The sequence below is a fragment of the Streptomyces lienomycini genome (assembly GCF_027947595.1).
In the GTDB taxonomy this organism is placed as follows: Bacteria; Actinomycetota; Actinomycetes; order Streptomycetales; family Streptomycetaceae; genus Streptomyces; species Streptomyces lienomycini.
The window spans coordinates 621,778-736,246 of record NZ_CP116257.1 but is presented as its reverse complement, the minus strand read 5'-3'; the positions used below and the strand labels follow the sequence as shown (position 1 = coordinate 736,246).

The window sequence follows — 114,469 nt, the reverse complement described above, 5'->3', positions numbered from 1 at the left end:
CCTCGCGGTAGAACTCCGAGCGGGACATCTCGGCGCCACCGAGGCGGCCACCGCACTGGATCTTGATGCCCTTGGCGCCGGCCTTCATCGTGCCCTGCATGCTCTTGCGCATGGCGCGACGGAAGGAGACGCGGGAGGACAGCTGCTCGGCGACGGCCTGGGCCACCAGCTGAGCGTCCGTCTCGGGGCTCTTGACCTCGAGGATGTTCAGCTGGACCTGCTTGCCGGTCAGCTTCTCCAGGTCACCGCGGATGCGGTCGGCCTCGGCGCCGCGGCGGCCGATGACGATGCCGGGACGGGCGGTGTGGATGTCCACACGCACGCGGTCACGGGTGCGCTCGATCTCCACCTTCGAGATGCCGGCGCGCTCCATGCCGGACGTCATCATCCGACGGATGGCGACGTCTTCCTTGACGTAGTCCTTGTACAGCTTGTCGGCGTACCAACGCGACTTGAAGTCGGTGGTGACACCGAGCCGGAACCCGTGCGGGTTTACCTTCTGGCCCATTACCGGGTTCCTTCCTTGCTGCTGACGACCACGGTGATGTGGCTGGTCCGCTTGCGGATCCGGTAGGCGCGGCCCTGGGCGCGCGGACGGAACCGCTTCAGGGTCGGGCCCTCGTCGACGTACGCCTCGGAAATGACGAGGCTGTCGGCGTCGGTGTGGTCGTAGTTGTGCGCGGCGTTGGCGATGGCGCTGTCCAGCACCTTGCCGACCGGCACGCTCGCGGCCTGCGGGGCGAAACGCAGGACCGCCTGAGCCTCCGTGGCATCCATGCCACGGATGAGGTCCACCACGCGGCGGGCCTTCATGGGCGTGACGCGGATGTACCGCGCCTGGGCCCTGGCTTCCATGGTTGTCCCTTCAGTGTTTGTCATGGTCATTCCACCCCGCTGTTAGCGGCGCTTCGACTTCCGGTCGTCCTTCACGTGACCCCGGAAGGTGCGCGTCGGCGAGAACTCGCCGAGCTTGTGGCCGACCATGGACTCGGTGACAAACACCGGGATGTGGGTCTTGCCGTTGTGCACCGCGATCGTGTGGCCGAGCATCGCCGGGACGATCATCGAGCGACGGGACCAGGTCTTGATGACGTTCTTGGTACCGGCTTCGTTCTGGACGTCCACCTTCTTGATCAGGTGGTCGTCGACGAAGGGTCCCTTCTTCAAGCTACGAGGCATCTCAACCCGTCCTTAGCGCTTCTTGTTCGTCTTGCGGCGGCGGACGATGTACTTGTTCGACGCCTTCTTGGGCGAACGAGTACGGCCTTCCTTCTTGCCCCACGGCGACACGGGGTGACGGCCACCGGAAGTACGGCCCTCGCCACCACCGTGCGGGTGGTCGACCGGGTTCATGACGACACCACGGACGGTCGGGCGAACGCCCAGCCACCGCTTACGGCCGGCCTTGCCCCAGTTGATGTTGGACTGCTCGGCGTTGCCGACCTCGCCGACCGTGGCGCGGCAGCGCTGGTCGACCAGGCGGATCTCTCCGGACGGCATGCGCAGGTGGGCCATCGAGCCCTCCTTCGCGAGCAGCTGCACGGAGGCACCGGCGGAGCGGGCGAACTTGGCGCCGCCACCGGGACGGAGCTCGATCGCGTGGATCGTGGTACCGACCGGGATGTTGCGGAGCGCCAGGTTGTTGCCCGGCTTGATGTCGGCCCCGGGACCGTTCTCGACGCGGTCGCCCTGCTGCAGGTTGCGCGGGGCGAGGATGTAGCGCTTCTCGCCGTCGGCGTAGTGCAGCAGCGCGATGCGCGCGGTGCGGTTGGGGTCGTACTCGATGTGCGCGACCTTCGCCGGCACGCCGTCCTTGTCGTGCCGACGGAAGTCGATGACACGGTAGGCGCGCTTGTGTCCGCCACCCTGGTGGCGAACGGTCACACGACCGGCGTTGTTACGGCCGCCCTTGCTGTGCAGCGGGCGGACCAGCGACTTCTCCGGCGTGGACCGCGTGACCTCGACGAAGTCGGCGACGCTGGAGCCACGACGGCCCGGCGTAGTCGGCTTGTACTTGCGGATTCCCATTTCTCAGTCCTCGTCCGATTCCGGACGATCCGGACCTCCGTCAGGAGGTCGGACCGCCGAAGATGTCGATACGGTCGCCCTCGGCGAGGGTCACGATCGCGCGCTTGCTGTCGGCACGCTTGCCGAAGCCCGTGCGGGTCCGCTTCCGCTTGCCCTGGCGGTTGATCGTGTTGACCCCGGTGACCTTGACCGAGAAGACCGCCTGGACGGCCTCCTTGATCTGGGTCTTGTTGGAGCCCGGCGCGACGATGAACGTGTACTTGTTCTCGTCGAGGAGCGCGTAGCTCTTCTCGGACACGACCGGCTTCAGCAGCACGTCACGGGGGTCCGTGAACGCCTTGCTGGCCGGGGTGACGACGGTGTTCTTGCCCTCGGCCTCGTGGCGACGCGCCTTGGCGACGCGCGCGGCCTTGGCGGCCTTGGCCGCCTTGGAGGCGATGCTCGGGTGACGCGTAGCCATCAGGCTTCGCTCCCTTCGGTGTCAGCGGCCTTGTTGGGGCCAGACACGAAGGACTCGAAAGCGGCCTGGGTGAAGACCACGTCGTCCGAGACGAGAACGTCGTACGTGTTCAGCTGGCCCGGCTCCAGGATGTGGATCTGGGGCAGGTTGCGGGCGGACAGCCACGCGGCCTCGTCGGCGCGGTCGACGACCAGGAGCAGGTTCTTGCGCTCCGAGATCTTGCCGAACAGCGTCCGGGCGGCCTTCGTGGACGGGGTCTCGCCCTCGATGACGCCGGTGACGACGTGGATGCGGTCGTGGCGGGCCCGGTCGGTGAGGGCGTGGCGCAGGGCCGCGGCCTTCATCTTCTTCGGGGTCCGCTGCGAGTAGTCACGCGGCTGCGGGCCGTGGACGACGCCACCGCCGGCGAACTGCGGCGCACGGGTCGAACCCTGGCGGGCGCGGCCGGTGCCCTTCTGGCGGTACGGCTTCTTGCCGCCACCACGGACCTCGCCGCGACGCTTGGTCTTGTGCGTGCCCTGGCGGGCAGCGGCGTTCTGCGCGACGACGACCTGGTGGATCAGCGGGATGCTGATCTTCTCCACGCCGAAGATCTCCGCGGGGAGCTCGACGCTTCCGGTCTTCTCGCCGGCAGGCGAAAGGATGTCAACAGTGCTCATCGGTTACCTCAGGCCCCCTTGGCCGCAGTGCGGACCAGGACGAGGCCGCCGTTCGGACCGGGAACCGCGCCCTTGATGAGCAGCAGACCCTTCTCCGCGTCAACGGCGTGGACGGTCAGGTTCTGGGTGGTGACCCGCTCGTTGCCCATGCGGCCGGCCATGCGGAGGCCCTTGAACACGCGGCCCGGGGTGGCGCAGCCACCGATGGAACCGGGCGAGCGGTGCTTGCGCTGGGTGCCGTGTCCGGCGCCGAGGCCCTTGAAGTTGTGACGCTTCATGACACCGGCGAAGCCCTTGCCCTTGCTCTTGCCGGTGACGTCGACCTTCACGCCGGACTCGAAGACCTCGGCGCTGACTTCCTGACCGAGCGTGTACTCGGCGGCGTCGGCGGTACGGATCTCGACGAGGTGGCGGCGGGGGGTGACGTCGGCCTTGGCGAAGTGGCCCTTGAGGGGCTTGTTCACCTTGCGCGGGTCGATCTCGCCGAACGCGATCTGGACGGACTCGTAGCCGTCGACGTCGTTCGTGCGGACCTGGGTGACGACGTTGGGGCCGGCCTTGACGACGGTGACCGGAACAACGCGGTTGTTCTCGTCCCACACCTGCGTCATGCCGAGCTTCTCGCCCAGGATGCCCTTGATCTGCTTGGTCATCTTCAGATCACCGGCCCTCAGAGCTTGATCTCGATGTCGACACCGGCCGGGAGGTCGAGTCGCATCAGAGAGTCAACGGTCTTGGGAGTCGGGTCGAGGATGTCGATCAGGCGCTTGTGCGTGCGCATCTCGAAGTGCTCGCGCGAGTCCTTGTACTTGTGCGGCGACTTGATGACGCAGTACACGTTCTTCTCAGTGGGCAGCGGCACCGGGCCCGCGACCGACGCACCAGTGCGAGTCACCGTCTCGACGATCTTCTTCGCCGAAGAGTCGATGACCTCGTGGTCGTAGGCCTTGAGCCGGATGCGGATCTTCTGTCCCGCCATGGCTACTCAGTAGTCCTGTCTCTCGTAACGCTCTGGACCCGGTGGTCCTTGTCCATTCCGCTCCCCCTCCGACCCACGCGGTCGGGCGTGTCGCACTCTCGCTGACATGAATGTCCCTCTTCGGGACTTCCCTGCCTGGGAGTGCGGGCCCTTCCGGAACCGCGGACCGGGGGCGAGAGGCCCACCGGGCGCCTGGCCTGCACCCCGCTGACGCTTCCCGGAAGATTCCCGTACGTCCGCTCCTGAGCAGGAGCGACGAGTACTGTGGGACTCGCTTCCGGTCCCCCCGGCGGGAGGCGCGCAGCATCGGCACTCGACCGAGCAACCCCGCTAGTCTGCCATACAGGGCGGGGGACTGGCCAATCGGGCCGGAGAGAATACCCCGAGGGTGACGGAGATCAAACCGTGGCCCTTACGGATGCGTTCTCGCCCTTCGGGTGACCTCGCCGATGTGCGGCTGGCTGATCCGCCGCCGACACGGAAGCACCCCACGCGAGGCTCCGGCTTCGCGTGGGGTGCGTGGCGCGTCGTGGGGTCAGCCGCGGGACGCGTACGTCACGAAGTCCGCCCACACCCCCGGCGTGAGCGCGAGGCGCGGGCCGGACGCGTCCTTTGAGTCGCGGACGTGGATGGTGGCGGGGGTGGGAGCGACCTCGATGCAGTCGTTGCCGTTGCTGCTGCTGCTGTAGCTGCTCTTGAACCAGCGGAGTTCCGGCGTGCTCATAGCTCTCCCAGGGTTTCCTCGATGAAGACCAGAGAGTTCTCTGGTGTGAGCGCCTGAGCCCGGATGATGCCATAGCGCAGATCAAGGACGCGGAGCTGCCTGGGGTCCGAGACCGGGCGGCCTCCGAAGTCGCCGTCGGTACGCCCGATTCCCGTACCGTCCGCGAATTTCAGCACTTCGACAAGCCCACCTATTCCTGGGTGGTTCGCGCAGGTGGTCGGCATCACCTGAAGCTCCACGAACGGCAACTTCGCCACGTCCAGCATGTGTTCGAGCTGTCGGCGCAGCACCATTGTGCCTCCGACCGGGCGGCGCAGCGTCACCTCTTCCAGGACGAAGCTGAACTCCGGCGCGGGGGAGCGCTCGAAGACGGACTTCCGGGCCATGCGCGCGGTGGTCATCCGTTCCAGCTCGTCCGGTGGGTAGGCGGGCCGCCAGGTCCGCAGCAGCGCCCGCGCGTACTCCTCCGTCTGCAACAGCCCGTGGATGTTGTGGTTGCTGTACAGCAGCATCTCCACCGACCGCTCCTCCAGCTCGGCCAGCTGCCGCACCTTCTTCGGATACCGGGCCTTCCTCATGTCCTCCATGAAGGCCCTCAGATGCCCCTGCGCCTTCAGGAGCTGGTCCGCCTTGTCCAGGTACTCCGGGCGGGGAATCCGGGCCCCTCGTTCGATCTTGCGGACCATGTCCTCGCCGTATCCGAGGGACTCCGCCAGCTCGGACACGCTCACCCCGGCCGCCTCGCGGCAGACCCTGAGCAGGCGCCCCACCGCCTGCACCACCGGCTCGACCTCGTCGCCCGGTTCGACGTCCCAGCCCGCCTCGTCCGCACTTTTGTCCACGGCTGCTCCTCCTTCGGCGTGTACTCGTACTCGTACAACGCCCGGGACAGCCGAGACAGCCGAGACAAAAGCCGGGACAGTGACGGTACGTACAGGCGTTGTCGCTCATTCACGGAAGCAGATATCGCCACGCTGAGTGACGTGAACCAGGAAACCAGTGACCGTGCGCCCCGGCCCGCCGTCCCCGTCCGCAACTTCAGCCTCCAGCTGTCCCCCACGCCTCGCGGTGCCCGTCTCGCCCGGCTGCTCGCCACTGAGCAACTCCGCACGTGGGGACTGCCGACACACCCGGCGGAGCTCATCGTCGCGGAGCTGGCCACCAACGCCGCCACCCACGGCCGCGTCTCCGGCCGGGACTTCCGGCTGTTGCTGTACGTCGTTGGCGACACGCTCCGCATCGAGGTCACCGACACGCGCGGTGACCGGCTCCCATGCCCGCAGCAGGCGGCGACCGATGCAGAGTCCGGTCGCGGCCTGCTGCTCGTGGAGACCCTCGCCGACCGCTGGGGGGTCGTCCCCGGCCCACCTCCGCGCAAGACGGTGTGGGCCGAGGTGGGGACCAGCCCCGACTGACCGCCCCCCTCGCTCCGCGCCCACCCCTGGTGACCGGCGATGCCACTCGACACGGAACGTGGCGCATCTTGATCTGTCAGTCACCCTCGTCGCCCGCACTGTGGATAGGTTGCCCCAGGACCAGCGAGGGGGTACGGGGAAATGGTTTGGGACGAGTGGGAGACGCTGAAGGCCGACGCGGCCGCACGGCAGAGCACGGGCATGCAGCTCGATCAGCTCGCGCCGTCCGGCAGCGGCGGGGGCCAGGACCTGGTCGTGTACCAGGACGACCTCGGGGCGGTCGGCCATGACGCGTACCTTCTCTTCGAAGGCATCAGCGAGAAGGCCGACATCGCCGGCGCCGGCGCAGACAAGACGGGTGCCGGTACCAGTGCTCGGGCCGCCTCGTCCCTCACCTCGGCCGGCTTCGCGATGGGCCCGGCCCTGAAGTCGACCGTCGAGATCTGGACGTCCCAGGTCGATTCCGTCCGTCAGGCGTGCGCGCACATCTCGGACCACCTGGACTTCAGCAAGAAGCGGCACGCCGAGGACGACGCAAAGGTCGGCTCCGTGATCCGCGGCCAGGCCCTCCCCGTGTCACGGCTCAACGAGTACTTCAAGTAGGGACGCCGGGGACGCATCGATGGCACTCACGCACACGGACCTGATGGAGATCGACCTCGGCCGACTGGACTCCGCCGTCTCGGGCTGGAAGAAGGCCGTCGACGACCTCAACGCCCTGGCCGAGGACGCCCGCCAGGGCATGCGGGCCAAGTCGGACGCCGCCCGGTGGGCCGGGGTCAACGCCACGGTGACGCGCGGGTTCGTCACCAAGACGACGAAGGAGATCGCCGACCTCCACACCGAGGCGGGCAGCATCCACCAGGTCCTCGACGACGCGCACACGGAGCTGGTCTCGCTCCAGAAGCAGGTCAGAACGGCGGTGCAGGTCGACGCCGTGAAGCTCGGGATCCGAGTGGAGGACGTCGGCGGCGGCAAGGTGCGCTGCTACTTCGCCCACGTCCGGGGGGACAGCGACGAGCGCACACAGGAACAGCTCGACGCCCGGGAAGAACTGGAGGGCCGGATCAACCAGTTGCTGGCCCACGCCTCCGAGATCGACGCGTCGGTGGCACGCGCCCTGCGCAAGAGCCACGGCGACGACCGGCACAACGCCGGGCACAGTTCGTACGCCTCGCTCGACGAGGCCCAGTCCGAACGCGCCGCCGAACTCGCCAAGCTCGGAACAGAGCTGACCGACCAGCAGTTCATGGAGTTGAACTCCATCATGAGGTTCAACGCCCGGGACGCGGACTTCTCGACGGCCTTCTACAAGTCCCTCGGCGGCCCCATGGAGACCCTGGAGTTCTACGGCAAGATGTCCCTCGACGGCACCGCCGGGGACGACAAGGCCAGGCTCGCCCTCACCCGGCAGCTCCAGCAGAACATGGGCACGGCCCTGGCCTCCGCGACGGATCCCGACAACAAGCCGCACCTGCCGGCCGGCTGGGGAGACGAGTTCCGCCGACTCGGCACCCAGCACATTCCCGTCGACCCGACATTCCGCAGCAACCCGTACGGCTACCAGGTCCTCGGCGGCATCCTGCGGTACGGCGACTACGACGCCCGGTTCATCAACCCGATCGCCGGGCACATCGTGCAACTCCACCACGAGGACCCCTCCCGGTTCATGTACGCGAAGCCCGCCGCCGGGGGCGCCGACCTCGACTGGGGCTACAACCCGTCGGGCCAGACGGGAGCCGGCTACGACCCTCTGACCAGCGTGCTGCAGGGCCTCGGACACAGCCCCGACGCGGCGAAGCAGTTCTTCTCGGACGAGACGACGCCGGTGGTCTACAGGGAGGACGGCACCGTCGACGAGACCGCCACCCTTGGCTACAACTACTTCAACGAACTGACTGACAAGGACTTCGAGTGGCCCGCCGACAGCCTGGTCCACCCCGGCAGCGACGAGGCGGACCACGCCCGCGATGCGGGACCGGACGCCCTGGGCCATGCGCTGGAGGCGGCGGCCACGGGCAGCTCCTGGGACGCCGACCCGCCGACGCTGCACCGGGACGAGCAGACGCACGACATCATGCAGCAGGTCATGGACCGGTACAACGTCACCAGGGCGGACGGCCCCCCGGACCCGCTGAAGGACAGCCTCGCCAGGATGGGAGCCGCCTATATCGACGATCTCAACTACTCGATCATGAACTACGGGGATTCCGGTGACCAACTGGACCGCGACGGCCTCTTCGCCCACAGCAGTGACGGTTCTCCACGGGAGGCGTTCGACGGTTTCCTGGCCAGGAACTTCATGATGCAGGTGGCTGGTGAGGAAGACGGGTACAGGACGCTGACCGCAGCCCAGCAGTTGTACATGGCCAGCGGTCTCGCGGCCGGCGAGACGGACCAGGAGAACGCGATCCCGTTCGTCGAGAACGCGGCGAAAGTGCACGGAATCCTCGACGAGTCGAGGTCTCAGGGCATCCGAGAGGAGTTCAAGAGCGCCGAGGACGCCGCGAACCTGGCCCTGTCGAAGGACGGCGAATGGCGCAAGACGCTCATGACTGTCGGAGTCACCGCGGTGGCGACAGGAGGGGCCGCCATGGTCCTCGGCCCCGCCGCGGGCGTCGTCACCGCCACCGCGGTACCACTTGTCATGCAGTCCGGCGGCTCGGCGATCACCACCGTCTACGGCAACCACACACTCCAGTACATGGAGGACCACGCGTACAACAACGACCCGGAGGCACTCATGGCGGTACAGACCCTGGAGCAAGCCGGAGAGCGTGCAACCGCCCAACCCTTCCTGCGGTACGCGCAGACCGTCGGGATGAGCCTCCCCGAACAGCGCGACATCGTCAATGAGATCGAGACCAACTACCGGAACGGCAAGGCCATCATCTCGGACAACGAGAAGGTGGCCCAGTGAAGATCCGGCGGCCCGCGCTGTACGGAGCGAGCGCGATGCTGGTCCTGACCGCCGGATGCTCGAGCGAACCGTCCCTGCGCGAGCAGTACCCCGTCCAGTGGAAGACCTGCGACGACCTGTTCGGCGCCAAGAACATGACGGACGTCCGCGACATACTCGGAGACGACCTGCAGATCCTCAACCCCCCGATCACCGTCGACGAGGTGGCGGACGGACTGAAGCGCGAGGCACGCGAACCCTACGACCAGGTACGCGGGTTCGACGACTACGATGTCTGCCACCTCTCCGACCGGGGCACATTCCAACCATTCATCGGCTGGTCGGCCAGATCTCTGAAGCAGGTGAGCGATCCCTCCGGACGCTGGCACCCGGTCGGCCCGGACGCCTTCGCCAAGGGCGGCATCTACGGAGGTGGCAGCACCGTCACCGTGTTCCGCTGCAAAGTCGCGGGTGCCGCCAAGGGCCGACAGGTTCAAACACTCCTGGAAGTCTCGGTGACCGATGTGGGTCACCCGTCCACGGAGCAGTTCGAGGCGCAGCTGACCGCCAAGCTCGCGCGGTCGGTACGCGACGCCGTGGGGTGCGTGAACCGTCCGGAGATCCCCGAAGGCCTGACGTCGGGCGGAGCGTGAGACCCGGGTGTGGGGGCGATGTCGGCGGAGGCCATCCGTTTCCGGGCCACTCCGGTCCACGGCCGTTCCTCCTCCGACGCACAATCGAGCACAGTTACCGGAACGGCAAGGCCATCATCTCGGACAACGAGAAGGTGGCCCAGTGAAGATCCGGCGGCCCGCGCTGTACGGAGCGAGCGCGATGCTGGTCCTGACCGCCGGATGCTCGAGCGAACCGTCCCTGCGCGAGCAGTACCCCGTCCAGTGGAAGACCTGCGACGACCTGTTCGGCGTCAAGAACATGACGGACGTCCGCGACATGTTCGGAGACGACCAGGAGATCCTCAACCGCCCGATCACCGTCGACGAGATGGCTAACGGACTGAAGCGCGAGGCACGCGAACGCTACGACCAGGTACGCGGGTTCGACGACTACGACGTCTGCCATCTCGACGGCCGAAGCGTCTTCTGGGCGGCCGTCGGCTGGTCGGCCAGATCCCTGAAGCAGGTGAGCGATCCCTCCGGACGCTGGCACCCGGTCGGCCCGGACGCCTTCGTCAACGGCGGCATCTACGGAGGTGGCAGCACCGTCGCCGTGTTCCGCTGCGAAGTCGCGGGTGCCGCCAAGGGCCGACAGGTACAGATCCTCCTGGAAGTCTCGTTGAATGACGTGGGAATCCCGAAGTCCACGGACGAGTTCGAGGCGCAGCTGGTCGCCAAACTCGCGCAGTCGGTACGCGACGCCGTGGGGTGCGTGAACCGGCCGGAGATCCCTGAGGGCCTGTCACCGACGAAGGCGTGAGACCCGGGAGCAGGGGCGATGTCGGCGGAACCTTCGCCGACCGCTGGGGAGTCGTCACCGGCCCGTCTTCGCGCACGACCGTCTGGGGCGAGGTGGGTACCGGACGGACCGGATGACGGCCCTCAGGCCCGGTGGTCGGCGTTCCGCATCCGGGCGAAGGACGTGTCCAGGCCCTGCTTCAGCAGGCGGGACAGCGGGCGTTCCACGAAGCGGTGGATGAGGTAGCTCAGGAGCAGGAAGCCCGTGATGAGTACGGCGATCAGCAGGCGGGCGTCCATCGTGTCGCGGAGGCGGGCGATGAGGGACGTGCCGGCCGCGTAGTGGACGAGGTAGAGGGGGTACGTCATGGCGCCCGCCGTGACGAGCCACTTCCAGCGGATCCGGTCGGTGTGGCCGAGCGCCACGGCGACCATGAAGAGCAGGAAGACGGTGAAGATCGCCACGCTGCCGCGCCAGCCGGAGACGCGTTCGACCTCCTCGATGCGTTGGCCCAGTTCCAGCTGGCCCATCAGCCAGGCCATGGCGAGGATGCCCCACAGGAGCAGGTCCTGGCCGAAGCGGTGCATGAGGTAGAGGGCGAGACCCGCGATGAAGTACCAGGCGCCGTCGGGGTTGGCGACCAGTTCGAGGAGGGGCAGGCCGGCGACCGGGGCGAGCATCGCGACGGCGCCCCATATGCAGCAGAAGACGACGACCCTGCGGTAGGTCAGGCCCATGGCGACCACGACCAGGAAGAGCAGGTAGAAGCGCAGCTCGGACCAGAGGGTCCAGTAGACGCCGTCGACGTTGCGCACGCCGGAGCCGGACTGGAGCATGGTGAGGTTGAGCAGGACCTCGCGCAGGCGCAGGCGTTCCCACACGCCCGGTACGGCGATCAGCGCGGCCGTGGTGAACAGGACCGCGAACCAGTACGCCGGGTAGAGCCGGATCACGCGGGAGACGAAGAACTGGCGCGGTGTGCGGCCCCAGCACGACATGCAGATCACGAAGCCGCTGATGACGAAGAAGATCTCGACGCCGATCCAGCCGTAGGAGGCGACGCGGAAGACCGTGGGCATGATCTCGGACACGGGGCGGTCCCAGATCAGGTTGCCGGGGCGGTCGGCACGCCAGGTGCCGGCGTAGTGGTGCGCGGCCACCATCAGTGCGGCGAGCAGGCGGATGCCGTCGATGACGTACAGCCGGCCGCCCGCCCGCTTCCCGTCCGTTCGCTTCCCGCCCGCGTGCTTCCCGCCCGGCGCGGCGGGCCCGCGCGCCGGGGCGCCGAGCTGTGCCGGCTGTCCCGCCGGGAGGACCGTGGCGAGCGGGGGGAGCGGCTGCCTCGGCCATTCCTCCGCCCGCTCGGGCACCGATGTTCCGTTGTCCGCTGCACGCACCATTCGAACAGACAAGAACAGTGTTCACGCGAACGGTAGGGCTTTGGGCAACCCGCCGCCCGGACTCCGCGACCTGTTCGCGGGGAGTTCGCCTCCGGTTCAGCCGGGGCGCCGCCGGAGCCGGGTCAGCCGCTCTTGGCCACCGTCAGGAGTACCACCGCGTCCTCCAGCGCCTCCAGGCCGTGGCGGGCCGGCGGGATCAGGACGAGGTCGCCGGTCCGGCCGTCCCAGGAGGTGTCGCCGCTGGTGAGGCGGACCCGGCCGCTCAGCACCTGGAGGGTCGCCTCGCCAGGGTTCTCGTGCTCGGCGAGGGTGGTCCCGGCGGTCAGCGCGAGGAGGGTCTGGCGCAGCACCAGTTCGTGTCCGCCGTGGACCGTGGTGGCGCTGCGGCCGTTGGAGGAGGCCGCGGCGCGTTCGAGGTGCTCGCGGGCGAGGGCGTCGAGGGAGAGTTTCCGCATGGGCGCAAGTCTTGTCGGCGGGGCCCGCGGCCACCAGGGGCCATGTGGGCCACACCGGTACGCGGGCCAGTACGCGGGCCACACCGCGAAGGGGCCCTGCCGGCGGGAGGCCGGTGGTCGCACTGCAGAAATCTGTTCACCGGTATGGAGTAAAACCTGTAGTGGCTGATGTAGACATTGACCGTCACGGGGTCTAGGCTTCTGGTGTAGCCAGGAAGTCAGTGAGGCGCGGCAGAGACGAACTGCCCGAGGAGCCATACCGACAGGTACGACAGAGAAGGAGGAGGACGCCATCAGGATCGCCCGGGCGAGAACGCTCTCACCGGGTACCGCAGGCCCCGGAACGGAAGGTGGTCCCACGGTCACGCATCCGCGATCCCTCAACTGCCCGTCCCTCCGCAAGGGGCGGCGCGGAATCAGAAGGTCGGCAGCGCAGTAGGCCGACAGATGGTGTTACAAATCCCTCGGGGCCTTGGTGCCGTTCGGCACCAAGGCCCCTCGACGCATTCCCCCAGCAGAGGTGCAGATGACCGCAGGCACACCGCTCGACCGGATCGACGACGACGACTACCCCGCGTACACCATGGGACGAGCCGCCGAGATGCTCGGCACCACGCCCGCCTTCCTACGGGCCCTCGGTGAGGCCCGGCTGATCACGCCGCTGCGCTCGGAGGGCGGCCATCGCCGCTACTCCCGCTACCAGCTGCGTATCGCCGCTCGCGCCCGCGAGATGGTCGACCAGGGGACTGCCATCGAGGCGGCCTGCCGCATCATCATCCTGGAGGACCAGCTCGAAGAGGCCCAGCGCATGAACGAGGAACTGCGGCGCGGTGGTGCCGAAGCCCCCGGCGACAGGCCCGGGAGCGGCCGTTCCGCACGGTAGGGCCACCGACCGGTCCGCCCGGGCGGACCGGCGGATAAAATCCTTGCCCATGTCGAAGCCTGACGAGCTGCTCATTGACATCGCTGCTCTCGTGGAGTCCGGACAGACCAGCCGGATGTCCTTGACCGTGGTCACCCACGGTGCTGTCATCACCGGTCGCCTGGCCCCCGAGAGCGTGTGGAGACAGCGGGTGTCGGAGGTGCTGACGGACTCCGCCGAGCTGGGTGCCTTCTCCACCGCCTTCAAGACTCCCGCCAAGAGGGACGGACCACCCACGCACCTTCACTTCCACGTCGCCCGGATCCTCCAGGGCACGATGGGCATCCCCGAAACGGGCGGGATGTACCGCGTGGCGCTCGAGAACGTCAGCGCCTGGACCGTGGGCGACTTCAGCTACTCCGACCACTGATCCGCTCCCCCGCCTCGTGTGCCCGGGGACGGGTACGGCCACGCCCTGCGAGCCCAGCTCGGCCAGCAGCTCCGCGGGCATGTCGAGCTCGGCGAAGCGTGCCACGCCGGGACAGGGCCCCGCCGTCCCGCGGTGGGGCCCCGTCCGTCGGGTCCGTCAGATGACGCCCTGGGCGAGCATCGCGTCGGCGACCCGCTCGAAACCGGCGATGTTCGCGCCGGTCACGTAGTCGCCGGGGGCGTCGTAGCGCTCGGCGGTCTCGTGGCAGGTGGTGTGGATGTCGTTCATGATGTGGGTCAGCTCCTCCTCGACCCGCGCCGCCGTCCAGGACGTACGGGCGTGGTTCTGCGCCATCTCCAGCGCGCTGACCGCGACGCCGCCCGCGTTGGCCGCCTTGCCGGGGCCGAAGGCGACGCCGGCCTGCTGGAGGAGGTGGACGGCCTCGGGGGTCGTGGGCATGTTGGCGCCCTCGGAGACCGCCTTGACGCCGTTGCGGATCAGGGTCGCGGCGGCGTTCTCGTCCAGCTCGTTCTGCGTGGCCGACGGGAGGGCGAGGTCGGCCGGGACGTCCCAGACGCTGCCGCCGGGCACGAAGCGGGCCGAGGAGCCCCGGCGCTCGGCGTAGACGTCGACGCGGCCGCGCTCGACCTCCTTGATCTGCTTCAGCAGGTCGAGGTCGATGCCCTTCTCGTCGACGACGTACCCGGAGGAGTCCGAGCAGGTCACGGCGTTCGCGCCGAGGGCGGCCAGCTTCTCGATGGTGTAGATGGCGACGTTGCCGGAGCCCGAGACGACCGCCGTCTGGCCCTCCAGGTCCTCGCCGCGCTCGCGCATCATCGCCGCCGCGAAGAGCACGTTGCCGTAGCCCGTGGCCTCCGGGCGGATCAGCGAGCCGCCCCAGCCCGCGCCCTTGCCGGTGAGGACACCGGCCTCCCAGCGGTTGGTGATCCGGCGGTACTGGCCGAAGAGGTAGCCGATCTCCCGGCCGCCGACGCCGATGTCGCCCGCGGGGACGTCGGTGTGCTCGCCGATGTGCCGGTACAGCTCCGTCATGAACGACTGGCAGAACCGCATGACCTCCGCGTCGCTGCGCCCGTGCGGGTCGAAGTCGCTGCCGCCCTTGCCGCCGCCGATGCCGAGGCCGGTCAGCGCGTTCTTGAAGATCTGCTCGAAGCCCAGGAACTTGATGACGCCGAGGTTGACGGAGGGGTGGAAGCGCAGACCGCCCTTGTACGGGCCGAGCGCGCTGTTGAACTCCACCCGGAAGCCCCGGTTGACGTGGACGCGCCCCTGGTCGTCCTGCCACGGCACCCGGAAGATGACCTGTCGCTCCGGCTCGACGAGCCGCTCGACGAGCCCCGGCTCGGCGTACTCGGGGCGGGCGGCGATGACCGGCGCGAGCGTCTCCAGGACCTCGTGGGCGGCCTGGTGGAACTCGGGCTGGGCCGGGTTGCGGTGCTCGATCTCGCTGAGGAGGTGGTCGAGCGCGGTCCTGCTCTCGCTTCGTGTCGTCACGGGGGCCCTTTCTGGCACGGCGGACACCGGAGACCGGGACAGGTGCACAGGGGTGGCACAGGGGGGTGGCACGTCCTGTCCGGTCGGTCCGGTGGTGGGCGCTCGGCGCCGTTGCCGCGCGCGGGACACTTAAGTGTTACGCGCATGTAAACATCCTGGCCAGCACCCGGCGCAGAGTGCGACCACTATGTGAGACACAGTTTTCGCATATCGGGTGATAGTGAGCGGCCGTCGGGCGCGGGCGGCCGGGATTCCCCGGGCGCCCGCGCCAGCCGTCATCCACCGTCGCCGTTGAGCATCTCCGCCGTGAGGACGTGCCCCGCGACGCCCCAGCCGCCATCGGGGACCTCGTCCACCAGGACGACGGTGGTGGGACGGGCGCGCTCCCCGTAGATCTCCGCGTAGAGGTCGGTGGTGCGTTCGACGATCTTCTTCTTGTCCTCCGCCGACAGCGTGCCCGCGGGGACCTTGAAGTGGGCGAAGGGCATCAGACCAGTCCTCCGTTGGCGCGCAGGATCTGGCCGTTCACCCAGTGTCCGGCGGGGCTGCCGAGGAAGGCCACCACGGCGGCGATGTCCTCGGGGCTGCCCAGCCGTTCCAGGGGCGGCGTCTTCGCGAGCCGGTCGACCTGCTCGGGCGTCTTGCCGTCGAGGAAGAGATCCGTGGCCGTCGGCCCGGGGGCGACCGTGTTCACGGTGACGTCCCGGCCGCGCAGCTCCCGCGCGAGGATCAGGGTCATCGCCTCCACGGCGCCCTTGCTCGCCGCGTACGCGCCGTACGTGGGGTACTGCGCGCCGACGACGGACGTCGAGAACCCGATGAAGGAGCCCCCCGCGCGCAGCCGCCGCGCCGCCTGCTGGGCGACGACGAAGGTGCCGCGGATGTTGGTGCGGTGCATGGCGTCGAGCGCCGCCAGGTCCAGGTCGGCGACGGTCGACAGCGTCATCCGCCCGGCCGAGTTGACGACCACGTCGACGCCGCCGAACTCGTCCTCCGCGCGGTCGAACAGCGCGGCGACCTCCTTCTCCTCCGCCACGTCCGCCTGGACGGCGACGGCCCTGCCCCCGGCCGCGGTGATCGCCTCCACCGTCTCCTCGGCGGCCGAGGCGTCACGGGCGTAGTTCACGACGACGGCCAGACCGTCCTCGGCGAGCTTCTGCGAGACGGCCCGGCCGATGCCGCGCGATCCCCCGGTGACGACGGCGACCCGGGGCCCGGCCGCCGGTTCGGGATGCTGCTGGTCTGTGTGGTGCGTGTGCGTGGTCATGTCTCCACGATGCGCGCGGCCGGCCCGCGCAGCCAGGGGATGTCATCCCCTGGGTCACCGGCCCGGCCCGGCGCAGAATGGACGGCATGAGCGCCGTGAAGTACGCCGAGCTGGGGACGTTCCTGCGATCGCGCCGGGAACGCATCCGCCCGGCCGAGGTCGGTCTCCCGGCCGGACCGCGCCGCCGGGTGCCGGGGCTGCGCCGTGAGGAGGTCGCCCAGCTCGCCGGGGCGTCCGTGGACTACTACAACGAGTTGGAGCGCGGCGCCGGGTCCCAGCCGTCCGAGCAGATGCTCGCCGCGCTGGCGCGTGCGCTGCGCCTGTCCGCCGACGAGCGGGACTACGTGTACCGGCTCGCCGACCGGCCGGTGCCCGCGCAGGGCGGGGCCGCGTCGCACGTGCACCCCGGCATGCTCGACCTGCTCGGGCGGCTGACCTCGACCCCGGCGCAGGTGATCACCGACCTGCACGTCACGCTCGTACAGAATCCGCTGGCGGTGGCGCTGCTCGGGGACCAGTCCGGGTTCCGGGGGCCCCGGGCCAGCTTCGTCCACCGGTGGTTCACCGAACCGGACGCCCGGCGCCTGTACCCGGAGGCCGACCACGAGGGCAAGTCCCGCTCCTTCGTCGCGGACCTGCGGGCCGCCGCGGCGCGCAGGGACAAGAAGGACGCGGAGGTCGGCGCGATGATCCGGACGCTGCTCGACGTCTCCCCCGAGTTCGCCGCGCTGTGGGCCGACCACGACGTCGCCGTCCGGCGGGAGGACCGCAAACGCCTGGTCCACCCCGCGCTCGGCGTGATCGAGGTCAACTGCCTCCACCTCTTCAGCGAGGACGGCCGTCAGCGGCTCCTCTGGTTCACCCCGGCCGTGGGAACCGACAGCGCGGGGCTGCTGGAGTTGTTGGCGGTGGTGGGGACACAGGAGGTCGCCGGGCCGACGGGCTGACGACGCGGAGGCCGACGACGGTTCCCCAAAACCGTGAACACACCCCCCAGAACTGTTCACGCCCCACTCATACGAGCGCCGCAAGGACAAAATCGACTGAAGTGTCCCGTCACGGCACCGCAACCCACGTTCTGAGGTTGCGGTGCCGTCGGCGCCTACCAAGAGCAAGAACCCGGGAGAAATGACCCCACCAAGCCCCACCCCTCCTCCCGAGGCGCGTCGTCACTCGGGCGAGTGAACATCACCGGCTCAGCTGGATTTCGGGGACCTCAACTCCCCTACTCTCAGCGCAAGCAGGCAGATCCAAAAGACTTCGCCCCCGCCCTCTTCCAGGCGGCCACCGACCTCCTAGCCGACCTGCGGCGACGCGATTCCCGGCTGCTGCTGTCCGCGGCCGACACGGCCCACCTGGACGAAGTACCGGCTGCCCGCAGCCCTCCTGGTCGTCTGCCAGGACCATGCCACGGCGAAATGGGCGCAGCGGGTGGTAACCAGCGGACCGCCCGAGTTGCCCACCCTGACTCTGCGGCCCGTGGTCGCCGGCCCTCACAACATGCCGGTGATCACCGATCCGAACGAGGCCCGTGCCGACCTGGTCCTGGCCAGTCTGGCGGCCATCACACACGCCACGGAGCCGGTCGTCAATGCGATACTGAAGGCTCTGTCCACCGCATTGAGGGACGCGCCCGAAGACGTCGCCGCCCCCATCGTCGAATTCACCGCACATGGGCTGGGCAACCGCCCGGCCAGGCACCTCTGGAGGAATCTGGTGGCCGTGGACCTCTCCTTCTACAAGTCGTACATCTCCGAAGAGATCCGCGACGAAGGCCGCGAGCAAGGCCGCGAGCAAGGCCGTGAGCAGGGCCGCGCCCAGCAGGGCGCCCAGGATGTGCTGCTGGTCCTGGAACAGCGTGGCCTCGACATCTCGGACGGCGTCCGTACGCGCATCACGGAGTGCGACGACCCCGAGGTTCTCCGTCACTGGCTCGCACGGGCCGTCACCGCGGCCTCGGCCGAGGCGGTCTTCGAGGACGAGTAGCCCTCCCCCGGCTCACACCACCGGACACGCGGATCGGATGTCGCGTCGGCTTCGACGAGTCCGCGGGTGCCGAACACGCCGCGCCGGGGCCGATCATGACGGCATGACCAACACCTCACGGCGCGGCGTGCTCGCCGCCCTCGCCGCCTCGGCCGCCACCGTCCCGTTCGGCGGCACGGCCGCCGCCTCCCCCGCGCGCGCCACTCCGACCGCCGCTCCGGCGGCCTCGCCGGTCGCGTCGGCCGGTCTGGCGTCGCCCCGTTCCTCGGTGACGCTGCCGCCGCTGAACCCCGCGTACTTCAGCAGCCTCACCCTGGAGTCCCGGCTCACCGCCACCGTGCTGCCGGGTACTCCCGCCCGCACCGAGGTCACCTCCGGCGGCAGACGCGTCGCGCTGCTGACCCACGGAGCCCGCAGCGTGCTGCTGCCGGGGCCGGAGCGGACGTTCACCGAGAACAAGAAGCCCTTCGTGGACGACTTCGCGCGCACCCTGCCCGACACCTCACTGCCCGACGGCGACCGCGCGTACTGGGGGACCTCCCCGGGCGGTGGGAGCTGGTCCACCCTCGGGCCGGTGGACACCGACTACTCGGTGGTGCCGGGCGCCGGGATCATCGCCCTCACCACCGACTACGCCAGCCGCCACGCCAGCCTCCGGGACGACGGGATCACCGACGTGGACGTGCGGTCCGTCGCGCGGTTCGACAAGGTGCCGGCCGGCGACGCCTGCTCCTACGCCCTCTCCTTCGGCTACCAGAACACCCACAACAACTACCGGGCCCGGCTGTCCTTCACCACCTCCGGCGCGGTCCAGCTCCGGGTGGAGAAGGAGGTCGACGACACGGTCACGCAGCTGGCCCCGGCCGTGGCACTCGCCGAGGGCGTGCCCGCGGGCACCGACTGGGCGATACGGGTCCGCCGCGAGGGCACCCGGGTCCGGGCCAAGGCGTGGTCCGCCACGGGCACCGAGCCGTCCGCGTGGGCCTTCGACGTCACCGACGCCACCTTCGGCAAGGGCCGTGTCGGCCTGCGCGCGCTCGCCAACCGGGGCTGCACCAATCTGCCGGTCACCCTGCGCGTCAGCCGGTTCCAGGTGGACGCCGGGGACTGGGCGGAACCGCCGACCGTCACCCACTCCGACTGGGTGCGGATCCTGCCCGAGCCCTTCGACGGAGTCTTCACACCCGAGCTGGAGGGGCTGGTCCGCGGCTGGTCGGGCTCCACGGCCCCGGACGTCCTGGCCCACGCCGCGATGTTCCTCGCCGGAGCGTCCCCCGTGGTCGCCGGTTCCGGCCCGGCCGCGGGCAGGCAGGTCATGGGCGAGGCGGGGTACGGCTACCTGGACCCGCGGGGGTACCGCTACGAGGGCGCCGACTTCCACGAGTACATGAACACCGGCTGGACCTTCCCGGACGGCGCCCACACCGGTCCGTCCAGCAAGCAGGTCGGCAACCTCGACTGCTCCGGCTACACCCGCATGGTCTACGGCTACCACATGGGCGTGCCGCTGGCCGCGGGCGAGGACACCTCCGGCACCCGCCTGCCCCGCAGGTCCCGGGACATGGCCGACCACTCCCCCGGCGTGCGCGTCGCCCGGACCGACGGCCAGGAGCCGCCCGCGGCCGAGCAGCTCCAGCCCGGCGACCTCGTGCTGTTCAACGCCGACTCGGGCGACGACAACGAGGTGGCCACGACCGACCACGTCGGCATCCACCTCGGCGAGGACAGCACCGGGCGGCGCCGCTTCCTGTCCAGCCGCAAGACGGTCAACGGGCCGACCATGTCCGACCTGGGCGGCAACTCGCTCCTCGACGGGACGGGGACGTACGCGAGGGCCTTGCACACGGTGCACCGGATCTGAGCGGCCCGCGGGGCCGGTGAAAGCCGGCCCGCACTGGTCTGTACCAGCCTCTTGCCCTCGCCCCCGAGTCGTCGCAAGCTCCCCTCATGGAGCTGGAGTTGCGGCATCTCAAGACGGTCCGGGCCATCGCCGACGCCGGCAGCCTCACCAGGGCGGCGACGGCTCTCGGTCTCGCTCAGCCCGCGCTGAGCGCACAGCTCAAGCGGATCGAACGGGCCCTGGGCGGTGCGCTGTTCGTCCGGGGCCGGCACGGGGTGCGGGCGACCGCGCTGGGCGAGCTGGTACTGGAGCGCAGCCGAATCGTGCTGCCCGCGGTGACCGAGTTGCAGCAGGAGGCGGTGCGGTTCGCGCGGGCGCCGCGCACGGCGGAGCGGTTACGGCTCGGCGGGACCCACGGGCCGCTGCTCGGCGCCCTCGTGGACCGGCTGGCCGGCGTGGCGCCGGACGCCCGGATGACGACCTGCACCTCCTGGTCCGAGCGGGAACTGGCCGGTCAGCTGGCCGAGGGGCGGCTGGACTTCGCGCTGGCCGGGACCTGCGGCTCGGCGTCGCCGCCCGGCGCGGAGGGGCTGGTGTGGCGGGAGGTCGCCGTCGACCCGGTGTTCGTCATGATGCGCGAGGGCCACCCGCTCGCCCGCCACGCGGAGGTGGACCTGACCGAGCTGGCCGCCGAGGAGTGGGCCTGCGTACCCGGCGACGGCTGCTTCGGCGACTGCTTCACCGCGTCGTGCGCCCGCGCCGGGTTCACCCCGCGCCGCATGTACGAGACGGACACCGCGTCCCTGGTGCACCTGGTGCAGGTGGGGCGGGCGGTCGGGCTGTGCCGGGCGACCTTCCCGACCACGCCCGGCATCGTCACCCGGCCGCTCACCGGGACGCCGCTGGCCTGGCGGCATCTGCTCGGCTGGCACGCGGTGACGCAGCGGCAGGACGTCGCCGCCACGGTGCTCTCGCAGGCGCGCATGGCGCACGCGGGTGTCGCGGCGAGCAGCGACAGCTACACGGAGTGGCTGGCGGCGCACCGCGTGCCGTGAGCCGCCGCATCCGCGCCGTCGTACCGGAGTACCGGCTTCCCCGACGGGCGCCGGGCTTCCATAACGCCGGACAGGGGGTCGGCCGACGTCTTACGGGCGGCCGCCGTCCCTCCCTACGGTTTCGGCACCTCCCCACCGAGACCGAGGAGATCCCCCATGCCCCACCGTCACCGACACCGCCGCGGGCACAGCAGAGCCATGGGTGCCGCCGTCGCCGCGACGGCGGCCCTGCTCGTGGCCGGGCTCAGCGGCTCCGCGAGCGCGGACACGGCACCCGTCGCCTCCGCCCCCGACGCGGCCCGGGCCCTCCGCACGGACGCCGCGCCGCCCGCCCTCCTCCACGCCATGCAGCGGGACCTCGGGCTGGACCGGCACCAGGCGGAACGCCGTCTCGTCAACGAGGCCGAGGCGGGCGCCACGGCGGGGCGGCTGCGTGCCGCGCTCGGCGGGGACTTCGCGGGTGCGTGGGTGCGGGGCGCCGAGTCCGGCACCCTGACCGTGGCGACGACCGACGCGCACGACGTCACGGCGATCGAGGCACGGGGCGCCGAGGCGAAGGTCGTACGGCACTCGCTCGCCGAGCTGGACGCGGCCAAGGCCCGCCTGGACCGCGCGGCGGCCGACCGGGACACCGCCGACGCGCCCGTCTGGTACGTCGACACGCGCACCAACACCGTCGTCGTCGAGGCGATACGTCCGGCCGCGGCGCGTTCCCTGCTGGCGGCGGCCGGTGTCGACCGTTCGCTCGCCCGCGTCGAGGCGCGCACCGAGCGGCCGCGGACCTTCTACGACCTGCGCGGCGGCGAGGCGTACTACATCAACAGCAGCACCCGCTGCTCGATCGGCTTCCCGATCACCAAGGGCACCCAGCAGGGCTTCGCCACGGCGGGCCACTGCGGGCGGGCCGGCTCCAGCACCACGGGCTCCAACCAGGTGGCCCAGGGCACCTTCCAGGGCTCGATCTTCCCCGGCCGCGACATGGCGTGGGTGGCCACCAACTCCAGCTGGACGGCGACCCCGTACGTCCTCGGCGCCGGTGGGCAGAACGTCCAGGTCACCGGTTCCACGGCGGCTCCCGTCGGCGCGTCCGTCTGCCGCTCGGGCTCGACGACCGGCTGGCACTGCGGCACCGTCGCGCAGCTCAACACCAGCGTCACCTACCAGGAAGGCACCATCTCCCCGGTCACCAGGACCACCGTGTGCGCCGAGCCCGGCGACTCGGGCGGGTCCTTCATCTCGGGCAGCCAGGCGCAGGGCGTCACCTCGGGCGGCTCGGGCGACTGCCGGTCGGGCGGCGAGACGTTCTTCCAGCCGATCAACGCGCTGCTCCAGAACTACGGGCTCACGCTCAAGACCACCGGTGGTGACGACGGCGGCGGTGACGACGGCGGCGGCGAGGAGCCCGGCGGCACCTGGGCGCCCGGCACCGTCTACCAGCCGGGCGACACCGTGACGTACGGCGGCGCCACCTACCGCTGTCTCCAGGGCCACCAGGCCCAGCAGGGCTGGGAGCCGGCGAACGTGCCCGCGCTCTGGCAGCGGGTGTGATGCCCCACTGACCCCCACAGGGGACAACGGGGGACGGGTCCGGGCGTGCGTGAGGGAGAGCGCCCGGGCCCGGTCACGTCGTCGTACGGGCGCGGCGGATCAGGTGCGGGTGACCTGCCCGCAGTCCCCCGGCTCCGAACCGGTGAGGGTGCGGCTGCGGTCGTAGGGGTCGGTCAGGGGACCGGTGGGCCGCGCGCCGCCGGGGCCGTCGTCGTCGGGGAAGCCGGGGTGGAGGTAGCCGTCGTAAACGTCGCAGGCGGTGTTGCCGTACTCGGAGAAGTACTTCTCCATCAGGAGCTTGCCCTCGGTCACGTTCCACCTGGCCGGGTCGTTCAGGGTGAGGGTGATGTGGCGGCGGATGATGGTGCGGGCGACCGGTCCGTCGGCGTCGTTCGCCCGCACCAGCGGGTAGACGAAGGTGTAGTCCGCGTCGACCTTCACCACGCCCGGTTCGCCGGCGGCGAGTGTCATGCGGCCGCGGACCTTGACGACGTCGCCGACCAGGCGGGCCTCGTGCGGGTCGAAGCGGGTGAAGAGCCGCAGCGGGTCATGGTCCTCGTCGGGGTCGCTCAGGGACCGGCGCAGCTTCGGCAGCAGCTCCGGCTGCTTCGGGTCGAGGACGTCCAGCGCCTCGTCGGGCCGCTCCCCGCGCAGCACGGCGGGGTCCAGGTTGGCGGCGACCAGGAGTTCCTTGGTGCGGCGCAGCGCGAACGCCACGTCCTGCTCGCTCAGGCCGGACAGCGCCTTGGCCTGCGGCACCTCGATGGCGTCGGCGCCCTCGGCCCACCGCTCGGCCGGCGAGCCGCGGAAGGGGTGCTCGCGGGTGGCCCGCTCCGCCTCGGCGGGTACCCCGGGAGCGCCGGTCGGCCGCGCCGACTCGGCCGCCAGGGGCGTCACGGAGCCGTCGTCGCCACCGCCGGGCAGCCGGTCCGTCACCAGTGAGGGCCGTACGGCGACCAACGCGAGCGCCGCCAGCACCAGGACTCCGACGACCGCGCCCACCCGGCGCCGGCGGGTGCGGCCGCCGCCCTGCGGGGGACTCTGCGGGGCACGCCACGGTGTCGCCTCCCCCTCCTCGCGCAACCGCCGGGTCACCATCCGCGCCCGCGCCGACGGCTCCTTGGGCGCGGACCCGCCACCGCCTTCGGCGGCCTCCCGCAGGAACGCCTCCCACTGCGCGTCGGAGAGGGAGGAGGACGGCTCGTCGCCGGGACGGTCGGGAGGCGGGACGTTACTCACGGGCTCACTTTCCACGTGGCGGTGCCGGTCGGGGGAATCGGGGAATCACGGGGGACAATCGTGCCCTTACACGGGGGCCTGCGCCGGGATACGCGTGGTTCGTGACCGAACCTGTACTCTCCGCCGGGTCAGCCCCGCAGGTAGGCCAGCACCGCCAGCACCCTGCGGTGGGTCTCGGTCGCCGGGGGCAGGTCGAGCTTGGTGAGGATGCTGCCGATGTGCTTGCCCACGGCCGCCTCGGAGACGACGAGTTCACGGGCGACGGCCGCGTTGGACCTGCCCTGCGCGATCAGGGCGAGCACCTCCCGCTCGCGCGGGCTGAGCCGCTCCAGCGGGTCCCGGCGGCGGCGCAGCAACTGGCGTACCACCTCCGGGTCGACGACCGTGCCGCCGGACGCGACCTCGGCCAGCGCGTCGACGAACTCCTCGACCTGGCCGACGCGGTCCTTGAGCAGGTAGCCGACGCCGGTGCCGTCGCCGGAGTCCAGCAGCTCGGCGGCGTAGGCGCGTTGCACGTACTGGCTGAGGACGAGGACGGGCAGCGCGGGCCGCGTCTCGCGCAGCCGCACCGCCGCGTGCAGGCCCTCGTCCTGGAAGCCGGGGGGCATGCGGACGTCGGTGACGACGATGTCCGGGACGTGTTCCGCCACGGCCGCGACGAGTGCCTGCGCGTCGCCTACGGCCGCCACGACCTCGTGGCCGAAGCGGGTGAGCAGGCCGGTCAGGCCGTCCCGCAGCAGCACGCTGTCCTCGGCCAGCACTACGCGCAGGGCGCGGTCCGTTCGTACGGGGCGCGAGGGGGGCAAGGGGTGCAAGGGATCTCCACGCACAGCAGGGTCGGCCCGCCGGGCGGGCTGGACAGGGAGAGTCTGCCATCCAGCACTGACACCCGGTCGGCGAGACCGGTGAGCCCGCTGCCCGCCCCCGCGTCGGCCCCGCCCCGGCCGTCGTCGCGGATCCGCAGGACGAGGCGTCCGTCGCGGTGGCCGCCGGTCACCTCCGCGCGGTCGGCGCCGCTGTGCCGGCCGACGTTGGCGAGGGCCTCGCAGACCACGAAGTAGGCGGCGGCCTCGACCGCCTGGGGCAGCCTTTCGGGCAGATCCAGACGGACGTCGACGGGTACGGCGGAACGGTCGGCGGCGTCGGCGACGGCCGCCGTCAGGCCGTAGTCGGCCAGGACCTTGGGGTGGATGCCGTGGATCAGTTCGCGCAGCTCCTCCAGGGCCTTGCCCGCCTCACCGTGCGCCCTGGCGAGCTGGTCCGCCAGCGGGCCCGGCGGCGCGTCCAGACGGGCCAGCCCGAGGGCCATCGTCAGGGCGACCAGGCGCTGCTGGGCGCCGTCGTGCAGGTCGCGTTCGATCCGGCGCCGCTCGGCCTCGAAGGCGTCCACCAACCGCACCCGGGAGCGGGTGAGTTCGACGACCCGCGCCTCCGGACCGCCCCCGCGCGGGGCGGCGACGAGGACACGGGTCAGCTCGGCCCGTGCGCCCGCCGCCAGGCCCAGCACGTAGGCACCCGCGGCCAGCAGCGCCAGCCCGAGCACCGCGACGCCGAACGCGGTCGGCCAGGCGGTGACCGTCCACTGCTTCAGGACCTTCGCCTCCTCGCCGCCGCCGAGGGTGGACATCAGCAGCGGGGTGGCGGCGAGGTGGAGGGGCACCGCCAGGGCGCACGCGACGACCACGGCGTCCACCGGCCAGAGCACGAGCGCGAACAGCAGCGCGTGGCCCAGCTCCCGCCAGGTCGCCCGCTCCCGCAGCCGCGTCGTCAGCCAGGCCCACGGACCGGTGGCGGGCGGCTGCCGCGGGGTACGGGCGGGCGCGGGGACGCGGTCGACCAGGCGCAGCCGGTGCCGTTCCAGGCGGGCCACGGGGATGCCCACGAGGGAGGTGAGCACCAGCATCGGCAGACCCACCAGGACGACGGTGAGAACGCCGCCGACGGCGACCGCGGCCACGACCGCCACCAGGGTCGCCGCGCCGGCCGCCGCGCCGGTCACCAGGTAGGCGACCGAGCGCCAGGGCCACGCCGAGAGCAGGTAGCGGGGGGCGGGCAGTGCCTGCCACAGATCGCGGGGACGGGGGTGCATGCGGATCACCGTAGGACCCGGGCACGCGGCGCGGCCATCGGCCCAGTGGGCGTCTTGGGGGTATGGCCTGCCCCACCCCGGTTCTCGCCCCTGCCGCACTGCGCCGGGGTGGTCGCGGGCGGTTGTGTGGGGCCGGTCAGCGAGCAGTCCGGGACCCGGCGAATGGAGACACATGAAGAACGGCCACGAGGGCGACGACGACGCGGTACGGCTGTGTTCCGTCAGCCGCCGGTACGGATCGGGCGCCGGCTCGGTGGCGGCCCTCGACGACGTCTCCGTCGCCTTTCGCCGGGGCACGTTCACCGCGGTGATGGGGCCCTCCGGCTCGGGCAAGTCGACCCTCCTGCAGTGCGCGGCCGGTCTCGACCGGCCCACGTCGGGATCGGTCGTCGTCGGCGGCACGGAGCTGACCGGGCTGAGCGGGCGGCGGCTGACCCTGCTGCGCCGTGACCGCGTCGGGTTCGTCTTCCAGGCGTACAACCTGCTGCCGTCGCTGACCGCGGAGCAGAACGTGGTGCTCCCCCTGCGGTTGTCCGGCCGCCGCCCTCCGCGCGGCCGGGTGGGCGAGGTGCTGCGGCAGGTGGGCCTCGCCGACCGCGCCCGGCACCGGCCGACCGAGCTGTCCGGCGGCCAGCAGCAGCGCGTCGCCCTGGCCCGCGCCCTGATCACCCGCCCCGAGGTGCTGTTCGCCGACGAGCCGACGGGGGCGTTGGACTCGCAGGCCGGACGCGAGGTGCTGGCCCTGCTGCGCGGCACGGTCGACCGCGAGGGCCGGACCGTCGTCATGGTCACGCACGACCCGGTGGCCGCCTCCTGCGCCGACCGCGTGGTGTTCCTCGTCGACGGCCGCGTGCACGGCGAACTGCCCGCCTCCCCCGCCGACACCATCGCCGCCCACCTCACCGCCCTGGAGACGACCACCCCGACCACCACCCACCCCCAAGGCGCCCCCGTGCCCACCATCGTCCGCGCCGAAGGCGCCCCCGTGCCGGCCACCGTCCGCCCCGAAGGCCACCCCCCGCCGACCACCACCCCGCACACCCGCCACGACGCCCCCACCGCCCGCCCCATGCCCCCCACCGACGGCCACGCCGACAACGAGCCGCCCGCCTCCCCCGCCGCAGCCCACCCGACCCGGCCGGAGGCCACCCCGTGCTGACCGTCACCCTGCACACCCTGCGCACCCGCTGGGTGGCCTTCGTCGGGAGCTTCGTCGCGCTGGCGCTGGGGGTCGCGCTGCTCACCGTGACGGGGCTGGCGCTCGCCTCCTCGCTCGACGCGCCGGAGCGGGCGCCGGAGCGGTTCGCGGCCGCGCCGGTGGTGGTCCGGGGGCAGGACACCCTGCGGGTGCCGACGCCCTCCGGGGAGCGTACGAAGGCGCTGCCGCGGCCCCGCCCCGTGCCCGCCGCCACCCTGGCCCGGTTGAAGCGGCTCGGCACGGTCGTCGAGGACCGGTCCTTCGCCGTACGCGTCCACGACCGGCACGGGCCCGGTGACCTGGTGGGCCACCCCTGGTCCACCGCCGCGTTCGCCCCGTACCGGATCGACGCGGGCCGCGCGCCGCACACCGCCGACGAGGTCGTCGTCACCGGGGACTGGGCGGCGCCGGGCGAGCGCGTGCGCACGGACCGGGGCGCCCTGCGCGTCGTGGGCACCGTGTCCGGCCTCGGCTTCGAGGACGCCGTCTTCTTCACCGACGCGCGTGCCGCCCGGCTCGCCCCGGTGAGCGTGCAGGCGGCGGTCGACGCACCGGTGACCGCCGTACGGGACGCCGTGCGCGGCGACACGGGTGTCCGGGTGCTCACCGGGGACGAACGCCGGTACGCGGACGCCGACCCCGACCGGGACGCGGAGGCGCTGACCGCGATGAACGCCCTGTTCGGCACGGCCGGCGGCGTCACCGCGTTCGTGTCGGTGTTCGTCGTGGCGTCCACGTTCGCCTTCACGGTCGCCCGGCGCCGCCGCGAGTTCGGGCTGCTGCGCATGGTGGGGGCGACGCCGGGACAGCTGCGCCGGACGGTGCTGGCCGAGGCGCTCGCGGTCGGCGTCCTCGCCTCCGCGACCGGCTGCGTGCTCGGCTCGTACGGCGCCCCGCACCTGGCGGCACGGGTGGTCGACGGCGGCCTGGCCCCTCGGTGGTTCACCATCGGCGACCACGCCTGGCCGTACCACGCGGCCTTCTGGACGGGACTCGTCGTCGCCCTGTGCGGCGCGGTCGCGGCGTCGTGGCGGGCGGGCCGGACGGGCCCCGTCGAGGCGCTGCGCGAAGCGTCCGCCGACACCGGGGCGATGACCCCGGGCCGGTGGCTGTGCGGCGCGGGCCTGCTGCTGACCGCGCTGGTCACGCTGGGCGTCTCCCTGGCCGGCGACCCCGGCGACCTGCTGCACCGCAAGACGTACGTGACCCGCCCCATGCTGCTGATCACCGCGATCGCCCTGCTCGCGCCCGTCGCGGTAGGCCCCCTGGCCCGGCTGCTCACCTGGCTCCCGGCGCGGTTGCCGGGCGCCGCGGGCATGCTGGTGCGGGAGAACACGGCCACCGCCGTCCGCCGCAGCGCGGCCGTCGCCGCCCCCGTACTCGTCACCGTCGCGCTCGCGGGCTCGCTGCTCGGCGCCACCGCGACGCTGACCGGGGCGAAGACCGCCGAGACGCGGGAGCGGACCGCCGCCGCCCTCGTGATCACCGCCCCGGACGGCGGCACGGGCTTCGACGCGGGGGCCCTGGCCCGGCTGCGCGCGACACCCGGGGCCGAGGTCTCACCGTCCTCCACGAGCGCGGTGTTCGTCCTGGAGGAGGGCGTGGCGCTCATCGGGTCCGAGGCGCGCGCGGTCGCCGACCCCGGTGCCCTCGCCGCCACCACCCGGCTGCCGCTCGCCGCGGGGAAGGTGACCGACCTGGACGACGACTCGATCATCGTGAACGAGGAGTGGGAGCGGCACACGGTCGGCGAGCGCGTGCGCGTGTGGCTCGGGGACGGCACGGAGCGGACGCTGCGCGTCGCCGCCGTGCTGACGACCGGCACGGGCGACAACGGCGTGTACGTCACCCCCGCCAACGCCCCGGGCGCCCCGGTCGACCGGGTGGACGTCGGCCTCGCGGACGGAGCCGACGCCGACGCGGTGGCGCAGCGGCTGCGGGAGGCGGTGGGCCCGGCCGGCGGGCAGGTGTCGACCAGGGACGAGTGGATCGCGGCCGCCCACCCGAAGAGCGGCGGCACGACCCGGCTCGGTCTCTTCCTGGTCCTCGGCATCGCCCTGCTCTACACCGGGATCTCCCTGGTCAACACGGCGCTGATGGCCACCTCCGACCGCGTCCGCGATCTCGCGGTACTGCGCCTGGCCGGCGCCACCGACGGCCAGGTGCTCCGGATGGTCGGCGCGGAGGCCCTGACGGTCGTCGCGGTCGGCGCGCTCCTGGGCCTGGTCGTCGCCGGTCTCGGCCTGGCGGGCCTGTGGACGGCACTCGCCCTGCTCTCGGTGCCCGCGGCGCCGGTGCTGCCGTGGGCGGCCGTCGGCACGGTCGTGGGCGCCTGCGCCGTACTCGCGGTCACCGCCTCGGTCGTACCCGCCGGCCTGATCCTGCGCCGCCGCACGGGGGAGGCGGCGGGCATCCGCGCATGACCCACCCCTGCGTCCCGAGGCCGACCGGAACGGCGAGAGGGCCCGTACGACCGAAGTCGTACGGGCCCTCTCAGGCATCAGCCCATGTCAGGTCGGGTCGACCGACAAGCAAGCGGAGCTTACTTGTTGATCTTGGTGACCTGGCCGGCGCCCACGGTCCGGCCACCCTCGCGGATGGCGAACTTCAGGCCCTCTTCCATGGCGACGGGCTGGATGAGCTCCACCTTCATCTCGGTGTTGTCACCCGGCATGACCATCTCGGTGCCCTCGGGGAGGGTCACGACGCCGGTCACGTCCGTCGTACGGAAGTAGAACTGCGGACGGTAGTTGTTGAAGAAGGGGGTGTGACGGCCACCCTCGTCCTTCGACAGGATGTAGGCCTGGGCCTCGAACTCGGTGTGCGGGGTGACCGAGCCCGGCTTGATGATGACCTGGCCGCGCTCGACGTCCTCGCGCTTGATGCCGCGAAGCAGCAGACCGACGTTCTCACCGGCCTGGCCCTCGTCGAGGAGCTTCCGGAACATCTCGATGCCGGTGACCGTGGTGGTGGTCTTCTCCTGCTTGATGCCGATGATGTCGACGGTCTCGTTGACCTTGAGGACACCACGCTCGATGCGGCCGGTGACGACCGTACCGCGACCGGTGATGGTGAAGACGTCCTCGATCGGCATCAGGAACGGCTTGTCGACGTCGCGCTCGGGCTCCGGGATGGCCTCGTCCACGGCCTTCATGAGCTCGAGGACCGAGTTGCCCCACTCCTTGTCGCCCTCGAGGGCCTTCAGAGCGGAGACCTTGACGACGGGAACGTCGTCGCCCGGGAACTCGTACTCGGAGAGGAGCTCACGCACCTCGAGCTCGACGAGCTCCAGGATCTCCTCGTCGTCCACCATGTCGGCCTTGTTCAGGGCGACGACGATGTACGGAACGCCGACCTGGCGGGCCAGGAGCACGTGCTCCTTGGTCTGCGGCATCGGGCCGTCGGTGGCGGCGACCACGAGGATGGCGCCGTCCATCTGCGCCGCACCCGTGATCATGTTCTTGATGTAGTCGGCGTGACCGGGGCAGTCGACGTGGGCGTAGTGACGCGCCTCGGTCTGGTACTCGACGTGCGCGATGGAGATGGTGATACCGCGCTGGCGCTCTTCGGGAGCCTTGTCGATCTGGTCGAACGCCGACGCCTCGTTGATGTCCGGGTACGCGTCGTGCAGCACCTTGGTAATGGCGGCCGTGAGGGTCGTCTTACCGTGGTCGATGTGACCGATGGTGCCGATGTTGACGTGCGGCTTAGTCCGCTCGAACTTCGCCTTCGCCACTGGGGTCCTCCTGTGGAGTGGTTCTGTACGCCTTACTCATCGGCGCCAGGTGATCTTTGCTGGAAAGCCCGGGTGCCGGGGGCGTTCCGCCGGGTTTGCGGCGGAACGCCCCCGCAGGCTCCGGGGTCAAGCCTAAAGCGTGAGAACGGGGTCCGTTGAACGGAGTCCGCTACTCGCCCTTGGCCTTCGCGATGATCTCCTCGGCGACGTTCCGGGGAACCTCGGCGTAGGAGTCGAACTGCATCGAGTAGCTTGCGCGACCCGACGTCTTGCTGCGGAGGTCTCCGACGTAGCCGAACATCTCCGACAGCGGCACGAGGCCCTTCACGACGCGGGCACCCATCCGCTCCTCCATGGCCTGGATCTGGCCACGGCGGGAGTTGATGTCACCGATGACGTCGCCCATGTAGTCCTCGGGCGTGGTGACCTCGACGGCCATCATCGGCTCGAGCAGCACGGGGCTGGCCTTGCGGGCGGCCTCCTTGAAGGCCTGCGAACCGGCGATCTTGAAGGCGAGCTCGGAGGAGTCGACCTCGTGGTAGCCACCGTCGATGAGCGTGACGCGGACGCCCGTCATCTCGTAGCCGGCCAGGATGCCGAACTGCATGGCCTCCTGCGCACCGGCGTCCACCGAAGGGATGTACTCCTTCGGGATGCGGCCACCGGTCACCTTGTTCACGAACTCGTACGAGGCGTCGCCGCCCTCGATCGGCTCGATCGCGATCTGCACCTTGGCGAACTGACCGGTACCACCGGTCTGCTTCTTGTGGGTGTAGTCCACGCGCTCGACGGCCTTGCGGATCGTCTCACGGTAGGCGACCTGGGGCTTGCCGACGTTGGCCTCGACCTTGAACTCACGGCGCATGCGGTCGACCAGCACCTCGAGGTGCAGCTCGCCCATACCACCGATGATGGTCTGGCCGGTCTCCTCGTTGGTGTGGACCTGGAAGGAGGGGTCCTCCTCGGCCAGGCGCTGGATCGCGACGCCGAGCTTCTCCTGGTCGCCCTTCGACTTGGGCTCGATGGCGACCTGGATGACCGGGGCCGGGAAGTCCATGGACTCCAGGATGACCGGCTGCTTGTCGTCGGACAGCGTCTCACCGGTGGTGGTCTGCTTCAGGCCCATGACGGCGACGATGTCACCGGCGCCCACCGACTCGATCTCCTCACGCTTGTTGGCGTGCATGCGGTAGATCTTGCCGATGCGCTCCTTGCGGCCCTTGACGGAGTTCAGCACCGCGGTGCCGGACACCAGGCGGCCGGAGTACACCCGGACGAAGGTGAGCTTGCCGAGGTGCGGGTCGCTCATGATCTTGAACGCGAGGGCGGAGAGGGGCTCCTCCTCCGACGGCTTGCGCTTGACGACGACCTCGGGGTCCTTGACGTCGTGGCCCTCGATGGCCTCGACGTCGAGCGGGGTCGGCAGGTAGCGCACGACCGCGTCGAGCAGGGGCTGGACGCCCTTGTTCTTGAACGCGGTGCCGCAGAACACCGGGGTGACCGTGGTGTCGGCGGACTTGCCGGAGGCGATGGTGATGCGACGGATCGCGGCGTACAGCTGCTCCTCGGTGGGCTCCTGGCCCTCCAGGAACAGCTCCATGACCTCTTCGTCGTTCTCCGCGACGGCCTCGACCAGCTTGCCGCGCCACTCCTCGGCGGCCTCGGTGTGCGTGGCCGGGATGTCGACGGTGTCGTACATCTCGCCCTTGGCCGCGTCGGCGGACCACACGAGCGCCTTCATGCGGACGAGGTCCACGACGCCCTGGAAGTCGGCCTCGGCACCGATCGGGAGCTGCATGACCAGCGGCTGGGCGCCCAGGCGGTCCGAGATCATCTCCACGCAGCGGTGGAACTCGGCGCCGGTACGGTCCAGCTTGTTCACGAAGCAGATGCGGGGCACGCCGTAACGGTCGGCCTGGCGCCACACCGTCTCGGACTGGGGCTCGACACCGGCGACACCGTCGAACACGGTCACGGCACCGTCGAGCACACGCAGGGACCGCTCCACCTCGACGGTGAAGTCGACGTGCCCCGGGGTGTCGATGATGTTGATCGTGTAGTCGTTGTCCTCGAGCGGCCAGTGACAGGTGGTCGCAGCAGACGTGATCGTGATGCCACGCTCCTGCTCCTGCTCCATCCAGTCCATCGTGGCGGCGCCGTCGTGGACCTCACCGATCTTGTACGAGACGCCGGTGTAGAACAGGATCCGCTCGGTGGTGGTCGTCTTGCCCGCGTCGATGTGGGCCATGATCCCGATGTTGCGGACCTTGGCCAGGTCAAGTGAAGTGGTAGCCATAAGGCTTCAGTCTTCTCTCGGTCTCGATGTGGGTAGCGACTACCAGCGGTAGTGCGCGAAGGCCTTGTTGGACTCGGCCATCTTGTGCGTGTCCTCGCGCTTCTTCACAGCGGCACCCAGGCCGTTGGAGGCGTCGAGGAGCTCGTTGAGCAGACGCTCGGTCATGGTCTTCTCGCGACGGGCGCGGGAGTAACCGACGAGCCAGCGCAGGGCGAGCGTGTTCGCACGGCCCGGCTTGACCTCGATCGGGACCTGGTAGGTCGCGCCACCGACACGGCGGGACTTGACCTCGAGGGTCGGCTTGATGTTCTCGAGAGCGCGCTTGAGCGTGATGACCGGGTCGTTGCCGGTCTTCTCGCGCAGACCCTCCATGGCGCCGTAGACGATGCGCTCGGCGGTGGAGCGCTTGCCGTTCAGCAGCACCTTGTTGATCAGGGAGGTCACCAGAGGAGAACCGTAGACCGGGTCGATGATGACCGGGCGCTTCGGGGCGGGGCCCTTACGAGGCATTCTTACTTCTCCTTCTTGGCGCCGTAGCGGCTGCGGGCCTGCTTGCGGTTCTTCACACCCTGGGTGTCAAGCGAACCGCGGATGATCTTGTAGCGAACACCCGGCAGGTCCTTCACACGGCCGCCGCGCACGAGCACGATGGAGTGCTCCTGCAGGTTGTGCCCCTCACCCGGAATGTAAGCAGTGACCTCGATCCCGCTGGTCAGACGCACACGCGCGACCTTACGCAGGGCCGAGTTCGGCTTCTTCGGGGTGGTCGTGAACACACGCGTGCAGACGCCACGGCGCTGGGGCGAACCCTCGAGTGCGGGCGTCTTGTTCTTCTCGACCTTGTCCTGCCGGCCCTTCCGGACCAGCTGCTGGATCGTAGGCACTACTTCTCCGGTTTCTGTGTGCCGAATGGTGAAGCTAACCTGGAACGCCACCGACCCACGCGGTCGGGTGTGTCGAACCCGCGGACTCCGGCCGCGAGGCGGAAAGAGGCGCGGAATGCAGTGGCCGCACACGACCCCGGTGCGGTTGTAGGCACGCACGAGGGCCAGGGCACACCCCAGGCACAAGGTCTGAGCGTACCTATCGCATTCGCTGCGGTCAAAACAAATGGGCGAGACCGGCGTCCACGCCCGTTTCCTTCCGTCTCGTCCTGATCGACGGCGGGCGTCTCAGGCCCGCGGCACCGGCACGCGCGGCTCCTTCGGGTCCTCGGCACCCGCGCCACCGCCGGGCGAAGGGGCCGCGGTGTCGTGGCGGACGAAGTACGTGGGCCGGTTCTGCACCGCCGTGTAGATGCGCCCGACATATTCACCGAGCAGACCGACGCAGATCAGCTGGACGGCGCCGATGAAGACGATCCCGGTGAACAGGGACGTCCAGCCGGGCACCGTGCGGCCCAGCGCGAACGCGGTCAGCGTGTAGACCAGCAGCGCCAGGCAGACGACGAAGGCGCCGGCGCCCAGCCACGTGGCGATGCGCAGCGGGGCCGCGGAGAAGCCGGTGACGCTGTCGACCGCCAGGCGGATCATCCGGCCCAGCGGGTACTTGGTGCGGCCCGCCGTACGCGGGGCGCGCTCGTAGGCCACCTGCCCGCTCGGAAAGCCCAGCCACGGCACCAGCAGGCGGTATACGCGCTGCTGGTCGGGCAGGGCCTTCAGGGCGTCCACGGCGGCCCGGCTCAGCAGCCGGAAGTCGCCCGCCTGGGCCGGGACCGACGGCCCCGCAAGGCGCCGCATCAGCCGGTAGTACACGCCCGCCGACCAGCGCTTGAACCCGGAGTCGCTGCTGCGGTCGGCGCGCACCCCGTAGACGATGTCGAGCCCCTGCGCGCGGGCCAGCGCCAGCATGTCGGGGATCTTCTCCGGCGGGTCCTGCAGGTCGGCGTCCAGACTCACCACGTACGCGCCGCGCGCCCGGTCGAGGCCCGCCGTGAGGGCCGCCTGGTGGCCGGAGTTGCGCCGCAGCGCGACCACGCGCAGTTCCGGCCAGCCCAGCCGGAAGGCGGCGAGCAGCTCCGCCGTGCGGTCGCCGCTGCCGTCGTCGACGGCGACGACCTCGTGGGGGACGCCCAGCTCCGTCAGGACCGGCCGGAGCCTGGTGACCAGCGCGGGCAGGGCCTCTTCCTCGTTGAACATCGGGATGACGACCGACAGCACGACCGGTTCGTGCCGCTCCGCGTCCCGCTCCTCGGGCACCGCGCCTCCCCTCCCCCTGACAGTGAGTACGGATGTGCGACTCTTGTGCGATCTTATGGCAGCGATTGACGGTCGAGGGTGGGCCCGAGGGGGATGACAGCCATGGACACGGCTGCCGACGACACGGTGACCGACGGGCCGGCCGGCACCCGCGCGCGCCGGCCCGGAGGGCCCGCGGCCCGCTCCTGGCGGACCTGGCCGCCCGCCCTCCCGGCCGGCGCGCGCCCCTTCCTCGCCCCGCTCGCCCTGTACGGCGTCACCAAACTCGTCGGTCTCGGGATCTTCGCCTCCCTCCTGACGTACGCCGGGGACTTCCGGGGGAAGAACCCGCGCTTCGGCGGCGGCGCCCACTGGTGGGACGTCCTGGCCACCTGGGACGGCTGGTGGTACCTCCAGGTCGCCGAGCACGGCTACAGCCCCGCTCTGGTCCGGCTGGACTCCGACGGCCTGTTCACGGTCCAGCAGAACTCGGTCGCGTTCTTCCCGCTCTACCCCGCCCTCATCCGCATGGTCTCGGAGTCCACCGGACTCGGCCTGTACGGCTCCGGCATCCTGGTCTCCGTCCTCACGTCCTTCGTCGCCGCGGCCGGGATCTACGCCGTGATCTCGCTGATCGCGGGAGCACGGGCGGGCACCGTCGCCGCGGGACTGTGGGCGGTGGCGCCGGGCGCGGGCGTCGAGTGGGCGGTGTACTCCGAGTCCCTGTTCGTCGCCCTCGCCGCCTGGACCTGCTACGCCGTGATGAAGGGGCGCTGGGTGGCGGCGGGCCTGCTCGCCTTCACCGCCGGCCTGAACCGGCCCACCTCGGCGGTCCTGATAGGCGCCGTGGGCCTGGCCGCCCTGGTGACGCTGGCCCGCCCCGAGTCCCGGCGCGAGCACGGCGTACGCGGCCCGGTGTACGCGATGCTCGTCGCGCCGCTCGGCCTGCTCTGCTACATCGCCTGGGTCGGCTGGAGCACCGGTGAGGCCACGGCCTACTTCACGCTCCAGCGCGAGGGCTGGGCGCACTTCTTCGACTACGGCGCCTACACCTGGGACGTGCTGCGCAACCTCGCCGTGGGCCGCGGCGACTACCCCTTCGCCTTCTCCACCCCGGACCTGCTCTCCCTCCAGCTGGTCCTGGCGCTGCCCTTCCTCGTCGCCCTGATGCTGCGCAAGAGGCCCCCGCTGGTCCTCGTCGCCTACACCCTGGCGACGATCGTCACGGTCCTGGGCACCCAGCAGATGTTCGGCAACACGATGCGCTACCTGCTCCCCGCCTTCCCCCTCCTCCTCGCCCCGGCCGCGGCGCTCAGCCGCCTGAAGCCGCCGGCCCTGGTGGTCTTCTTCACCACGGCGTCGATCGCCTCCGGCTGGTACGCGCACTACGTCATCTTCGAACTGGGCGTGCCGTAACCACCGCGCGGTGCGGCGGCGCCGTCACAGCGTGAGGAGCAGCCCCGTCACCGCCGCCGCCCACAGCGCGCCCATGACGGCCGTCAGGGCCGTGTCGTACCCCACCCGCCGGGTCGCCTCGAACAGCAGCATCGCCCGTTCCGGCCGCCCCGGCTCGTGGACGACCTCCACCGCGTCCCCCACCTCCACCGGGGGGACGGAGTACCGCGACGAGCGGACCGTGAGCTCCTGCCCGGCCTCCGCGGAGTACGTGCAGACGGCGCCCACGTAGCCGCCGCTCGGCCAGTAGTGGCCGACGCATTCGCCCTCGACGCGGGTGCCCGCGGACTCGAGTCGCCTCGCCTTGCGCAGGGCGTACAGGTTGGTGCCCAGCACCAACGACGAGCCGCACACCATGACGACGAGCATGATTCCTATCGCGAGCACGACAACTCCCAGGCCGGAGGGCGGATGGTGCGGGGATCGGACGACGCACGTGATTCTGCCCTACGCCCGCGCACGCCGAAGGGCGGCCACCCCCACGGGGTGACCGCCCTTCGTTCAACCTGCCCGCTTACTGGTTGTACGGACCGTAGTCGTAGTCCTCCAGCGGAACGGCCTGGCCGGAGCCCGTGCCGAACGGCGAGTAGTCGATGTCGTCGTAGCCGACGGCCGAGTACATCGCGGCCTTGGCCTCCTCGGTCGGCTCCACCCGGATGTTGCGGTAGCGGGACAGGCCCGTACCGGCCGGGATGAGCTTACCGATGATGACGTTCTCCTTGAGGCCGATGAGGCTGTCGGACTTGGCGTTGATCGCCGCGTCCGTCAGCACCCGGGTCGTCTCCTGGAAGGAGGCGGCCGACAGCCAGGACTCCGTCGCCAGCGAGGCCTTGGTGATACCCATCAGCTGCGGACGACCGGAGGCCGGGTGACCGCCCTCCTGGACCACACGACGGTTCTCGGTCTCGAACTTCGTCCGCTCGACCAGCTCGCCGGGCAGCAGCTCGGCGTCGCCGGACTCGATGATCGTCACACGGCGCAGCATCTGCCGGATGATGATCTCGATGTGCTTGTCGTGGATCGACACGCCCTGCGAGTTGTAGACCTTCTGGACCTCGCCGACCAGGTGGACCTGGACGGCACGCTGACCCAGAATGCGCAGCACGTCGTGCGGGTTGGTGGCACCCACGGTGAGCTTCTGGCCCACCTCGACGTGGTCGCCCTCGCCCACGAGCAGACGGGCACGCTTCGAGATCGGGAACGCCGTCTCGTCGCTGCCGTCGTCCGGGGTGACGACGAGCTTCTTGGTCTTCTCGGTCTCCTCGATCCGGACGCGTCCGGAGGCCTCGGAGATCGGGGCGACACCCTTCGGGGTACGGGCCTCGAAGAGCTCGACGACACGCGGCAGACCCTGCGTGATGTCGTCACCGGCCACACCACCGGTGTGGAAGGTACGCATCGTCAGCTGGGTGCCGGGCTCACCGATGGACTGGGCGGCGATGATGCCGACCGCCTCACCGATGTCGACCAGCTTGCCGGTGGCCAGCGAGCGGCCGTAGCACATGGCGCAGGTGCCGACCTGGGACTCGCAGGTCAGGATCGAGCGGGTCTTGACCTCCTCGACGCCGTGGGCGACCAGGGCGTCGATGAGCACGTCACCGAGGTCGACGTTGGCCGGCGCGATCACCTTGCCGTCGATGACGACGTCCTCGGCGAGCATGCGGGCGTAGACGCTGGTCTCGACGTCCTCGGTCTTGCGCAGCGTGCCGTCCGCGTCGCGCGAGGCGATCGGCAGCTTGAGACCGCGCTCCGTGCCGCAGTCCTCCTCGCGGATGATGACGTCCTGGGAGACGTCGACCAGACGACGCGTGAGGTAACCCGAGTCGGCGGTACGCAGAGCGGTGTCCGCCAGACCCTTACGGGCACCGTGCGTGGAGATGAAGTACTCCAGCACGGACAGGCCCTCACGGAAGGAGGCCTTGATGGGACGCGGGATCGTCTCGTTCTTCGCGTTCGACACCAGACCACGCATACCGGCGATCTGACGCATCTGCATCATGTTTCCGCGAGCACCCGAGTTCACCATCATGGAGACCGGGTTGGTCTTCGGGAAGTTCGCGTTCATCGCCTCGGCGACCTCGTTGGTCGCCTTGGTCCAGATCGCGATGAGCTCCTGCGTGCGCTCTTCCTTGGTGATCAGACCGCGCTCGTACTGCTTCTGGACCTTCTCGTCCTGCGCCTCGTAACCGCGGACGATCTCCTTCTTCGCGTCGGGAACGACGATGTCGGAGATGGCGACGGTGACGCCGGAACGGGTGGCCCAGAAGAAGCCGGCCGCCTTCAGGTTGTCGAGCGTCGCCGCCACGATGACCTTCGGGTAGCGCTCGGCGAGGTCGTTGACGATCTCGGAGAGCTGCTTCTTGCCGACCTCGTAGTCGACGAACGGGTAGTCCTCGGGCAGCAGCTCGTTGAAGAGCGCGCGGCCCAGAGTGGTGTTCAGGGTGAAGGTGTCACCCTGCTGCCACTCCGGCTCACCCTCCTCGCGGGCCGGGGGCTCGAACCCGCGGGGCGGGATGGTGCCCACCGGGAAGCGGATGTCGACCTTCGCCTGGAGCGTCAGGTCTCCCGCGTCGAACGCCATGATCGCCTCGGCGGCGGAGCCGAAGGCACGGCCCTCGCCCTTGGGGCCACGCCCCTCCGAGTCCGTGGTGAGGAAGAACAGACCGAGGACCATGTCCTGGGTCGGCATCGTCACCGGACGGCCGTCGGCCGGCTTGAGGATGTTGTTCGAGGACAGCATCAGGATGCGGGCCTCGGCCTGCGCCTCCGCGGACAGCGGCAGGTGCACGGCCATCTGGTCACCGTCGAAGTCCGCGTTGAACGCGGTGCAGACGAGCGGGTGGATCTGGATGGCCTTGCCCTCGACCAGCTGCGGCTCGAAGGCCTGGATGCCGAGGCGGTGCAGGGTGGGCGCACGGTTCAGCAGAACCGGGTGCTCCGCGATGACCTCTTCCAGCACGTCGTACACGACCGTGCGGCCGCGCTCGACCATGCGCTTGGCGCTCTTGATGTTCTGCGCGTGGTTCAGGTCGACCAGGCGCTTCATCACGAACGGCTTGAAGAGCTCCAGCGCCATGGCCTTGGGCAGACCGCACTGGTGCAGCTTGAGCTGCGGGCCGACGACGATGACGGAACGCGCCGAGTAGTCGACTCGCTTGCCGAGCAGGTTCTGACGGAAGCGGCCCTGCTTGCCCTTGAGCATGTCGGACAGCGACTTCAGCGGACGGTTGCCGGGGCCCGTCACCGGGCGACCGCGGCGGCCGTTGTCGAAGAGCGCGTCGACGGCCTCCTGGAGCATGCGCTTCTCGTTGTTCACGATGATCTCGGGCGCACCGAGGTCGAGAAGCCGCTTCAGGCGGTTGTTGCGGTTGATGACACGGCGGTACAGGTCGTTCAGGTCGGAGGTCGCGAAGCGGCCACCGTCCAGCTGCACCATCGGACGCAGGTCCGGCGGGATGACCGGCACGCAGTCCAGCACCATGCCCTTGGGGCTGTTGCTGGTCTGCAGGAACGCGGAGACGACCTTGAGGCGCTTGAGCGCACGGGTCTTCTTCTGGCCCTTGCCGGTGCGGATGATCTCGCGGAGGCGCTCGGCCTCCTCGTCGAGGTCGAAGGACTCCAGGCGCTTCTGCAGCGCGGCGGCGCCCATCGAGCCGTCGAAGTAGGTGCCGAAGCGGTCGCGCAGCTCGCGGTAGAGCAGCTCGTCGCCCTCGAGGTCCTGGACCTTGAGGTTCTTGAACCGGTTCCACACCTCGTCGAGGCGGTCGATCTCGCGCTGCGCACGGTCGCGCAGCTGCTTCATCTCACGCTCGGCACCCTCGCGCACCTTGCGGCGCACGTCGGCCTTGGCGCCCTCGGCCTCCAGCTCGGCGAGGTCCGTCTCGAGCTTCTTGGCGCGGGCCTCCAGGTCGGAGTCGCGGCGCTGCTCGATCTGCTGGCGCTCGACGGAGACGTGGGCCTCCAGCGAGGGCAGGTCGCGGGTGCGGCGCTCCTCGTCCACGAACGTGATCATGTACGCGGCGAAGTAGATGACCTTCTCGAGGTCCTTCGGCGCCAGGTCGAGCAGGTAGCCCAGGCGCGACGGGACGCCCTTGAAGTACCAGATGTGGGTCACGGGAGCGGCCAGCTCGATGTGGCCCATCCGCTCACGGCGCACCTTGGCGCGAGTGACCTCGACGCCGCAGCGCTCGCAGATGATGCCCTTGAAGCGGACGCGCTTGTACTTGCCGCAGTAGCACTCCCAGTCCCGGGTCGGACCGAAGATCTTCTCGCAGAAGAGTCCGTCCTTCTCGGGCTTGAGCGTGCGGTAGTTGATCGTCTCGGGCTTCTTGACCTCGCCGTGGCTCCACTGACGGATGTCGTCAGCGGTGGCCAGACCGATCCGGAGCTCGTCGAAGAAGTTGACGTCGAGCACTATGCGTCAATCCCTCTCAGGGTTGTAAGTCTTGGGGTCTGAAACGGGGGTCCTGGGGCCGGCCGGAGGTTCAGGGATCTTCATCGCTGAACCTCCGGACCGGACTCCCGTCAGACCTCTTCGACGCTGCTCGGCTCGCGCCGCGACAGGTCGATGCCGAGCTCCTCCGCTGCGCGGAAGACGTCCTCGTCGGTGTCACGCATCTCGATGGACATGCCGTCCGAGGACAGCACCTCCACGTTGAGGCACAGGGACTGCATCTCCTTGATGAGCACCTTGAAGGACTCGGGGATGCCGGGCTCAGGGATGTTCTCGCCCTTGACGATGGCCTCGTAGACCTTCACGCGGCCGGTCACGTCGTCGGACTTGATCGTCAGCAGCTCCTGGAGGGCGTACGCGGCGCCGTAAGCCTCCAGCGCCCACACCTCCATCTCACCGAAGCGCTGGCCACCGAACTGGGCCTTACCACCCAGCGGCTGCTGGGTGATCATCGAGTACGGGCCGGTCGAACGGGCGTGCAGCTTGTCGTCGACCAGGTGGTGGAGCTTGAGGATGTACATGTAGCCGACCGAGATCGGCTCCGGGAACGGCTCACCGCTGCGGCCGTCGAACAGCCGCGCCTTGCCGGACGGGAGCACCATGCGCTCGCCGTCACGGTTCGGGATGGTGTGCTGGAGCAGGCCGGCCAGCTCGTCCTCACGCGCACCGTCGAAGACCGGGGTGGCGACGTTGGTGCCGGGCTCGACCTTGTCGGCGCCGATCACCTGGAGGCGCTGCGCCCACTCCTCCGCGAGGCCGGAGACGTCCCAGCCGCGGCTGGCGAGCCAGCCGAGGTGGATCTCCAGGACCTGTCCCGGGTTCATTCGGGACGGGACACCCAGCGGGTTCAGGATGATGTCGACCGGGGTGCCGTCCTCCAGGAACGGCATGTCCTCAATCGGGTTGATCTTGGAGATGACGCCCTTGTTGCCGTGGCGGCCGGCGAGCTTGTCACCGTCGGTGATCTTGCGCTTCTGCGCGACGTACACGCGCACCAGCTGGTTGACACCGGGGGGAAGCTCGTCGCCCTCCTCGCGGTCGAAGACGCGGACGCCGATGACCTTGCCGATCTCGCCGTGCGGGACCTTCAGCGAGGTGTCGCGGACCTCGCGGGCCTTCTCACCGAAGATCGCGCGGAGCAGGCGCTCCTCCGGGGTCAGCTCGGTCTCGCCCTTGGGCGTGACCTTGCCGACCAGGATGTCGCCGGCGACGACCTCGGCACCGATGCGGATGATGCCGCGCTCGTCGAGGTCGGCGAGGACCTCCTCGGAGACGTTCGGGATGTCCCGGGTGATCTCCTCGGGGCCGAGCTTGGTGTCACGGGCGTCGACCTCGTGCTCCTCGATGTGGATCGAGGAGAGGACGTCGTCCTGCACGAGGCGCTGCGACAGGATGATCGCGTCCTCGTAGTTGTGACCCTCCCACGGCATGAACGCGACCAGCAGGTTCTTGCCGAGCGCCATCTCGCCGTTCTCGGTGGCCGGACCGTCGGCCAGGACCTGGCCCTCGATGATCCGGTCGCCCTCGGCGACGATGACCTTCTGGTTGACCGAGGTGCCCTGGTTGGACCGGGAGAACTTGGCCAGGCGGTACGTGATGTACGTGCCGTCGTCGTTGGTGGTGGTGATGTAGTCCGCGGAGACCTCCTGGACCACACCCGCCTTCTCGGCCTTGACCACGTCACCGGCGTCGGCGGCGGAGCGGTACTCCATGCCGGTGCCGACGAGCGGGGACTCGCTCTTGATGAGCGGCACGGCCTGACGCATCATGTTCGCGCCCATGAGGGCACGGTTGGCGTCGTCGTGCTCGAGGAACGGGATCATCGCGGTCGCGACCGACACCATCTGGCGCGGCGAGACGTCCATGTAGTCGACGTCGTCACCGGGGACGTAGTCGACCTCGCCGCCACGGCGGCGGACCAGGACGCGGGCCTCGGCGAACCGCATGTCGTCGCCCAGCGCGGCGTTGGCCTGCGCGATGACGAAGCGGTCCTCCTCGTCGGCGGTCAGGTAGTCCACGTCGTCCGTGACCTGGCCGTCGACGACCTTGCGGTACGGCGTCTCGATGAAGCCGAAGGGGTTGATCCGGCCGTACGAGGCGAGCGAGCCGATCAGACCGATGTTCGGGCCTTCGGGCGTCTCGATCGGGCACATGCGGCCGTAGTGCGACGGGTGCACGTCGCGGACCTCGAAGCCGGCCCGCTCACGGGAGAGACCACCCGGGCCCAGGGCGTTCAGACGACGCTTGTGCGTCAGCCCCGACAGCGGGTTGTTCTGGTCCATGAACTGGGACAGCTGGCTGGTGCCGAAGAACTCCTTGATGGAGGCGACGACCGGCCGGATGTTGATCAGGGTCTGCGGCGTGATCGCCTCGACGTCCTGGGTGGTCATGCGCTCGCGCACGACGCGCTCCATACGGGCGAGACCCGTGCGGACCTGGTTCTGGATCAGCTCGCCGACGTTGCGGATGCGGCGGTTGCCGAAGTGGTCGATGTCGTCGGTCTCGACGACGATCTCCCGGCCCGACTCGCCGACCGTCTCGGTCTCACCGGCGTGCAGCTTCACCAGGTACTTGATGGTGGCGATGACGTCGTCGGTGGTGAGGACGCCGGCGTCCAGCGGCTCGTCGGCGCCGAGCTTCTTGTTCACCTTGTAGCGGCCGACCTTGGCGAGGTCGTAGCGCTTCGGGTTGAAGTAGAGGTTCTCGAGCAGCGTCTGCGCGGCCTCACGCGTGGGGGGCTCGCCCGGACGCAGCTTGCGGTAGATGTCGAGCAGCGCGTCGTCCTGGCCCTGGGTGTGGTCCTTCTCCAGGGTGGCGCGCATGGACTCGTACTGGCCGAACTCCTCGAGGATCTGCTCGGTCGTCCAACCGAGGGCCTTGAGGAGGACGGTCACGGACTGCTTGCGCTTGCGGTCGATGCGGACACCGACCATGTCGCGCTTGTCGATCTCCATCTCCAGCCAGGCACCCCGGGACGGGATGATCTTGGCGGAGAAGATGTCCTTGTCGGACGTCTTGTCGATGGAGGAGTCGAAGTAGACACCCGGCGAACGGACCAGCTGCGACACGACGACACGCTCGGTGCCGTTGATGACGAAGGTGCCCTTGTTGGTCATGAGCGGGAAGTCGCCCATGAAGACCGTCTGGGACTTGATCTCGCCGGTCTCGTTGTTGGTGAACTCGGCGGTGACGAAGAGCGGCGCCGCGTACGTGAAGTCGCGGTCCTTGCACTCGTCGATGCTGTTCTTGGGGGGCTCGAAACGGTGGTCGCGGAACGTCAGCGACATCGACCCGGAGAAGTCCTCGATCGGGGAGATCTCCTCGAAGATCTCCTCCAGACCGGACTTGGTGGGGACGTCCTGACCGGACTCCAGAGCCGACTCGACGCGAGCCTTCCAGGCGTCGTTGCCGAGCAGCCAGTCGAAGCTCTCGGTTTGCAGCGCGAGAAGGTTCGGAACCTCGAGGGGCTCCTTGATCTTTGCAAAGGAGATGCGCAGCGGGGCGGTGCTGGCAGCGTTGTTCGTATTCGCGGTCGAGGCATTGCGCGAGGCGGCCAAGAGGGGGTCCTTCCGAGGGCTCGGACTCACTACGCGCGTACCGGCCCCTCATTCCGTGCACGAAGACAGGGGGTGCCTGATGTGGCTGAAGAGCCAGGTCAGGCGTGCTCTGGTCGTCAGTGCTCGGGCGAGGGCAGACCCCTGGTGACGGGCAGGGGGCAGCTAACAGGCAGCGCAAAGGGTCAGTGTAGCCACTTGGCACACTGATGTCCAGTGCGGTTCTCGGGGACCGTGTTCACTCCTCGTTGTTCTCACCACCTGTGCGGCAAGGCCTCGCCCTCAACGCACCCAGATACTGCCCTCTTCGCCGTCGATCCATGCCTCGGATTCGGATCCTTGTGACGACGCCCTGAGAATTGCGCGCTGCGTGCGGTTCGTCAAGGCCCCCCTAGGCCCGAACCGGTTGCCTCCAGCGACTCTCAGGGCCCCGGAGACGGCACGACGAAGATCACCCTACTCTTCGCCGTCACGCGTGCAAGGCAGCCGCCGCCGGACCTCGGATACGCCGAAGAGCGACCACCCGGATGGATGATCGCTCTTCGGTGCTACGGCGTTACAGACCCTGCCGGATCCGTGGTGCCGGTGCGGTCTTACTTGACCTCGACGGAGGCGCCGGCGCCCTTGAGGGACTCGGCGGCCTTCTCGGCGGCGTCCTTGGCGACCTTCTCGAGGACGGGCTTCGGGGCGCCGTCCACGAGGTCCTTGGCCTCCTTGAGACCCAGGGAGGTCAGCTCGCGCACGACCTTGATGACCTGGATCTTCTTGTCGCCGGCACCGGTGAGGATGACGTCGAACTCGTCCTGCTCGGCAGCGGCCTCGGCCGGAGCGGCAGCGGCGGCCGGGGCGGCGGCGACGGCGGCGGCGGCCGTGACGTCGAACTTCTCCTCGAAGGCCTTCACGAACTCGGAGAGCTCGATGAGGGTCATCTCCTCGAACTGGGCGAGCAGGTCGTCCTGGCTGAGCTTCGCCATGATGGCGGTCCTTCCACTAATTCGGCAGGTGCCGGATGTACGGGGTGTGGCGGGCGTACGTCGGGCCCGCTGCGACCCGTGCCGCGCTCAGGCGGCCCGGATCAGAAAGCGAGCCGAGTTACTCGGCACCGCCCTGCTCGTCCTGCTTGGCACGGAGCGCGTCCACGGTGCGGACGAGCTTCGAGGGAAGCGCCTGGAAGAGCTGCGCAGTCTGGGACTGCTTGCCCTTGAAGGCACCCGCCAGCTTGGAGAGCAGAACCTCGCGGGACTCGAGGTCCGCAAGCTTCTTGATCTCGTCGGCGGACATCGCCTTGCCGTCAAGGACACCGCCCTTGATGACGAGATTCGGGTTGTCCTTGGCGAAGTCGCGCAGACCCTTCGCCGACTCCACCGGGTCACCGGTGACGAAGGCGACGGCCGTCGGACCAGCGAAGAGCTGGTCGTCGAGCGTGATCCCGGCCTCGTTGGCCGCAATCTTGGTCAGCGTGTTCTTCACCACGGCGTACTGGGCGTTCTCACCGAGCGACCGGCGCAGCGTCTTGAGCTGTGCCACGGTGAGACCGCGGTACTCGGTCAGCACGGCGGCGTTGGAGCTGCGGAACTTGTCCGTCAGCTCGGCAACCGCGGCAGCCTTTTCGGGCGTCGCCATAGAGCCTCGGCCTCCTTCCGGGTGATTCGGACCGCGCGGACCCGAAGGAGGACTGGGGAAAACGAAACGCCCCGGCGCAGGCGCACGGGGCGTGGCTCGACCGATCGTCATCCGCACGGGGCGGGGACTTCCGGGAGCTCATCCACAGTCACCTGCGCGGGTCGTCCGCAGTTCAGCGGATCCTTCGGCCACCGTGTCCTCTTGCGAACACACGGCAACGACCAGCGGTCTTTGGCTTCTGTGGAAGAATACGTGAACGGGGCAGTGTCAAGCAAATCCGCCCCTGCGGCGACCCGAGCGGCCGAAAGGGCCGGGTGTCGCGGCCTCAGCCCTGCTGGGCCTCCTTCATCATGTCGGCCAGGTCGACGGTCTCTCCGGCGGGCGGAGCGGTGACCTTCACGGGTTCGTTGAAGCCGAGGAAGGTGATGGTCATGTCCATCGGCCCCTTGTCGGCGTCGCCGCGCATGCGGAACTGCTTGGTCTGGTCGTCGCCGTCGATCCACAGGTCCATCGTGAGCTTGTCGAGGCCCATCTTCTCGTACTGCTCGAGGCTCTTCTGGCGCTTGTCCCGGGTGGCCTTGTCCTCGTCGCCGAGGGTCTTCTCCAGGTCGGCGACGGTGACCGTGCCCTTGTAGTGCGTGGTCTCCACGCCGTCGACGGTCTCGGTGCCGACCTTCTCGACGTCCTTGGCGCCGGTGAGGAACGTGGACTCGGTCGCCGGGTTCTTGTCGGCCTGGGAGGCGCCGCCCAGCTGGTTCAGCTCGTCGCCGGCGCCCATCGCCGACAGGTCGAACTTCATCCAGCTCTTGCCGTCCATCTCCTTGGCCGCCTCGGGGCCGCCGTCGATGTACATGGCCTTGTCGACGAGCCGGATCTCCGTGGTCGCGTCGGCACCCTGGTCGAGGGCCGTCATCTTCATGCTCATCGCGAGGGTGGGCTTCAGCTGCATCTCCGCCTCGGCCTCGACCCGCCCCTCCTCGGGGGCCTTGCCCTTCATGCGGTAGTGGAGGGAGTTGATCTCCTCCGTGTTCTTCGCCGCCTTGGCGACGGCCGCGGCCGGCGTCATGTCCGGGGAGCCGGTCGTGCCGTCCTCCTTGCCGCAGCCCACCGCCCCACCGGCGAGCAGCAGCGCGGCCAGTGCGGCCCCCACGGGCACACGTACGGAAGTCTTCATCGGTATCCCCCCACAGGATCCAGGAGCACAGGGGACGCACCGCTGACGCACAGCGGTCGTCCACAGCAAGGACGCGAGCGTATCCGAATCGGTTCGAATGATCTTGTGTTTTGTGCCTCACCGGCTCTGCGCGGCCAGTAGTTCCTTGAAGTCGGCCGTGTCCGAGGCGGGTGGGCGTTCGGCCGCGACCGTGACGCCGTAGTCGCTGTAGTACGCGGTCTGGGTCAGTTCCCCGGTCTTCGTCCGCCCCCGCTCGACCTTCTTGACCAGCAGGTTCCGGTCGTCGACCCAGATGTCGACAGTCTGCGCGGTACTGCCGCCCACGGTGCCGGACCAGTGCGTCGTGCGCCGCCCGCGCGTCGTCTCCTCGCCCACCTCGCGCACGTTGCGGGCCGTCAGCAGTTGCTTCACCGCCTGGTGGGGTGTGGTGTTGCGCATCTGGTCGGCGAACCCGGCGCCCGCGCCGTCGAGGTCCTCCAGGTCGGCGTAGACGTACTTGATCCAGTGCCGGCCGCCCACCCGGTCGGCGAACGCGTCGCCCATCTTCGCGAAGTAGGCGTCGGGCAGGTACCGGGCCTCCATCGCCGTGGTGCCGAGGCGGCGCATGGTCTCGGCGGTCGTACCGCCCGTGTAGGTGATCGTCAGGGTGCCGGTGAGGCCGTCGCGCCAGCCGAGGGCGCCGGTGGCCTCCAGGGACAGTTCGCGGCCCATCACGGTGGTGGACTCCACCCGCGCGGAACCCGCCCGACCGGTGGCCTGCTCGACGGCGCGCAGGGAGTCGCCCGAGGGGCCGCTGAGGGCCGGGCCGCCGGCGGACGGCGTCGCCGGGTCCGGCGGGGCGGAGGCGGAGGAGGACGCGGACGCGGCGGTGGATCCGGCGGCTTCGGCGGGTTCCCCGGCGGCGGTGCAGGCGGTGAGGCAGGCCAGCGCGGCCGACACCGCGATCGAGACGACCGTACGGCGTGCCCTCGTGCCCGTCATCCGCCCACCCCTTGCGCCCCGTACGGCCCCTGCGGCTCCGTGCGCGGGGCCGCTGCCCGCACGCTAACCCAGGGGGCCGGAAAAGGGGACGGGCCAAAAGGGACGGGCCCCGCACCTCGAAAGGTGCGGGGCCCGTGAACCGGTGGGGCGAGCTGCTCGCTCAGACCGCGGCCGGGTCCTCCTCGACGAGGAGGTTGCGGGTGCGGTTGGAGTCGAGCGGAATGCCGGGGCCCATCGTGGTGCTGATGGCGGCCTTCTTGATGTAGCGGCCCTTGGCGGCGGACGGCTTCAGACGGAGGATCTCCTCCAGCGCCGCACCGTAGTTCTCCACCAGCTTGGTGTCGTCGAACGACGTCTTGCCGATGATGAAGTGCAGGTTCGAGTGCTTGTCGACGCGGAACTCGATCTTGCCGCCCTTGATCTCGGTGACGGCCTTGGTCACGTCCGGGGTCACGGTGCCGGTCTTGGGGTTCGGCATGAGACCACGGGGACCGAGCACGCGGCCGAGGCGGCCGACCTTGCCCATGAGGTCCGGGGTGGCGACGACGGCGTCGAAGTCCAGACGGCCCTTCGACACCTCGTCGATCAGTTCGTCGGCGCCGACGATGTCGGCGCCCGCGGCACGCGCGGCCTCGGCACGGTCACCGGTCGCGAAGACCAGGACCCGGGCGGTCTTGCCGGTGCCGTGCGGGAGGTTCACGGTGCCACGGACCATCTGGTCGGCCTTGCGCGGGTCGACACCCAGGCGGAAGGCGACCTCGACGGTGCCGTCGAACTTGGACGTGGAGGTCTCCTTGGCGAGACGGACGGCCTCGAGCGGGGCGTACTGCTTGTCCCGGTCGATCTTGGCGTCCGCAGCGCGGAGAGACTTGCTGCGCTTGCTCACTACTGCTCCTGTGGCTTCTGAGGAGTCGTGGTTAGGGCCGAGCAGGCCCCGCCACTACTGCTGTGCTTACGGGGGTGGAGGTCAGCCCTCGACCGTGACGCCCATGGAACGAGCGGTACCGGCGATGATCTTCTCCGCCTGGTCCAGGTCGTTGGCGTTGAGGTCGGGCATCTTGGTGGTGGCGATCTCACGGACCTGGTCACGCGTGATCTTCGCGACCTTGGTCTTGTGCGGCTCGCCGGAGCCCTTCTCCACGCCCGCGGCCTTGAGGATCATCTTGGCGGCCGGCGGCGTCTTGGTGATGAAGGTGAAGGAGCGGTCCTCGTAGACCGTGATCTCCACCGGGATGACCCAACCGCGCTGCGACTCGGTCGCGGCGTTGTAGGCCTTGCAGAACTCCATGATGTTGACGCCGTGCTGACCCAGCGCGGGGCCGACCGGCGGGGCCGGGTTCGCGGCACCAGCCTGGATCTGGAGCTTGATGAGCCCCGTGACCTTCTTCTTCTTGGGAGGCATAGCTCTCCGGGTCCTTTCGATTCGGGTCCTGCCCGCGTTCGGGAGCTACCCGGACACAGGCATACCGCACAACGATAACGGGTATGGATGCGCGGCCAAAAACCGCGCAGGTCAGGCAGTCCCCGAGGGTCCCACCTGACCTGCGCGGAAGCGTACGTCCGAGAAGAGCTAGTTCTTCTGGATCTGGTCGAAGCTCAGCTCGACCGGGGTCTCGCGGCCGAAGATCTCGACGAGGCCCTTGACCTTCTTCGAGTCGGCGTTGATCTCGTTGATCGTGGCCTGCAGCGTCGCGAACGGACCGTCGGTGACGGTGACCGAGTCGCCGACCTCGAAGTCCAGGACCTGGACCTCGACCTTGCGCTGCGGCGCCGGCTTGCCCTCGGCCTCGGCGGCCTCGCGGGCGGCCTTCTCCTCAGCCTCCGGGGCGAGCATCTTGACGATCTCGTCCAGCGTCAGCGGGTACGGGTCGTAGGCGTTGCCGACGAAGCCGGTGACGCCGGGGGTGTTGCGGACGACACCCCAGGACTCGTTGGTCAGGTCCATGCGGACCAGGACGTAGCCGGGGAGCTTGTTCTGGCGGATCGTCTTGCGGTCGCCGTTCTTGATCTGGACGACCTCTTCCTGCGGCACCTCGGCCTGGAAGATGTAGTCCTCGACGTTGAGCGAGACGGCGCGCTGCTCGAGGTTGGTCTTCACGCGGTTCTCGTAACCGGCGTAGGTGTGGATGACGTACCACTCGCCGGGGAGGACGCGCAGTTCCTGGCGGAGCTTCTCGATCGGGTCGAGGTCGGGCTCCTCGGCCGCGGGCTCCTCGGTCCCTGCCTCGTCGGCGTCCGCGTCGGCCGCCTCGGCGGTCTCGTCGGCGTCGGCGGTCTCGTCCGAGTCGGCTTCCGCTTCCTCGACGACGGTGTCGTCGGCAGCCTCGGCCTCGGCGGAGGCCTCGGTGTCCTCGTTGTCGGCGCCCTCGAGGGTGCCGGGCTCGTCCTCGACGGACTCGACCGGCTCGATGGCGTCGTTCACGTTCGGGTCAGACACTGTGGCTGCTTCTTCCTGGATACATAGGGGTGGAACACGCGAAAGGGGCGCCGGGTACCTCGGCGCCCTTCGCTCTCGACTCAGCCGAAGACGTACTTGGCGGCGTGAGAGAAGCCATAGTCAATCAGAGTCACCAGGCCGATCATGATGACCACGAAGATGATCACCACGGTGGTGTACGTCGTCAGCTGGTTACGACTCGGCCAGACAACCTTGCGCAGTTCCGCGACGATCTGGCGGTAGAAGAGGGCGAGCCGCTTCAGCGGGCCCTTCTTGCCTCGCTTGCCGCCCTTGCGGGACTTCTTGCTGGAGTCCGGCGCCTCGTCCTGGGCATCAGGCATGTCGATGGAGCCCACGGCGTCCGTCACTCGTCCTCACCTGATTCCGGGTCGTGGCCGTGCCGCGCCCGGTTGGAGCCGCACGGCGGTGCATTGCTGTACGTACATGCGCACACATCCTGGCGAAGGTGTGTGTAGCAGGGCCGGAGGGACTTGAACCCCCAACCGCTGGTTTTGGAGACCAGTGCTCTACCAATTGAGCTACGACCCTTTGTGTGTTCCCCAACGTACCGCATCCGCCCGGGTGCTTGGTGTGCACCGGATGATCGCGGGCCGCTGAAGGCCAACGAGGTGAGAGTGTACGTGCTCATGGGCCGGGCGTCGAACAGAAAGCACGTCCGGACTGATGTTCAGGGCTCCGCCCGGTCCGGTGCCGGTGGTGTTCAGTCCGTGAAACCCGTGTGCCGGGGAAGTTTCCGGTCTGGAACGATGGGGGTCATGAGCGCTGCAACCCCTCCCACCGAGCGCCGGGTCTCCGCCCGAGTCGGCGCGATCTCCGAGTCCGCGACCCTCGCCGTGGATGCCAAGGCCAAGGCCCTCAAGGCCGCCGGACGTCCCGTGATCGGCTTCGGCGCGGGTGAGCCCGACTTCCCGACGCCGGACTACATCGTCGAGGCCGCCGTCGAGGCGTGCAAGAACCCGAAGTTCCACCGCTACACGCCGGCCGGCGGGCTGCCCGAGCTGAAGGCCGCCATCGCCGCGAAGACGCTGCGCGACTCCGGCTACGAGGTCGACCCGTCGCAGATCCTCGTCACCAACGGCGGCAAGCAGGCCATCTACGAGGCGTTCGCCGCGATCCTCGACCCGGGCGACGAGGTCATCGTCCCGGCGCCGTACTGGACGACGTACCCCGAGTCGATCCGGCTGGCCGGCGGTGTGCCCGTCGACGTCGTCGCCGACGAGACGACCGGCTACCGGGTGACGGTGGAGCAGCTGGAGGCCGCGCGCACGGAGAAGACCAAGGTCGTCCTCTTCGTGTCGCCGTCGAACCCGACGGGCGCCGTGTACGGCGAGGCCGAGACCGAGGCGATCGGCCAGTGGGCCGCCGAGCACGGCCTGTGGGTGCTGACCGACGAGATCTACGAGCACCTCGTCTACGGCGACGCGGTCTCCGTGTCCCTGCCGGCGCTGCTGCCGGAGCTGCGCGACAAGTGCATCGTGGTCAACGGCGTCGCGAAGACGTACGCGATGACCGGCTGGCGGGTCGGGTGGGTCATCGGCCCGAAGGACGTCGTCAAGGCCGCGACGAACCTCCAGTCGCACGCCACGTCCAACGTGTCCAACGTGTCCCAGGCGGCGGCGCTGGCCGCGGTCTCCGGCGACCTGGACGCCGTGGCGACCATGCGGGAGGCCTTCGACCGGCGCCGCCGGACGATCGTGCGGATGCTCAACGAGATCGACGGCGTGCTGTGCCCGGAGCCCGAGGGCGCGTTCTACGCCTACCCGTCGGTGAAGGCGCTGCTGGGCAAGGAGATCCGCGGGAAGCGTCCGCAGGACTCGGTGGAGCTGGCCGCGCTGATCCTGGAGGAGGCCGAGGTCGCGGTGGTGCCGGGTGAGGCGTTCGGCACGCCCGGGTACCTGCGGCTGTCGTACGCGCTCGGTGACGAGGACCTCGTCGAGGGCGTGAGCCGGATCCAGAAGCTGCTGGCGGAGGCGAAGGACTGACCGCCTCCTTCCCGGCAGGGGCCGCACCTCGGCATCGGGGTGCGGCCCCTGTTTCTTTGTGCGAGCAAGACCACGTACGGGGAAAGTGCTGTCCGGCCGGGCGTGTCGTGCGGCAGGATCACCAGATGGAGCGTGTACGTGATGTCTCTGAACTGCCCAAGGCCCATCTCCACCTGCACTTCACCGGGTCGATGCGGCCCACCACCCTGCTGGAACTGGCCGACAAGCACGGCGTCCGGCTGCCCGAGACGCTGACCGAGGCGCTGGGCCGCGGCGAGTCGCCGAAGCTGCGGGCGACGGACGAGCGGGGCTGGTTCCGCTTCCAGCGGCTGTACGACGCGGCGCGGTCGTGCCTCCAGGAGCCGGAGGACATCCAGCGGCTGGTGCGCGAGGCCGCGGAGGAGGACCTGAAGGACGGGTCGGGGTGGCTGGAGATCCAGGTCGACCCGACGTCGTACGCACCGCGGCTGGGCGGGCTGATCCCGGCGCTGGAGATCATCCTGGACGCGGTGGAGACGACCGTGCGGGACACCGGGATCGGGATGCGGGTGCTGGTGGCCGCGAACCGGATGAAGCACCCGCTGGACGCGCGGACGCTGGCGCGGCTGGCGGTGCGGTACGCGGAGCGGGGCGTGGTCGGCTTCGGGCTGTCCAACGACGAACGGCGCGGGATGGCGCGGGACTTCGACCGGGCGTTCGCGATCGCGCGGGACGGGGGGCTGCTGTCCGCGCCGCACGGGGGTGAGCTGACCGGCCCCGCGTCGGTGCGTGACTGCCTGGACGACCTGGAGGCGGACCGGATCGGGCACGGCGTACGGGCGGCGGAGGATCCGCGGCTGCTGAAGCGGCTGGCGGACCGGCAGGTGACGTGCGAGGTGTGCCCCGCGTCGAACGTCGCGCTGGGCGTGTACGAGAAGCCGGAGGACGTGCCGCTGCGGAAGCTGTTCGAGGCGGGAGTCCCGATGGCGCTGGGCGCGGACGACCCGCTGCTGTTCGGGTCGCGGCTCGCCGCCCAGTACGAGATCGCGCGCGAGCACCACGGGTTCACCGACGCTGAGCTGGCGGAGCTGGCGCGGCAGTCGGTGCGGGGGTCGGCGGCGCCGGAGAAGGTGAAGGGGCAGCTGTTGGCGGGGGTGGACGACTGGCTTGCGGAGTAGGCGACGGCGCCGGGGCGGGTGCCTGCGGGGGCGGGGGCCTGCGGTGGGCGGGGGCTGTAGCGCGGGAGCCTGCGGCGGCGGGGGCCTGTAGCGCGGGTGCCTGTGGCGGCGGGTGCTGCTCCGGTGGGGGTGCGCGTGGCGCGGTACGTCTGGGGGTGTCCGCCGAGCTGGGGCGGCGCGGGTGGGCGCAGCGGCGTCCCGCTGCGCCGTGTCGGCTGGGCTTGCTGGGCTGGGCTGGGCTGGGCTGGGCTGGGCTGGGCTGGGCTGGGCTGGGCTGGGCTAGAGGGTGACGCCCACCGTGACCGGTTCGTTGACCAGCGTGACGCCGAAGGCCTCGTGGACCCCGGCGACGACCTCCCGGGCCAGCGCGAGCAGATCCTCGGTGGTCGCCTCGCCGCGGTTGGTGAGGGCGAGGGTGTGCTTGGTGGAGATGCGGGCCGGGCCGGTGCCGTACCCCTTGGTGAAGCCCGCCTTGTCGATCAGCCAGGCCGCGGAGGTCTTGACGCGGCCCTCCCCGGCCGGGAAGGCGGGGGGTTCCGCGGCCTCGCCGAGACGTTCGGCGACGCGCGCGCGGAACGCGGCGAACTGGGCGTCCGTGAGGATCGGGTTGGTGAAGAACGACCCGGCCGACCAGGTGTCGTGGTCCTCGGGGTCCAGCACCATGCCCTTCCCCGCGCGCAGCTTCAGCACCGTTTCCCGGGCGGCCGTCAGCGGCACCCGGTCGCCCGCCTCGGCACCGAGGGCGCGGGCCGTCTCGGCGTAGCGCAGCGGCGCGGAGAGGCCGCCGGCGTCCTCCAGTTCGAAGCGGACCCGCAGGACGACGTACCGGTCGGGCTCGGCCTTGAAGCGGCTGTGGCGGTAGGTGAAGGCGCAGGCGGCGTTGGAGAGGGCGATCGTCTCCCGGTTCCTGCGGTCGTACGCGGTGACCTCGGTGATCGTGGAGGAGACCTCCTGGCCGTACGCGCCGACGTTCTGGATGGGCGTCGCACCCGCCGAGCCGGGGATGCCGGCCAGGCACTCGACACCCGCCAGTCCGGCCTCGACGGTGCGGGCGACGGCGTCGGTCCAGATCTCGCCGGCCGCCAGCTCCAGCGTCGTGCCGTCGAGGGAGAAGCCGCTCGTGGCGATGTGCAGGGCGGTGCCGTCGAAGCCCTTGTCGCCGATGACCAGGTTGGATCCGCCGCCGATGAGCAGCAGCGGCGTGCCGCTGTCGTCGGCCTCGCGGACGGCGGCGATCACCTCGGCGTCGGTCGTGGCCGTGACCAGCCGGGTCGCGGGGCCTCCCAGCCGGAAGGTGGTCAGCGGGGCGAGGGGAGCGTCGTGGAGTTCCTGCACGCGCCCAAGACTACGAGACGGCACCGACAGTCCGGGGCAGCGGGAAAGCACGGGGCCGGGCAACGGGGAAGGCACAGGGGGACCGTCTCGGAGTCGCCCGAACCGGGAACGCCCCGACCGTCCGGCCGGGGCCTCCTCGGGAGTGTCCTCACTTCAGTCGCCTGCGTACCTCCGCCCAGCTCACCGGGAGTGCGTCGCCGGCCGCCGACCAGGAGGCGAACTTCGACTCCCGCGTCTGGGCCGACAGCCCGCGGGGGGTCGGTGCGTGGGCGCCGGCGCGGGCGAAGCCCTTGAGGGCCTCCGGCGACTCCCGGGCGGACAGTGTCCAGAAGGTCCGCTGGTCCGCTTGAAGGGCTCCGCCTTCAGGGAGGCGCCGTACACGCCGGGGGCACTCCGGATCTGGCGCCACACGCCCGGCGTGCGCGCCAGGAACCCGAGCGCTCCCCACAGCGTGCGCGTCTCGAAACGGGAGGCGAAGACGTGGACCTCGGTGGCCCGCGGGGCCCGGTTCGGCACGGTCCAGGGAAGGGTGGGCATGTTCTGCTCCTCTCGCGTCCGGTGCGTTCCGTCCCGCGCGGTCAGTGGGAGGCCGCCCGTGCCGTGGTGGCGAGCGCCGCCCCGGGCGCCGGGGAGGGCTCCGTCGTCGGCGTCGGGCCGGTGCCGGGGGCGTCCGCGGGCGCCGTCTCGTCGGTGCGGCGGCGGGACGGGATCACCAGGGCCGCGACGCCGCCGAGGGCCACCAGCGCGGCGCCCACCGCGACCGCGGGCCGCAGTCCGTCGACGAAGGACTGCGCGGACTCGTAGCCGCCCTGTGCCGCGAAGATCGACGACATGACCGCGACGCCGAGCGCGCCGCCCACCTCGCGCAGGGCGTTGTTGGCGCCCGACGCGACGCCCTGCTCCCGCACCGCGACGCTGGACATCACCAGGGCGGACGCGGGGGCGAAGTACAGGGCCATGCCGATTCCGCTGATGATCAGACCGGGCAGTTGGATCGCGTAGGACGCGTCGGCGGTGATCACGGAGGCGAGGTAGCCGAGACCGGCCGCCTGGAGGAAGAGTCCGGCGGCGACGACCGGGCGGCCTCCGACGCGGTCGGAGAGGATGCCGGCGATCGGTGCGACCAGCATCGGCATGCCCGTCCAGGGCAGCATGCGCAGGCCCGCCTCGGTGGGCGAGTAGCCGAGCACGCCCTGCATGTACTGGCTGAGCAGGAAGATCGAGCCGAACATGCCGAGGAACATCAGCAGGCTCGCCGCGTTGACGCCGGAGAAGGCACGAGAGCGGAAGAGCCGCATCGGGAGCATGGGGTTCTTGGCGCGGGTGCCGTAGAGGACGAAGCCGACCAGCAGTGCGGCCCCGGCGAGGAGCGAGGTCAGCACGACGGCACCGGTCCAGCCGTCGACGGGTCCGCGGACCAGTCCGTAGACGATGCCGAAGAGTCCGCCGCTGGCGAGCAGTGTGCCGGGGATGTCGAGCCGGGCGCCGGGGCCGTGCGACTCGGCGAGGCGGAGCCGGGCGAGGGGCAGCAGGGCCAGCCCCAGCGGAACGTTCAGCCAGAAGATCCACTGCCAGGAGATGTGTTCGGTGAGGCTGCCGCCGACCAGCGGGCCGGAAGCCACCGCGAGCCCGTTGACGGCGCCCCAGATGCCGTACGCCATGCCGCGGCGTTCGGCGGGCACGGCGGCGGTCAGCAGGGTCAGGGTGAGCGGCATCATGATCGCCGCGCCGACCCCCTGAACCGCGCGGGCCGCGATGAGCGAGTCGATGCCGGGCGCCATGGCCGCGGCGGCGGAGGCGGCGGTGAAGACGGTGATGCCGACGAGGAAGAGCCGGCGTCGGCCGAACCGGTCGCCGAGGGCGGCGCCGAACATCAGGAGGACGGCGAAGGTGAGCGTGTAGGCGCTGACGGTCCATTCCAGGTCGTGCAGCGCTCCGCCCAGGTCCTCGCGGATGGAGGGCAGGGCGGTGGTGACGACGAGATTGTCCAGGGCCGCCATGAATCCGGCGACGCTGGTGATGACGAGGGCCCAGACCGCTCCCCCACCGAGTCCGTTCCGCTGTGTGCCGCGCTGCGGCGTCTGCTGTGACATCTCTCCCCCAGAGGGTGTGCACTGCCTGTTGACGTGTGGCCGCGCCATGTGTGGTCCACGTCGGGTTAGTAATTGATGACTAACTTTCGAGGTCATGCAGGAGCGCGCGCCCCTCCCGCAGCCCCGGTGCTCCTACGCCTCTTCCTGGTAGCGGTGGAACCGCGTCGTGACGGAAAGCCCCTCCCAGATCCGGTGCTCCGGCGGGAAGCCCATGCCGGCCAGGGTGTTGATGAGCATGCCGTACGCCATGAAGCTGGTCGTCTCGTCGACGTCGCCGCCGAGGGGCACCCGCACGGCGTCCCACAGCTCCAGCCAGCCCTTGCGCACCATCTCGCCGAACTCGTGGTCCCCGGCCGCCTCGGCCGCCGCGACCGCGACGTACACCTGCAACTGCATCTGCAGCTTCTCGGGCTGCTCGGCGATCAGCCGCCCGTAGGCCACGGCCATGGCGTGCAGGGCCTCTTCGCCGTGCAGCCCCTCGGACGCCTCCTCCAAGACCCGGCGCGTGTCCTGCAGACACCGCTCCGCCACCGCGAGGAAGATCGCCTTCTTTCCCGGGAAGAGCCGGAAGAGGTACGGCTGGGAGACTCCCACCCGCTTGGCGATGGCCTCCGTGGATGTGCCGTAGAAGCCACCCCGGGCGAACTCGCTCGTCGCCGCGCGGACGACGCTTTCGCGCCGCTCCTCTGCGCTCATCCTGACCATGAGAAGTAAGTTAGTACTCAATCACTAACTCCGTCAAGGCGTTCAAGGCGTCTCCCGCGATTCCGAGTCGCCGGACGCGAGGCGCCGCTGCCGGGCACGGCTGCCGCGCGCGGCGGCCAGGGTGGGCGAACAGCGGTAAGGGGCGTCCTCCTCGTCCTCCAGTGGAAGACGAGGGAGGACACCCCTTGGCGGCTCGTACGCGACCGGGTCAGCCCAGTCGTACGACCGCCCGGGACATGCCGAGGACCTTCTGGCCGGCGCTGGTGGCCGTGAGGTCGACGCGGACGGTGTTGTCGTCGAGCTTGGCCCCCACCTTGCCGCTGACCTCGATCACGGCGCCCCGGTCGTCGTTCGGGACGACGACGGGCCTGGTGAAGCGGACGCCGTACTCCACGACCGCGCCCGGGTCCCCGGTCCAGTCGGTGACGACGCGGATCGCCTCGGCCATGGTGAACATGCCGTGCGCGATGACGTCCGGCAGGCCGACCTCTTTGGCGAACTTCTCGTTCCAGTGGATCGGGTTGAAGTCGCCGGAGGCACCCGCGTACCGCACGAGCGTGGCGCGGTCCACGGGGAAGCTCTGCGGAGGCAGTTCGGTGCCGACCTCGACGTCGCTGTACGCGATCTTCGCCTTCACGGGCTGCGTCATGGGATGCTCACGCCTCCTCGGCCGCACGGGCCACGAGCTTGGTCCAGGCGGTCACGACGTGCTCGCCGGCCTCGTCGTGAACCTCGCCGCGGATGTCCAGGATGTCGTTGCCCGCCATCGACTTGATCGCCTCGATCGTCGAGGTGACCGTGAGCCGGTCTCCCGCCCGCACCGGGCGGACGTAGGAGAACTTCTGGTCACCGTGCACCACCCGGCTGTAGTCCAGACCGAGCTGCGGGTCCTGGACGACCTGACCGGCCGCCTTGAACGTGATCGAGAACACGAAGGTGGGCGGCGCGATCACATCCGGATGGCCGAGCGCCTTCGCGGCCTCGGTGTCGGTGTACGCCGGGTTGGTGTCCCCCACCGCCTCCGCGAACTCGCGGATCTTCTCCCGGCCCACCTCGTAGGGCTCGGTGGGCGGATAGGCCCGCCCCACGAACGACTGGTCGAGCGCCATGGGCTCGGCACCTCCTGCTGTCTGTCTGTCTGACTGGCCTACGAAACGACGTGAGGCCGTCCCCGAGAATCGGGAACGGCCTCACGTACGAGCCTGATTTATCGCGTTTCGCGGTGCGCGGTGTGCGCGTTGCAACGCGGGCAGTGCTTCTTCATCTCCAGTCGGTCCGGGTTGTTACGCCGGTTCTTCTTGGTGATGTAGTTCCGCTCCTTGCACTCCACGCAGGCCAGCGTGATCTTCGGGCGGACGTCGGTGGCAGCCACGTGAGTGCACTCCTTGACGAACGGATTGATGGTATTAACGCAGGAAAGAGTAGCCGATTGAAGGACCGACCCCGCAATCGGCTACTGAAAGTAGCGGTGACCGGACTTGAACCGGTGACACAGCGATTATGAGCCGCTTGCTCTACCGACTGAGCTACACCGCTGTGATGCGATCGGGCCCCGCCTTGCGACGGGAACCTCTCACACCAGAGCCCCAAAACGGAATCGAACCGTTGACCTTCTCCTTACCATGGAGACGCTCTGCCGACTGAGCTATTGGGGCGAGCGATGAAGACATTACACGGTCGCCCGCCGTTCGCCCAAATCCGTTTCGCCGCCCCTGCCCCGTCCCGTCCCGACCACCCGGAGACGGCGGACCGCACCGGTACGACTATTGCGCTCCTCCGCGCCACGGGCTGATCACCGTCCTAGGCTCGTCTCACTCTGCGTGATCTTGCGTCCCCCACTGCGCAGCCCCGAGCCCAGAGGAGCGAGATGCCCGACAGCCAGCCGCAGCCGCCCCACTCGCCCTCCCCCTCGGGCCCCGTCGGCCGCGGCTCGCTGTTGCTCGCCGGGGCTCGGCTCACCGACGGCCGGACCGTGGACGTACGGCTCCACGGCGGCCGTATCGAGGCGGTCGGCACGGCCGGCAGCCTCACCCCGGGCCGCCCCCTCGGCAGCCTCACCCCGGGGCGTGCTCCCGGCCCCGGCACCCGCCTGGACCTCGGCGGCTACCTGCTCCTGCCCGCCCCCGCCGATCCCCACGTCCACGCCGACACGGCGCTCACCGCGGACACCCCGGGCCCCGTCTCCGACGACCCCGAGGACGTCCAGCGCCGGGCCACCGAGGCCGCCCTGCTCCAGCTGGGACACGGGGCCACCGCGCTGCGGGCGCACGTGCGGGTGGGCGACGTTCCGGGGCTGGGGGCGCTGACTGCCGTACTGCGGGCCCGGCGCTCGCTGCACGGGCTCACGGAACTGACCGCGGTGGCGATGCCGAGGGTGCTGACCGGAGTGGCGGGCGCCGACGGGCTGGCGATACTGCGGGACGCGCTCAAGATGGGCGCGGACGTGGTGGGCGGATGCCCGGACCTCGACCCCGATCCGGCAGGGTACGTGGAGGCGGTCCTGGAGGTCGCCGCCGAGCACGGCCGCCCCGTCGACCTGCACACGGACGCCGCCGATCCGGCCCGGCTGGCCCGCCTGGCGGCCATGGCGGGCGGACTGCGCCCCGGCGTGGCCATCGGTCCCTGCGACGGCCTGGGCCGGCTGCCCGCCGACACGGTATCCCGGGCCGCGGACCAGCTCGCGGCGGCCGGGGTCACGGTGGTCTGCCTGCCGCAGGGCGCCTGCGGTGCCGTGGACCACCCGGACGGCACGGCTCCGGTACGGCTGCTGCGGTCGGCCGGGGTGCGGGTCGCCGCCGGGAGCGGCGCGCTGCGGGACGTGTCCCACCCGGTCGGGCGTGGCGACCCGCTGGATGCGGCCTACCTGCTGGCCTCACGCCACGGGCTGCGCCCCGAGGAGGCGTACGACGCGGTGAGCACGGCGGCACGGGAGGCCCTCGGCCTGCCCGAGGTACGAGTGGAGGCGGGTTTCCCGGCCGAACTCGTCGCCGTACGCGGGGACCGGCTGGCGGGCGCGCTGTCCCTCGCGTACAGCCGGATCGTGGTGCACCGGGGGCGCGTGGTGGCGCGGACCAGCGCGGTACGGGAGTACGGCGACTCGACCGCCTCGACGGACCTGGGGCTGCCCCGGCAGGGGCGCGGCGGGCAGGGGCGGCGAGACGGCCGAGACGGCCGTGACGGGCGCGGGGACCTGGCCTGAGGCCTCCTGGCCTGAGGCCTCCTGGGGAGAAGGCCCGCTGGGGAGAGGGCCCGCGAGAGAGGCCGGCGGGAGGGAATACGTGGGTGAAGCCCTGTGAGGGAGGCCCGTAAGGGAGGCCCGTGAGGAATGTCTGTGGGGAGACCTTGTGGGAGCGGCCCGGTGGGGAGCGGGCTGGGCGCCGAGGTGGTGCGACGCGGGCGGTCGAAGTCGTGCGGCGCGGACGGCCGTCGGGGCGTACGGTCGAAGGCATGCGCATTGTCATCGCTGGTGGTCATGGTCAGATCGCGCTGCGGCTGGAGCGGTTGCTCGCCGCGCGCGGTGACGAGGTGGCGGGCATCATCCGCAAGGCCGAGCAGGCCGACGATCTGCGGGCGGCCGGCGCCGAACCGATCGTGCTGGACCTGGAGTCGGCCTCGGTCGAGGAGGTGGCGGAGCGGTTGCGGGGTGCCGACGCGGCCGTCTTCGCGGCGGGCGCGGGCCCCGGCAGCGGGGCGGCCCGCAAGGACACGGTGGACAAGGCGGCGGCGGTCCTCTTCGCGGACGCTGCGGTCCTGGCGGGCGTACGGCGCCTCGTGGTCGTGTCGTCCATGGGCGCCGACTCCCGGCACGAAGGCGACGAGATCTTCGACGTCTACCTGCGCGCCAAGGGCGAGGCGGACGCGTACGTCGGTTCGCTGGACGCGTTGGACTGGACGATCCTGCGCCCCGGCTCCCTGACGGACGAGGCGGGCACGGGCCTCGTCCGCCTGGAGGCCCACACCGGCCGCGGCCCCGTCCCGCGCGACGACGTCGCCGCCGTCCTGGCGGAACTGGTCGACACCCCGGCCACGAACGGCCTGACGCTGGAGCTGATCAGCGGTTCGACGCCCGCGTCGGTGGCGGTGAAGTCGGTGGCCGGGAACTGAGGGCCGCGCGGAGCGGACGTCCGGTCAGAACAGGGGCAGCTGCCCGGGGAAGTCGGGGACGAGGTACCCGTCCAAGGACGGCTGAGCCGCACCGAGTTGCGCCGGCCGACGCGAACCCGGGCAGGACACCAGGTCACCACTCCCCCGCGCACCCGGCGGGTCATGACGCGCGTACCGCCCGGCGACGACGGCGATCTCGCGACGGCACTCGGGGCAGATCCTGCGGCGGGAGGACGACACCATGACACCAGTCTGCCCCCGCCCCACACCCCCCGAGGCCACGCCCCAGCCCCGCCCCAGCCCCCTCTTCCCGGCCACCAGGACGTCACCCCATGACGAAGGGCCCCGTGACCTGCCATTAAGACAGGTCACGGGGCCCTTTCGTTCCCGTGTGGCGGCGCCAGGATTCGAACCTGGGAAGGCTGAGCCGGCAGATTTACAGTCTGCTCCCTTTGGCCGCTCGGGCACACCGCCGGGGTTCGCTGCCCTTCGAACCGCCTTTCGGTGGTGCTCCGTGGCAACGACGTAAACAATACCTGATGTGGCGGGGTGCTTCGCCACCCGATTGATCGCCGCCCGGGGTGCGGCGGGTGACTAGGCTTGTCCGGATGCGGCCGAGGACCCTGCGGGGCCCGGTGGCCGTCGACGTATGCCGGTACGGACCCGATACGCGGCCCGACACGCACCCAGATACAAGGAGCCACAGGACATGGCCGACTCCAGTTTCGACATCGTCTCGAAGGTCGAGCGGCAGGAGGTCGACAACGCCCTCAACCAGGCCGCCAAGGAGATCTCGCAGCGCTACGACTTCAAGGGCGTGGGGGCCTCGATCTCGTGGTCCGGGGAGAAGATCCTCATGGAGGCCAACTCCGAGGACCGGGTGAGCGCAGTCCTCGACGTCTTCCAGTCCAAGCTGATCAAGCGCGGCATCTCGCTCAAGGCTCTGGACGCGGGCGAGCCCCAGCTCTCCGGCAAGGAGTACAAGATCTTCGCGTCGATCGAGGAGGGCATTTCCCAGGACAACGCGAAGAAGGTGGCCAAGCTCATCCGCGACGAGGGCCCCAAGGGCGTGAAGGCCCAGGTGCAGGGCGAGGAACTGCGGGTCTCCTCGAAGAGCCGGGACGACCTGCAGACCGTGATCGCCCTGCTGAAGGGCCAGGACTTCGACTTCGCGCTGCAGTTCGTGAACTACCGGTGACCTGCTGAGCCGGTGACCTGCTGAGCCGGTGACCTGCTGAGCCGAGGACACGGTGGCGCACAGGTCCCCGTCGGCCCTCCGTCGGCGGAAAGGGTGGGCACCCGGCGGTGCCCACCCTTTCCGTTCGCGGTCCGCGCGTGTCAGTCGCGCGAGTTGCCGAACAGGAGCCGGTAGGCGACCAGGAGCACGAGGGAACCGCCGATCGCGGCCGCCCAGGTGGCACCGTCGTAGAAGTCCTTGCTGATCGGGTGGTCCAGCCAGCGGGCCGATATCCAGCCGCCGATGAACGCACCGGCGATGCCGATGACGGTGGTTCCTATGAACCCGCCCGGGTCGCGGCCCGGCAGCAGGAACTTGGCGATGGCTCCGGCAAAAAGTCCGAGGATGATCCAGCCGATGACGGTCATGCCGTGATCCTGCCCTTTCTCGCTGTGCCCGCGCTGTCCCAGTGCCGTGGGCTCGTTCCTCCGCGGTGTTCATGTCTTCTTGGTGGGGAGGACGTTCCGACCGCGCCCGGTGGTTGCGCTGATCAGGCTGATCAGTGCGGTGCGCCGCCATGACACCCGCGGATTCGGCACTGCGTCGGACCCGGCGGGCTGGGCGATGCTGCCGTCGTGGGGCTCGGCTCCGTGACCGGTGCCGGGCTCTTCACCGCCCCGCCCTCGCCGTGGCAGCCGTCGTCGCCTACTGCAACGCCATGTCCCCGGCCCGGCCCGGCCGGCCGGTATCCGGCCTCGGGAGACACGTAGGTCCATGGGCACGGGGCAGCGGCTCGGCGAGCCTGGCGTCGGCACCTCACGTCCTGTGGGAGCGGCTCGGTCCGTTCGTCTCAGGGGGTCTCAGGGTCTGTGCGGGCGCAGCGGCGGTCCCTCTCCCCGCGCGTAGGGGGAAGTCGGCCCACGGGGTCGGCTCCGGTCCCTCGTTGGCCTCCTCGTACCAGCCCGTGCCGTCGACCCAGTTGCGCAGCCAGTCCGTGAGGCTCGGGGCGTCGACGTACCAGGCGTGGTCGACGTCACCGGCGTTGGGCTCGAAGAGCAGGACGGTGGCCTGTGGGGAGCGGCAGTCGACGCACGCGTACATCGCGCAGCCCCAGTGGGATATCGGGAGGACGCCCTCGGGCCAGGGCCAGTCGGGGTCCTTGTCGCCGTCGTCGCGGTTGGCGAGGTACTGGACGACGGCGGCGGGCTCGCCGGCGGGCGGGCTGTCGAGCAGAGGCAGCAGACCGTATTCCGGGCCGAATCCGCCGTCCCCTATGCGCAGGTACAGCTCGGCGAGCAGCGAGGGGAGCGGGAAGCCCAGGGCGGCCTCGGCCCGGCCGGGCGCCGCTCCGTCCACGGGCTCGGGCAGGGAGTCCCAGCCCCACGGGCGGACGTCCCGCGCCTTGGCGGCCACCCGTTCCAACAACTGCTCGATCTCGGTCATGGATTCATGATGCAGGCCGCCACTGACATCCGGGCGGGCCTGTGGACAACCCGGAAGTTGTGGACAACGGGGTTGAACGACGAGGGTGTCTACCAGCCGGTCCGCTGCGTGGGACCGGCCGTGAACGGCTGGTCCGTCCGCACGATCTCGCGCCCCAGCGGGAGCAGTGAGACGGGGATCAGCTTGAAGTTGGCGATGCCGAGCGGGATGCCGATGATCGTGACGCACAGCGCGATACCGGTGACGATGTGGCCGAGGGCCAGCCACCAGCCCGCCAGGATGAGCCAGAGCGCGTTGCCGATGCAGGAGGGGGCTCCGGCGTCGCGGCGCTCGACCGCGCTGTACCCGAAGGGCCACAAGGCGTAGACGCCGATGCGGAAGGCCGCTATGCCGAACGGGATGCCGATGATCGTGATGCAGAGCAGCGCGCCCGCGAACAGATAGCCGAGGAACAGCCAGAAGCCGCTGAGCACGAGCCAAATGACGTTGAGGATGGTCTTCACTGCTGGCGACCTGCCATCTTCTCGAGTCGGGAGATTCGCTCCGCCATCGGCGGGTGGGTGGAGAACATCTTCGACAGCCCCTGGCCCGGACGGAAGGGGTTGGCGATCATCATGTGGCTGGCGCTCTCGATCCGGGGCTCGGGGGGCAGCGGAAGCTGCTTCGTGCCGAGTTCGAGTTTGCGCAGGGCGCCCGCGAGGGCCAGCGGGTCGCCGGTGAGCTGGGCGCCGAAAGCGTCGGCCTCGTACTCCCGGGAGCGGCTGATCGCCAGTTGGATGACGGTGGCCGCGAGTGGTCCGAGAAGCATGATGAGGAGCATGCCCAGCAGACCGGGTCCGTCATCGTCGTTCGACCGCCCGATGGGGATCAGCCAGGCGAAGTTGACCAGGAACATGATCACGGAGGCGAGGGCGCCGGCGACGGAGGAGATGAGGATGTCTCGGTTGTAGACATGGCTGAGTTCGTGTCCGATGACGCCGCGCAGCTCGCGTTCGTCGAGCAGGCGCATGATGCCCTCGGTGCAGCACACGGCGGCGTTGCGCGGGTTGCGGCCGGTCGCGAAGGCGTTGGGTGCCTCCGTCGGCGAGATGTACAGGCGGGGCATCGGCTGGCGGGCCTGGGTGGAGAGCTCGCGCACCATGCGGTACAGCGCCGGGGCCTCGAACTCGCTGACCGGCCGGGCGCGCATCGCGCGAAGGGCGAGCTTGTCGCTGTTCCAGTACGCGTACGCATTGGTGCCCAGGGCAACGAGGACGGCGACGACAAGCCCCGCTCGGCCGAAGAAGCTGCCGATGACGATGATGAGCGCGGACAGTCCCCCGAGGAGTACTGCGGTCCTGAGCCCGTTGTGCCGGCGGTGCACGGTACGCCCTCCAAGTGGTGCAGCAGGGGAACCCTTTGCTTGCTGATCTCGCTCGCTGTGGTTGCTTCCTGGTCTCCGACGCCACCGGTGCCGTGGTGACACGTCCAGTGGACCCTTCCCTACTGGTCAACGCCAGGCGGAGGCGTCCAGTTCCCCGGCGCCCTGAGCGGCGCGTGTACTCCGTACGAGTGACGGCCTCGGCGGGGGCACGCGCGCGTGGGGCCGGGTGCCGCACGCGCGTGGGGGTGAACCGGTGCGTTCAGAAGAGCCCGGTGCCGGCGAAGCGCAGGATCAGCTGGGGTGCTCCGGACAGGGCGACGGCGAGGAGCGCGGTCACGGTCATCGCGGCCGTGAGGGGGACGGGCACGCGGTGGGCGGCGGTCGCCCCCTCGGGGGCCCGGAACAGCAGAGCCGTCCATTGGAGGTAGTAGAACAGCGCGATCACGACGTTGGCGGCCATGACGACGGCCAGCCAGCCGAGTCCGGCGTCGACGGCCGCGGAGAAGACCGTGACCTTGGCGAAGAGGCCGATGACGCCGGGCGGCAGACCGGCGAGGCACAGCAGGAAGAACCCCAGGAGCAGGGCGGTCAGCGGACGGGAGGCGTACAGGCCGCGGTAGTCGGCCACCCGGTTCAGGGGCCTCGTACGGCCCACGAGCGCGGCCACCGCGAAGGCACCGAGGTTCACCGCGGCGTACATGAGCGCGTAGGCGACGGTGGAGCCGATCGAGTGCTCGGGGTCGTCGGAGTACGCGGCGGCGGCGATCGGCACCAGGAGGTAGCCGGCCTGGCCGACGGACGACCACGCGAGCAGACGTACCGCGCTGTACGCGCGCGTGGCCTGCTGCCGGAGCGCTCCGACGTTGCCGACGGTCATGGTGAGCGCGGCGAGTGCCGCGAGGGCGGGGCCCCAGACGTGGGCGTAGGAGGGGAGGGCGACGACGGTGACGAGGATGAGGCCGGAGAAGCCGACCGCCTTGCCCACCACGGACAGGTAGGCCGCGATCGGGAGGGGGGCGCCCACGTAGGTCTCGGGCACCCAGAAGTGGAAGGGCACGGCGGCCGTCTTGAAGGCGAAGCCGACGAGGGTGAGGACGACGCCGGTCTGGGCGAGCGTGGTGAGCTGCCCGTCGACGTGCTGGATGCGGTCGGCCACCTGGGTGAGGTAGAGGGTGCCGGTGGTGGCGTACACGAAGCTGATGCCCATGAGGCTGACCGCGGTGGCGGTGACCGAGGACAGGAAGAACTTCAGCGCCGCTTCGGAGGACCTGCGGTCGCCCTGGCGCAGGCCGACGAGGGCGAAGGCGGGCAGGGAGGCGACTTCCAGGGCGACGATCAGGGTCGCGAGGTCGCGGGAGGCGGGCAGGAGGGCGGCGCCGGCCGCGGAGGAGAGGAGCAGGAACCAGTACTCGCCCTCGGGCAGCCCCCGGTCGGCGTCCTTCACGGCGGTGATCGAGAGGAGGGCGGTCAGGAGGGCGCCGCCGAGGACCAGGAACTGGATGGCGAGGGTGAAGGTGTCCGCGGTGTAGCTGCAGACGCCGGGTTGGCCGTTCCGGCAGAACGTCGAGCGGTCGCCGTTCACGAGGGGCAGCAGCATGAGGGCGGAGGCGGCGAGTCCGGCGACCGAGATCCAGCCGAGGAGGGGTTTGCGGGCGTCCTTCACGAACAGGTCCGTGACGAGGACGACGAGTCCGACGACGGCCGTGATGGTGGGTGGCGCGACGGCGAGCCAGTCGACGGACTGGACGAGGTTCTGGGCCAGGGGCTGCGCCAGGGCCGCCTCGGCGAGGGGCTGGGCCGGGGAGCTCATCGGGTGCCTCCTGAGAGGAGCTGCTGCACGGCCGGGTCGGTCAGCCCCAGGAGGGTCCTGGGCCACAGCCCGGCGACGACGGTGAGGGCGACGAGCGGGGTCCAGGCGGCGAACTCGTAGGTGCGCACGTCGGCGAGGTGCGGGGCTTCCTGCGGTACGGCGCCCATGCAGACGCGGCGGACCACGATCAGCATGTACGCGGCGGTCAGCAGGGTGCCGAAGGCGGCGATCGCCATGAAGGTGAGGAAGGCGGGGCGGTTGAGGTCGTCGTGCGGGTCGAAGGCGCCGAACAGGGCGAGCATCTCGCCCCAGAATCCGGCCAGGCCCGGCAGGCCCAGTGAGGCGACCGCGGCGAAGGCGAGCAGGCCCCCGAGACGCGGCGCCTTGCCGTACAGGGCCGCTCCGGTCTTCTCGGCGAGGGTGTCGAGGTCGGTGGTGCCGGTGCGGTCCTTGAGCGCGCCGACCAGGAAGAAGAGCAGACCGGTGATGAGTCCGTGGGCGATGTTGGCGAACAGGGCGCCGTTCACGCCGGTCGGTGTCATGGTCGCGACGCCGAGCAGGACGAAGCCCATGTGGCCGACGGAGGAGTAGGCGATGAGGCGCTTGAGGTCGCCCTTCGCGCCTCTTCTGGCGAGGGCCAGGCAGGCCAGGGAGCCGTAGATGATGCCGACCACGGCGAAGGCCGCGAGGTAGGGCGCGAAGGTGCGGAACCCGTCCGGCGCCGCCGGGAGCAGGATGCGAATGAAACCGTACGTGCCCATCTTCAGCAGGACCCCGGCGAGCAGGACCGAGCCGACGGTCGGAGCGGCCGTGTGCGCGTCGGGCAGCCAGCTGTGCAGCGGCCACATCGGGGCCTTCACCGCGAGCCCGAGCCCGATCGCCAGAACGGCGGTGACCTGCACGGATGTGGTCAGTGACCGGCCGTTGTCAGTGGCGAGTGCCACCATGTCGAATGTGCCCGCCGTGATTCCGATCAGGAGCAGGCCCAGCAGCATGACGACGGAGCCGAGGAGCGTGAAGAGGATGAACTTCCAGGCGGCCGCGGCCCGTCCCTCGCCGCCCCAGCGGGCGATGAGGAAGTACATCGGGATGAGGACCGTCTCGAAGGCGAGGAAGAACAGGATCAGATCGAGGACCGCGAAGGTCGCGAGAGTGCCGGACTCGAGGACGAGCAGCAGCGCGACGAAGGCCTTCGGGCTCGGTCCCGCGGGCATCTTGAAGTACGAGTAGAGCGCGCAGAGGAAGGTCAGCAGCGCGGTCAGGACCAGCAGGGGGAGGGAAATGCCGTCGATGCCGAGGTGGATGCGCACGTCGAGTGCGGGGATCCAGCTGATGTCCGTGCTGGCCTGCATCTTCGACGGATGGTCGTGGTCGAAACCGAGCACGAGGACGATCGCGGCGATCAGGACGACGCCGGTGACGGTGACACCGTGCCGGAGTACGGCCTGCTCGGGTGACTTCCCCTTCAGTCCGGGCGGGGCCGGCAGCAGAGCGGCGGCGGCACCGAGGAGCGGGCCGACGACGACGAACGCGAGAAGGAACTGCATCACGGACTCGTTGATATCGATCACGCCTGCTCACGCTCCCGTGGCGACGAGGACGGCGGCGACCGCGAGGACGACGGTGCCGGCGAGCAGCGCGCTCACATAGGTCTGCACATTGCCGGTCTGGGCGCGTCGTACGGCGGCCCCGAGCAAGCGGGGCAGGGTGCCTGCCGCGCGTACGTAGGTGTCGACGACCTCGCGGTCGAGGAACCGGACGAGACTCGCGCCGGCCTGGACCGGGCGGACGAAGAGGGTCGTGTACGCCGCGTCCAGGTGGAAGCCGTCGGCCGCGTGCCGGTGCAGCGGGCCCAGGAGGAGCCGTCCCGGGTCCGACGGGTCGGGCGCGGAGGCGACGTCCCCGTAGGCGGGCCGGTGGCTGGCGATGGCCTCGGCCTCCACCAGGGCGGCGTCGCCCTCGGGGTGGGCCGCGACCGCGCCCAGCGGAGTGCGGGACGCCGGCTCCGTGGTGTGCCGCCAGGCGGCGTAGGTGACGATGCCGCCCACCAGGGCCACGCCCGTGCCGAGTACGGAGGTGGTGAGGGTGGGGGTGAGGGCGTGGCCGTCGAACCAGTCGGGCAGCAGGCGGAAGGCGAGACCGCCGAGCGCGAGTGAGGGGACGGCGAGCACCCAGAGCACGGCGTTCATGACCACCGGCTGCCTGCCGTGGTCGGGGGCCTCGTCGCCTTGTCCGCGGAAGGCCAGCAGCCACAGGCGGGTCGCGTAGGCGGCGGTGAGCAGGGCCGTGATCAGACCGGCGACGAGGACGGTCCAGCCCGCGGCACCGGGCGCGTGCTCGGTGTGGCCGGTGGCGACGTGCTCCGCGACGCCGAGGACGGACTCCTTGGAGAAGAAGCCGCTGAAGGGCGGGATCGCGGCGAGTGCGAGCAGCGCCACGGTCGTCGTCCAGTAGGCGTCGGGGACGCGGTCGCGCAGGCCCCTCATGCGGGACATGGCGGCCAGCGAGTTGGTGCCGGCGGCGTGGATGATCACGCCGGCGGCGAGGAACAGGAGCGCCTTGAAGGCGCCGTGGGAGAGGAGGTGGAAGACGGCGGCTCCCCGGTCGCCGGCGGCGAGGGCGCCGGTCATGTAGCCGAGCTGTCCGATCGTCGAGTAGGCGAGGACGCGCTTGATGTCGTCCTGGGCCAGGGCGGCGAGCGCGGAGCCGACCATCGTGACGGCCGCCGTGACGGCGAGGACGACCATCGCGGCCCGTGAGGCCTCGAAGAGCGGAAGGAGCCGGGCGACGAAGTAGATACCGGCGGCGACCATCGTCGCGGCGTGGATCAGCGCGGAGACGGGTGTGGGGCCCGCCATCGCGTCGGGGAGCCAGGTGTGCAGCGGGAACTGCGCCGACTTGCCCGCCACACCGGCCAGGAGCAGCAGGGCGATCAGCGTCGGGTGGTCGAGTGAGCCGCTCGCGACCGCGCCGAGGATCTTGGTGATGCGGAAGGAGCCGGCCTCGGTGGCCAGCGCCAGCAGACCGATCAGGAAGGGGACGTCGCCGAGCTTGGTCACCAGGAATGCCTTGAGGGAGGCGGCGCGCGCCTCCGGGGTCTCCCAGTAGTGGCCGACCAGGAAGTACGAGCAGATGCCCATGACTTCCCAGCCGACCAGCAGCACCATCAGGTCGCCGGAGTAGACGACGAGGAACATGGCGGAGGTGAAGAGGGAGACGAGAGCGGCGTAGGAGGCGTAGCGCGGGTCGTCGCGCAGGTAGCCCGTGGAGTAGATCTGTACGCAGGTGGCGACGGTGCCGACCAGGACGGCGACGAGGGCGGCGAAGCCGTCGATGTGCAGGGCGAGTTCGACGGGGACCGAACCGGTGGGCGTCAGCTCGGTGACGGCGTCGAGGGTCCGGCCGCCGCCCTGGCGTACGGCGACGACCGCGGCGAGGACGAGGGCCGCCAGCGTCGGGAGGACCGCGAGGGGACGGACGAACCCGGGCGCCGACCGGCCCAGCAGGAGACCGGCGGCCGCCCCGAGGAAGGGAAGGAGGGGGACGAGTACGGCGAGGGTGGTCGTGGTCACGCGGTGGCCTCAGCCTTCTCGGCGGCCGTCCCGGTCGCGGGGGTGTCGGTGTCCGGGGCGTCCGGTTCGTGGCCCTCGGCGGTGTCGCGGAGCTTGTCGATGTCCGAGGTGCCGCGGTTGCGGTGGACGGCGAGGACGATCGCCAGGCCGATGCCGATCTCGGCGGCCGCGATGGCGATGGTGAACAGGGTCAGGGCCTGGCCGGAGTGCAGGGTCTCCTCCGCGGCCTTGCTGAGCCAGACGTCGAAGGCGACCAGGTTGAGGTTGACGGCGTTGAGCATCAGCTCGACCGACATCAGGACCAGGATCGCGTTGCGGCGGGCGAGGACGCCGTAGAGGCCGGTGCAGAAGAGGAGGACGGAGAGGACGGCGGGATAGGCGAGGTGCATCAGCGGGCACCGCCCGTCCGGGAGGTTCCGGCCCGGGATGTTCCGACCTGGGCGGCCCCGGCCGGCGTGGCTGCGACCGGGGACGTTTCGCTCGCGCGGGCCGCCTTGGCCCTGCGGGACAGGACGATGGCGCCGACCAGTGCGGCGAGGAGGAGGACGGAGAGCGCCTCGAAGGGGAGGACCCAGTTCTGGAAGAGGCTCGCGCCGGTGACGGCGGTGGAGCCGGCCGCGGGACCGTCCAGGTCGATCCAGGTGGTGCGGAAGGCGTCGACGACGACCCACACCAGGGCCCCCGCGGAGGCCGCGGCCACGGTGAGGGCGGCCCAGCGGTTGCCGGAGTCGGCGTCCGGGGACCGGCCGATGGGCGCCCTGGTGAGCATCAGACCGAACAGGATGAGGACGACGACGGCACCGACGTAGATGAGGACCTGGACCCAGGCGATGAACTCGGCGGTGAGCAGGAGGTATTCGACGGCCAGGCCACCGAGGGCCACCACCAGCCAGAGCGCCGCGTGGACGAGTTGGCGGGTGGTGACGGTGAGGACTGCGGCTGCGAAGGTGACCAGTCCCACGAGGAGGAAGGCGATCTCGACGCCGGTCGGGGACAGGAAACCGTGGGGCGCGGCGGCGAGGTTCATGTCTGGTCCTCCTGCCCGGCCCGGTCGTCCGTCTGTTGCTGTTGCTGTTGCTGTTGCTGTTGCTGTTGCTGCTGTTGTTGCTGCTGTTGTTGCGCGGCCAGCTTGTCGGCGGACTTGCGGGCGGCGGCGAGTTCCTTGGGCTCCTCCGCGCCGGGGTCGAGGGCGGGCGGTGCCGGGACGGTCCACATCCACTCGCGGAGCTTGTCCCGCTCGTGGGTGAGCTCCCGGATGTCGGTCTCGGCGTACTCGAACTCCGGGGACCAGAAGAGGGCGTCGAAAGGACAGACCTCGATGCAGATACCGCAGTACATGCACAGGGAGAAGTCGATGGCGAAACGGTCGAGGACGTTGCGGCTGCGGTCGCGTCCGCCGGGGGTGGCCGCCGGGACCGTCTCCTTGTGGGAGTCGATGTAGATGCACCAGTCGGGGCACTCGCGGGCGCACAGCATGCAGACCGTGCAGTTCTCCTCGAACAGGCCGATCACACCGCGTGTACGGGGCGGCAGTTCGGGCTGGGTGTCCGGGTACCGCTCGGTGACCGTCTTCCTCGTCATCGTGCGCAGGGTGACGGCCAGGCCCTTGGCCAGACCCGAGCCGGGAATGCGGGGCCGGGAGGGTGGGAGGGACGCGGCCATGGTTACTGGATCACCACCTTGACGACGCCGGTGAGGGCGATCTGGGCGAGGGAGAGGGGGACGAGGAGCGTCCAGGACAGTTTCTGGAGCTGGTCCTCGCGCAGGCGCGGGTAGGTCACGCGCAGCCAGATCACGACGAAGGCGAGGACGGCCGCCTTCAGCAGGGTCCACACCCAGCCGAGGCCGTCGGCACCCCAGGGGCCGTGCCAGCCTCCCAGGAAGAGGACGGTGGTCAGGCCGCACAGGACGACGATCCCGGCGTACTCGGCGAGGAGGAACAGGGCGAAGCGCAGGCCGGTGTACTCGGTGTAGGCACCGAAGATGATCTCGGAGTCGGCGACCGGCATGTCGAACGGGGGCCGCTGCAGTTCGGCCAGCCCGGCGACGAAGAACACGACCGCGCCGACGATCTGCCAGGGCAGCCACCACCACTCGAAGGCGTCGAGGATGCCGACGAGGGAGACGGTGCCCGCCGCCATGGCCACGGAGGCGGCGGTGAGCAGCATCGGGAGTTCGTACGCGAGGAGTTGAGCGGCGGTGCGCAGGCCGCCCAGGAGGGAGAACTTGTTCGCGGAGGACCAGCCCGCCATGAGCGAGCCGAGGATTCCTACGCCCATGACGGCGAGGACGAAGAAGATGCCCGCGTCGACGACCTGACCGACCGCGCCTTCCCCGGGCCCGACGGGAACGGCCAGGAGGACCAGGAGGTACGGCAGCAGCGCCACGGCCGGGGCGAGCTGGAAGATGCGGCGGTCCGCGTCCGCGGGGACCACGTCCTCCTTCTGCGCGAACTTCACGCCGTCCGCCACGAGCTGGGCCCAGCCGTGGAAGCCACCCGCGTACATCGGTCCCAACCGGCCCTGCATGTGGGCCATGACCTTGTGCTCGGTCTGGCCGACGATCAGGGGGAACGCGAGGAAGACGACGAAGACGACGAGGAGGCGCAGGGTGACGTCGAGCGCGTCGTTCACTGCTGGCCTCCGGGGGAGTTCGGTGGGCGGCGCGGGGTGTCGGTGCCGTCGGGGGCCTCGGGCTCGTCGGACGGGTCGTCGGGGGCGGGGTCGGCGGATTCGGAGACGCCTGGCTCACCTCGGTGCGGGCCGGCCTCGTCGGGCCCGGAGGCTCCCGGCTCCGGTCGACGCGGCCGCCCGGTTCCGGCGGGCTCGTCGAACGCCGGGCGGGCGTGGTGCCACGGGGCATCGGAGGTGCGCGGCGGCGAGGACGACGGTTCGGCGGGCGTCTCTTCGGCGGGCGTCTCTTCGACGGGCGGTGCGGCGGCCCGTTGGGAGGCGGAGCCCTGTGCCGCGCTCCGGGCACGTCGAGGTCCGGCGGGACCACCCGACCGGCTGCCCCGAGCCCTCGCGCCGTCGGTGTCGTCGGTGCCGCCGGTGTCACGGGTGCCGCCGGTGTCGGCCGGGGCGCCCGCGGCGCCCTGCTGCCCGGCGGCCGTCCCGACGGTGGGTTCGGCAGGGGGCTGGGCGGTCCGGCCGGTGGTGGGGTCGTCCGCCGGTGCGGCGGCCCGTTGGGACGCCGAGCCCTGGCTCGCGCTGCGCGCCCGACGGGGCGCCGGGGCCGCCGAGGGCTCGCTCGCCTGGGAGGTCTGGCCGGCCGAGCCCTCCGCCGCCGTGCGGGATCGACGCGGAGCCGCCGGGGTCTCGGCGCCGGGCGCCGTCTGGGTGGCGGAACCTTCGGCGGCCGTACGGGTCCGGCGGGGCGGCCCGTCGCCCGCCGCGCGGGCCGGACGCTCCCCGCCGCCCGGCCGGCACCGCGTGCCGGGCGGGCGGGAGCGGGCGGCAGCTGGCCCTTCAGCGGGCCCCACTCGTTGGGGTCGGGGACGCCCGGCGGCAGCATCTGGCGGCGGCGGGGGCCGCCGTGTTCGGACTCGCCGGGTTCCTTGGCCCCCGGCCAGGCCTTGGCGACGCGGGCGGCCAGGACGAAGTCCTTGCGCAGCGGGTGTCCCTCGAAGCCCTCCGGCAGGAGCAGGTGGTCCAGGGCGGGGTGGTCCTCGAAGGCGACACCGAACATCTCGTGCGTCTCGCGCTCGTGCCAGGCGGCGCCCGCGTACACCGTGACGGCGGTGGGCAGGACCGGGGCCTCGTGCGGGACGGTCGTACGCAGCAGCAGCCGGCGCACCGGTGCCAGTGCCACGACGTGGGCCGAGACGCGAAAGCCGGTGCCCGGTTCGTCGACCGCGCTCAGCCAGTCGAAGTACGTGCAGCCCAGCCGGTCGCGTGCCGTTTCGAGGGCGGAGATCCAGGACGTCGGCGGCACGTCCACGGTCAGGACGTCGTACGACTCCTCGGCCGCGGCCTGCGTGCCGAAGAGCTCCTCGGCATCCCCGGGCAGCCAGCCGACCGCGGTCATCGCCCCTCCCCCGAGTCCGAAACCGAGTCCGAACCCGAGTCCGAACCCGAGTCCGAACCCGGATCCGAACCCGGATCCGAGGCGGCAGCCCGGCCCGGCGGTCGTACGAGGCCGCTCTGGAGGGCCGCCGTCGACGGCCGGGCCGACGTGCCGTACCGCTCCCCCAGCGACTCCCGCGCGATCTTCTCCTGGAGCTTGAGGATCCCCTGGAGCAGCGCCTCGGGACGCGGCGGGCAGCCGGGGACGTAGACGTCGACGGGAATGATCTGGTCGACGCCCTTCGTCACGGAGTAGGAGTCCCAGTAGGGGCCGCCGCAGTTGGAGCAGGCGCCGAAGGAGATGACGTACTTCGGCTCCGGCATCTGCTCGTACAGGCGCTTGACGGCCGGCGCCATCTTGTCGGTCACCGTGCCGGAGACGACCATCAGGTCGGCCTGGCGGGGACCCGGCGCGAACGGGATGACGCCGAGCCGGATGAAGTCGTGGCGGGCCATCGACGCGGCGATGAACTCGATCGCGCAGCAGGCGAGGCCGAAGTTGAAGACCCAGAGGGAGTACCGGCGGCCCCAGTTCAGGACGACCTTCATCGGCTCCGGGGCGAGGCGGGCGAGCGTGCCCAGCCGCTTGGGCTCGGGCAGCGGCACGGGCGCCGGCGCGGGTGCGGGATCGGCGGGGTTCACGTCCACGACAGGACGCCCTTCTTGTAGGCGTACAGCAGGCCCACGGCGAGGAAGCCGAGGAAGATGAACATCTCCACGAGGGTCGTGGCGCCGTAACCAGGGTCGGCGAAGACCGTCGCCCAGGGGAAGAGGAAGATCGAGTCGACGGCGAAGATGACGTAGAGGAACGCGTAGACGTAGTAGCGGACCTGGGTGTGCGCCCAGCCCTCACCGACGGGGTCGACGCCGCACTCGTACGTCAGCAGCTTCTCGGGCGTCGGGACCACGGGCCGCAGCAGACGCCCGGCACCGAAGGCGACGGCGACGAAGAGCACCCCCACGACGGCGAGCAGGCCGACGACGGAGTAGGACTGGAAGTAGTCCGAGGCGAGCCCGGCGGTCGCGTCGGCGACGGTCACATCGCCGGTGGCCACAGCACCGACGGTCGGTTCCGGCACGTGCGTTCCTCGCTCCCTGTCGCCAACCCTGCTGTTCGACGATCTGTACGCACGGGAGTCTAGGGCCTGATAAAGAGACGGTAAGCAGCCCGTCGTGCCTTGGGACGCGGGGGTGGGGTTTTCCTCAGTGCATCCCGGCGGTCCACCTCATGGCGCGGCGCCGCGGCGCACGGCACGCTGACGTGTATGACCGAACGCCTCTCCACATCGAGCCCCGCCGGCACCACCGGCGCAGCGACCGGTGACCGCCTGCCGCCGGCCCGTTTCGCCTACGACCGGCACACCTGGAAGGAGATCGCCCACCTGCTGGCGAATCTCCCGGCGGCACTGATCGGATTCGTCTACGTCGTGGTGATGCTGGCCGTCGGCGTCGGGTTGACGGTGACGGTCGTCGGGCTGCCGCTGCTGGCGGCCGGCCTGGTGGGCGCACGGCAGTCGGGCAAGCTGGAGAGGGCACGGGCCCGGGCGCTGCTCGGGGTACGGGTGGACGAGCCGAGCCCGCTGCCGTTGCGGAGCAGGAGCGGCTTCCTCGCACAGTTGTGGATGTCCCTGAAGGACCCGGTGGGCTGGCGCACGGTCCTGTACGACTTCATCCGGTTCCCCTGGGGGGTCTTCACCTTCTGCGTCACGCTGACGTCGTTGTTGGTGCTGTGGCCGGTGCTGCCGTTCATCGCGCGGGGCCTGACCAACGTCGACCGGGCGATGGTGCGCGGGCTGCTGTCCCCGTCGGACGGGCTGGAGCGGCGGATCGCCGAGCTGGAGTCGGACCGGGGGATCGTGGTCGACACGGCCGCGGCCGACCTGCGGCGCATCGAGCGCGACCTGCACGACGGGGCGCAGGCCCGCCTGGTCAACCTCGCCATGGGACTGGGACTGGCCAAGGAGAAGCTCCTGGAGGACCCGGACACGGCGGCGGCCATGGTCGACGAGGCGCACGGCGAGGTGAAGCTGGCCCTGCAGGAGTTGCGCGATCTGGCCCGCGGCATCCACCCGGCCGTCCTGACCGACCGCGGCCTGGACGCGGCGCTGTCCTCGGTCGCCTCCCGCTGCACCGTGCCGGTCCAGGTGACCGTCGACCTGGCGGAGCGCCCCGCGGCCGCCATCGAGGGCATCGCCTACTTCACCGTCTCGGAGCTGCTCCAGAACGTCAGCAAGCACAGCGGGGCGAGGTCCGCCTCGGTGGAGGTGTGGCGGACCTCCGACCGACTGCTCATACAGGTGGGGGACGACGGGCACGGGGGCGCGCGTCTCGACGGTGGTACGGGGATGAAGGGCCTCGCCGACCGGTTGTCCGCCGTCGACGGTCTCTTCGTCGTCGACTCGCCGGAGGGCGGCCCGACGACGATCACGGCCGAGCTGCCGTGGCGCGACCGCACGGGGGCCGACGGGGCCGCGGGCACCTCCCGGCCGCCGGCCCGAAGCCACTGAGGTGGCCGGGGCGGCCGGCCGCGCGGCGGTCCAGAGGTCGCGGAGGTAGGGAAAACCCCCCACTCCAGACGCCGACGAGCTCCATTGGTCGGGGCGGCGCGGTCGAGGAGGGTGGAGTTACGACAGCACAGCCGTAGAACGAGGAGAAGGACGGCACCGATGGCCACGGATTACGGACAGAGTTACGGGCTCGGAAGCGGGTCCGGCCTCCCCGGGGACACCGCTGCGCGTCGCCACCGGGTGCCGGCGGGACTGCGGGCACCGTTCGAGGCGCGCAGCTGGCGAGAGTTCGGCTATGTCCTGGTGGGTCTGCCGGTCGGCATCCTGCTCTTCGTCTACGCCGTCACCATGATCGCGCTGGGGGCGGGCCTGCTGGTGACGTTCCTGGGCGTGCCGGTGCTGGCGGCCGCGCTCGCCGGGTGCCGGGGTTTCGGGGCGATGGAGCGGGCGCGGGCGCGCACGCTGCTGGGGCTGCGGGTGTCCGAGCCGGAGCGGCTGCGGTTGAGGAAGCGCGGCGCGATGGGCTGGATCGGGGCGGTGCTCAAGAGCGGCACCTCCTGGCGGAGCCTGCTGTACGCGGTGGTGCAGTTCCCGTGGGCGGTGTTCTCCTTCGTCGTCGCCGTGAACGTCTGGGCGATCGGGTGGGCGACGCTGACGTACCCGCTGTGGTTCTGGGTGTTCCCGATGTACGTGGGCCAGGACGGGCTCCAGCTGTACGGCGACCAGACGCACCGGATCTATCTGGACAACCCCTTCGAGATCGCCGTGACGGCGCTGGTCGGGCTGCTGTTCACCCTGGCGACGCCGTGGCTCGTGCGGGCGCTGACGACGGTGGACCGGGTCATGGTGCACGGGCTGCTCGGGCCCTCGCGGCTGGCGACGCGGGTGGTGGAGCTGGAGTCGGACCGGGGGATCGTGGTCGACACGGCCGCGGCCGACCTGCGGCGCATCGAGCGCGACCTGCACGACGGGGCGCAGGCCCGCCTGGTCAACCTCGCCATGGGGCTGGGACTGGCCAAGGAGAAGGTGCGGGAGGACCCCCGGGCCGCTGCCGTCATGGTGGACGAGGCCCACGGTGAGGTGAAGACGGCGCTGCAGGAGCTGCGGGATCTGGCCCGCGGCATCCACCCCGCGGTCCTCACCGACCGGGGGCTGGACGCGGCGCTGTCGGCGGTCGCCTCGCGCTGCACCGTGCCGGTGCGGGTGGAGGTCGACCTGAGGGAGCGGCCGGCGTCGGCGATCGAGGGCATCGCCTACTTCACCGTCTCGGAGCTGTTGCAGAACATCAGCAAGCACGCGGGGGCCTCGGCCGCCGCCGTCGAGGTGTGGCGGGCGGAGAACCGGCTGATGCTCCAGGTCGTGGACAACGGCGTGGGCGGCGCGGACGCGTCGGCCGGGTCGGGGCTGGCCGGGCTGGCGGAGCGGCTCGACGCGGTGGACGGGATCCTCGTGGTGGACTCTCCGGCCGGCGGGCCGACGCGGGTCACGGCGGAGCTGCCGTGGCGGAGCGAGGCGGTCACCAGGTAGGCGGACCTGCGCGGCGGCCCCGGCCCCGCGCGACCGCCGCCCGGCATAGGCGGGCCACCCGGCCCGACCGGGGCCTACTGGGCCCACCGGTCGGGCCGGCCGATCCGCGCCGGTCGGCCGGCCCATCCCCCGAGCGCGCGTCAAGCTCCCGTCGACGTGATCGAAAACCGGCCAACGTGCGGCCGAACCCGGACTGAACCCCGGACTTCCCCTTCTCTTCCCGTTGCCCGAAGGCGTCCGGTCTCCGATGCTGGAATGCTGGACCCGTCGCACGGACGGCTCGTGGACGCGGCGTGGGCCGCGCGGGCCGTGAGGTGCACGGGCTGTGGGGGACCGAAAATCGTGGAGGACAGGGTGCGGGTGGTCATCGCCGAGGATTCAGTGCTGCTCAGAGAGGGGCTGACCCGGTTGTTGACCGACCGCGGGCACGAAGTCGTGGCCGGCGTCGGCGACGGTGAGGCACTGATCAAGACGATCACCGACCTGGACGCGCAGGGCGAGTTGCCGGACGTCGTGGTGGCGGACGTCCGGATGCCACCGACACACACCGACGAGGGGGTGCGGGCCTCGGTGCGGCTGCGCAAGGCGCATCCCGGTCTCGGCGTGCTGGTGCTGTCCCAGTACGTGGAGGAGCGCTACGCCACGGAGCTGTTGGCCGGTTCCAGCAGGGGCGTGGGCTATCTGCTCAAGGACCGGGTGGCCGAGGTGCGGGAGTTCGTGGACGCGGTGGTGCGGGTGGCGCAGGGCGGTACGGCCCTGGACCCGGAGGTGGTCGCGCAGTTGCTGGGTCGCAGCCGCAAGCAGGACGTGCTGGCGGGGCTGACCCCGCGTGAGCGGGAGGTGCTGGGGCTCATGGCCGAGGGCCGGACCAACTCGGCGGTCGCCCGGCAGCTCGTCGTGAGTGACGGGGCCGTCGAGAAGCACGTCAGCAACATCTTCATGAAGCTGGGCCTGTCCCCGAGCGACGGTGATCACCGGCGGGTGCTCGCCGTGCTCACGTACCTCAATTCCTGACACCGGCGGCCCGTGCCTCACAAGCGACGGCGGGGGCCGGCTGCGCGGACGCTCATCCGGACGAATGAGAAACCGGAGGAACCGGAGGCCGGGCGGGGTACGTCCCCACCGGCGCCGGATCCCCGCAAAGCCTTGCGACGACAGGGCTGTGGGCCCTCTCGAAGTCGTGTCCATCATGCGAATGTCCACCGGAAGTCATGGCGTGCGGACGTAGGGTTGATCCTGGGGCGGCCAGTGGGAGGCCAGTCCCCGGACAGCCGTCCCGAGGGAGGTCCAGTCAAGTGACCAGCCAGGTCAGCAGCCCAGCGGAGCAGGCCGACGGAACCGTCGTGGGAGAGCAGCGCAAACCGGTCGGGGCGAAGGACGTCCGCAGGCTGGACCGGGTGATCATCAGGTTCGCGGGCGACTCGGGCGACGGGATGCAGCTCACCGGCGACCGCTTCACCTCGGAGACGGCGTCGTTCGGCAACGACCTGTCGACGCTGCCGAACTTCCCGGCCGAGATCCGGGCCCCCGCGGGCACCCTGCCGGGTGTCTCGTCGTTCCAGCTGCACTTCGCCGACCACGACATCCTCACGCCGGGCGACGCTCCGAACGTGCTGGTCGCGATGAACCCGGCCGCGCTGAAGGCGAACGTCGGCGACCTGCCGCGCGGCGCGGAGATCATCGTCAACACGGACGAGTTCACCCGGCGGGCGATGCAGAAGGTCGGCTACGACACCTCTCCGCTGGAGGACGGCTCCCTCGACGGGTACCACCTGCATCCGGTGCCGTTGACCGCGCTGACCGTCGAGGCGCTCAAGGAGTTCGACCTCACCCGCAAGGAGGCCGAGCGCAGCAAGAACATGTTCGCGCTCGGGCTGCTGAGCTGGATGTACCACCGGCCCACCGAGGGCACCGAGAAGTTCCTGAGGACGAAGTTCGCGAAGAAGCCCGACATCGCCGCGGCCAACATCGCGGCCTACCGCGCGGGCTGGAACTTCGGTGAGACCACGGAGGACTTCGCGGTCTCCTACGAGGTGGCGCCGGCGGCGACGGCGTTCCCGCCCGGCACCTACCGCAACATCTCCGGGAACCTGGCCCTGGCCTACGGCCTGATCGCCGCGTCCCGCCAGGCGGACCTGCCGCTCTTCCTGGGTTCGTACCCAATCACCCCGGCCTCGGACATCCTGCACGAGCTGAGCCGGCACAAGAACTTCGGTGTGCGGACCTTCCAGGCCGAGGACGAGATCGCGGGGATCGGCGCGGCGCTCGGCGCGGCCTTCGGCGGCTCGCTCGCGGTCACCACCACGTCCGGCCCCGGGGTGGCGCTCAAGAGCGAGACGATCGGGCTCGCGGTGAGTCTGGAGCTCCCGTTGCTGGTGGTGGACATCCAGCGCGGCGGTCCCTCCACCGGTCTGCCGACCAAGACGGAGCAGGCCGACCTGCTGCAGGCGATGTACGGGCGCAACGGCGAGGCGCCGGTCCCGGTCGTCGCCCCGCGCACCCCGGCCGACTGCTTCGACGCCGCGCTCGAGGCGGCGCGGATCGCGCTGGAGTACCGGACCCCGGTCTTCCTGCTCTCCGACGGCTATCTGGCCAACGGTTCGGAGCCGTGGCGGATTCCCGAGCCGGTCGAGCTGCCGGACCTGGCGGTGCGGTTCGCGCAGGGCCCCAACCACACACTGGACGACGGCACCGAGGTGTTCTGGCCGTACAAGCGCGACCCGCGGACCCTCGCGCGTCCCTGGGCGGTGCCGGGCACGCCCGGTCTGGAGCACCGGATCGGCGGCATCGAGAAGCAGGACGGCACCGGGAACATCTCGTACGACCCGGCCAACCACGACTTCATGGTCCGCACCCGGCAGGCCAAGATCGACGGCATCGACGTCCCCGACCTGGAGGTCGACGACCCGGACGGTGCGAAGACGCTGGTGCTGGGCTGGGGCTCGACGTACGGCCCGGTCACCGCCGCGGTGCGCCGGCTGCGCGCCGCCGGCGAGGAGATCGCCCAGGCCCACCTGCGTCATCTCAACCCCTTCCCGTCCAATCTCGGTGCGGTGCTGCAGCGGTACGACACGGTGGTGGTCCCGGAGATGAACCTCGGTCAGCTCGCCACCCTGATCCGGGCGAAGTACCTGGTCGACGCGCAGTCGTACAACCAGGTCAACGGCATGCCGTTCAAGGCGGAGCAGCTCGCCACGGTCCTGAAGGAGGCCATCGATGGCTGAGACGTCCACGGAAGAGCAGCCGACGGGCACGGGCACCGGCGCGATCGAGGCGCTGTCGCTCGTGCCCAGGGCCGAGGGCAAGCAGTCCATGAAGGACTTCAAGTCCGATCAGGAAGTGCGCTGGTGCCCGGGCTGCGGCGACTATGCCATCCTCGCCGCCGTGCAGGGCTTCATGCCCCAGCTCGGCCTGGCGAAGGAGAACATCGTCTTCGTCTCCGGCATCGGCTGCTCCTCCCGCTTCCCGTACTACATGAACACGTACGGGATGCACTCCATCCACGGCCGCGCCCCCGCCATCGCCACCGGGCTCGCCGCCTCGCGCCGCGACCTGTCCGTCTGGGTCGTCACCGGTGACGGCGACGCGCTCTCCATCGGCGGCAACCACCTCATCCACGCGCTGCGCCGCAACGTCAATCTCAAGATCCTGCTGTTCAACAACCGGATCTACGGTCTGACGAAGGGCCAGTACTCCCCGACCTCCGAGGTCGGGAAGATCACCAAGTCGACCCCGATGGGTTCGCTGGACGCGCCCTTCAACCCGGTTTCCCTGGCTCTCGGAGCGGAGGCATCCTTCGTCGCCAGGACCGTCGACTCGGACCGCAAGCACCTCACCGAGGTGCTGCGCCAGGCCGCCGAGCACCCGGGCACGGCGCTGATCGAGATCTACCAGAACTGCAACATCTTCAACGACGGCGCCTTCGAGGCCCTCAAGGACAAGCAGCAGGCCGAGGAGGCGGTGATCCGCCTGGAGCACGGGCAGCCGATCCGCTTCGGCGCCGACGGTGCCAAGGGCGTCGTACGCGACCCGGCCACCGGCGACCTGTCGGTCGTCGCCGTCACCGCGGACAACGAGGCGGACATCCTGGTCCACGACGCCCACGCCGCGTCCCCGACCACCGCCTTCGCGCTCTCCCGCCTCGCCGATCCGGACACCCTGCACCACACGCCGATCGGCGTCCTGCGCTCGGTGGACCGGCCGGTCTACGACGCGCTCATGTCCGAGCAGCTCGACTCCGCCGTCGAGCGGAACGGCAAGGGCGACCTCGCCGCGCTGCTCGCCGGCCAGGACACCTGGACGGTCGTCGGCTGACACCGGGGGCGGTGCACGGCATGCGAGAGGCCCGGACGGTGGACGTCCGGGCCTCTCGACTTACCTTGACGTAAGTAGCTTACTTCAAAGTGGGCACTGTCCTTCAGTTAGCGCAGCCCCTAGGTTAGTGGCATCGCACCCCACAAGGAGTACTGAAGCCATGAGCATCGTCGTCACCGGAGCCACCGGACACCTCGGCCGCCACGTCGTGCGGCAGCTGCTGGAGAAGGTGCCGGCCGACCAGGTCACCGCCGTCGTCCGGGACCGGGACAGGGCCGCCGACCTCGCCGCCCTCGGCGTACGTCTCGCGGTCGCCGACTACAACTCCCCCGAGACGTTCGACGACCTGTTCGCGGCCGGCGACCGGGTGCTGCTGATCTCGGGCAACGAGTTCGACAAGGGCCGCGTGCGGCAGCACACGATCGTGATCGACGCGGCCAAGAAGGCCGGCGTCGCCCTGCTCGCCTACACGAGCGCCCCCGAGACCCTGAGGGCGGCCCTCACCGACGACCACCGCGCCACCGAGGAGGTGCTGGTCGGCTCGGGCGTCCCGTACGTACTGCTGCGCAACGGCTGGTACCACGAGAACTACACCGAACAGCTCGCCCCGGTCCTGGAGCACGGCGCCGTCGTGCAGGCGTCCGGCGAGGGCCGGGTCTCCTCCGCCTCCCGCGCCGACTACGCGGCCGCCGCCGTCGCCGTGCTGACCGGCGAGGGGCACGAGAACACCGCGTACGAGCTGGGCGGCGACGAGGCGTGGAGCTTCGCCGAGTACGCCGCGGAGCTGAGCCGGCAGACCGGCAAGGAGATCGTCTACAACCCCGTCACCCCCGAGGCCTACGCCGCCTTCCTCACCGGGGCCGGGGTGCCCGAGCCGATGGCCGCGATCCTCGCGGGCGTGGAGGCCAGCGTCGAGAAGGGTGAGCTGGTCGTCTCCACCGGTGACCTGTCCCGGCTGACCGGACGTCCGACCACACCGCTCGCCGAGGCCGTCGCCGCCGCCCTCAAGGGCTGACCACCACCCCTCGGGCCGACCGCCGCACCCGGCCGCCTGTCATGACCGTATCCCGATACGGGCATGACAGGCGGCCGGGTGCGGCGCTACCTTCGTCCTGGCATGGTCCGTCCCCGGCATGCCGTGTGCGAGAGGGAGGTGCCCGTGGCCGGGTCGTCCAAGAACGAGCAGCGCATAGGTCTGCTGAACGGCTTCGCCGCGTACGGGATGTGGGGGATCGTCCCGCTGTTCTGGCCGCTGCTCAAGCCCGCCGGGGCCGGCGAGATCCTCGCCCACCGGATGGCGTGGTCCCTCGTCTTCGTCGCCGTCGCCCTGCTCTTCGTACAGCGCTGGGGCTGGGCCGGTGAGCTGCTGCGGCAGCCCCGCAGACTCGCCCTGGTCGCGGTGGCCGCCGCGGTGATCACCGTCAACTGGGGCGTCTACATCTGGGCGGTGAACAGCGGCCATGTCGTCGAGGCCTCGCTCGGGTACTTCATCAATCCGCTGGTCACCATCGCGATGGGCGTGCTGCTGCTGAAGGAGCGGCTGCGGCCGGCCCAGTGGGCGGCCGTCGGGACCGGCTTCGCGGCCGTGCTCGTCCTCACCGTCGGCTACGGCCAGCCGCCGTGGATCTCCCTCTGCCTCGCCTTCTCCTTCGCCACGTACGGCCTGGTCAAGAAGAAGGTCGATCTCGGCGGCGTCGAGTCGCTGACCGCCGAGACGGCGATCCAGTTCCTGCCGGCGCTCGGATACCTGCTGTGGCTGGGCTCGCGGGGCGAGGCGACCTTCACCACGGAGGGCCTCGGGCACTCGGCCCTGCTCGCGGCGACCGGTGTGGTCACCGCCATCCCCCTGGTCTGCTTCGGCGCGGCGGCGATCCGCGTGCCGCTGTCGACACTGGGGCTGCTGCAGTACCTGGCGCCGGTCTTCCAGTTCGTGCTCGGCATCCTCTACTTCGGCGAGGACATGCCGCCCGAGCGCTGGGCCGGTTTCGCTCTGGTCTGGGTGGCGCTCGCCCTGCTCACCTGGGACGCCTTGCGCACGGCTCGCCGCACCGCGCGGGCGCTGCGGGCGCAGTTGGACCGCACGGGGGCGGGCGTGCCCCCGGTCAAGGGCGACGCCGTCGCACGGGAGCCGGGGGTCGTGGCGTCCGGGGCGCCCGCACAGGCCGAGGCACCGGCACCGGCACCGGCACCGGCACAGTCACCAGCGCCGGGTCTCACAGAAGCGTCCCCGCAGTAACCCGGCAGCAGGGCGGGGAAGCCGCGCCGGCCCCGCGTGAGCACGGGTCAGTGCGTGTCGGGCGCGCGGTGCGCCCGGTGCGCCCGGGCCTTCTCGCGGTTGCCGCAGTGTTCCATCGCGCACCAGCGGCGGCGGCCGGGCCGTGAGGTGTCGACGAAGAGCAGTCGGCAGTCCTGGGCGCCGCACTCGCGGATGCGGCCCGCGTACGGGCCGGTGAACAGTTCGATCGCGTCGCGCGCCACCGTCGAGAGCAGCCGGGTCCCCGTGGCGCCCGGCGCCCAGCCACGGGTGCCGTCCGGCTCGACGCGGGCGACGAGCGGGGGCCGGGCCGCCGCCGCGTTGACGGCGTCCAGGTGGCCGGGCCGGAGCGGGCGCCCGTGGGCCCGGTCGGCGGTGAGCGGGAAGAGGGCGTCGCGCAGGGCCCTGGCCCCCTCCACGTCCTGCCGGTCCACGGCCAGGTCCGGCACGTCCGGCAGTCGGCTGCGGCCGGCCCAGGCCGGCAGGTCGGCGGGCTCGTGCAGCACCTCCCAGCGCGCGTAGGCGCCCGGCCCTCCGGTCGTCAGGAGTTCCAGACAGAGCGCGCCCGGGTCGAAGCGGTACGGCCTGCCCGCGTGCGACACACCAGCGTCAGTCCGGGGGAGCGCTCCGGGGGCGGCTTCGGCGGTTCCACTGCCCGCTCACTCATGCAACCAGTACAAGTGATTACATGACATCGACCTCGGGGCCCGCCCCTCTGCACTTCAAGATCGTCATCGATGCCGCCGCCCCGCACGAGCAGGCCGGCTTCTGGGCCGGGGCCCTCCACTACGAGGTGGAGGACAACAGCGCGCTCATCGAGAGACTGCTGGGGTCCGGGGCGGTACCGGCCGAGCTGACCGTCGAGTACGGGGGCCGCCGCGCCTGGCGGGATCTGGCCGCGGTACGGCATCCCGACGACCCGTTCCAGGAGGAGAGCGGCACAGGGCTGGGGCGGCGGCTGCTGTTCCAGCGCGTACCGGAGGCCAAGACCGCCAAGAACCGGGTCCACCTCGACGTGCACTCGGTGGACGGGCGGCGCGAGGAGGAGGTCGCCCGGCTCCGGGCGCTGGGGGCGAGCGTGCTGCGGCAGGTGAAGGAACCGGGCGGGGAGTGGGTGGTGATGGCGGACCCCGAGGGGAACGAGTTCTGCGTCCACTAGGACGGGTCCGCCGGGGGCGACCGGGCGGACTCCGGTATGTGCGACCCCGTGGCCGGATAACGGTCTTGACGGGCGGTCAGCCCCGGCCACACCATCCAGGCACCCCATTCACTGCGGGGTCCCTTCCCCAGGGGCCCCCTAGGAATCCGGAGCCCCCCACATGAAGCTCCCCCTGTCCGGGCGCGTCCTGACGGCCGGTGCGGTCGCCGTCGCCACCCTGGTGACCGGCGGTTCCGCCGCCGGTGCGGCGTCTGCCCCCGTCTCCGGACCCGCGGCCGTCGCCGCCGCGCCCGACCTACCGATAGCCAACGTCAAGGCCCACCTGACGCGGTTGCAGTCGATCGCCACGGCGAACGGCGGCAACCGCGCCCACGGCCGCGCGGGCTACCAGGCCTCGCTCGACTACGTGAAGGCCAAGCTGGACGCGGCCGGGTTCACCACGCGCGTCCAGCAGTTCACCGCCTCGGGCCGCACCGGGTACAACCTGATAGCGGACTGGCCCGGCGGCGACGCGGATCAGGTTGTCATGGCCGGGTCACATCTGGACAGTGTCACCTCCGGACCGGGCATCAACGACAACGGCTCGGGCTCCGCCGCCGTCCTGGAGACCGCGCTCGCCGTGGCCAGGTCCGGCTACCAGCCCACCAAGCACCTCCGCTTCGCCTGGTGGGGCGCGGAGGAGCTGGGCCTCGTCGGTTCCCGCACCTACGTCAACGGCCTCGGCTCCGCCGACCGCGCCAAGATCAGCGGCTACCTGAACTTCGACATGATCGGCTCGCCCAACCCCGGCTACTTCGTCTACGACGACGATCCCACCATCGAGAAGACCTTCAAGGACTACTTCGCCGGTCTCGGCATCTCCACGGAGATCGAGACCGAGGGCGACGGCCGCTCCGACCACGCGCCCTTCAAGAACGCGGGCGTCCCCGTGGGCGGGCTCTTCAGCGGCGCGGACTACCGCAAGACGTCCGCGCAGGCGGCCAAGTGGGGCGGCACCGTGGGCCAGCCGTTCGACCGCTGCTACCACGCGTCCTGCGACACGACCGCCAACGTCGACGACACGGCCCTGAACCGCAACAGCGACGCGGTCGCGTACGCCGTGTGGGAACTGTCGCAGTAGGACCCGCCCGCCACCCGCGCGCCCGTGCGAGCCGCGCCGGTCACCCGGCCTGGGTGCGGGCGCGTTCGGTGAGGCGGCCCATGCGGGTGCGGGCGGACTCCAGCTCCTCGGCGTCCTCGGCGGCCGGCCCCTCCTCGGCGGCGAGGTCGCCCCACAGGCCGACCAGGTCGCGCCCCAGCTCCAGGCCCTGTTCGGGGTCGCGTACGGCACGCCAGGCGGTCGCCGCGCTCTGGACGTTGCCGTACGCGGCCTCCGCGTCGCCGTCTCGCCGGTGTATCCGGGCCAGCGCCAGGGAGAGGCGGAAGGCGCGGTCGGGGTCGCCGGACAAGTAGGCGATGTACGCGAGGAGTTCGCGGAGCCGGAGTACCTCCGGGTGCTCCGGCCCCAGCGTGTGCGAAGCCTCCGTCACCGTCTGCTCGGCCAGCCGCGCCGCGTCCTGGGTACGCCCTTCCTTGACGGCCTCGTTGATCCGGGCCGTCGGTTCCGCCAGGAGCGCGGGGGTGGTGGCGTCGCCGGGCACGGTGATCGGTTCGTCCCCGAGCACGGCCTCGGCCACGGCGTCGAAACCGCGGGCGGGGGTGGGCCTGAGGCCGGGGTCCGAGAGAAGGGCGGCGGCGTCCTGCTCGGGCGGCACAACCGGCTTGGGCGCGTGAACCGGCTCGGGCAGGGGGACCGGCTTCGGTACGGGAAGCGGCTCCGGCAGAGGGACCGGCGCGGGGACGGGAATCTGCTGGGCTGCGGCTACCGGCTCCGGCGCGGGGGCGGCCCCGGGCACGGCGGCCGGGCGGAGCGCGACGGGCGGTTCCATGCGGGGCGGCGGCCCGAACGCCCCCGTCGGCGGCGCCACCGTGCCGGGAGCGAGGGGCACGGAAGCCGCAGGCGCGGGTGCCGTGTCCCCGGCCGGTTCCGGCAGGGCGCGCAGCGTGAACGTCGGGACGGCGTCCCGCACCGGCTCCAGCGAGCGCAGGACCTGGGTGGGCCGCTCCTTCCGTGCGGCCGCCTCCTCGGAAGCCGGTTCGAGGAGCTGACCGGGCTTCTGGCCGGGGTTCTGGCCGGGAGCCTCGTCGGGCTTCTGGCCGGGAGCCTCGTCGGGGGCCGTCGGCACCGGTTCCGCGGCGAGGTGGCTGGAGCCGTCCGGGTCGACCCGGAGCGGAACGGAGTAGCCGATGCGCCGGTCGTGGATCGTGGCGAGGACGGGGCGGCCGGCGGCGACGGCGAGGCGGTGGAGACGCTTCAGGACGACGTTCTGGATCTCCTCGCCCGGCGCCGCGACGACCAGTGCACCGTCGACCGAGGCACCGCGTGCGCCGGTGCCCGCTTCCGGTACGCGGACATCGATCGGCGTCGCCGCGGGATCGGGCGAGCGCTCGGCGCGCTCGTCGTCCCGCGGTTCGTCGCGGCCGAGTCGAGACATCGTTCCCCCACTCATCGGCGGCTTCCGTCGGCGGATCGCGTTCCGTACCGTCCAGAGCCTGTCATGCCTGTCATGCACCTACTGTCGAGTGTCTCCGCTCACTCGCGATTCTCACGTCACCGGGGTGTCACAGGCTCGTTCCAGGAGGTCACGCCCGTATCGGTGGGTCGGCGCGGACATCGGCAGCGAGGTCTCGACGCCCCCCGCCGTACGCCTCCACGAGGGTGGCGTGCCTCGACTACGAGGTGATGTCCTTCGCCGTGAACCGGGCCCAGGCCGCCGAGCCGAAGACCGCCGCGTAGAGGGCCTGGAGACCGAGGTTCCTCACCAGGTCGTCCCAGTAGACCGGCTCGCGCATCACGTCGGCGAAGGACAGCCAGTAGTGGGAGAAGAAGTACGGCTGGAGGGCGTCGAGCTGCGGGATCTGGTCGAGGATCTGGACGGTGATCAGCAGCCCCACCGTGGTCGCCATCGCCGCGATGCCGCTGCCGGTCAGGGTGGAGACGAACAGGCCGAGGGCCGCGACGCCGACGAGTGAGGCGGCCACGACCAGGGCGATCAGCAGCGCCCGGCCCAGGCCCTCGGTGTAGCTGATCCGGGTGCCGGAGATGGTGATCAGGTCGCCGACCGGGAACAGCAGCGCGCCGACCGCGAGCGCCGAGACCGCGACCACCAGGGTGGCCGCGAGGCAGAAGGCGATCACCGTCGCGTACTTGGTGAGCAGCAGCCGGGACCGCCCGGCCGGGGCGACCAGCAGGTAGCGGAGCGTGCCCGCACTCGCCTCGCCCGCGATCGCGTCGCCCGCGACGACGCCGATGGCCATCGGCAGGAAGAACGGAAGGGTCGCGGCGAGCGCGGTGAAGACCAGGAACAGGCCGTTGTTGCTGACCTGCGAGATGAACGCCGGTCCCTGACCGCCGCCCCCGCCGCCCGGCGAGGACCCGTCGCTCGTCTCGATCCGCACGGCGATGCCCACCAGGACCGGCACGGCGGCGAGCACGGCCAGCAGGGCGAGGGTGCGCCAGCGCCGGAAGGTGGTCACCAGCTCGCTGCGGAGCAGCCCGAGGGACCACAGCGGACCCGGAGTCCGCACCGCTTCCGGCCCGGGGCCCGGCGTCCCGCTCGTCGCCGCGGCCTTCGGCATCGGCTCCCCCGGTGCTTCAGCCCGCGACATCGAAACCCTCCCCGGTCAGCGCCACGAACGCGTCCTCCAGCGAGGCGCGTTCCAGAACGAAGCCCCGGACCCTGACGCGGGCCGCGACCAGCGCCGCGTTCACCTCGGCCAGGTCGCGCTCCGGTGGTTCCGCCGTCACCCGGTCCCCGTCGACGACCACGTCCGCGGCCCCCTGCTCCTTCAGCACCCGGGCCGCGTCGCCCGCGTCCGGCGTGGTCACCGCCAGCCGGCCGCGCGCACCGGCCGCCAGGTCGGCCACCGCGCCCTGGGTGATCAGGCGGCCCTGTGCCATCACGGCGGCGTGGGTGCAGACCTGCTCGATCTCGTCCAGGAGGTGGGAGGAGAGGAAGACGGTGGTGCCGTCGGAGGCCAGTTCACGGACGAGGGTGCGGATCTCGCGCATGCCCTGGGGGTCGAGTCCGTTGGTCGGCTCGTCCAGGACGAGCAGGCGGCGCGGCTGGAGCAGCGCCGCGGCGAGGCCGAGGCGCTGCTTCATGCCGAGCGAGTACGCCTTCGCCTTCTTGCCGCCGGCCGCCGCGAGACCCACCCGGTCCAGCGCGGCGGCGACGCGCTCGCGCCGGGTGCGCGGGTCGGCGGTGGGGTCGGCGGCGTCGTAGCGCAGCAGGTTGTCGCGGCCGGAGAGGAAGCCGTACAGGGCCGGGCCCTCGATGAGGGCGCCGACCCGGGGCAGTACGGTGCGGGCCGCGCGCGGCATGGGCCGGCCGAGCACCCGGGCGCTGCCCGAGGTGGGTTCGATCAGGCCCATCAGCATGCGGATGGTGGTGGTCTTGCCGGAGCCGTTGGGGCCGAGGAAGCCGAAGACGCTGCCCGCCGGGACGGTCAGGTCGAGACCGTCGACGGCGAGTTGTCCGCCGCGGTAGCGCTTGGTGAGCGCGCGGGTGGCGATGACGGCGTCCGCCGCGCTCCCCCGGTCCGGGCGCTCCGGCTCCGTGACGGACGGTCCGGCCATCGGCTCCCTCTCTTCTCGTCCTCTTGGGCCGCTTCGGCCTCTGCGCCTTCCACGGCCGCTTCGCCGTACGGCTGGGCTGCGCCGTACCTCCTACTGCGCGGCGTCGGCCGCCTTCACCAGCGCGTCCTTGGTGACCGCACCGGCGTAGACCTTGCCGTCGTCCGTGATCAGGGCGTTGACCAGGCGGGTCTTGAAGACGGTGCCGGAGCCGAAGTCGCCCTTGACCTGGTCGCCGAAGGAGCCGAGGAAGCCGCCGAGGTCGCCGAGGTCGCCTCCGGCGGAGGCCGTGGGCAGGCCGCCCCGGGCGCCGGTGTCGAAGGCGGCGACGGAGTTCCAGCCCTCGCCGATCACGTCGAGGCCGCCCAGGTCACCGGCGAGGCCGCCCAGGTCCTCGGCCTCGCGGCCGTGGTCCGGGGTCTTGGCGCCCTCGTCGCCCTCGTCGCCCTCGGTGACCTTCGCTCCCTCGGGCGGGGTGAAGTCGAACGTCGACGCGTCCGGCTTGGCGAAGCTGACCTTGGTGAAGCCCGCGTCCACGACGGCGGCTCCGCCGCTCGCGGGGGTCAGCGTGAACTTCAGCGGCGTCCCGGTCTCGGCGTCCACGGCCACGGTGATGGCGCCGACCGTGGAACCGTCCTGCCTGGGCTCGACGACCAGTCGGTACGCGTCCCGGCCGGCCACCTGAGCGGTGCCGCCGACGGTCACGGACGTGGTGTCGTCGATCGCCTTGAGGGCCTGGTCGGCGAAGTCCTTCGGAGTGGCCGGCACGTCCTTCTCCGGCCGCTCGGCGGAGCCCGGGCCGGTGGAGTGGTAGACCTCGTTGGACTTGCTGTCGTAGCCCCAGACGTCCTTGCCGTTGTGGATCAGGCTGTACTCGGCGGCGTCCTCCAGCAGGGACACCTTCTGCCGGTCGGGGCCGTCGGCCGCGACGCGCAGGGTGTGGCTGCCGGACACCAGCTCGGTGAGCTTGGCCGACGGGTCGGCGGCGGAGCCCTCGCCGTCGCCGCCGGAGCCGGGCCCCGCGGACATGCCGGACAGCAGGCCGCTCTCCAGCCCGCCGAGGTCCGGCAGCCCCAGGTCCGTGCTGATCCGCACCGTGCCGGACATCTGCTGGGTGTCCGACTCGGCGATCTTCTGGACGAGCTGCTCCGCCGTGATCTTCGGCAGGTCGGGGTCCCCGGAGTCGGCGAGCGCGGGCACGAGCCCGATCGTCGCGGCCGCCACTCCCATCACCGCCACCGGGACGACGTACCGCGCGGCCCTGCGCCGTCCGGCCCGCAGCTCCTCGCCCTCACCGGCGGTCGTGTTGTCGTCGGAATCGATCGGTGCCATGTGTGCCCTACCTCCGTCGTCGGCGGCGGCTGTCTCGCGACCTCGCACTCGTTCACCCGTGAGCCGCCATTCTCACCCGAATCGGTGAGGATTGGTGTTTTCCGTGGTGTCCATCTGACCAAATCACCGGAGCGGAATCGTCAGACCGCGGGCTCAACTCCGCCTACTCCTGCGGGATGACACGGAGGAGCGACGGCTCCCCCAGCCCGTAGGGGCGGAGTACGCCGCCCGGCGACGAACGGTCGCACTCGTGACGGGCGTCACGAGTGGACCGGGCGGACGGCGCGGCACGCACCCGCGAGGGGAGCGGTCAGCCCGCCCGGTGCACCACCGCGTCGCACAGCTCCAGCAGCGCGACCTTCGCGTCGCACTCGCGCAGCGGGGCGAGCGCCGCCCGGGCCTCCTCGGCGTACCGGACGGTGTCCCTCCGCGCCTGTTCGAGGGCGGGGTGGGCGCGCAGCAGGCGCAGCGCCTCGCCGTGCCGCGCGTCGTCGCTCAGATCGGAGTCGAGCAGCTCGCACAGCGCGATGTCCTCGGCGAGCCCCAGCCGGGCCGCCCGCTCGCGCAGCCGCAGCACCGGCAGCGTGGGGATGCCCTCGCGCAGGTCCGTGCCGGGCGTCTTGCCGGACTCGTCGGAGTCGGAGGCGATGTCCAGGACGTCGTCCGCGAGCTGGAAGGCGACGCCGAGCCGCTCGCCGTACTGGGTCAGGACGTCCACGACCGTCTCGTCGGCGCCGGACATCATCGCGCCGAACCGGCAGGAGACCGCCACCAGGGAGCCGGTCTTGCCGCCCAGCACGTCCAGGTAGTGGTCGACCGGGTCCCGGCCGTCCTGCGGTCCCGCCGTCTCCAGGATCTGGCCGGTGACCAGCCGCTCGAACGCGAGGGCCTGGACCCGGACCGCCTCGGGGCCGAGGTCGGCGAGGATCTGCGAGGCGCGCGCGAACAGGAAGTCGCCGGTGAGGACCGCGACCGAGTTGTCCCAGCGGGTGTTCGCGCTGGGCACCCCGCGCCGCACGGCGGCCTCGTCCATCACGTCGTCGTGGTAGAGCGTGGCCAGGTGGGTCAGCTCCACGACCACGGCGGAAGGCACGATGCCGGGGGCGTAGGGGTCGCCGAACTGGGAGGAGAGCATCACCAGCAGCGGCCGGAACCGCTTCCCGCCGGCCCGCACCAGGTGCTGGGCGGCTCCCGTGATGAACGGCACCTCGCTTTTGGTTGCCTCAAGCAACCCTTCCTCGACAGCAACCAATCCGGCCTGGACATCGGCTTCCAGAGCCTGGTCCCGCACGCTCAGCCCGAACGGCCCGACGACGGTCACGAGGGGTCTCCTGTCTGCTGGTGTCTACTGGCGATTACCCGGTTGTCGATAGGTCGCTGCCACCACTCAAGTCAGCGTATCCGGTCACGTTTCGATCACCGCTAGCGCCCACGGTTACAGGCCGGTCGGTATCGGATCATGAACGGTATGTTTTTGATCAGGTGATATGAGCAGATTTTGACGGACCTCGCCCGAGGAGCCGGAGGGGACGCGCCCCGGAGTACGAGCGGAGCGGAAACCGCCCTCGAAGATCCACGCCACCGGGGATCCCCGCCGCCGAAGATCCTCACCACCGAAGACCCCCACCACCGAAGATCCCATCACCCCTCCCAACGGCCCGCGCTTCGAGAACGTCACCCGATCGGCACGCGCGCCCGCTCGACAGGCGCGGCGCGCGCTCCCCCACCCCTCGTTTCCCTCCCCCGGGCGCTCGACACCCGAAGCCGTCCCCACCCGTGGCCGATTGGCGCCCTGTTGAGGTTAATGCCCGTTTTGCCGCGCTTGTTGAGGCCAGTGAGTTGGCTCACGCCGGGCCGCCGGCAGGCAACCCCGTCGCCACCTGTGCCCTCCCTTTGCCCCGCAAGCCAGTTGGGGGTTGGCAACCGCAAAGGATCAAGAGCCACAAACCCCCCAGACCAAGGTCAACAGGCATGTTGGGTGATTCCTGCACTTGTTCCGGACATGTGCTCTCGCATACGTTCCCGGCCTGTCGGGCGGACGCCGAATCCTGCCACCGCCCGGACGCACAGTCATCCGCCAACACACTCGCCGGCAGGAGCGGGGGACCCAGGTAAGTCGCCGCACCGGTCACCACCGGAGCGGCTCGGGGTGAAGCCGTACCCGTCAGGGCACGGCCGGGCACCTCCCCGCCCGAACCCGACAGCTCACCTCGCAGGCGTAAGGAGAGGGACACAGCATGTCTGCCAACCTTCACAACCGTCACGCCCGCACCGGCCGCCTCGTGCGCAGGCTCGCCGTGGCCGGCACCGGTGCCGCGGTGCTCGCGCTGCCGCTCATCGGCGCCAGCACCGCCTCCGCGGCCACCCCGGCCGCCGCCACGACCGCCACCACGGCGGCGACGGCGTACCCGGACAACCTCGACGGCTGGATCCGCGAGTCGCTCGACATCATGGCGCAGCACGGCATCCCCGGGAGCTACGACGGCATCCACCGCAACATCATGCGGGAGTCCTCCGGCAACCCGCTCGCCATCAACAACTGGGACATCAACGCCGTCAACGGCACCCCGTCCAAGGGCCTGCTCCAGGTGATCGACCCGACCTTCCAGGCGTACCACGTCGAGGGCACCTCCTGGGACCCGTACGACCCGGTCGCCAACATCACCGCGGCCTGCAACTACGCGGCCGACCGCTACGGCTCGATGGACAACGTCTTCAGCGCGTACTGAGCCCCGCGAGGCACCGGAACGTACTAAGAGGTACCGAAGATCCGCTCGAGGACGACGGCCACGCCGTCGTCCTCGTTCGTCGTGGTGACCTCGTCGGCGACCGCCTTGAGTTCCGGGTGGGCACCGGCCATGGCGACGCCGTGGGCCGCCCAGTCGAACATGGGGATGTCGTTGGGCATGTCCCCGAAGGCGATGGTCCGCCGCCGCTCGACGCCGAGGTGCTCGGCGGCCAGCGCCAGGCCGGTCGCCTTGGTGATGCCGCACGGCTGCAGCTCCACCGTGCCCGGCCCCGACATGGTGACCGTCGCGAGGGAACCGACCACCGCGCGGGCCGTCTCCGTCAGCTCGTCGTCGGTCAGTTCGGGGTGGCGCAGCAGCACCTTGCTGATCGGGGTGGCCCACAGCTCGGCACGCCGCTCGACGCGCACCGCGGGCAGCGTCGGGTGGGGCATCAGGTACCCCGGCTCGATGAGGGTGAGCCCGTCGACCCCGTCCTGGTCGACCGCGGCGTACACCTGGCCCACCTCGGCCTCGATCTTGCCGAGCGCGGTCTCGGCCAGCTCCCGGTCCAGGGTGACCGACCAGCGCATCCGGTGCGCGCCCGCGTCGTACACCTGCGCGCCCTGTCCGCACACCGCGAGGCCCGTGCAGCCGAGGCGGTCGAGCAGGGACCGCACCCGCGGGGCCGGGCGCCCCGTCACCACCAGGTGCCGCGCACCGGCCCCGGCCACCCGCGCCAGCGCGGCCAGCGACCGGTCGGAGACGGTGTCGTCGCGGCGCAGCAGCGTGCCGTCCAGGTCGGTGGCGACGAGTGAATATGCGGTGCGGTCCATGATCAGAGAATACGGACACCGCACCCGTCCGACTCACCGGCGATCGCTTCCGAACGAGGACGTAGCGAGTGCGTTCGAAGCCGCACGATGATGCACGAGGACGCCCGATCATGTCTCCTGATCATGTCCGAAACCTGACACATCATCGGCTAAGCCTCGGTTGAAGGCCTGTGCACCGGTTGGCAACAACATGGCACGCTACCTACCCCTCCGGGCGGCCCCGGGGTACCTTCCTGTTGTTCAGGGGGGACTTGATCGGGGGGTCGGGTTGAACAGCGGACGTGTGCGCGTGCTCAGGCCGCAGGAGCTGGACGAGGGGGAGCGGCAGCGCTGGCGCGACCTGCGCGCCGGGTCGAAGGCTCCGCGCAACCCCTTCATGGAACCGGAGTTCACCGACGTCGTGGGCCGGGTCCGGCCGCGGGCGCGGGTGGCCGTGGTGTACGACGCCGGTGAGGCGGCCGGTTTCCTGCCGCACGAACGCGGGCCGCTGGGCCAGGGCCGGGCGATCGGGCTCGGGGTGTCGGACTGCCAGGGCGCGGTGCTGCGCCGGGGGCTGGCCCCCGACCCCCGCGAACTGCTGCGCGCCTGCTCCCTGTCGAGTTTCGCCTTCGACAACCTGGAGGCGGGCCAGGGGCTGTTCGTGCCGGCCGCGGCCGACGAGCACGCCACGTACGTCATCGACGTGGCACGGGGCTACGCGGCGTACGAGGAGGTCCTGCGCGCCCGGTCGCCGAAGTTCCTCAAGACCACCCTCGCCAAGGAACGCAGGCTCGGCCGCCAGGTCGGCGACGTCCGCTTCGTGTTCGACGAGCGGGATCCGGCCGCGCTGCGCACGCTCATGGGGTGGAAGTCCGCGCAGTACCGCAGGACGGGCCGCCGGGACCGGTTCGCGCAGGAGTGGATCACCCGTCTCGTCGCGCGGCTCGCCGGGACCCGGGCGCCGGAGTGCACCGGCACGCTGTCCGTGCTCTGGGCGGGCTCACGCCCGGTCGCCGCCCACTTCGGGCTGCGTTCGGCGACGGTCCTGGCCTGCTGGTTCCCGGCGTACGACCCGGACTTCGCGAGGTACTCGCCGGGGCTGGTGCTGCATCTGCGCATGGCCGAGGCCGCGGCCGCCGAGGGGGTCGGTCTGCTCGACATGGGGCGGGGCGCGGCGGAGTACAAGGACTCGCTGAAGACCGGCGAGCTGCCCGTGTACGAGGGGGCGGCGACGCGCGTGGGGGCGGGCGCCGCCCTGCACTGGCTCGGCCGCGAACCGGCCCGGCGCGCGCACGGCTTCGTGCGCGACCGTCCCCGGCTGGCGTCGCTGGCGGTACGGACGTTGAGGGGCGCGGCCCGGCTGCGCCGGTCGTGACGGGGGCAACCACTAGGGGGTGGGCGCATGGCAGGTGCGGGGCGTGCGCGACGCGGGACGCGGCGGGAGACGGCGGAGTTCCTCGGCACCGGGCCGGTGCAGATCGCCGAGCTGGACCTCGGCGGCGGGGGTGACGGCGGGTCCGGCGGCGCGCTGCTCAGACCCGGTCCGGGGAGTCCCCCGGTCACGTCCGGGACGGTGTTCGTGCTGGTCAGGCGGGCGGGTCGGCCCGTCGGCACCCTGGTCGGCCAGGTACCCGAGGGCGCGGACCCGACACGGGTCCTGACCGGGCTCGCCCGGGGGCTGCCCGGCGGAGGTCCTGCCGGAGCGCCGCCCGAGCGGTCGCCCGGGGAGGTGCCGTCACGCGCGCCGGTGCCCGATCCGGTGCCCGCGTCATCGTCCGAGCCGGTGCCCGAGCCACCGTCGGTCAGTGTCGTGGTCGCCACCCGGGAGCGCCCGGAGCTGCTCGCCCGCGCCCTGGACTCACTGCTCGCGCAGGACCACCCGGACGTCGACGTCGTCGTCGTCGACAACGCGCCCCGCACCGGGGAGACCCGGGAACTGGTGACGCGGAAGTACGGCGAACGGGTCCGGTACGTGTGCGAGCCGGTGCCCGGCCTCGCCGTCGCGCACAACCGGGGCCTGGCGGCGGTGCGGGGCGACGTGGTCGCCTTCACCGACGACGACGTGGTCGCCGACCCGCACTGGCTGAGCGAACTGACGGCGCCCTTCGCCACCGACCCGCGCCTGGGGTGCGCCACCGGGCTGATCCTGCCCGCACGGCTGCGCACCCCCGCCCAGGTGCTGCTGGAGAGCCACGGCGGCTTCGCGAAGGGGTTCACCCCGCGGACGTACGATCCGCGCCGGCCCCCCGCCGACGAGCCGCTGTTCCCGTTCACCGCGGGCCGGTTCGGCTCCGGCGCCAACATGGCCTTCCGTACGGCGGTGCTGCGGGCGGTCGGCGGCTTCGACCCGGCGACCGGCGCGGGCACGCAGGCACGGGGCGGCGACGACCTCTACGGGTTCGTCCGCGTCCTCGCCCAGGGGCACCGGCTGCGGTACACGCCGTCGGCACTGGTCTGGCACCACCACCGGGAGACCTGGCGGGACCTGGAGACACAGGCGTTCGGCTACGGCGCGGGCCTCACCGCGTACCTCACCGCCCTCCTCGTGAACCGGCCCGCCATGCTGCCGGCCCTCCTCCTCCGGCTGCCCGGCGGACTGGCGTACGCGCGTGCCCTCACCGCCGCACGGGAGACCGGGGGCGGCGCAGCGCCGGGCGCCCACGACGAGCGGACCCACCCCTGGCCGCGTCGCCTGTCGCGGTTGCAGCGCCGGGGCATGCTCTACGGACCCGTCGGCTACCTGCGCGCCCGCCGCACCCTGCGCACGGTCCGGCGAGGGACGCGATGAGCGGGACCGGGGCACGAGACGGGAACGGGCGGGGCGGAGCTGATGGGCCCGGTGGACCTCGCAGCCCCGACAAACCCGACGGACCCGACGGGCCCGGCCACCCCCGCGGGTCTCGCGGACCGCGCAGGCCCGTGCCCGTGCCCGTGCTGCTCTACCACGCCGTGATGGACGATCCGCCCTCGTGGATCGCCGAGTTCAGCGTCGCCCCGAAGGAGTTCGCCGCGCACCTCGACGCGGTCGTCGACAGCGGGATGACGCCGGTCACGATCGGCGTGTTCGCCGACCACCTGGCCGGGCGGGCGTCCCTGCCGCCCCGGCCGGTGCTGCTCACCTTCGACGACGGCTTCGCCGACCTGCCCGGCCCCACGGCCGAGGCGCTGGCCGAGCGCGCCCTGCCCGCCACCGCCTACCTCACCACCGGGGCCGTCGTCCCGGGTGGCCGCAGTCTGCTTCCGCCCGCCCCGATGATGTCGCTGGACGCGGCGGCCGGGCTGGAGCGTCGCGGCGTGGAGATCGGCAGCCACACCGTCACCCACGCCCAGCTCGACACCCTGTCCGCGGAGGCCCTGGCGTACGAACTGCGCACCTCCAAGGCGGTTCTGGAGGACGCGCTCGGCCATCCGGTCCGCCACCTCGCCTACCCGCACGGCTACAACAGCGCGCAGGTGCGGGCGGCCTCGGCCCGCGCCGGGTACGAGACGGCGACCGCCGTGCGGCACGCGCTCAGTTCGGACCGCGACGATCGGTACCGCATCGCCCGGCTCATCGTGCGACGCGGCCACACGGTCACCGACGTCGAGGGCTGGCTGGCGGGGAGCGGTGCCCGGACCGCCCCCTACCGCGACGGCCCGAGGACGGTCGGCTGGCGGTGGTACCGGCGGGCCCGCGCCGCCCTCCGGGGCCCGGTCTTCGCCGGGTGAGCCACGGGGGCCGAACCGGACGATTCGGGCGTGAAAAGCAGACTGAATTCCTATAGTTGTCCCCAGGGGAGGGGAGCCTCAGCGTGCAGCAACATGTGCCTGTACCGACCGCCGAGAGCAGCACGCCGCCGCCCCCCGCTCCCGGCCCCGGGCGGTCCACCGGCGGTGGGCCCGGTTTCTGGCGGACCGCCCACCGCCGCCCCGCCACCCTCGGCCTGCTGCCCCTGCTCCTGGCCGCCGGGCTCTGGCTGTACGCGCTGCCCCGCATCGGCTTCCGGGAGATGGGCGACTACGGTCTGCTGGACCGCCTGCCCGTGACGTACTACCTCTCGCTGCTGGTCCTCACCGCGGGCTTCGTCCTCGGCCTGCGGCGCGCGGCCCGTGCCCCCTGGTGGCCGGCCGCGCACTGTGCGGCGATGCTGTTCGCCCTCAAGGCGCCGCCGGCGGTGCTCTACGACGCGGTGCGCTACCCGTGGGCCTCCAAGCACGACGCCGTCGTCGACACGCTGCTGGCCCACGGCGAACTCCGCCCGGAGGCGGCGCTGTCGGGCAACATGTCGGCGTACGACCAGTGGCCGGGGTTCTTCGCGTTCAACGGCGGACTGGTCCGCGCCTTCGGTGTGGAGGGCGCCGCCGCGTACGCCAACTGGGCGCCGATCGTCCTCGGCCTGCTCATGATGCCGGTGCTGGTGCTGATCTACCGCACCTTCTGCCGGGACTGGCGCCTGGTGTGGACCGCCGTCTGGATCTTCCAGCTCGCCAACTGGGTCGGCCAGGACTACTTCGCCCCGCAGGGCCTCGCCTACCTGCTGCACCTGACGGTCCTCGCCGTGGTGCTGCGGCACTTCGTGCGCCCGGGCTCCGCCGGACGTCTGCGCGACCGGACGTTCCTCGACCCGGCGGCGGCCGGTGTCCCGCCCCCGACCGGGAGCCGGCAGCGCGCGGTCGGCGTGGTGATCCTCGCCCCGCTGATCGCCGCCGTGAACGCCACGCACCAGCTCACGCCGGTGATGCTCTGCGTCTGCCTGCTCGCCCTCTGCCTCACCCGCCGCTACCGCAACGTCGGGCTGCTGGCCGTCGCCGCGCTGCTGACGCTGGCCTGGGACCTGACCATGGGGCGGCCGCTGTTCGTCGAGACGCTCTCCACCCTCAAGGACTCCCTCGGCGAACTGACCCAGAACTCCCGCGCCGGCTACGCCGGTCAGCTCACCGGTCCCGGACCCGAACTCGCGGGGCGGGCCAACGTGGCGATGGTGCTGGCGATCACCGTCCTCGCGGGAGCCGCCGTCGTGCTGCGGCGGCGGCTGACCCGCAGCGCGCTGCCACTGCTGCTGGTCTCGGTCGCCCCGGTGCCGCTGTTCGTCGTCAACGACTACGGCGGCGAGATGCTCTTCCGCGTCTACCTGTTCGCCCTGCCCGGGGGAGCCTTCTTCGCCGCCGCCGCGCTGGTCCCGGCCTTCGCGGGCGTCGCCTCCCGGCACGGCGGGGCGAAGCCCGCGAAGACGCCGCGGCACAGGGCCGCCGCCGTCGCCCTGCCGGCGGTCCTGCTGGTGCTGTCGGCCGGCTTCCTGCCGTCGTACTACGGCAAGGAGAAGATGTACTACACGCCGCCCGCGGAGACCGCCCTGGTCACCCGGACCCTCGACCGCGCCCCCGTGGGCGCGCTGATCCTCGCCACCACCGGCTCGTTCCCCGAGGCCCTGCACCGCTACGACAGCCTCGAACACTGGTATTTCGCCGAGCAGGAACTCCCCGAGAACGAGCGGATGCTGGCCGACCCGGCCGGTTACCTCGCCGCCGGGGTCCCGCCGGGGGCGACGGCGTACGTGATCCTCACCCGCACCCAGGACGTCTACACCGCCGGAGAGGGCCTGCTGCCGGCCGGCGGTTTCGACAGGCTCCGCACCGAACTGTCCGCCTCGCCGCTCTTCCGGACCGTCGAGGCGCACCCCTACGGAGTCGTCCTCGAGTACCGCCCGGCGGCACGGTGACGCCGGCGACCCCAGGAGACGAAGGGCAGTCAGGTCAGTCCATGAACACCACAGACTCCCAGGACACCCGGCACGGCGCAGCGGTCCGAGGCGCCGGGCTCGCCCCGGCACATCTCAGAGTCCTCGTCGCGGTCTCCGGCTGGCTGGCGCTGGCCGCCACCGCCGTGCCCGGCCCGGCACCGCTGCGCTGGATACCGGTCCTGCTCTTCACCCTGTTCGGCCCGGGCTGCGCGGCGCTGTACCCGCAGCGGCGCGGACCGGCCGCCGGTGCCGGACTGGAGGCCGTCGCCCTCGCCGCGCCCGTCAGCCTCTCCCTCGGCGTGCTCGCCGCCACCTCGCTGTTCCTGGTGGAGGCCTTCTCGGCGACCGCCTTCCTCGTCTCGCTGGCCGTGTTCACCACGGTCGCCGCGGCGCTGCCGGGGCTGCCGCTGCCCGCCGCGCGTCGGGGCGGCGTCGAACGCGCCGAACGCACCGACCGCGGCCGCGTCACCGGCGGCGGCACATGAGGGGCCGGCACCGGGAGCACGGGCCGCCCCCGTCCTGCGGGGTGGCGGAGCGGGGTGCGGCGAAACGTGCCCGTACGGCCGTCGTACTGGTGGCGCTGGCCGCTCTGCTCGCCGGTCTCGGCCTGTGGGCGTCCCGCTCGGAGGAGCCGGACGCGTCCGGGGACGCCCTGCCCGACAACGCGGCCTCCGGCGAGCCGCCCTCCGGCCCGTGCGCGCCCGACGACACGCTCGTCCCCGCGTGCGGTGCCTGGTGGGGCGCGTACGTGCCGTACGCCGGGAACGGGTCGCTCAAGGACGCCGTGCTCGGCTTCGAGAAGCGGATCGGCCGCAAGCTCGACCTCGTCTACAACTACCACGACATGTCCGGCACCGAGCTGGACGGCCGACTGCTCACCCCCGACGAGCAGGAACTGGGCCGGGACAGACTGCTCATGCTGGCCTGGGAGTCCACGGTCTGGACCGAGCCGCACCACGAGGACTGGACCGAGACCCAGCTCGGCTGGAAGAACATCGCCTCGGGAACGTACGACGAGGAGGTCCTCGATCCGCAGATCCGGCGCATCAGGGCCTACGGGAAACGGGTGTTCGTCTCCTTCGACCAGGAGGCCGACGCCCGCATCAAGGAGGGCGCCGGCACACCGGAGGAGTTCGTCGCCGCCTACCGGCATCTGCACGACCGGTTCCGGGAACTGGGCGCCGACAACGTCGTGTGGGTGTGGACCGTCTCCGGATACCTCGGCAGCGCGGCCGAGATGAAGGCGCTCTACCCCGGGGACCGGTACGTCGACTGGATCGCCATGGACCAGTACAACTACTACCGGTGCCACGACACCACCGACTGGAAGGACTTCCTGCGCAGCCAGCAGCCCAGCTACGAGTGGCTGCGCGCGAACGTCTCCGACGACAAGCCGGTGATGCTCGCGGAGTTCGCCACCGCGCCCGACGCCGACGACCCCGCGCGTCAGCGCGACTGGTACACCCGGATCCCGACCGACGTGAAGAAGCTCCCGGCGGTGAAGGCGCTGGTGCACTGGAACCGACCGCCGTCCGAGGAGCCCGCCTGCGACCTGACCGTCAACGACGGCCCGGGGCTCGACGGTTACCGCGAGGCGGGGCGGAACGGCTACTTCCACCAGCCCGTCCCCTCCCGTTGACCGGCAGGGACGACAGGGACGACAGGCGCGGCAGCGGCAGTGCGAGCAGGGCGGCTACGACGAGTACGACGAGCAGGGGCAGTGCCGCGGGCGCGAGGGCCTGTCGCCACACCCAGGCGGCCACCGCGGCGACGTACAGCACTCCCCAGCATCCGGGCCAGGTCAGCCGCCCGGCCGCGCGCCGGAGCAGCAGCCCCAGCGGGGCGAGGCACAGGAGCAGCGCGGCCTGCGGCACCCAGCGCAGCAACGGTTCGGCGCCGCCGCCCTCACGGGGCTGCCATCCGAGGGCCACGGGTGCGGTGTACAGAGCGAGCGTCACGGACCCGAGAGCCGCCCCGGGCAGCCACGCGTCACGTGTCGTGCACAGCGTCACCGAGGCGACGAACACCAGGAGCAGCAGGCCGCCCGCGACGAGGGCGGGCCACGGCACCTCCGCCAGAAGGCGGCGGCCCGTCAGCCCGGCCCCGGGACTTCCCGACCCGCCGGACGGACCGGGCGGTCCGGACATCCCGGGGGTCCCTGACGCGGCGTCGAGCCACGGCAGGCCGCGCAGCGCCGCCCAGAAGACCGCGGTGGCGGCGGCGAGCAGGTACCACAGGGTGCCTCTCAGCCGTCGCTCGCGGACACCGGCCTCGGTGGTACCGGAAGCGGTCGTACCGGTGTCGGTCCTACCGGTGTCGGTCCTACCGGCGTCGGTCCTGCCGGTGTCGCCAGCCCCGCCTTCTGCCGCGTCCCCGGTGGGGGTGCCTTCGTGCCCGTGGGCCGGTCGGCCGGCCCGGTCGGCGTCGTGTCCGGCGGTCGCGTTCAGCCGTGCCCACCGGGTGCCGTACTCGGGGCCGGTGGCGGCCGGGGCCCTCCTGCCCCGGCGTCGGTTCCCGGCCGTGCGCGGCCCCTTGCCGCCGGCGTCGTCCGGGCCGCGCAGCGCCGCGCGCAGGCCGGGTGCGCAGCCGACGGCGACCACCGTCATGCTCACCAGCACCGCCCAGCCGGCACCCGCGATCCCGGCCGGGGTGAACAGCATCGCCGCGCCGCCCAGCACGAGGACGCACATGGTGCCCTGCACGGCGGCGAGCACCCCGGTCCGTCCCTGGACGCGCAGCACGCCGATGTACAGCTCGACCACGACCCTGGGCAGCGCTCCGAGGGCGAGCAGCCGCAGCACGGTGGAGCCGTGCTCGGCGTAGTCCTCGTCGAACGGCAGCAGGATCTGCGGGGCGAAGGCCACGAGGAGGGCCACGACCGGCACCAGCAGCAGCGTCATGCGGCGCAGTGCTCCCCGGACGCCGTCGGCGAGGCGGCGCGGGTCGTGCGAGGCGTGCGCGGTGAGGGAGGAGGCCATGTTGATGGCCATGAACTCCATGGTGCCGCCGACGGTGTAGGCGACGTAGAAGTAGCCGTTCTCCGCGGCGCCGAAGTGGACCGCGACCATCACCGGCAGCAGGTTGATCATCGCCAGGCTGAACAGCGCGCCCAGGGAGTCCCCGGCCAGGAAGCGGCCCATCTCGCGGACCGCAGGCGGCCGCACGTCGCGGTCGGCGGCGGCCTGGCGGGGGATGAGCCTGCGGAAGACCAGCCAGCCGAGGGGCACGGTGGAGAACGCGATGGCCACCGCCCAGGACACGAAGATGCCCAGCACCGGCAGCGTGCCGGCCAGGACGGCCAGCAGGACCAGCTTGCCGACCGAGAACACGGCGTTCCCGGCGGGCACCCACTCCGCCCTGCGCAGCCCGGTCAGCACACCGTCCTGGAGGGTGAGCAGTGCCCAGGCCACGCACGCGGCGACGAACAGCGCCCCCGCCCCGAGCGTGCCGAGCGGCGCGTAGGACGCACCCCATCGGTCGAGGGTGAGCAGGAAGACGACGGCGGCGACGGCGACGACCACCGAACTCGCCGCGTACACCCGCCGCACCAGCGTCCCGGTGGCGTGCCCCGCGCGCGGCACGAAGCGGACGACGGCGCCGATCATCGTGGTCGCCGTGATGCCGGCGAGCAGCCGCATGGCGGCGATGGCCGCGGAGCCCTGCCCGACGGCCTCCTCCGAGTAGTAGCGGGCGGCCACGAGCCAGAAGCCCAGGCCGAGCACGGCGGAGACGCCGGTGCTGAGCATGAGGAAGTAGGCGTTCTTGAAGAGCGAGTCGCCGCCGCCGGGTCCGTCCGAGGGCGGCGGGCCGGGGTCCGCGGGCACCGCGGCGGCCTCGTGCACCCGGGTCTCAGCCACCGGACGGAACCGGCCCTTCCGGTGCGTGCGCCGGTCGCACCCCGGACTCCTCCAACGCGGCGACGGCAGCGCGGGCCCGCAGCGGGTCCACGGGCAGCGCGTGCCGCGCGAACCAGCGCGCCCCCTCGGGGGCGGGCGACGGGTCGGTGAAGTCCGCGCCCGCGTAGTCGTCCAGGGGCGGGTCGTAGAGGTATCCGACGACGATGCCGCGCCGGGCCAGCGCGCGTACGGCCGCGTCCCGGTCCGCGACGAGCAACGGCACCCGGAACAACGGCTGCGCCCCGCCCGCGCCGTCCGCCGGCCGGCCGCCCGCGCCTTTCCGGACCGCCGGTTTCGCCCAGCGTGTGGACAGCAACAGTTCGGTCCCCGCCCGGCAGCCCGCCAGTACGCCGTCCAGCCGGTCGAGTCGGCGTCCGACCCGCCCGAGCCGGAACCGGCCGCCGCGCAGCCGGTAGTCGTGCATGTCGACGCGGACCCAGGGGTCGTGGGCGTCCAGGCCGGGGGCCGAGGCGGCCGCGCGTGCCAGTGCCCCCGGGCGCAGCGGCATCCGGATCTCCTCGCGCTCCGTCAGCCCCAGCAGCCGCATCGTGGCCCAGGCGGCTCCCCGCAGTCGCAGCCCTCGTACGGCGGCCTCGGCGTACGGCCGGACGGCGTAGGCCAGTTCGGCCGTGGCGCGGCGTGGCAGCAGCAGGCCGTCGCAGCTCTTCTCGAGCGCGTCGCGCAGCCCCGGGTCGGCGACCGCGAGGATGCCTCCCGCCCTGGCGCCGACGTGCTTGGACAGGCTGAAGACGGAGGCGTCGCCCCAGGCCCCGACCGGCCGGCCGCCCACTTCGCTGCCGATGGCGTGTGCCGCGTCCTCGAACAGCGGGATGCCCAGGGCGTCACAGCGGGCCCGCAGCCGGGGCGCCGGGTCCGGGTTGCCGTACAGGTTCGTCGTCAGTACGGCGGACAGCGAGCCCCACACCTCCTCGGGCACGGCGTCGACGTCGATGGACGCGTCCGACGGGTCGAGCGGCGCCTGCACGGGCCGCAGCCCGGCCGCGAGGACGACGAAGAGGATGACGTCGTCGTTGACCGGTGACATCAGCACCCGGCCGCCGGGCGGGCACCAGTGACGCAGTGCCGCGTACAGCCCGAAACGGCACGACGGTACGTACACGCATTCCCGGCCGAGTCGCTCGCGCATGGTCGCTTCCAGCCGTCTCCTCGGCGGCGAACCATCCCGCACCGACACCGGACCGGCCTCCCCCATGGCCATCCGCTCCCCCTGGCGTGCGCGTCGAGGGCCCCCTCCCCGAGACCTTCCGGCACCCGCCCAGAGTCGCCCCGTTCGCACCACTGCGTCAAGATTGCGTCCCGGCCCGCGGACGACTTCCCGTGCGCGAGCGGACGCGGAGCGCGATGTCCGCGGCCTTCTCCCGCCGGTCGCCGCAGGGCCGCGCCACCTCCCGCCGCACTGCCCAAGACCGGTATGTCACCCGTAACGTTGGCCCGACCACGCGCCACGTGGAGCACACCGGCCGCGTGGAGCACACCGGCCGCGTGGCGCACACGGCGCGCACGGCGCACATGGCGAGCACGAAAGCGAGGCAGCACCCGATGCCCCCCTTCGATGTCCCCGAGGGCGACCCCTTCGGACCGCACAACCTTCCGTACGGCGTGTTCTCGATCCCCGGCTCGCGCGACCGGTCGGACCGGACGGTGGGCGTCCGGCTCGGCGACCACGTCCTCGACGCGGGCGCGGCGGCCCACGCGCTCGGCTCGCCGTACGCGTCCCTGCTCGCGCGGCCCAGCCTGAACCCGCTGCTGGCCGCCGGGCGCACCGCGTGGTCGGACGTGCGGCGCGCGTTGACGGCGTGGGTGACGGTCCCCTCCCACCGCGAGGTCCTGGAGCCCCTCTTCCACCCGCTGTCGTCGGTCACCCTGCACCTGCCGTTCGAGGTCGCCGACTACGTCGACTTCTACGCCTCCGAGAACCACGCCCGCAACGTCGGCCAGATCTTCCGCCCCGACGCCGCCGACTCCCTCACCCCCAACTGGAAGCACCTCCCGATCGGCTACCACGGCCGCTCCGGCACGGTCGTCGTGTCGGGCACGGACGTCGTACGGCCGTCGGGCCAGCGCAAGGCCCCGGCGGACCCCGCTCCCGTCTTCGGACCGTCCGTCCGCCTGGACATCGAGGCGGAGGTGGGCTTCGTCGTGGGAGTGCCCTCCGAGCTGGGCTCTCCGGTCGCCCTCGGCGACTTCCGCGAGCACGTCTTCGGGCTCTGCCTGCTCAACGACTGGTCCGCACGCGACATCCAGGCCTGGGAGTACGTCCCCCTCGGCCCGTTCCTCGGCAAGTCCTTCGCCACGTCGGTGTCGGCGTGGATCACGCCGCTGGACGCCCTGGAGGAGGCGCGGGTGGCGCCGCCCGAGCGGACCGGTCCGCTGCTGCCCTACCTGGACGACACGGCCGACGACCGGGACGAACCCGGTGGCTACGACCTGCGGATCTCCGTCGCCGTCAACGGTCACGTCGTCTCCGAGCCGCCGTTCTCCACCATGTACTGGACGGCCGCCCAGCAGCTGGCCCACCTGACGGTCAACGGCGCCTCGCTGCGCACCGGCGACCTCTACGGCTCGGGCACGGTGAGCGGGCCGACCGAGCTGGAGCGCGGGTCACTGCTCGAACTGACCTGGAACGGCAGCGAACCGCTGGAACTCCCCGACGGCAAGCGGGCGTTCCTGGAGGACGGCGACGTGGTGACCCTGTCGGCCTGGGCCCCTGGACCGGACGGCGTCCGGGTGGGGCTCGGGGAGGTCACCGGACGGGTGGTCGGCAAGGACGTGTGACGGGTCGGGGCGGGTCTGCGGCGACACGGTCCAGCGACACGTACTCCGGCGGCACGGTCCAGCGACACGTACTCCGGCGGCACGTACGTCCGGGATGTTCCGTGCGCCCGGACGGGGTGCGCCCGATTTCCGGATCCGGTGCCCGCCGACGGCTGCCTCACACCGCCCGGCCCCGTCATACTGGCGTCGGGCGGTGTGCGCCCGCGACCGGCACCGCCCGGCCCGCACAACACAGCTCAGCACGCACACTTCACCCCGGCACCGCCCAGCACTGCCAGCACCGCCCAGCACTGCCAGCACCGCCCAGCACTGCCAGCACCGCCCAGTACTGCCTGCACCGCCCGCACCGCCCTGTACAGCCAGAGCCGCCCATCCTTCGACCAGGATCCGGAGCCAGTGGCATGACCGTCTGCCTGCTCCTGCTGTTCGTCGTCGCCGTGACCGCCGCGGTGCCGGTGCCCCGTGCGCTGACCCGTTCCGCGTGGCCCGAGCGGGATCCCGTGGTCGCGCTGTGGGTGTGGCAGTGCCTGGTCGCCACGGTGCTGCTGTGCTGCCTGACGGCTCTCGTCCTCGGTGCCACCGCGGTCTTCGGCACCGTCCGCGCCCAGCTCTTCGCGCCTGCGCCGCCCGCGGTGACCGCGGCGTACAACCTCTCCGCCGGCCCGGCCTGGGCGGCCGCGCTGACCCTGCTGCTGGCGGGTGGTGCGGCCTGGACGACCGCGATGCTCGGCCGCGAACTCGTCGAGGCCCGCCGACGCCGTGCCCGCTCACGCGCCCACCTGCGCGAACGCGCCCCCGACCTGCCCGCCGGGCTCCCCGCCGCCCGCGGCCCCCTGCTGGTCCTGGAGGACGAGTACCCGGACGCCTGGTGGATGCCGGGCAGCCCGTCCCAGCTGATCGTCACCACCGGCGCCCTGCACCGGCTCACCGACCACCAGCTGGACGCCGTGCTCACCCACGAGCGCGGCCACGCACGGGCCCGCCACGACTGGCTGCTGCACCTGTCCACCGCCCTGGCCACCGGCTTCCCGCGGGTCCCGCTCTTCGCCCACTTCTGCGACCAGACCCACCGCCTCGTCGAGCTCTCGGCCGACGACACCGCCTCCCGGCGCTGCGGCCACCTGACGACAGCGCTGGCCCTGATCGAGCTGAACCAGCACCGCGGCGTCCTGTCCTGCGCCTCCAGTCACCACCTCCTCGGTGAGCGGGTCGACCGCCTCCTGGAGCCCCAGCCCCGCATGCCGCGCCGCCATCGCGCCCTCACCACGGCGACAGCCGCCCTGGTCCCGCTCCTTCCCCTCCTCATCACCTTCGCCCCGGGACTGACGGCACTGGCGTAACCGCCGTGGCCGCCGTGGCCCCGGGCAGTCGTGCGGCTGTGCCGCTGGGAGGCGTGGGGCGCCCCTATATCCAGTCGTCGGGCTCGGGCTCCGGCTCGTGCTCGGGCCAGTCGTCCGCGTCCGCGCCGGAGGGGGATGCGGAACCGGCGCCCGAACCGGCCGAGGGCGCCGACGCCGGCGCCGCGGCGGCCCCGTCGGCCGGTCCCCGCAGCCCGGCCAGCACCTCGACCACACCCTCCCCGTACGTCGCCAGCTTCTTCTCGCCGACCCCGCCGATGCCCCCGAGCTGTCCCACCGAGGTGGGCCACACGGTGACGATCTCCCGGAGGGTGGCGTCGTGGAAGATGACGTACGCCGGGACGCCCTGCTCGCGGGCCTGCTCCGCACGCCAGGCACGCAGCGCCTCGAAGGCGGGGACCAGCTCCGCGGGCAGTTCGGCCGCGGCCGCCTTCGCCTTGCGCTCGCCCCGGCCACCGCCCGCCGTCCTTGCCCCGGCGGGCTTCTTGGGCTCCTTGCGCAGCGGCACCTCGCGCTCCCGCCGCAGGACCTCGCCGCTGGTCTCGGTCAGCACCAGCGTGCCGTACTCCCCCTCGACCGCGAGCAGGCCCTGGGCCAGCAACTGCCGGGCGACGCCCCGCCACTCGCCCTCGGTCATCTCCTCGCCGATGCCGAACACGGAGAGCTGGTCGTGGTCGAACTGGATCACCTTGGCGGTGCGCTTGCCCAGCAGGATGTCCACGATCTGCCCGGCGCCGAACTTCTGCCCGCGCTCCCGCTTCAGCCGGACCACCGTCGACAGCACCTTCTGCGCCGCCACCGTGCCGTCCCAGGTCTCGGGCGGGGTGAGGCAGGTGTCGCAGTTGCCGCAGCCGGCCTGGTCCGGGTCCTGTCCGAAGTAGGCGAGGAGCTGCCCGCGGCGGCACTGGGCGGTCTCGCACAGGGCGAGCATCGCGTCCAGGTGGGACTGGGCCCGGCGGCGGAACGCCTCGTCGCTCTCGCCGGACTGGATCAGCTTGCGCTGCTGTATGACGTCGTTGAGTCCGTACGCCATCCAGGCCGTGGAGGGCTGGCCGTCCCGCCCCGCGCGGCCGGTCTCCTGGTAGTAGCCCTCGACGGACTTGGGCAGGTCCAGGTGGGCGACGAAGCGCACGTCGGGCTTGTCGATGCCCATGCCGAAGGCGATGGTCGCCACGACCACCAGGCCCTCCTCGCGCAGGAACCTCGACTGGTGCGCCGCGCGGGTGCCCGCGTCCAGGCCCGCGTGGTACGGCACCGCCTCGACACCGTTGCGCGAAAGGAACTCGGCGGTCTTCTCCACCGAGTTGCGCGAGAGGCAGTAGACGATGCCCGCGTCGCCGGGGTGCTCCTCGCGCAGGAAGCCCAGCAGCTGCTTCTTGGGGTCGGACTTCGGCACGATCCGGTACTGGATGTTGGGGCGGTCGAAGCTGGCCACGAAGTGTCGCGCCGCCGGCATGTGCAGCCGCTCGGTGATCTCGCGGTGGGTGGCGTCGGTGGCCGTCGCCGTGAGCGCGAGCCGGGGCACGTCCGGCCAGCGTTCGCCGAGCAGCGACAGGGCGAGGTAGTCGGGCCGGAAGTCGTGGCCCCACTGGGAGACGCAGTGCGCCTCGTCGATGGCGAAGAGGGAGATCTTGCCGCGGGAGAGCAGATCCAGGGTGCCCTCCAGACGCAGCCGCTCGGGCGCCAGGTACAGCAGGTCCAGCTCCCCCGCGAGGAACTCGGCCTCCACCACGCGCCGCTCGTCGAAGTCCTGCGTGGAGTTCATGAACCCGGCGCGCACGCCGAGCGCCCGCAGCGCGTCCACCTGGTCCTGCATCAGCGCGATCAGCGGCGAGACCACGATGCCCGTGCCGGGCCTGACCAGGGCCGGGATCTGATAGCACAGGGACTTTCCGCCGCCGGTCGGCATGAGCACGACGGCGTCACCGCCGGCCACCACGTGATCGACGACCGCTTCCTGCTCACCGCGGAACGCCTCGTACCCGAAGACCCGGTGCAGGGTGGCCAGCGCCTCGCTGTCCCACTCCCTCACCTGCGTCGTCTCTGTCATCTCGCCGATCACGCCCGTCCCGCTCATCGTCTGGTCCCCCGTACGTACTGCCTCGCCCGTCCGGTCCGCCCGGCCCGTCCTGCCTCGACCACTGCCTCAACGATAGGGGTCCGCACCGACAGCCTCGGAGTTATCCACAGGCTTCACTCCTCACGGAGGGCCACGAGCCTCTTCGGCCGCGAGCTCTCCAGGGGCGCCGTACGCGGGCTCGACGTTCTGTGCAGGTTCAGCATCGACGTGGACCGGCAGAACCGGCTGGAGCCGGACGTGATCGTCCTGCGGGAGGAGGCGCTGACGAGTCTCGAACAGACACGCGTACCCGCGACCGAAGTCGTGCTGGCGGTGGAAGTCACCTCGCCGGACTCCCTCTCCCGCGAACGGCTGTGGTCCGGCATCTCCTCGAGGAGGTACCGGACCACAGCCGTGAAGCCACGAAGCCGCGAGCGCGGCGTCAGCGCACGAACACCCCCGCCTGACCCGCCAGGTCCAGGAAGTACTGCGGCGCCACACCGAGCACCACCGTGACCGCCACGCCCACGGCGATCGCCGTCATCGTCAGCGGGGACGGCACCGCGACCGTCGGGCCCTCGGGGCGGGGCTCGCTGAAGAACATGAGCACGATCACGCGGATGTAGAAGAACGCCGCGATCGCCGACGAGATCACACCGATCACGACCAGCGGGGCCGCACCGCCCTCCGCCGCCGCCTTGAACACGGCGAACTTCCCGGAGAACCCGGAGGTCAGCGGGATACCGGCGAAGGCCAGCAGGAACACCGCGAACACCGCCGCCACCAACGGGGACCTGCGGCCGAGCCCGGCCCACTTCGACAGGTGCGTCGCCTCGCCGCCCGCGTCGCGCACCAGCGTGACGACCGCGAAGGCACCGATCGTGACGAAGGAGTACGCGGCGAGGTAGAAGAGGACGGACGAGATGCCCTCCGGCGTCGTCGCGATCACACCGGCGAGGATGAAGCCCGCGTGCGCGATCGACGAGTACGCCAGCAGCCGCTTGATGTCGGTCTGCGTGATCGCGACGATCGCGCCGGCCAGCATGGTGACGATCGCCACGCCCCACATCACCGGCCGCCAGTCCCAGCGCAGGCCGGGCAGGACGACGTACAGGATGCGGAGCAGGGCGCCGAAGGCGGCCACCTTGGTCGCCGCCG

The 114,469-nt window shown here is 71.2% G+C and carries 100 protein-coding genes, 4 tRNA genes, 5 pseudogenes and 1 riboswitch (2 of these 110 running past the window's edge); of the genes and pseudogenes, 38 read left to right on the top strand and 71 right to left on the bottom strand.

The genetic code is table 11. The features are described 5' to 3' along the window. The 10 genes from rpsC to BJ961_RS03505 all read right to left on the bottom strand — a co-directional run. Positions 1-508, bottom strand: partial view of a 30S ribosomal protein S3 gene (rpsC, locus tag BJ961_RS03550; RefSeq protein WP_271319847.1) — the 5' portion only. It extends 323 nt beyond the left edge of the window; 508 of the gene's 831 nt are visible here — the first part of the coding sequence; the start codon lies at positions 506-508; its stop codon lies off the left edge, out of view. Next, positions 508-855: a 50S ribosomal protein L22 gene (gene rplV, locus BJ961_RS03545; RefSeq protein ID WP_030619142.1), complete on the bottom strand. Its 348-nt coding sequence runs from the start codon at positions 853-855 to the stop codon at positions 508-510. Before rplV ends, rpsC begins: the two co-directional genes overlap by 1 nt. A gap of 42 nt (positions 856-897) precedes the next feature. Further along, positions 898-1,179 carry a 30S ribosomal protein S19 gene (rpsS, locus tag BJ961_RS03540; RefSeq protein WP_003948639.1) on the bottom strand — a complete coding sequence of 94 codons (282 nt, stop codon included), beginning with the start codon at positions 1,177-1,179 and terminating at the stop codon, positions 898-900. Positions 1,180-1,191: 12 nt separating this feature from the next. Beyond that, positions 1,192-2,028 (bottom strand): 50S ribosomal protein L2, encoded by an 837-nt coding sequence (gene rplB / locus BJ961_RS03535; protein ID WP_030400225.1) that lies wholly within the window; start codon positions 2,026-2,028, stop codon positions 1,192-1,194. 40 nt (positions 2,029-2,068) lie between these two features. Continuing rightward, positions 2,069-2,488 carry a 50S ribosomal protein L23 gene (gene rplW, locus BJ961_RS03530; protein ID WP_007443985.1) on the bottom strand — a complete coding sequence of 140 codons (420 nt, stop codon included), beginning with the start codon at positions 2,486-2,488 and terminating at the stop codon, positions 2,069-2,071. Continuing rightward, positions 2,488-3,147 (bottom strand): 50S ribosomal protein L4, encoded by a 660-nt coding sequence (gene rplD, locus BJ961_RS03525; RefSeq protein ID WP_127894806.1) that lies wholly within the window; start codon positions 3,145-3,147, stop codon positions 2,488-2,490. The genes rplW and rplD overlap by 1 nt, the downstream gene beginning before the upstream one ends. A gap of 8 nt (positions 3,148-3,155) precedes the next feature. Further along, the gene (rplC, locus tag BJ961_RS03520; RefSeq protein WP_271319846.1) at positions 3,156-3,800 is read right to left on the bottom strand and encodes a 50S ribosomal protein L3; all 645 of its coding nucleotides are present in this window, start codon (positions 3,798-3,800) and stop codon (positions 3,156-3,158) included. Positions 3,801-3,817: 17 nt separating this feature from the next. Beyond that, positions 3,818-4,126, bottom strand: coding sequence for a 30S ribosomal protein S10 (gene rpsJ, locus BJ961_RS03515; protein WP_003948644.1), 309 nt, complete (start codon positions 4,124-4,126; stop codon positions 3,818-3,820). Between the two features lie 535 nt (positions 4,127-4,661). Beyond that, the gene (locus BJ961_RS03510) at positions 4,662-4,850 is read right to left on the bottom strand and encodes a DUF397 domain-containing protein (protein WP_271319845.1); all 189 of its coding nucleotides are present in this window, start codon (positions 4,848-4,850) and stop codon (positions 4,662-4,664) included. After that, positions 4,847-5,692 (bottom strand): helix-turn-helix domain-containing protein, encoded by an 846-nt coding sequence (locus BJ961_RS03505; protein ID WP_271319844.1) that lies wholly within the window; start codon positions 5,690-5,692, stop codon positions 4,847-4,849. Before BJ961_RS03505 ends, BJ961_RS03510 begins: the two co-directional genes overlap by 4 nt. A 141-nt stretch (positions 5,693-5,833) precedes the next feature. Between BJ961_RS03505 and BJ961_RS03500 the strand changes: the two genes are divergently transcribed. The 5 genes from BJ961_RS03500 to BJ961_RS03480 all read left to right on the top strand — a co-directional run bounded on the left by BJ961_RS03500 (position 5,834) and on the right by BJ961_RS03480 (position 10,598). Then, positions 5,834-6,265 (top strand): ATP-binding protein, encoded by a 432-nt coding sequence (locus tag BJ961_RS03500; protein ID WP_271319843.1) that lies wholly within the window; start codon positions 5,834-5,836, stop codon positions 6,263-6,265. 141 nt (positions 6,266-6,406) lie between these two features. Then, positions 6,407-6,868, top strand: a complete 462-nt coding sequence (locus tag BJ961_RS03495; protein WP_271319842.1) for a hypothetical protein — start codon at positions 6,407-6,409, stop codon at positions 6,866-6,868. A gap of 19 nt (positions 6,869-6,887) precedes the next feature. After that, the gene (locus BJ961_RS03490; protein WP_271319841.1) at positions 6,888-9,185 is read left to right on the top strand and encodes a hypothetical protein; all 2,298 of its coding nucleotides are present in this window, start codon (positions 6,888-6,890) and stop codon (positions 9,183-9,185) included. Continuing rightward, positions 9,182-9,817, top strand: coding sequence for a hypothetical protein (locus BJ961_RS03485; protein WP_271319840.1), 636 nt, complete (start codon positions 9,182-9,184; stop codon positions 9,815-9,817). Before BJ961_RS03490 ends, BJ961_RS03485 begins: the two co-directional genes overlap by 4 nt. Before the next feature lie 142 nt (positions 9,818-9,959). After that, positions 9,960-10,598 (top strand): hypothetical protein, encoded by a 639-nt coding sequence (locus BJ961_RS03480; RefSeq protein ID WP_271319839.1) that lies wholly within the window; start codon positions 9,960-9,962, stop codon positions 10,596-10,598. 122 nt (positions 10,599-10,720) lie between these two features. On the opposite strand, the gene BJ961_RS03475 is transcribed toward BJ961_RS03480, so the two are convergent. Together BJ961_RS03475 and BJ961_RS03470 are read right to left on the bottom strand one after the other, a co-directional pair. Next, positions 10,721-11,977: an acyltransferase family protein gene (locus BJ961_RS03475; RefSeq protein WP_381158013.1), complete on the bottom strand. Its 1,257-nt coding sequence runs from the start codon at positions 11,975-11,977 to the stop codon at positions 10,721-10,723. 122 nt (positions 11,978-12,099) lie between these two features. After that, on the bottom strand, positions 12,100-12,432 hold the full coding sequence (locus tag BJ961_RS03470) for a cupin domain-containing protein (protein WP_271319837.1): 333 nt from the start codon (positions 12,430-12,432) through the stop codon (positions 12,100-12,102). Positions 12,433-12,958: 526 nt separating this feature from the next. On the opposite strand from BJ961_RS03470, the gene BJ961_RS03465 reads away from it, so the two are divergent. Then, positions 12,959-13,315 (top strand): MerR family transcriptional regulator, encoded by a 357-nt coding sequence (locus BJ961_RS03465; RefSeq protein ID WP_271319836.1) that lies wholly within the window; start codon positions 12,959-12,961, stop codon positions 13,313-13,315. Between the two features lie 49 nt (positions 13,316-13,364). After that, positions 13,365-13,724, top strand: coding sequence for a hypothetical protein (locus BJ961_RS03460; protein WP_271319835.1), 360 nt, complete (start codon positions 13,365-13,367; stop codon positions 13,722-13,724). 156 nt (positions 13,725-13,880) lie between these two features. Here the strand turns inward: BJ961_RS03460 and gdhA are convergent, their stop codons facing one another. From gdhA to BJ961_RS03445, 3 genes are all read right to left on the bottom strand, one after another. After that, positions 13,881-15,239: an NADP-specific glutamate dehydrogenase gene (gene gdhA, locus BJ961_RS03455; RefSeq protein WP_271319834.1), complete on the bottom strand. Its 1,359-nt coding sequence runs from the start codon at positions 15,237-15,239 to the stop codon at positions 13,881-13,883. Positions 15,240-15,514: 275 nt separating this feature from the next. Continuing rightward, a complete protein-coding gene (locus BJ961_RS03450) occupies positions 15,515-15,727 on the bottom strand; it encodes a 4-oxalocrotonate tautomerase family protein (RefSeq protein WP_271319833.1) in 213 nt (70 codons plus the stop codon). Continuing rightward, positions 15,727-16,506 carry an SDR family oxidoreductase gene (locus BJ961_RS03445; protein WP_271319832.1) on the bottom strand — a complete coding sequence of 260 codons (780 nt, stop codon included), beginning with the start codon at positions 16,504-16,506 and terminating at the stop codon, positions 15,727-15,729. Before BJ961_RS03445 ends, BJ961_RS03450 begins: the two co-directional genes overlap by 1 nt. A gap of 77 nt (positions 16,507-16,583) precedes the next feature. Between BJ961_RS03445 and BJ961_RS03440 the strand changes: the two genes are divergently transcribed. From BJ961_RS03440 to BJ961_RS03415, 5 genes and pseudogenes are all read left to right on the top strand, one after another. Continuing rightward, a complete protein-coding gene (locus BJ961_RS03440; protein WP_271319831.1) occupies positions 16,584-17,453 on the top strand; it encodes a helix-turn-helix transcriptional regulator in 870 nt (289 codons plus the stop codon). Positions 17,454-17,862: 409 nt separating this feature from the next. Next, positions 17,863-18,492: pseudogene (locus tag BJ961_RS03430) on the top strand (hypothetical protein); the annotation flags it as partial. Positions 18,493-18,595: 103 nt separating this feature from the next. Beyond that, complete coding sequence (locus BJ961_RS03425) at positions 18,596-20,353, top strand: NlpC/P60 family protein (protein WP_271319830.1); 1,758 nt, start codon at positions 18,596-18,598, stop codon at positions 20,351-20,353. An 86-nt stretch (positions 20,354-20,439) separates the two neighbouring features. After that, positions 20,440-21,387 carry a LysR family transcriptional regulator gene (locus BJ961_RS03420; protein ID WP_271319829.1) on the top strand — a complete coding sequence of 316 codons (948 nt, stop codon included), beginning with the start codon at positions 20,440-20,442 and terminating at the stop codon, positions 21,385-21,387. Positions 21,388-21,543: 156 nt separating this feature from the next. After that, the gene (locus BJ961_RS03415) at positions 21,544-22,935 is read left to right on the top strand and encodes an alpha-lytic protease prodomain-containing protein (RefSeq protein WP_344503008.1); all 1,392 of its coding nucleotides are present in this window, start codon (positions 21,544-21,546) and stop codon (positions 22,933-22,935) included. 99 nt (positions 22,936-23,034) lie between these two features. On the opposite strand, the gene BJ961_RS03410 is transcribed toward BJ961_RS03415, so the two are convergent. From BJ961_RS03410 to BJ961_RS03400, 3 genes are all read right to left on the bottom strand, one after another. After that, on the bottom strand, positions 23,035-24,174 hold the full coding sequence (locus tag BJ961_RS03410; protein ID WP_271319827.1) for a hypothetical protein: 1,140 nt from the start codon (positions 24,172-24,174) through the stop codon (positions 23,035-23,037). Positions 24,175-24,302: 128 nt separating this feature from the next. Then, positions 24,303-24,935 carry a response regulator transcription factor gene (locus BJ961_RS03405; protein WP_271319826.1) on the bottom strand — a complete coding sequence of 211 codons (633 nt, stop codon included), beginning with the start codon at positions 24,933-24,935 and terminating at the stop codon, positions 24,303-24,305. Beyond that, positions 24,935-26,263 carry a sensor histidine kinase gene (locus BJ961_RS03400; RefSeq protein WP_271319825.1) on the bottom strand — a complete coding sequence of 443 codons (1,329 nt, stop codon included), beginning with the start codon at positions 26,261-26,263 and terminating at the stop codon, positions 24,935-24,937. The genes BJ961_RS03405 and BJ961_RS03400 overlap by 1 nt, the downstream gene beginning before the upstream one ends. 172 nt (positions 26,264-26,435) lie before the next feature. Here BJ961_RS03400 and BJ961_RS03395 point away from each other — a divergent pair. After that, positions 26,436-27,176: pseudogene (locus tag BJ961_RS03395) on the top strand (ABC transporter ATP-binding protein); the annotation flags it as partial. Positions 27,177-27,415: 239 nt separating this feature from the next. Next, a complete protein-coding gene (locus BJ961_RS03390; protein WP_271319824.1) occupies positions 27,416-29,884 on the top strand; it encodes an ABC transporter permease in 2,469 nt (822 codons plus the stop codon). A 119-nt stretch (positions 29,885-30,003) separates the two neighbouring features. Here BJ961_RS03390 and tuf read toward each other — a convergent pair whose 3' ends face one another. The 5 genes from tuf to BJ961_RS03365 form a co-directional block, all read right to left on the bottom strand. Further along, a complete protein-coding gene (tuf, locus tag BJ961_RS03385; RefSeq protein ID WP_159329772.1) occupies positions 30,004-31,197 on the bottom strand; it encodes an elongation factor Tu in 1,194 nt (397 codons plus the stop codon). Positions 31,198-31,366: 169 nt separating this feature from the next. Beyond that, positions 31,367-33,493 carry an elongation factor G gene (fusA, locus tag BJ961_RS03380; RefSeq protein WP_271319823.1) on the bottom strand — a complete coding sequence of 709 codons (2,127 nt, stop codon included), beginning with the start codon at positions 33,491-33,493 and terminating at the stop codon, positions 31,367-31,369. Positions 33,494-33,532: 39 nt separating this feature from the next. After that, positions 33,533-34,003 carry a 30S ribosomal protein S7 gene (gene rpsG, locus BJ961_RS03375; RefSeq protein ID WP_003974303.1) on the bottom strand — a complete coding sequence of 157 codons (471 nt, stop codon included), beginning with the start codon at positions 34,001-34,003 and terminating at the stop codon, positions 33,533-33,535. Positions 34,004-34,005: 2 nt separating this feature from the next. Continuing rightward, on the bottom strand, positions 34,006-34,377 hold the full coding sequence (gene rpsL, locus BJ961_RS03370; RefSeq protein ID WP_003948652.1) for a 30S ribosomal protein S12: 372 nt from the start codon (positions 34,375-34,377) through the stop codon (positions 34,006-34,008). Between the two features lie 288 nt (positions 34,378-34,665). Then, entirely contained in the window at positions 34,666-35,691 is a 1,026-nt protein-coding gene (locus tag BJ961_RS03365) for a glycosyltransferase family 2 protein (protein WP_271319822.1), read from the bottom strand. A gap of 102 nt (positions 35,692-35,793) precedes the next feature. Between BJ961_RS03365 and BJ961_RS03360 the strand changes: the two genes are divergently transcribed. After that, positions 35,794-37,086: a glycosyltransferase family protein gene (locus BJ961_RS03360; protein WP_271319821.1), complete on the top strand. Its 1,293-nt coding sequence runs from the start codon at positions 35,794-35,796 to the stop codon at positions 37,084-37,086. A gap of 24 nt (positions 37,087-37,110) precedes the next feature. Here the strand turns inward: BJ961_RS03360 and BJ961_RS03355 are convergent, their stop codons facing one another. From BJ961_RS03355 to BJ961_RS03300, 12 genes are all read right to left on the bottom strand, one after another. Further along, positions 37,111-37,512, bottom strand: a complete 402-nt coding sequence (locus tag BJ961_RS03355) for a DUF3592 domain-containing protein (RefSeq protein ID WP_271319820.1) — start codon at positions 37,510-37,512, stop codon at positions 37,111-37,113. A 127-nt stretch (positions 37,513-37,639) separates the two neighbouring features. Then, on the bottom strand, positions 37,640-41,539 hold the full coding sequence (locus BJ961_RS03350) for a DNA-directed RNA polymerase subunit beta' (protein ID WP_271319819.1): 3,900 nt from the start codon (positions 41,537-41,539) through the stop codon (positions 37,640-37,642). Positions 41,540-41,649: 110 nt separating this feature from the next. Beyond that, positions 41,650-45,135 carry a DNA-directed RNA polymerase subunit beta gene (rpoB, locus tag BJ961_RS03345; protein WP_271319818.1) on the bottom strand — a complete coding sequence of 1,162 codons (3,486 nt, stop codon included), beginning with the start codon at positions 45,133-45,135 and terminating at the stop codon, positions 41,650-41,652. 590 nt (positions 45,136-45,725) lie between these two features. Continuing rightward, positions 45,726-46,106 (bottom strand): 50S ribosomal protein L7/L12, encoded by a 381-nt coding sequence (rplL, locus tag BJ961_RS03340; RefSeq protein WP_087807759.1) that lies wholly within the window; start codon positions 46,104-46,106, stop codon positions 45,726-45,728. A gap of 118 nt (positions 46,107-46,224) precedes the next feature. Further along, positions 46,225-46,755: a 50S ribosomal protein L10 gene (gene rplJ / locus BJ961_RS03335; protein WP_003974311.1), complete on the bottom strand. Its 531-nt coding sequence runs from the start codon at positions 46,753-46,755 to the stop codon at positions 46,225-46,227. 325 nt (positions 46,756-47,080) lie between these two features. Then, a complete protein-coding gene (locus BJ961_RS03330) occupies positions 47,081-47,929 on the bottom strand; it encodes a LolA-like protein (protein WP_271319817.1) in 849 nt (282 codons plus the stop codon). 117 nt (positions 47,930-48,046) lie between these two features. Then, entirely contained in the window at positions 48,047-48,910 is an 864-nt protein-coding gene (locus BJ961_RS03325) for a hypothetical protein (RefSeq protein WP_271319816.1), read from the bottom strand. Positions 48,911-49,070: 160 nt separating this feature from the next. Beyond that, a complete protein-coding gene (rplA, locus tag BJ961_RS03320) occupies positions 49,071-49,796 on the bottom strand; it encodes a 50S ribosomal protein L1 (RefSeq protein ID WP_271319815.1) in 726 nt (241 codons plus the stop codon). Positions 49,797-49,877: 81 nt separating this feature from the next. Further along, the gene (gene rplK, locus BJ961_RS03315; RefSeq protein ID WP_003974315.1) at positions 49,878-50,312 is read right to left on the bottom strand and encodes a 50S ribosomal protein L11; all 435 of its coding nucleotides are present in this window, start codon (positions 50,310-50,312) and stop codon (positions 49,878-49,880) included. A 168-nt stretch (positions 50,313-50,480) separates the two neighbouring features. Further along, complete coding sequence (gene nusG / locus BJ961_RS03310) at positions 50,481-51,347, bottom strand: transcription termination/antitermination protein NusG (RefSeq protein ID WP_271319814.1); 867 nt, start codon at positions 51,345-51,347, stop codon at positions 50,481-50,483. A gap of 80 nt (positions 51,348-51,427) precedes the next feature. Next, positions 51,428-51,715: a preprotein translocase subunit SecE gene (secE, locus tag BJ961_RS03305; protein ID WP_271319813.1), complete on the bottom strand. Its 288-nt coding sequence runs from the start codon at positions 51,713-51,715 to the stop codon at positions 51,428-51,430. Between the two features lie 108 nt (positions 51,716-51,823). Next, positions 51,824-51,896 (bottom strand) — tRNA-Trp (locus tag BJ961_RS03300). Between the two features lie 227 nt (positions 51,897-52,123). On the opposite strand from BJ961_RS03300, the gene BJ961_RS03295 reads away from it, so the two are divergent. Together BJ961_RS03295 and BJ961_RS03290 are read left to right on the top strand one after the other, a co-directional pair. After that, positions 52,124-53,350 carry a pyridoxal phosphate-dependent aminotransferase gene (locus BJ961_RS03295; RefSeq protein WP_271319812.1) on the top strand — a complete coding sequence of 409 codons (1,227 nt, stop codon included), beginning with the start codon at positions 52,124-52,126 and terminating at the stop codon, positions 53,348-53,350. A 125-nt stretch (positions 53,351-53,475) separates the two neighbouring features. Then, positions 53,476-54,507: an adenosine deaminase gene (locus BJ961_RS03290; RefSeq protein WP_271319811.1), complete on the top strand. Its 1,032-nt coding sequence runs from the start codon at positions 53,476-53,478 to the stop codon at positions 54,505-54,507. A gap of 279 nt (positions 54,508-54,786) precedes the next feature. Here the strand turns inward: BJ961_RS03290 and BJ961_RS03285 are convergent, their stop codons facing one another. The 9 genes and pseudogenes from BJ961_RS03285 to BJ961_RS03245 form a co-directional block, all read right to left on the bottom strand. Next, complete coding sequence (locus BJ961_RS03285; RefSeq protein ID WP_271319810.1) at positions 54,787-55,842, bottom strand: UDP-N-acetylmuramate dehydrogenase; 1,056 nt, start codon at positions 55,840-55,842, stop codon at positions 54,787-54,789. Positions 55,843-55,990: 148 nt separating this feature from the next. Further along, positions 55,991-56,379 (bottom strand): annotated as a pseudogene (locus tag BJ961_RS03280) (DUF3291 domain-containing protein). Between the two features lie 41 nt (positions 56,380-56,420). Further along, positions 56,421-57,935 carry an MFS transporter gene (locus BJ961_RS03275; protein WP_271319809.1) on the bottom strand — a complete coding sequence of 505 codons (1,515 nt, stop codon included), beginning with the start codon at positions 57,933-57,935 and terminating at the stop codon, positions 56,421-56,423. 132 nt (positions 57,936-58,067) lie between these two features. Further along, positions 58,068-58,640 carry a TetR/AcrR family transcriptional regulator gene (locus BJ961_RS03270; RefSeq protein WP_271319808.1) on the bottom strand — a complete coding sequence of 191 codons (573 nt, stop codon included), beginning with the start codon at positions 58,638-58,640 and terminating at the stop codon, positions 58,068-58,070. Between the two features lie 208 nt (positions 58,641-58,848). Continuing rightward, the gene (locus BJ961_RS03265; protein WP_271416952.1) at positions 58,849-59,277 is read right to left on the bottom strand and encodes a MaoC family dehydratase; all 429 of its coding nucleotides are present in this window, start codon (positions 59,275-59,277) and stop codon (positions 58,849-58,851) included. A 19-nt stretch (positions 59,278-59,296) separates the two neighbouring features. Beyond that, entirely contained in the window at positions 59,297-59,749 is a 453-nt protein-coding gene (locus BJ961_RS03260) for a MaoC family dehydratase N-terminal domain-containing protein (RefSeq protein WP_271319807.1), read from the bottom strand. Between the two features lie 98 nt (positions 59,750-59,847). Then, on the bottom strand, positions 59,848-60,012 hold the full coding sequence (gene rpmG / locus BJ961_RS03255; RefSeq protein WP_003948671.1) for a 50S ribosomal protein L33: 165 nt from the start codon (positions 60,010-60,012) through the stop codon (positions 59,848-59,850). A 91-nt stretch (positions 60,013-60,103) separates the two neighbouring features. Next, positions 60,104-60,176: transfer RNA gene (locus tag BJ961_RS03250), tRNA-Met, on the bottom strand. Positions 60,177-60,222: 46 nt separating this feature from the next. After that, positions 60,223-60,295, bottom strand: a tRNA-Thr gene (locus BJ961_RS03245). A gap of 212 nt (positions 60,296-60,507) precedes the next feature. On the opposite strand from BJ961_RS03245, the gene BJ961_RS03240 reads away from it, so the two are divergent. Together BJ961_RS03240 and BJ961_RS03235 are read left to right on the top strand one after the other, a co-directional pair. Next, positions 60,508-61,839 (top strand): amidohydrolase family protein, encoded by a 1,332-nt coding sequence (locus BJ961_RS03240; RefSeq protein ID WP_271319806.1) that lies wholly within the window; start codon positions 60,508-60,510, stop codon positions 61,837-61,839. A gap of 248 nt (positions 61,840-62,087) precedes the next feature. Further along, entirely contained in the window at positions 62,088-62,744 is a 657-nt protein-coding gene (locus tag BJ961_RS03235) for an NAD(P)H-binding protein (protein ID WP_271319805.1), read from the top strand. Between the two features lie 24 nt (positions 62,745-62,768). Here the strand turns inward: BJ961_RS03235 and BJ961_RS03230 are convergent, their stop codons facing one another. Both BJ961_RS03230 and BJ961_RS03225 read right to left on the bottom strand, forming a co-directional pair. Continuing rightward, positions 62,769-62,987, bottom strand: a complete 219-nt coding sequence (locus BJ961_RS03230) for a hypothetical protein (RefSeq protein WP_271319804.1) — start codon at positions 62,985-62,987, stop codon at positions 62,769-62,771. A gap of 149 nt (positions 62,988-63,136) precedes the next feature. Next, a tRNA-Tyr gene (locus BJ961_RS03225) sits at positions 63,137-63,218 on the bottom strand. A 235-nt stretch (positions 63,219-63,453) separates the two neighbouring features. Between BJ961_RS03225 and BJ961_RS03220 the strand changes: the two genes are divergently transcribed. Further along, on the top strand, positions 63,454-63,942 hold the full coding sequence (locus BJ961_RS03220) for a YajQ family cyclic di-GMP-binding protein (protein ID WP_159329740.1): 489 nt from the start codon (positions 63,454-63,456) through the stop codon (positions 63,940-63,942). Positions 63,943-64,082: 140 nt separating this feature from the next. Here BJ961_RS03220 and BJ961_RS03215 read toward each other — a convergent pair whose 3' ends face one another. From BJ961_RS03215 to BJ961_RS03150, 14 genes and pseudogenes are all read right to left on the bottom strand, one after another. Then, the gene (locus BJ961_RS03215; protein ID WP_271319803.1) at positions 64,083-64,349 is read right to left on the bottom strand and encodes a GlsB/YeaQ/YmgE family stress response membrane protein; all 267 of its coding nucleotides are present in this window, start codon (positions 64,347-64,349) and stop codon (positions 64,083-64,085) included. A 388-nt stretch (positions 64,350-64,737) separates the two neighbouring features. Continuing rightward, complete coding sequence (locus tag BJ961_RS03210; RefSeq protein WP_271319802.1) at positions 64,738-65,364, bottom strand: SMI1/KNR4 family protein; 627 nt, start codon at positions 65,362-65,364, stop codon at positions 64,738-64,740. Between the two features lie 89 nt (positions 65,365-65,453). After that, entirely contained in the window at positions 65,454-65,867 is a 414-nt protein-coding gene (locus BJ961_RS03205; RefSeq protein ID WP_271319801.1) for a YccF domain-containing protein, read from the bottom strand. Further along, positions 65,864-66,727 carry a zinc metalloprotease HtpX gene (gene htpX, locus BJ961_RS03200; RefSeq protein ID WP_271319800.1) on the bottom strand — a complete coding sequence of 288 codons (864 nt, stop codon included), beginning with the start codon at positions 66,725-66,727 and terminating at the stop codon, positions 65,864-65,866. The genes BJ961_RS03205 and htpX overlap by 4 nt, the downstream gene beginning before the upstream one ends. Positions 66,728-66,986: 259 nt before the next feature. Next, positions 66,987-68,537: an NADH-quinone oxidoreductase subunit N gene (locus tag BJ961_RS03195; RefSeq protein WP_271319799.1), complete on the bottom strand. Its 1,551-nt coding sequence runs from the start codon at positions 68,535-68,537 to the stop codon at positions 66,987-66,989. After that, complete coding sequence (locus BJ961_RS03190; RefSeq protein ID WP_271319798.1) at positions 68,534-70,108, bottom strand: complex I subunit 4 family protein; 1,575 nt, start codon at positions 70,106-70,108, stop codon at positions 68,534-68,536. Before BJ961_RS03190 ends, BJ961_RS03195 begins: the two co-directional genes overlap by 4 nt. Before the next feature lie 6 nt (positions 70,109-70,114). Next, entirely contained in the window at positions 70,115-72,109 is a 1,995-nt protein-coding gene (locus tag BJ961_RS03185) for an NADH-quinone oxidoreductase subunit 5 family protein (protein ID WP_271319797.1), read from the bottom strand. After that, positions 72,106-72,498, bottom strand: coding sequence for an NADH-quinone oxidoreductase subunit NuoK (gene nuoK, locus BJ961_RS03180; protein WP_271319796.1), 393 nt, complete (start codon positions 72,496-72,498; stop codon positions 72,106-72,108). Before nuoK ends, BJ961_RS03185 begins: the two co-directional genes overlap by 4 nt. Beyond that, on the bottom strand, positions 72,498-73,136 hold the full coding sequence (locus BJ961_RS03175; protein ID WP_271319795.1) for an NADH-quinone oxidoreductase subunit J family protein: 639 nt from the start codon (positions 73,134-73,136) through the stop codon (positions 72,498-72,500). Before BJ961_RS03175 ends, nuoK begins: the two co-directional genes overlap by 1 nt. Next, positions 73,133-73,771 carry a NuoI/complex I 23 kDa subunit family protein gene (locus tag BJ961_RS03170; protein WP_271319794.1) on the bottom strand — a complete coding sequence of 213 codons (639 nt, stop codon included), beginning with the start codon at positions 73,769-73,771 and terminating at the stop codon, positions 73,133-73,135. Before BJ961_RS03170 ends, BJ961_RS03175 begins: the two co-directional genes overlap by 4 nt. 2 nt (positions 73,772-73,773) lie before the next feature. Further along, complete coding sequence (locus BJ961_RS03165) at positions 73,774-74,742, bottom strand: complex I subunit 1/NuoH family protein (RefSeq protein WP_271319793.1); 969 nt, start codon at positions 74,740-74,742, stop codon at positions 73,774-73,776. Next, a pseudogene (locus BJ961_RS03160) lies at positions 74,739-76,135 on the bottom strand (NADH-quinone oxidoreductase subunit C). Before BJ961_RS03160 ends, BJ961_RS03165 begins: the two are co-directional and overlap by 4 nt. Beyond that, positions 76,132-76,821: an NADH-quinone oxidoreductase subunit B gene (locus BJ961_RS03155; RefSeq protein ID WP_271319792.1), complete on the bottom strand. Its 690-nt coding sequence runs from the start codon at positions 76,819-76,821 to the stop codon at positions 76,132-76,134. The pseudogene BJ961_RS03160 and the gene BJ961_RS03155 overlap by 4 nt, the downstream one beginning before the upstream one ends. Further along, positions 76,812-77,252, bottom strand: a complete 441-nt coding sequence (locus tag BJ961_RS03150) for an NADH-quinone oxidoreductase subunit A (protein ID WP_381158055.1) — start codon at positions 77,250-77,252, stop codon at positions 76,812-76,814. The genes BJ961_RS03155 and BJ961_RS03150 overlap by 10 nt, the downstream gene beginning before the upstream one ends. A 186-nt stretch (positions 77,253-77,438) precedes the next feature. Here BJ961_RS03150 and BJ961_RS03145 point away from each other — a divergent pair, with 186 nt between their 5' ends. The 7 genes from BJ961_RS03145 (at position 77,439) to rarD (ending at position 86,757) form a co-directional block, all read left to right on the top strand. Continuing rightward, positions 77,439-78,680 (top strand): sensor histidine kinase, encoded by a 1,242-nt coding sequence (locus tag BJ961_RS03145; protein WP_271319791.1) that lies wholly within the window; start codon positions 77,439-77,441, stop codon positions 78,678-78,680. 159 nt (positions 78,681-78,839) lie between these two features. Then, on the top strand, positions 78,840-80,207 hold the full coding sequence (locus BJ961_RS03140) for a sensor histidine kinase (RefSeq protein WP_271319790.1): 1,368 nt from the start codon (positions 78,840-78,842) through the stop codon (positions 80,205-80,207). 354 nt (positions 80,208-80,561) lie between these two features. Next, positions 80,562-81,221, top strand: a complete 660-nt coding sequence (locus BJ961_RS03135) for a response regulator transcription factor (protein WP_328661468.1) — start codon at positions 80,562-80,564, stop codon at positions 81,219-81,221. Positions 81,222-81,502: 281 nt separating this feature from the next. Further along, positions 81,503-83,431, top strand: coding sequence for a 2-oxoacid:acceptor oxidoreductase subunit alpha (locus BJ961_RS03130; protein WP_271319788.1), 1,929 nt, complete (start codon positions 81,503-81,505; stop codon positions 83,429-83,431). After that, a complete protein-coding gene (locus tag BJ961_RS03125) occupies positions 83,424-84,521 on the top strand; it encodes a 2-oxoacid:ferredoxin oxidoreductase subunit beta (protein WP_271319787.1) in 1,098 nt (365 codons plus the stop codon). The genes BJ961_RS03130 and BJ961_RS03125 overlap by 8 nt, the downstream gene beginning before the upstream one ends. Positions 84,522-84,681: 160 nt before the next feature. Continuing rightward, the gene (locus tag BJ961_RS03120; protein WP_271319786.1) at positions 84,682-85,536 is read left to right on the top strand and encodes an SDR family oxidoreductase; all 855 of its coding nucleotides are present in this window, start codon (positions 84,682-84,684) and stop codon (positions 85,534-85,536) included. A gap of 144 nt (positions 85,537-85,680) precedes the next feature. Then, positions 85,681-86,757: an EamA family transporter RarD gene (rarD, locus tag BJ961_RS03115; protein ID WP_271319785.1), complete on the top strand. Its 1,077-nt coding sequence runs from the start codon at positions 85,681-85,683 to the stop codon at positions 86,755-86,757. 47 nt (positions 86,758-86,804) lie between these two features. On the opposite strand, the pseudogene BJ961_RS03110 reads toward rarD, so the two are convergent. Further along, a pseudogene (locus BJ961_RS03110) lies at positions 86,805-87,442 on the bottom strand (CGNR zinc finger domain-containing protein). Between the two features lie 21 nt (positions 87,443-87,463). Between BJ961_RS03110 and BJ961_RS03105 the strand changes: the two are divergent. Next, a complete protein-coding gene (locus BJ961_RS03105) occupies positions 87,464-87,934 on the top strand; it encodes a VOC family protein (RefSeq protein WP_271319784.1) in 471 nt (156 codons plus the stop codon). Between the two features lie 160 nt (positions 87,935-88,094). Further along, on the top strand, positions 88,095-89,054 hold the full coding sequence (locus tag BJ961_RS03100) for a M28 family metallopeptidase (protein WP_271319783.1): 960 nt from the start codon (positions 88,095-88,097) through the stop codon (positions 89,052-89,054). A gap of 40 nt (positions 89,055-89,094) precedes the next feature. Here BJ961_RS03100 and BJ961_RS03095 read toward each other — a convergent pair whose 3' ends face one another. The 5 genes from BJ961_RS03095 to BJ961_RS03075 all read right to left on the bottom strand — a co-directional run bounded on the left by BJ961_RS03095 (position 89,095) and on the right by BJ961_RS03075 (position 95,262). Next, complete coding sequence (locus BJ961_RS03095) at positions 89,095-90,468, bottom strand: tetratricopeptide repeat protein (protein ID WP_271319782.1); 1,374 nt, start codon at positions 90,466-90,468, stop codon at positions 89,095-89,097. Between the two features lie 238 nt (positions 90,469-90,706). Next, complete coding sequence (locus BJ961_RS03090) at positions 90,707-91,642, bottom strand: ABC transporter permease (RefSeq protein WP_381158063.1); 936 nt, start codon at positions 91,640-91,642, stop codon at positions 90,707-90,709. After that, positions 91,629-92,612: an ABC transporter ATP-binding protein gene (locus tag BJ961_RS03085; RefSeq protein WP_271319781.1), complete on the bottom strand. Its 984-nt coding sequence runs from the start codon at positions 92,610-92,612 to the stop codon at positions 91,629-91,631. Before BJ961_RS03085 ends, BJ961_RS03090 begins: the two co-directional genes overlap by 14 nt. Before the next feature lie 90 nt (positions 92,613-92,702). After that, a complete protein-coding gene (locus BJ961_RS03080) occupies positions 92,703-93,941 on the bottom strand; it encodes a LolA family protein (RefSeq protein ID WP_271319780.1) in 1,239 nt (412 codons plus the stop codon). A gap of 310 nt (positions 93,942-94,251) precedes the next feature. After that, entirely contained in the window at positions 94,252-95,262 is a 1,011-nt protein-coding gene (locus BJ961_RS03075) for a polyprenyl synthetase family protein (RefSeq protein WP_271319779.1), read from the bottom strand. Between the two features lie 744 nt (positions 95,263-96,006). Further along, a riboswitch (cyclic di-AMP (ydaO/yuaA leader) is annotated at positions 96,007-96,174 on the top strand. 4 nt (positions 96,175-96,178) lie between these two features. Here BJ961_RS03075 and BJ961_RS03070 point away from each other — a divergent pair. Next, positions 96,179-96,670 carry a transglycosylase SLT domain-containing protein gene (locus BJ961_RS03070; RefSeq protein ID WP_271319778.1) on the top strand — a complete coding sequence of 164 codons (492 nt, stop codon included), beginning with the start codon at positions 96,179-96,181 and terminating at the stop codon, positions 96,668-96,670. Between the two features lie 23 nt (positions 96,671-96,693). Here the strand turns inward: BJ961_RS03070 and BJ961_RS03065 are convergent, their stop codons facing one another. Further along, positions 96,694-97,503, bottom strand: coding sequence for an HAD family hydrolase (locus BJ961_RS03065; protein ID WP_271319777.1), 810 nt, complete (start codon positions 97,501-97,503; stop codon positions 96,694-96,696). 289 nt (positions 97,504-97,792) lie between these two features. Between BJ961_RS03065 and BJ961_RS03060 the strand changes: the two genes are divergently transcribed. From BJ961_RS03060 to BJ961_RS03035, 6 genes are all read left to right on the top strand, one after another. Beyond that, positions 97,793-98,857 carry a GNAT family N-acetyltransferase gene (locus tag BJ961_RS03060; protein WP_271319776.1) on the top strand — a complete coding sequence of 355 codons (1,065 nt, stop codon included), beginning with the start codon at positions 97,793-97,795 and terminating at the stop codon, positions 98,855-98,857. A gap of 27 nt (positions 98,858-98,884) precedes the next feature. Next, positions 98,885-100,270 carry a glycosyltransferase gene (locus BJ961_RS03055; RefSeq protein ID WP_271319775.1) on the top strand — a complete coding sequence of 462 codons (1,386 nt, stop codon included), beginning with the start codon at positions 98,885-98,887 and terminating at the stop codon, positions 100,268-100,270. A gap of 164 nt (positions 100,271-100,434) precedes the next feature. Continuing rightward, a complete protein-coding gene (locus tag BJ961_RS03050; RefSeq protein ID WP_271416949.1) occupies positions 100,435-101,190 on the top strand; it encodes a polysaccharide deacetylase family protein in 756 nt (251 codons plus the stop codon). An 83-nt stretch (positions 101,191-101,273) separates the two neighbouring features. Further along, the gene (locus BJ961_RS03045; RefSeq protein WP_271319774.1) at positions 101,274-103,181 is read left to right on the top strand and encodes a hypothetical protein; all 1,908 of its coding nucleotides are present in this window, start codon (positions 101,274-101,276) and stop codon (positions 103,179-103,181) included. 41 nt (positions 103,182-103,222) lie between these two features. Further along, positions 103,223-103,687, top strand: coding sequence for a hypothetical protein (locus BJ961_RS03040; RefSeq protein WP_271319773.1), 465 nt, complete (start codon positions 103,223-103,225; stop codon positions 103,685-103,687). Continuing rightward, positions 103,684-104,841 carry a glycoside hydrolase family 26 protein gene (locus BJ961_RS03035; RefSeq protein WP_271319772.1) on the top strand — a complete coding sequence of 386 codons (1,158 nt, stop codon included), beginning with the start codon at positions 103,684-103,686 and terminating at the stop codon, positions 104,839-104,841. The genes BJ961_RS03040 and BJ961_RS03035 overlap by 4 nt, the downstream gene beginning before the upstream one ends. Here the strand turns inward: BJ961_RS03035 and BJ961_RS03030 are convergent. Further along, positions 104,762-107,059, bottom strand: a complete 2,298-nt coding sequence (locus BJ961_RS03030) for a lipopolysaccharide biosynthesis protein (protein WP_381158073.1) — start codon at positions 107,057-107,059, stop codon at positions 104,762-104,764. The two genes, BJ961_RS03035 and BJ961_RS03030, sit on opposite strands and share 80 nt — an antisense overlap. Next, positions 107,052-108,317, bottom strand: coding sequence for a DegT/DnrJ/EryC1/StrS family aminotransferase (locus tag BJ961_RS03025; protein ID WP_271319771.1), 1,266 nt, complete (start codon positions 108,315-108,317; stop codon positions 107,052-107,054). The genes BJ961_RS03030 and BJ961_RS03025 overlap by 8 nt, the downstream gene beginning before the upstream one ends. Before the next feature lie 341 nt (positions 108,318-108,658). Between BJ961_RS03025 and fahA the strand changes: the two genes are divergently transcribed. Both fahA and BJ961_RS03015 read left to right on the top strand, forming a co-directional pair. Continuing rightward, positions 108,659-109,894 (top strand): fumarylacetoacetase, encoded by a 1,236-nt coding sequence (gene fahA, locus BJ961_RS03020; protein WP_271319770.1) that lies wholly within the window; start codon positions 108,659-108,661, stop codon positions 109,892-109,894. Positions 109,895-110,295: 401 nt separating this feature from the next. Then, positions 110,296-111,234 carry a M56 family metallopeptidase gene (locus BJ961_RS03015; RefSeq protein ID WP_271319769.1) on the top strand — a complete coding sequence of 313 codons (939 nt, stop codon included), beginning with the start codon at positions 110,296-110,298 and terminating at the stop codon, positions 111,232-111,234. 64 nt (positions 111,235-111,298) lie between these two features. On the opposite strand, the gene recQ is transcribed toward BJ961_RS03015, so the two are convergent. Both recQ and nuoN read right to left on the bottom strand, forming a co-directional pair. Then, complete coding sequence (gene recQ / locus BJ961_RS03010) at positions 111,299-113,329, bottom strand: DNA helicase RecQ (RefSeq protein WP_271319768.1); 2,031 nt, start codon at positions 113,327-113,329, stop codon at positions 111,299-111,301. A 424-nt stretch (positions 113,330-113,753) separates the two neighbouring features. Then, positions 113,754-114,469: the 3' end of an NADH-quinone oxidoreductase subunit NuoN gene (gene nuoN / locus BJ961_RS03005; RefSeq protein ID WP_271319767.1), read on the bottom strand. It continues 943 nt past the right edge of the window; 716 of the gene's 1,659 nt are visible here — the last part of the coding sequence; its start codon lies beyond the right edge, outside the window — the gene reads right to left on this strand; its stop codon occupies positions 113,754-113,756.

Coding starts and splice junctions, on each gene's coding strand:
- rplV (WP_030619142.1), bottom strand. CDS start 855: ATGGAAGCCAGGGCCCAGGCGCGGTACATCCGCGTCACGCCCATGAAG.
- rpsS (WP_003948639.1), bottom strand. CDS start 1,179: ATGCCTCGTAGCTTGAAGAAGGGACCCTTCGTCGACGACCACCTGATC.
- rplB (WP_030400225.1), bottom strand. CDS start 2,028: ATGGGAATCCGCAAGTACAAGCCGACTACGCCGGGCCGTCGTGGCTCC.
- rplW (WP_007443985.1), bottom strand. CDS start 2,488: ATGGCTACGCGTCACCCGAGCATCGCCTCCAAGGCGGCCAAGGCCGCC.
- rplD (WP_127894806.1), bottom strand. CDS start 3,147: ATGAGCACTGTTGACATCCTTTCGCCTGCCGGCGAGAAGACCGGAAGC.
- rplC (WP_271319846.1), bottom strand. CDS start 3,800: ATGACCAAGCAGATCAAGGGCATCCTGGGCGAGAAGCTCGGCATGACG.
- rpsJ (WP_003948644.1), bottom strand. CDS start 4,126: ATGGCGGGACAGAAGATCCGCATCCGGCTCAAGGCCTACGACCACGAG.
- BJ961_RS03510 (WP_271319845.1), bottom strand. CDS start 4,850: ATGAGCACGCCGGAACTCCGCTGGTTCAAGAGCAGCTACAGCAGCAGC.
- BJ961_RS03495 (WP_271319842.1), top strand. CDS start 6,407: ATGGTTTGGGACGAGTGGGAGACGCTGAAGGCCGACGCGGCCGCACGG.
- BJ961_RS03490 (WP_271319841.1), top strand. CDS start 6,888: ATGGCACTCACGCACACGGACCTGATGGAGATCGACCTCGGCCGACTG.
- BJ961_RS03475 (WP_381158013.1), bottom strand. CDS start 11,977: ATGGTGCGTGCAGCGGACAACGGAACATCGGTGCCCGAGCGGGCGGAG.
- BJ961_RS03470 (WP_271319837.1), bottom strand. CDS start 12,432: ATGCGGAAACTCTCCCTCGACGCCCTCGCCCGCGAGCACCTCGAACGC.
- BJ961_RS03465 (WP_271319836.1), top strand. CDS start 12,959: ATGACCGCAGGCACACCGCTCGACCGGATCGACGACGACGACTACCCC.
- BJ961_RS03460 (WP_271319835.1), top strand. CDS start 13,365: ATGTCGAAGCCTGACGAGCTGCTCATTGACATCGCTGCTCTCGTGGAG.
- BJ961_RS03450 (WP_271319833.1), bottom strand. CDS start 15,727: ATGCCCTTCGCCCACTTCAAGGTCCCCGCGGGCACGCTGTCGGCGGAG.
- BJ961_RS03445 (WP_271319832.1), bottom strand. CDS start 16,506: ATGACCACGCACACGCACCACACAGACCAGCAGCATCCCGAACCGGCG.
- BJ961_RS03440 (WP_271319831.1), top strand. CDS start 16,584: ATGGACGGCATGAGCGCCGTGAAGTACGCCGAGCTGGGGACGTTCCTG.
- BJ961_RS03425 (WP_271319830.1), top strand. CDS start 18,596: ATGACCAACACCTCACGGCGCGGCGTGCTCGCCGCCCTCGCCGCCTCG.
- BJ961_RS03420 (WP_271319829.1), top strand. CDS start 20,440: ATGGAGCTGGAGTTGCGGCATCTCAAGACGGTCCGGGCCATCGCCGAC.
- BJ961_RS03415 (WP_344503008.1), top strand. CDS start 21,544: ATGCCCCACCGTCACCGACACCGCCGCGGGCACAGCAGAGCCATGGGT.
- BJ961_RS03400 (WP_271319825.1), bottom strand. CDS start 26,263: ATGCACCCCCGTCCCCGCGATCTGTGGCAGGCACTGCCCGCCCCCCGC.
- fusA (WP_271319823.1), bottom strand. CDS start 33,493: ATGGCTACCACTTCACTTGACCTGGCCAAGGTCCGCAACATCGGGATC.
- rpsG (WP_003974303.1), bottom strand. CDS start 34,003: ATGCCTCGTAAGGGCCCCGCCCCGAAGCGCCCGGTCATCATCGACCCG.
- BJ961_RS03360 (WP_271319821.1), top strand. CDS start 35,794: ATGGACACGGCTGCCGACGACACGGTGACCGACGGGCCGGCCGGCACC.
- rplL (WP_087807759.1), bottom strand. CDS start 46,106: ATGGCGAAGCTCAGCCAGGACGACCTGCTCGCCCAGTTCGAGGAGATG.
- rplJ (WP_003974311.1), bottom strand. CDS start 46,755: ATGGCGACGCCCGAAAAGGCTGCCGCGGTTGCCGAGCTGACGGACAAG.
- BJ961_RS03330 (WP_271319817.1), bottom strand. CDS start 47,929: ATGAAGACTTCCGTACGTGTGCCCGTGGGGGCCGCACTGGCCGCGCTG.
- BJ961_RS03325 (WP_271319816.1), bottom strand. CDS start 48,910: ATGACGGGCACGAGGGCACGCCGTACGGTCGTCTCGATCGCGGTGTCG.
- rplK (WP_003974315.1), bottom strand. CDS start 50,312: ATGCCTCCCAAGAAGAAGAAGGTCACGGGGCTCATCAAGCTCCAGATC.
- BJ961_RS03295 (WP_271319812.1), top strand. CDS start 52,124: ATGAGCGCTGCAACCCCTCCCACCGAGCGCCGGGTCTCCGCCCGAGTC.
- BJ961_RS03290 (WP_271319811.1), top strand. CDS start 53,476: ATGGAGCGTGTACGTGATGTCTCTGAACTGCCCAAGGCCCATCTCCAC.
- BJ961_RS03275 (WP_271319809.1), bottom strand. CDS start 57,935: ATGTCACAGCAGACGCCGCAGCGCGGCACACAGCGGAACGGACTCGGT.
- BJ961_RS03270 (WP_271319808.1), bottom strand. CDS start 58,640: ATGGTCAGGATGAGCGCAGAGGAGCGGCGCGAAAGCGTCGTCCGCGCG.
- BJ961_RS03260 (WP_271319807.1), bottom strand. CDS start 59,749: ATGGCGCTCGACCAGTCGTTCGTGGGGCGGGCCTATCCGCCCACCGAG.
- BJ961_RS03240 (WP_271319806.1), top strand. CDS start 60,508: ATGCCCGACAGCCAGCCGCAGCCGCCCCACTCGCCCTCCCCCTCGGGC.
- BJ961_RS03235 (WP_271319805.1), top strand. CDS start 62,088: ATGCGCATTGTCATCGCTGGTGGTCATGGTCAGATCGCGCTGCGGCTG.
- BJ961_RS03230 (WP_271319804.1), bottom strand. CDS start 62,987: ATGGTGTCGTCCTCCCGCCGCAGGATCTGCCCCGAGTGCCGTCGCGAG.
- BJ961_RS03220 (WP_159329740.1), top strand. CDS start 63,454: ATGGCCGACTCCAGTTTCGACATCGTCTCGAAGGTCGAGCGGCAGGAG.
- BJ961_RS03215 (WP_271319803.1), bottom strand. CDS start 64,349: ATGACCGTCATCGGCTGGATCATCCTCGGACTTTTTGCCGGAGCCATC.
- BJ961_RS03210 (WP_271319802.1), bottom strand. CDS start 65,364: ATGACCGAGATCGAGCAGTTGTTGGAACGGGTGGCCGCCAAGGCGCGG.
- BJ961_RS03195 (WP_271319799.1), bottom strand. CDS start 68,537: ATGAGCTCCCCGGCCCAGCCCCTCGCCGAGGCGGCCCTGGCGCAGCCC.
- nuoK (WP_271319796.1), bottom strand. CDS start 72,498: ATGCACCTCGCCTATCCCGCCGTCCTCTCCGTCCTCCTCTTCTGCACC.
- BJ961_RS03175 (WP_271319795.1), bottom strand. CDS start 73,136: ATGAACCTCGCCGCCGCGCCCCACGGTTTCCTGTCCCCGACCGGCGTC.
- BJ961_RS03170 (WP_271319794.1), bottom strand. CDS start 73,771: ATGGCCGCGTCCCTCCCACCCTCCCGGCCCCGCATTCCCGGCTCGGGT.
- BJ961_RS03145 (WP_271319791.1), top strand. CDS start 77,439: ATGACCGAACGCCTCTCCACATCGAGCCCCGCCGGCACCACCGGCGCA.
- BJ961_RS03140 (WP_271319790.1), top strand. CDS start 78,840: ATGGCCACGGATTACGGACAGAGTTACGGGCTCGGAAGCGGGTCCGGC.
- BJ961_RS03125 (WP_271319787.1), top strand. CDS start 83,424: ATGGCTGAGACGTCCACGGAAGAGCAGCCGACGGGCACGGGCACCGGC.
- BJ961_RS03120 (WP_271319786.1), top strand. CDS start 84,682: ATGAGCATCGTCGTCACCGGAGCCACCGGACACCTCGGCCGCCACGTC.
- BJ961_RS03105 (WP_271319784.1), top strand. CDS start 87,464: ATGACATCGACCTCGGGGCCCGCCCCTCTGCACTTCAAGATCGTCATC.
- BJ961_RS03100 (WP_271319783.1), top strand. CDS start 88,095: ATGAAGCTCCCCCTGTCCGGGCGCGTCCTGACGGCCGGTGCGGTCGCC.
- BJ961_RS03095 (WP_271319782.1), bottom strand. CDS start 90,468: ATGTCTCGACTCGGCCGCGACGAACCGCGGGACGACGAGCGCGCCGAG.
- BJ961_RS03090 (WP_381158063.1), bottom strand. CDS start 91,642: ATGTCGCGGGCTGAAGCACCGGGGGAGCCGATGCCGAAGGCCGCGGCG.
- BJ961_RS03085 (WP_271319781.1), bottom strand. CDS start 92,612: ATGGCCGGACCGTCCGTCACGGAGCCGGAGCGCCCGGACCGGGGGAGC.
- BJ961_RS03080 (WP_271319780.1), bottom strand. CDS start 93,941: ATGGCACCGATCGATTCCGACGACAACACGACCGCCGGTGAGGGCGAG.
- BJ961_RS03070 (WP_271319778.1), top strand. CDS start 96,179: ATGTCTGCCAACCTTCACAACCGTCACGCCCGCACCGGCCGCCTCGTG.
- BJ961_RS03065 (WP_271319777.1), bottom strand. CDS start 97,503: ATGGACCGCACCGCATATTCACTCGTCGCCACCGACCTGGACGGCACG.
- BJ961_RS03055 (WP_271319775.1), top strand. CDS start 98,885: ATGGCAGGTGCGGGGCGTGCGCGACGCGGGACGCGGCGGGAGACGGCG.
- BJ961_RS03050 (WP_271416949.1), top strand. CDS start 100,435: ATGGACGATCCGCCCTCGTGGATCGCCGAGTTCAGCGTCGCCCCGAAG.
- BJ961_RS03040 (WP_271319773.1), top strand. CDS start 103,223: ATGAACACCACAGACTCCCAGGACACCCGGCACGGCGCAGCGGTCCGA.
- BJ961_RS03035 (WP_271319772.1), top strand. CDS start 103,684: ATGAGGGGCCGGCACCGGGAGCACGGGCCGCCCCCGTCCTGCGGGGTG.
- BJ961_RS03025 (WP_271319771.1), bottom strand. CDS start 108,317: ATGGCCATGGGGGAGGCCGGTCCGGTGTCGGTGCGGGATGGTTCGCCG.
- fahA (WP_271319770.1), top strand. CDS start 108,659: ATGCCCCCCTTCGATGTCCCCGAGGGCGACCCCTTCGGACCGCACAAC.
- BJ961_RS03015 (WP_271319769.1), top strand. CDS start 110,296: ATGACCGTCTGCCTGCTCCTGCTGTTCGTCGTCGCCGTGACCGCCGCG.
- recQ (WP_271319768.1), bottom strand. CDS start 113,329: ATGAGCGGGACGGGCGTGATCGGCGAGATGACAGAGACGACGCAGGTG.